This is a genomic window from Pseudonocardia sp. ICBG1293, from assembly GCF_020131355.1.
In the GTDB taxonomy this organism is placed as follows: Bacteria; Actinomycetota; Actinomycetes; order Mycobacteriales; family Pseudonocardiaceae; genus Pseudonocardia.
The window spans coordinates 115344-230686 of record NZ_JAHLEL010000014.1 but is presented as its reverse complement, the minus strand read 5'-3'; the positions used below and the strand labels follow the sequence as shown (position 1 = coordinate 230686).

The following is a 115343-nucleotide window of genomic DNA, read 5'->3' as shown; positions in this document are numbered from 1 at the left end:
GTCGTGGTCGACGAGCACCGCCCGGTGCCGCTGTGGCAGCACATGATGGTCGGCAACCGGCTGTTCGACATGTTCGGCGAGCGGAGCACCCCCGGCGGGCCCGGCGAGGTCGTCGTCGACCCGGAGCTGGTCCGCTACACCCGCGAGATGGCCCGGCGGGACGTCACCACCTCACGAGGCGCGGACCGGGCGGGCGACCGCGGGCCGCGCGGCCGGGGTGGTCCGCAGCGGGGCCGTTCCCGGGGCGGGCGGACCGACTCCACGGCCGTCGTCGGGCGCGGTCCGCGCGGCGGGGGCGGTCCCTCCCGCGGAGGCTTCCGGCCGCCGTCGCGGGTCCAGGTGATCGACCGGCTCGACCGCGAGGGCCTGCTGCCCGCGATCACCTTCGTCTTCTCCCGGGCCGGTTGCGACGCCGCGGTCGGCCAGTGCGTGCGCGCCGGGGTGCGGCTCACCGTGCCCGAGGAGGTCGACGAGATCCGCCGGATCGTCGAGAAGCACACCGGGGACCTGCCGCAGGCCGATCTGGGCGTGCTCGGGTACTGGGAGTGGCGCGAGGCGCTGGAGCGCGGTGTCGCCGCCCACCACGCGGGCCTGCTGCCGGCGTTCAAGGAGACCGTCGAGGAGCTGTTCGTCGCCGGCCTGGTGCGCTGCGTGTTCGCCACCGAGACCCTGGCGCTGGGGATCAACATGCCCGCCCGCACCGTCGTGCTGGAGCGGCTGGTCAAGTACAACGGCGAGGCCCACGTCGACCTGACCCCCGGCGAGTACACCCAGCTCACCGGGCGGGCCGGGCGGCGCGGGATCGACGTCGAGGGGCACGCCGTCGTGCTGTGGACCCCGGGGATGGATCCCGAGCAGGTCGGCGGGCTCGCCTCCACCCGTACCTACCCGCTGCGCAGCTCGTTCCGGCCGGTCTACAACATGTCGGTCAACCTGGTCGGCCGTCTGGGCACCGACGCGGCCCGCGAGCTGCTGGAACGGTCGTTCGGCCAGTTCCAGGCCGACCGGTCGGTGGTCGGGCTGGCGCGGCGGATCGACCGCAACGCCGAGGCGCTGGAGGGCTACCGGGAGGCCATGACCTGCCACCTCGGCGACTTCGCCGAGTACGCCGACCTGCGCCGGCGCATCTCCGACCGGGAGAAGTCGCTGCGCCGTCAGAACACCGCCGCCGCCCGCGACGAGGCCTCGGAGTCGCTGCGCGAGCTGCGCCCGGGCGACGTGATCGCGGTGCCGTCGGGCAAGCGCGCCGGCATCGCCGTGGTGCTCGACCCGGGCGTCGGGGCGGTGTCGGCCGGCGGCCGTGACGCCGAGGTCCGGCCGCTGGTGTGCACCGAGGACAGGTGGGCGGGGCGGCTGTCGGCCGCGGACTTCCCGGACGCGGTGGAGGTACTGGGCCGGATCAGGCTGCCCAAGCGGGTGGAGCACCGCTCCCCGCAGGTCCGCCGCGACCTCGCGTCGTCGCTGCGTGCCTCCCGGCTCGGCGAGGGGCGCGTCGCCGGGCGCCGCCGCCGGCCCGGGGTGCAGGACGACCCGGAGCTGTCGACGTTGCGCCGCGCCCTGCGGGCGCACCCCTGCCACGGCTGCGACGACCGGGAGGCGCACGCCCGCTGGGCCGAGCGGTACGCCCGCCTGGAGCGGGAGACCGAGGCGCTGCGGCAGAAGGTGCGGGCCACGACGCACTCGCTGGCCCGGGCGTTCGACCGCATCCGGGCGCTGCTCGCCGAGCGCGGCTACCTCGTCCCGGCCGGGGAGACCGCGCCCGGCGAGGAGGAGATCACCGCGCACGGCAGGATCCTGGCCCGGCTGTGGGGCGAGTCGGACCTGCTCGCCGCCGAGTGCCTGCGGCACGGCGCCTGGGACGGCCTGGAACCCGACGAGCTCGCCGCGGTCGTGTCGGCGCTGGTCTACGAGTCCCGCCGCGACGACGCGCCGATGCCGCGGCTGCCCCCGGGCCCGGTGTCCGAGGCGCTGGAGCGCACCGTGCGACTGTGGGAGGAGCTCGACGCCGACCAGCGCCGGCACAAGGCCGAACGCACCCGGGCACCCGACCTGGCCTTCGCCTGGCCGATGCACCGGTGGGCGCGCGGGGAGTCCCTGGCCCAGGTGCTCGAGGCCGCCGAACGGAACGGACACGAGCTGTCCGCGGGCGACTTCGTACGCTGGACACGGCAGGTCCTCGACCTGCTCGACCAGATCGCCGGGGTCGCCGGTCGGTCGAGCGCGGTCGGCAAGGCGGCCCACCGGGCCTCCGGGGCGGTCCGGCGTGGCGTGGTCGCGGCGGGTATGCAGTAGCAGGCCCGGGCAGCAGCACCACCGGAACAGCACGACGAGAGAGACGGGCGGACGAGTAGGCGATGAACAACCCGCAGGGACCGGACCGGCATCCCGAGGATGCCGCGGAGCGGACCGGGGAGATCCCCGCCTGGGGCACGCCACCGCCCGGCGGGTGGGGCGCCGACCCCGAGACCACCGGGGCCTGGTCCCCGGACCGCGATGACCGGGACGGCTGGGCCGCCCCGGGATCCGCCGACGCCGGCTGGGACACGGCCCGCGCCGGTCGGGACGCCGGTGACGCACCCGGACCGGGCACCGGTGGCTGGGACGCCGTCCCGCCCGCGGGCGGACACCACCCCGGCGACACCGGCGGCTGGACAGCCCACGACACGACCGCCCACGGCGGGGCCGGGTACGGGGGTGCCGCCGAGGACCGGACCCGTGCGGAGCCGGTGTGGGGCGACGAGACCGACACCGGCCCGGACACCGACGGCGGCTGGGCCGTCCCGACCGGGCGTCGGGCCCGCCGCCGGGCCGCCGAGGCCGGGACCCCCACCGACGCCGTTCCGGCGTCGTCGCCCGGCTCGCCCTGGGCCGACACACCGACCACCACGGCCGACGACGGTTCCGGCCCGGGCGGGTGGCAGACCCCCGGCCCCGGCGAGGACGAGCCCTGGGTGTCCCGGGACGCGGTCCGCTCACCGTCGCGGACACGGCTGTGGGTCCTGGCCGGGGTCGGCGCCGTCGTGGTGGCCGCACTCGTCGTGGGGGCGCTGTTCTGGGCCGGTCTGCTCGGCAGCGACCGGTTCGACCGCACCGCGCTGCAGGCGGGGGTCAACCAGGTCCTCACCCAGGACTACGGGCTGGAGGTGGGCGCGATCGCCTGCCCCGAGGACGTCGAGGTGTCGGCGGGCACGCAGTTCACCTGCCAGGCCGTGGTCGACGGCGAGCAGGTCGAGGTCCCCGTGTCCGTGACCAGCGACCAGGGCGACTACCAGGTCGGGCGGGTCTGACCGGACGGTCGTGATCGGCCGGGTAATCGGCTGGCGCGCGGGGCGCGCGGCGGCGAGGCTCGTCGGATGTGAGCCCCGATGACCCGTTCGCCCCGCAGCCCGTCCCGCAGTCCGTCTCCGCCCACCCGGTCCGCACCCTGTCCGGGCCCGCCGACCGGCGGCGCGCGTTCGACCTGTTCCTGGGCACGCTGCACCACGGCCCGACCACCGACGACGCGTGGGAGGCCCACGGGCAGGCCGACGACGAGCACTGGCTCGGGGTCACCGACCCGTCCGGCGCGCTCGTCGGCTCGGCGTACTCGTTCCCGACCCGGCTGACCCTGCCCGGTGGTGCCCGGGTGCCCGCCGCCGCGGTCAGCGGCGTCGGTGTGCGGCCCGACCGGACCCGCGCCGGGCGTCTGACCGCACTCATGCACGCCCAGCTGACCGCCGCCCGTGACCGCGGCGACGTCGCCACCGTGCTCCGCGCCTCCGAGGCCACCATCTACGGCCGCTACGGCTACGGCGTCGCCTCCCGCGGCGACCACGTCCGCGTCGCGGTGGGGGCCGCCTGGCGTCCGGAGGCCCCCACCGGGGGCTCGGTGCGCATGCTCGACGCCGACGAGGCCGCGGCGCTGCTGCCCGGTCTGCAGGAACGCCTCGCCGCCGCCCGGCCCGGTGGGATGACCCGCACCGCGCGGTGGTGGCGGCGGGCGTTGCGCCCGGCGGGCCCCGCTGCCGGGGAGTACAAGGGCGTGGCGGTCCACACCGGCACCGACGGCACCGAGGACGGGTTCGTGGTGTGGGGCGTCGCCGAGGGCGACCTGGCCACCGGCGGCAAGGACGAGGTCCGGCTGCAGCAGCTCTGGGCCGGCGGTGCCACCGCGACGGCCGGGCTGTGGCGGTTCCTGACCGGACTCGACCTGGCCGACGCCGTGACCGGCTGGGTGCGCCCGCTCGACGAGGACCTCGACCTGGTGCTGGCCGACTCCCGGGCCCACCGCGTGACCGGTCGCGGGGACGACCTGTGGCTGCGCCTGGTGGACCCGGACGCGGCGCTGCGGGCGCGTGCCTGGGGCACGGGCGACCCGGTCGTGCTGCGGGTGCACGACCGCTTCCTCGGCGCCACCGGCACCTGGCGGCTCGCCGACGGCGCCGCCGAGCCCGTCGACGGCCCCGGCCCGGACCTGGAGTGCACGGTCGACGCGCTGGCCACGGCCTTCCTCGGCGACCGGGCACCGTCCTCGCTGGTGACGGCGGGCCGCTGGCGCGAGCACACCCCGGTGCGGCGGCCCGGGCGGACGCGGTGTTCGCGGTGCCGGGCCCGGCTCCGTGGTGCGGCACGTTCTTCTGAGCGGGCGGCGGTGGCCCGGGCGCGGCGTCCCGGGCCACCCGCCCGCCGGGCCGGGCGCCGGTGGCTCAGACCCGGCGGCGGGCGCGCACGACCGCGTCGTGCCCGGTCACCGTGCTGCCGTCGGGCAGCGTCACCGGGCGCGGCCGGGCCTGCGCGACCAGCACCTCCCACCGGGCCGGATCCAGCTCGCCGGCGAGCTCGTGCTCGTCGGGGAACAGCTCCGGCTCCGGCGGGCGCGGGATCCCCGCGGCCAGGTCGCGCGGGTGGTGCAGCACCAGCAGCAGCGTCCCGCCGGGGGCGACGGCGTCGGCGAGCGCGGCGTACAGGGGGCGGCGCACGGCCGGGGGCAGGTGCAGGAACTGGGCGTTGACCAGGTCGTAGGCGGCCGCGGTGGGTGGGTCGGTGCGCAGGTCGGTCGCGGTGAGGGTGATCGCGTCGGCCAGACCGGCCCGCCCGGCCGCGGCGCGGGCACGCTCCAGCGCGACAGGGGAGACGTCGACGGCGTCCACCCGCCAGCCGCGGGCGGCGAGCCAGACCGCGTCGCCGCCCTCCCCGCAGCCGACGTCGAGGGCCCGCCCGGGCGTCAGGTCCGTGGCCTCGGCGACGAGGGCGGCGTTGGCGTCGCCGCTCCAGATCTGCGGCCGGGTGTCGTAGTGGGCGTCCCAGAACGCCGCGGACCAGCGGTCCTCGGTCACGGTGGTTCCTCCGGTGGGTCGGACGTGCGGGCTGGGGTCGGTGGTCGTCCCGTGCACCCGGTCGCCGGCGACGAGCGCGGCGACCCGGCGTTCGGCGGCGGGTCCGAACGGGTCCGTGGGGGAGAAGGGCATGCGGCCACGCTGCCCGATCGCGGGCAGGCGTGGCAAACTTCGTTGCCGAGATGGCAAGATGTCCGGCGTGGACGAGGCGATCGCGGACACCCTGGCCGGCGTCGGCCCCCGCCTGGCGGGGCTGCGCACCGCACACGGCATGACCCTGGCCGACCTGTCCGGGGCCACCGGCATCTCGGTGAGCACGCTGTCGCGGCTCGAGTCCGGGGGGCGCCGCCCCACCCTGGAGCTGCTGCTGCCGATCGCGGCCGCCCACCAGGTGCCCCTGGACGAGCTGGTCGCCGCCCCGCCGGTCGGGGACCCACGGGTACGGCTGCGGCCGCGCCGGGCCCACGGGATGACCGTCGTCCCGCTGACCGAGCGCCCCGGCGGTCCGCAGGCGTTCAAGATGCTCATCCCGTTCCGCGGGGACGAGCCGGACCCGCGGGTGCACGAGGGCTACGAGTGGCTCTACGTCCTCGACGGCAGGCTGCGCCTGGTCCTCGGCGGGCACGACGTGGTGCTCGGTGCCGGGGAGGCCGCCGAGTTCGACACCCACGTCCCGCACTGGTTCGGCTCCGCCGACCGCGACCGCCCCGTGGAGCTGCTCAGCCTGTTCGGCCCGCAGGGCGAGAAGATGCACATCCGGGCCGCCCCGCGGGGCCGCGACGCCGGCGATCCCGGCGACTGACCCTCAGTCGAAGAACGCGGGCACGTCCACCGGGCCACCGGCATCGGCGAACTCCGCCGCGACCGCCTCCCGCAGGGCGGCGTCGTGCAGCAGGTCGGCCACCACCGTCGCCAGACCGGCCGCGCCGTCCAGCACCGCCCGGTCCCCGGCCGGGCCCGCCGCGGCCTCGGCGAACGCGGTGGTGTGCAGCGCGGTGCCGGGCTCGGCGATCGCGATCATCGGATGTATCGACGGCACCCGCAGCGAGACGTTGCCCAGGTCGGTCGACCCGGTCTCGGACTCCGGCACCACACCGCGCGGGTACACCCTGCGGCCCCGCCCGGCCTGGTGCACCGCCCAGCGTGCGGCGAGCGTCCGGTTGTGCCGGATCGGCAGGTACGGCGGGCGCGGGTCCCAGTCCAGGGTGTGGCCGCAGCCGGTCATCGCCGCCGCGGCGACGGCGATCGCCTCGACCCGGGTGGTCAGGTCCCGCAGCGTCTCCGGGTGCTGCGAGCGCAGGTAGTAGCGCGCCGCCGCCCGCTCCGGCACGACGTTGGGCGCCTGTCCGCCGTCGACGATCACACCGTGCACCCGGTCCCCGTCGGGGATGTGCTGGCGCAGCATCGCGATCCCCTGGTAGCCGAGCACGACCGCGTCGAGGGCGTTGCGGCCGCGGTGCGGCTGGGCCGAGGCGTGCGCGGCGACCCCGTGGTAGGTGACCTCCAGCTGGCGACGCCCCAGGAACGGGTGGTCGGGGATGTCGTGGGCGAACGGGTGGAGCATCACCGCGGCGTCGACCCCGGCGAGGGCGCCGTCGCGAGCCATCGTCTCCTTCCCGCCGCCGCCCTCCTCGGCGGGCGTGCCGAGCAGCAGCACGGTCCCGCCCACCGGGTGCGCGGCGAGCACCCGTCCCAGCGCGAGGAACGCCCCCACCGCCGCCGCGCAGATGACGTTGTGCCCGCAGGCGTGCCCGATGCCGGGCAGCGCGTCGTACTCGGCGAGCACCGCCACCGTCGGGCCGTCCCCGGACCCGACCACGGCCCGCAGCGCGGTGTCCAGCCCGTGCACGCCGACGGTGGCGTCGATCCCGTGCCCGGCCAGCAGCGCGGCCACCGCCGCGACGGAGCGGTGTTCGGAGAACGCAGTCTCGGGGTGGGCGTGCAGATCGTGCGACAGCGCCAGCAGCTCGCCCCGCAGCCCGTCGACCGCGGACGCCACCGCGTCGCGCACCGCGGCAGGGGCGCCGTCGTACGGGGATGTGATCGGCTCGGCCGCCGCCGCGCGCACCGCGGTCTCCCGGGCCACCGCCTCGTCGTACGCCGACGACGGCGGGACCGGCAGGCAGTGGTCGTCGTCGTGGCGGGTCACGACGACGCCGCCGCGTCGAGGGCCTTCCGCAGCCGCCCCACCGAGGACTCCAGACCCCACCGGGCGGCCAGCTCGTCGAGCCGGTCCGGGTCGGCGAACGCCGCCGGGAGCACGTCGTCGCGGCTCAGGTCCACCTCGGCGTCGGTCCGCACGCGTACCACCGGTTCGACGACGTCGAGGTAGTCCCGGGCCGCCGCCAGCTTTGCCCGTGGCCCCGGGCCGATCCGGGCGTCGCCGTCGCCGACCGCGGCCAGCAGCTCGGCCCAGGAGCCGAACCGGCCCACCAGCGTCGCCGCGGTCTTGGCACCGACCCCGGGCACGCCCGGCAGCCCGTCGGAGGGGTCCCCGCGCAGCATCGCCATCTCCGCGTACGCCGCACCCGCACGCTCCCGGGGCACCCCGAACTTCTCGGCGACGTCGTCGGGACCCAGGTTCTCGGCCTTGTTCAGCCCGCGGCCGATGTAGAGCAGCCGCACCGGCGGGGTGTCGCGCACGATCTGCATGAGGTCCCGGTCCCCGCCCACCCCCAGGACCGGGTCGACGGCCTCGCGGTGGGCGAGCGTCCCGATGACGTCGTCGGCCTCGCAGCCCGCGGCCCCGCCGGTCGCGATGCCGGCCGCCGCCAGCACCTCGGTGATGATCGGCACCTGCGGAGCGAGCGTGTCGGGGACCTCCTCGGGCACCCCGGCCGGGACCTCGTCCCCGGCCCGGCCCGCCGCCACCCGGTGCGCCTTGTACGAGGGCAGGGCCGCCACCCGGAACGCCGGCCGCCAGTCCAGGTCCAGACAGGCCACCAGCCGGGCCGGCCGGTGCTCGGTGACCAGCCGCGCGATCATGTCGGTGAACCCGCGCACCGCGTTCACCGGCGTCCCGTCCGGGGCGGTGACGCTCTCCGGCACACCGAAGTAGGCGCGGAAGTACATGCTCGCGGAGTCCAGCAGCATCAGCGGGCGCTCACTCATGCCGCGAGTCTGGCACCGCCGCCCACCCGGGTGGCCGCCGCACCCGGCCCGACCGTGCAGAATGCCCGTGTGGAGAACAGCTCAACCACCACGAGCAGCGGCCCCGTCGTGGCCACCGGGTCCGACCGGGACTGGAGCGCCGAGCGCGACCTGTTCGTCGCCGCCGAGCAGCGCGGCGGCCCCGCCGAGGACGCCCTGGCCGACACCGGTCCGCTCGCCCGCGAGTTCGCCGCCCTGACCGGTGCCCTGCTCGCCTCCGGCTCGGTCGCCTCCGTGCTCGCCAGGGTCGTCGCCGCCGTCCGCCGGGTCGTGCCCGGCGCGGAGATGGTCTCGGTCACCCTGCGCGACGACGACGGCCGCTTCCACACCCCCGTCGAGACCGCTCCGGCCGCCTCCTCGATCGACGAGGCCCAGTACGACAGCGGACGCGGCCCGTGCGTCGAGGCCGCCCGCGCCGACGGTCCCGCGCTGGCCTTCTCCGACGACCTCGGCGCCGAGACCCGCTGGCCCGAGTTCGCCCGCGCCTCGGTCGGGCACGGGTTCCACTCGGTGCTGGCCGTCTCGCTCGTCCCCGACGCCGAGCCGCCGCGGCTGCCCGGCGCGCTCAACGTCTACGCCGCGGCCCCCGGGGCGTTCACCGCCGACGACCGGGACCGCCTCGTGCTGCTGTCCACGCACGCGTCGCTGGCCCTGGCCACCTGCGTCGCGGTGTCGAACGCCGGGCTCCAGGAGACCCAGCTCCGCCAGGCGATCGCCTCGCGGGACGTGATCGGACAGGCCAAGGGGATCCTCATGGCCCGCCGCGGCCTCACCGCGGAGGAGGCCTTCGACGTGCTCCGCCGCACCTCCCAGGACCTGAACGTCAAGCTCGTCGAGCTCGCCGGGACCGTCACCGCGAACCCCACCGCGCTCGACACCGACTGACCCGGCGGCCGCGTCCGCGGGCGTCCGGTCACCGAGCGCGTCCGGACGCCCACCGGCGTCCTACCGGCCCACCCCGCGGTGCTCCGGGTGGCGGTCGTGTACCCCCCGTGCCCGCCTACGCTCACGGTCATGACCGATGCCGTCCCCACCGAGCTGCTCGCCGACCGGCTGCGCCGTGCCGGCGAGCACGCCGCCGAGCAGGGCACCGACGTGCTGTTCCTGACCCCGGGAACCGACCTGCGCTACCTGACCGGGTTCGACGGGTCCTCGCACGAGCGCCTGACCTGTCTGATCGTGCCGGCCGCCGGGCACCGGGCGCCGCCCGCGCTCGTCGTGCCGGCGCTGGAGGCGCCCGGGTTCGCCGGGGTCCCGCTGGAGGCCCTCGGCGTGGACCTGGTCACCTGGACCGACGGCGAGGACCCGTACCTGCTGGTCAGCGACCTCGCCGGCGGACCCACCCGGATGTCGGTCGACGACGACATGCCCGCCCGCCACGTCCTGGGCCTGCGCCACGCCTTCCCCGACGTCCCCCAGTACCTCGGCGGCACCGTGCTGCGCGAGCTCCGCATGCGCAAGGACCCGGCCGAGATCGACCGGCTGCGCGCCGCCGGCGCCGCGATCGACCGGGTGCACCGGCGGATGGGCGAGTTCCTGCGCCCCGGCCGGACCGAGGCCGAGGTCGGCGCCGACATCACCGCCGCGATCATCGCCGAGGGGCACACCGAGGCCGCGTTCGTGATCGTCGGCTCCGGGCCCAACGGCGCCAGCCCGCACCACGACGTGTCCGACCGCGTGATCGAGGCGGGCGACGTCGTCGTCATCGACATCGGCGGACCGCTGCCCGGCGGCTACAACTCCGACTGCACCCGGACCTACGCCGTCGGCGGCGAACCCGGACCGGAGGTCAAGGAGACCTACGCGGTCCTGCAGGAGGCCCAGGAACGCGCCGTCGCCGCGGTGCGCCCCGGTGCCACCGCCGCCGACATCGACCGCGCTGCCCGCGAGCACATCGCCGCCGCCGGGCACGGGGAGCACTTCATCCACCGCACCGGGCACGGCATCGGCCTCGACGTGCACGAGGAGCCCTACATCGTGGGCGGCAACGACCTCGTCCTCGCCGAGGGCATGACCTTCTCCGTCGAGCCCGGCATCTACCAGGCAGGCCGCTGGGGCGCACGGATCGAGGACATCGTCGTCGTCACCGCCGACGGCGTGGAACGGCTCAACACCACCGCGCGCGACCTGGTCGTCCTCTAGGGAGTGTCTCTTAACTCTGCCAATCGGGACTGCGGGATGATCATCGGGTGTTGCGTCGTGTGGTCCTGACCGATGCCCAGTGGGCCAGGCTCGAGCCGTTGTTGCCCTCGTCGGACGGGATGCCGGGGCGCCCGTTCGCCGATCACCGTCGGGTGGTCGAGGGGATTATCTACCGGTTCCGGTGCGGAGTGGCTTGGCGCGATGTCCCGGTCGAGTTCGGGCCATGGCAGACGCTGTGGAAACGCCACCGCCGCTATGCAGGTGACGGCACCTGGGATCACGTTCTCGCAGCTCTGCTGGCCGATGCCGACTCCGCCGGTCTGGTGGACTGGGCGGTCAGCGTCGACTCGTCGATCATCCGCGCCCACCAGCACGCCGCGACTCTCAGGCGCGACACAGGGGGCCGGATCGAACTACAAGAATCTGCGCGTCGAGCCGCCCGATCACGCCTTGGGCCGCTCTCGCGGCGGGCTGACCACGAAGATCCACCAGCTCGTTGACGGACACGGCCGCCCGCTGGTCGTGCTCGTCGGTCCCGGCCAGGCCGGTGACGCCCCGATGTTCCTGCACCTGATGAGTCACCTGCGTATCGACCGGGTCGGTGCGGGCCGGGCGCGGACCCGCCCCGAGCGGGTCCGCGGCGACAAGGCCTACTCCTCACGCGCGATCCGCCGGCACCTGCGCGAACGGCGGATCGTCGCGGTCATCCCGGAACCGGCTGACCAGCAGGGACACCGGAAACGCCGCGGCTCCCGCGGCGGTCGGCCACCGATGTTCGACCGGGTCGACTACCGCGGCCGCAACGTCGTCGAACGCGGGTTCTGCGAGGTCAAGCAGTGGCGCGGCCTGGCGACCCGCTACGACAAACTCGCCGTGACCTACCGCGGCGGGGTCGTCCTGAAGACCATCGTGACCTGGCTACGCGCGTTAGGAGACACGCCCTAGGGGTGTCCGGGACGTGTTCGGGGGCACGGTCGGGGTGTTCCCCGAGCGCGCCGGGGCCCGGGGGTGCCAGGGTGGGAGAGGTCAGGTCCGCACCACGAAGGAGCACCCCGTGAACATGCCCGTGTCCCAGCGTCTCGTCCGTCCCCGCACCGGGAAGGTGATCGCCGGGGTCTGCGCCGGGCTGGCCGACCGCTTCGGGATGGGCCGCAACACCGTGCGGTTCCTGTTCGTGCTGTCCTGCCTGCTGCCCGGCCCGCAGTTCGTCATCTACCTCGCGCTCTGGCTGATCATGCCGAAGAGCACCGTCTGAGCCGACGGTGTGAGCGCCGTCGCGGGACCCGGTGTGGACCCGCGACGGCGCCCCTGCCATCATCTCCCGCGTGATCGAGCCGACGACCGCCACCGCCGCCGCGCGCCCCGTGCGCGCCGCCGCGTGTCGCTGTCGTCGGGGTCCGTCCCCGCGCGGCTGACACCGCCGTCCCGCCCCCCCCCCCCCGCCGGGACCGCCCTCGCCGCCCGGGTACCGACCCGCTCCGGACCGATGTCCGTACCGGCCGCCCCGGCCCCGCACGCGAAGCGATCACCAGGTGCACACCCTCTCCGGCCAGACCGTCCTGGCCCTGCACGCCCACCCCGACGACGAGTCCATCTTCACCGGCCTCACCCTGCGCCGCCTCGCCGCCGCCGGCGCCCGCGTCGTGCTCGTCATGGCGACCGGCGGCGACCTCGGTGAGTCCCGGCTCCCGCTGGAGCCGGGCGAGACCGTCCCCGACCGCCGGGCCCGTGAGCTCACCGACGCCGTCGCCCTGCTCGGCGTGCACCGCCTGGTGCGCCTCGGGCACCGCGACTCCGGTCTGCCCGACGGCCCCGGGCTGCACCACCCCCGCGCGCTGGCCGGCGCCGACCCGGTGGCGCTCGGCCGGGCCGTCGCCGAGATCGTCGACGCGGAGGGTGCGGGCACCGTCCTGCACGACGACGACGCCGGCATCTACGGCCACCCCGACCACCGCGCCGCCCACGCGGCCGGGGCGATCGCCTGCTCGCTCACCGGTGCGCACGGCTACCGGATGACGGTCGACCGCGAGCACCTCGCGCTCGCCGCACCGGAGCGGCACCTCGTGCACGGCGCCGCGCACGCCGCCGGCGTCGGCTACGGGCGGGTGACCGCCGAGATCGCCGTCGCGGTCGGGGGCGGCCCGGCCGAGCTCGCCGTCAAGCGGGCCGCGATGCTCGCCCACGCCAGCCAGATCGCCCCGGACGCGGTCGACGAGGCGGCCTTCGCCGCCACCTACGGCTACGAGTGGTTCCTCCCCGGTGAGAACACCGGCGGCCGGGCCGACGGTGGTGTCCTGGAGGCGCTGGGCAACGCGCACGTGCTCGCCGGGACCCGCTGACACCGCGTCGCGCCCCACCCCGGGTCCGCATGCCACCGCGTCGGCGGTCCGCACCGCTCCACTAGGCTGACCGCACGACCGCGCTCCACCGATCCGCGACGAGCGGTGACCGAGCCGGTGCGGTCGGTACGGGTAGGGTCGTCCGGTCGGCAGCATCGGGCGGGGGAGAGGACGAGCATGGTCGAACCGCCGGGCCCGGTCCTGGTCGTGGTTCCCACCTACGACGAGCGGGAGAACCTCGGTCCCGCCGTCGCGCGGCTGCACGCCACCCTGCCCGACGCCGACGTCCTGGTCGTCGACGACGCCAGCCCCGACGGCACCGGCGAGCTCGCCGACGCCCTGGCCGCGGCCGACGAGCGGATCCGGGTCCTGCACCGTTCCGGCAAGGACGGCCTCGGCGCCGCCTACCTGGACGGCTTCCGGCACGCCCTGACCGGCTCACACCAGGTCGTCGTCGAGATGGACGCCGACGGCTCGCACGCACCCGAGGACCTGCCCGCGCTGCTCGCCGCACTGGCCGACGCCGACGTCGTCCTCGGCTCCCGCTACGTGCCCGGCGGGCGGGTGGTGAACTGGCCCTGGCACCGCGAGGCCCTCTCGCGTGGCGGGAACCTGTACTCCCGCCTCGCGCTGGGCGTGCCGCTGCGCGACATCACCGGCGGCTACCGCGTCTACCGGCGTACCGTCCTCGAACAGCTGCACCTGGACTCGGTCGCGTCCCAGGGCTACTGCTTCCAGGTCGACATGGCGTGGCGCGCGATGCGTGCCGGGTTCCGGGTCCGCGAGGTCCCCATCACCTTCACCGAGCGCGAGCGCGGCGCGTCCAAGATGAGCGGCGGCATCGTCGCCGAGGCACTGTGGCGGGTGACCTGCTGGGGCCTGTCCCACCGGCTCGGCCGGGACACCCCGCAGCGTCCCGCGGGCCCGGTCGCCGAGGGCGCCACCCACGGCTGAGCCGTGTGCGGCGCCCCCGGGCGCGGTCAGGCGCGCGCCGCGGGCAGGGCCGCCAGCTCCGGCACCAGGTCGTCGAGACCCAGGGTGCCCTGGGCCAGCGCGGCGGCGTGCCAGGCGGCCAGGTCGAACTGCTCACCGCGCGCCGCGTGCGCGGCCCGCGCCCGCTCCCGGCCGGTGAGCCACGCCCGCTCACCGAGCTTGTAGCCGATCGCCTGGGCCGGGCCACCGAGGTAGCGCAGCAGCTCCGAGTCCGCCATCGCGTCCCCGCCGCCGACGTGCCGGCCGAAGAACTCCCGCCCCAGCTCCGGCGTCCACCGCTGCCCGGGCCCGACCGGGGAGTCGTCGGGGATCGGCAGCGACAGGTGCATCCCCAGGTCGATCACGACGCGCACCGCACGCAGCATCTGGGCGTTGAGGTAGCCCAGCCGCGAGCCCGGGTCGGAGTGGTGCCCCAGCTCGTCCATCAGGCGTTCGGCGTAGAGCGCCCAGCCCTCGGCGTCGGCGCTGACCAGGCCCACCCCCGACGTCTGGAACATCGACAGCTCCCTGCTGCGCACCGCCCACGACGCGAGCTGCAGGTGGTGGCCCGGGACGCCCTCGTGGTACCAGGTGCTGATCAGGTCCCACAGCGGGTACCGGTCGTCCTCGCTCGCGGGCAGCCAGGTCCGCCCCGGCCGGGAGAAGTCCAGTGCGGGCGGCGTGTAGTAGGGCGCCGCCGCGCTGCCCGCGGGCGCCAGCCGGGACTCGACCTCCCGCAGCCGGCCGGACAGGTCGAAGTGGACACCGTCGAGCTCGGCGATCGTGTCGTCCATGATCTTCTGCAGGTGCGCCCTGGCGGCCTCCCCACCGACGACGATCCCGGTCGAGCCGCCGTCGGTCTCCAGGAACTCCATCGCCTCGCGCACGCTGCCGCCGGGCACGATCCGCGCGGCCTCGACGGTCATCTCGTCGCGGATCCGGCGGAACTCCGACCAGCCCCACTCGTAGGCCTCGACGCTGTCGACGTCGGCGCCGTTCCAGAACCGGTTCGCGATCCGGTACCGGTCGGGGCCCACCCCGTCCGGGGTGCCCTCGGCCGCCGGCAGGTACTCGGCGGCGAGCCAGTCCCGCAGCTCGGCCAGCGCGGCCGTCGCCTCGCGCGCACCGCGGTCCAGGTCGGCGCGCACCGCGTCCCCGACCGGTGCGTCCGCGGCGAACCCGGCGAACCAGCCGCGCCCGTCCGCGTCGCGGTTCCACGCCTCGATCTGCTCGGTCACCCGCACCACCTGGCGCGGCGCGGCGAACAGCCCACGACGACGCCCCTCGGCCAGCGACGCCCGGTACCCGGCGAGTGCCTCGGGGACCCGCGTCATCCGGGCGGCCACGGTGGCCCAGTCCTCGTCGCCGTCGACCGGCATGAGGGTGAACGCGGTCCGCAGCGTCGCCAGCGGCCCGAAGAGCTCCTGCACCGCGCGCAGCGGCTCGCCGGAGGTCAGGTGGTCGAGCTGGGCGCCCAGTCGCTCGCGCAGCAGCCGCGCGCAGCGACGCTCGTCGGGGTCGGCGGGCTCCCGGGCGCCGGTCGTGGTGTCCAGCCGCTCCAGGGTCTCCCGGCAGGCGGCGACGAGCGCGGCCGTACCGTCGGGGGAGAGGTCGGGCAGCTCGTCCTGGCGCGTGGTCCAGCCGAGGTCACCGGCGAGGACCGGGTCGAGCTCGGCGAGGCGGCGGACGTGGTCGTCGGCGAGGTCGCGCACGGCCCGGCCGGAGTGTGCGGTGCGGTCGGTGCCGGTCTGCTGATCGTTCATCACCGGCCATCATGCCCGGACGCGACGGAGCCCGGATCCCCTGTGGGATCCGGGCTCCGTGGTCACCGGGTGGTGGTCCGGTGCGTGTCCTGCGGTACCGCCGGGATCAGGCGATCTCGGCGCGTCGCTCGCGCAGCAGCTCCAGGCGCTCGTCGAGCAGCTCCTCGAGCTCGGCGATCGACCGGCGCTCGAGCAGCATGTCCCAGTGCGTGCGCGGCGGCTTCTGCTTCTTCTGCTCCGGCTCGGTGCCGTCCACCCGGCGACCGACGCCTCCCTGCGGGGACTCCCACGTCGCGGGGGCCTCGGCGTCGTTCGCGAACGGCACCTGGAACTCGTAGCCGGACTCGGACACATAACGGACCATCTGCCGCGGCGCCAGGTCGTGGTTGCGGTCCGTCTCGTAGCTGACAGCCCCGAGCCGGCTGCCACGCAGAACGCGGTCGGCCATGCGTCACCCTCCTGTAGCGCGATGTCGAGGGAGCACCTCGACGGTTACCTCTCAGCCACCGGGTGTAACGTGCGTGGAGCTACGGTATTCCGGCGGCAGGGCAGAACGGTCCCGCTCGAGTTACCTCGTGGTAACCCGCTCTGCGCCCGATTGACCAGTGTTCCCTATCCGGGCCCGATACACACTCCGATGTGACGTGTCAGCCATGTGTGACGGTGCTCACGCCGGAGTCGTCGACTGTTCACACCGCCGATCGGACCTGTGCACGGGCGGGGGAGCGCACCGGCAGCAGCGCCACCAGCCCGGCGGCCAGGACCAGCACGATCCCGATCGCCCCGGCCCGGTCCGAGCCGAAGGCGTAGGTGAACAGCCCGATCAGCGCCGGCGCCAGGAACGACACCGCACGCCCGGTCGTCGCGTACAGGCCGAACAGCTGGCCCTCCTGCTGTGCCGGGCTGACCCGCAGCAGGTACGACCGCGACGACGCCTGCGCCGGCCCGACGAACAGCCCGAGCGCCAGACCGAAGATCCAGAACAGGGTCGGCCCGGACACGAACAGGAGGATCACCCCCACCGCGACGCTGCCGGCGAGCGACCCCACGACGACGGCCTTGGGCCCCAGCCGGTCGTCCAGCCGGCCGCCCACCACGCAGCCGAGCGCCGCGACCACGTTGATCGCCACCCCGAAGATCAGCACCTGGCCCGGCTCCAGGCCGTACACGGTCACGGCCAGGACCCCGCCGAAGGCGAAGACGGCGTTGAGGCCGTCCCGGTACAGCGCGCTCGCCCCGAGGAAGTACACGGTGTGCGGGCTCGTCCGGTAGAGCTCCCGCAGGTCGGCCACCAGCTTCCGGTACGACCCGGCGACGCCCAGTTTCGGCGCGTCCGGCGTGGCCGGCGGGGTCTCGGGCAGCAGCAGGAACATCGGGGCGGCGAACACCGCGAACCAGACCGCCGCCACCAGCACCGCGATCCGCACGTCGAGCCCGTCGGCGGTGGGGACGCCGAGCAGGCCGCCGTCGCCGGACAGCAGGAACACGTACACCACCAGCAGCAGCACGATCCCGCCGATGTAGCCCAGCGACCAGCCGAATCCCGACACCCGACCGACCGTCGCCGGCGTCGACACCTGTGCCATCAGCGCGTAGTAGGACACGTACGCCAGCTCGACGAAGATCGAGGCCAGGGCCAGCAGCAGCAGCCCCGCCCACAGGTAGGACCAGTCGTCGCGGACGAAGAACATCCCGGCCATGCAGACCACGACCAGCGCCGTCCACACACCGGTCGCCCGCAGCCGCCGACCGGACCGGTCCGCGCTCTGCCCGATCACCGGGGCCATCAGGGCGATCAGCACCCCGGCCGCGGCGGTCGACCACGCCAGCCAGCTGTTCGCACCGACCGGGCCCGGCAGGTCCGCGCCGACGGTGTCGGTCAGGTACACCGAGAACACGAAGGTCAGCGCGATGTGCTGGAAGCCCGACGATCCCCAGTCCCACAGCCCCCACGCCCACAACCGGGATCGGCGGGGCGGGGCCGGGTCTGCCGTCGGGACGGTCGAGGCGCTCACGGCGCGAGCGTAGCCACGGCCGCCGGGGCCGGCCTCCGATCATCTACGGAGACGACGCCCCGTCAGCCCCCGACCACGTCGAGCAGCCGGTCGGGCCGGTCGGACAGCAGCCCGTCCACCCCCAGCGCCAGCAGCCGCCGCATCTGCCCGGGCTCGTCCACGGTCCACACGTGCACCTCGCGCCCGGCCCGGTGCGCCGCCTCCACGAACCGCCGGTCCGAGGCCACCGGGACCGGCCCGAACCGCGGCGGGACCTGGGCGAACACCCCCGCCGACGCCGGCAGCAGCCGTCCGGGGACGCCCCACGCGCGGGCCCGCAGTGCCACCACCTCGGCCTGCCCCATCGACGTGCACAGCCGCGGGCCGGCCAGCCCGCGGGCGCGGCCCAGCCACCGGGCGGAGAACGAGCCCAGGCACACCCGGTCCCAGGCGTCGGCGGCGTCGAGGACCGCCAGCGTCGGGGCGACCACCTCCGCCGACTTCAGCTCGATCGTCACGCGCACCCCGGGGACCGCGGCCAGCCTCGGCAACGGCTCGGCGCGGTGCGTCCCGGTGACCCGGACCGTGTCCAGCTCGGCGGCCGGGCGGGCGTCGATCCGGCCGGTGCCGTCGGTGGTGCGGTCCAGCGTCGGGTCGTGGTGCACGAACGGCACGCCGTCGGCGCTGGCGTGCACGTCCATCTCGACGTAGCGCAGACCGTGGTCGGCGGCGGCGGAGAACGCGGCGAAGTCCGCGGACTCCGACCGGCCCCCCGGTGTCCCGACGCGGGCGGTGCGCAGCCAGTCCGGGGCGTGCCGCGCCACGTTCTTCTCGAAGAACGACGGCCCCTCCACCCCGTCCGGCCAGCGCTTGAGCGTCGCGGGCCTGCCGTCGAGGTGCGGCACCATGACCTCGGCGACGGCCAGGTAGTGCCCCAGCACGTCGGCCTTGATCGTACCGGTGGCCGGGTACAGCACCTTGTCCGGGTTGGACAGCGACGCCCGCCCGTACCCGTCGTGCCGCGGCCCGGGCCGGGCCGTGCCGCGCCGTGGCGTGCCAGGCCGTTCCGTGCCGCCCACCCGGACCTCCTGCCAGTCGTCGGTCACACCCTCGGGGTAGCCGGAGCCGGCCCGGACCGCGACCACCCCGGGCAGCCCCTGCCCGCGCACCGCGTCGAGGAGCTCGGCACCCGCGTCCGGGTAGGACGGTGCGGCCCGCCGGTGCGGCCCGCCGGTGCGGCCCGTCCAGCGGGAGCTCCTCCAGCAGCGCCCGCCGCCGCTCGGCGGGCAGCGCCCGGACGTCCCGGCCGCCCGTGTGCAGGACGTCGGCCACCCACAGCTCCCCGCGCCCGGTCAGCTCGGCGTCGAGCAGATGGCCCCCCGCTCCCAGGGCGGGCCCCAGCCCGCGCAGGGCACCCGGTGGGTCGACCGGCTCCCCGGTGCGGCCCCGGTTGTCGACCGGACGCAGGGTGAGCCGGCCGCCGTCGACCCGCACCAGCACCCGGCGACCGCCGAACACCGGGCGGAGGGTCCAGCCCTCGCCCGCCGGCAGGTGGCCGGCGGCCCGGGGGACCGCCAGGACGACGTCGTGGGGGAGCGGCTCGCCCCCGGCGGCCATCCCGTCGGGCTGCTCACGGGTCCGGCGCAGCAGCCAGCCGTCCTTCCGCCCGCCCGAGCTCCGGTGCAGCAGCACGAACCGGCCACGGACGCGCTCGCCGTGCAGCACGAACGCGATCTCGCGGTCGTTCCACTTCTCGGTGTCGTAGCGGCCCCGGTCCCAGATCGCCATCCCGCCGCCGCCGTACTCGCCGCGCGGGATCTCGCCGGAGAACTCCAGGTACTCCAGCGGGTGGTCCTCGGTACGCACGGCCATCCGGACGGTCTCGGAGTCCTCGGGCAGCCCCTTGGGCACCGCCCACGACGCCAGCACCCCGTCCCGTTCGAGCCGCAGGTCCCAGTGCAGCGCCGTCGCGTGGTGCTCCTGCACGACGAACCGGTCCCCGGCGGCACCGGGCGGGGCGGCGTCCGGCTCGGGCACCGGTTCGGGTGTGCGCCGCGGGTCGCGCCGGCGGCGGTACTCGTCCAGGGGCACAGCGGCAGCGTAGTGACCGGCACCCGCGTCGACGGGGGTGCCGTTATGACAGTTCGACGGAGGCCGGTCGGACTCGACGTGCGGGGAGTGCCGGTCGAAGATACGTTCGACCCGTGACCAACGACCACAGCACCGACGCCGTCGACCCCGGGACGGCCGAGAAGGACCCCGCCGACTGGACGACCGGTGACGAGCCGATGACCGGCCCGCAGCGTTCGTACCTGGAGACGCTGCTGCAGCAGGCGGGCCAGGACGCCCCGGAGAACCTCGACGAGCTGACCAAGGCCGAGGCCTCGAAGCGGATCGACGAGCTGCAGGACGCGACCGGCCGCGGGAACTGAGACCCGTCGCGCCGACGGCGGGACGCCGACCGTCCCGCCGTCGGCGACGTCCTGGGGTCGGCAGAGGCCTGACGCCCACGTGCCTCCCCGGTTCGATACAGCGAGCCGATAATGCACGTTATGACAGTTCTAGTCGTGGAGGGGTCGGCTCCCGGGCTCCCCGTTCACGAGGTCCTCGCTCGCCCGGGCCGTCGTGCGAGCACCGGGCGGCTGCGCCTCGTGCGCCCGCACGTGGGGCGTGGGTGCCGGGACGTGCCGGGTCCTCACGAGCACGTCAGGCGCTCATCAGTACGACCCGCGACCCGCGGCGCACCCGACCGAGCGGGCCGGGCCCCGGAGGGCGCCGCCGACGGCGACGGGAGCCGTTGCCACGGTCGGCCGCACACCTTCGGGCACGCCCGCGACGCACGACGAGCCCGTGGACTCCGACGCCCCCCTGGCCCCCGTACCCCGGACCACGTGCCGGACCCGGGCCGGGGCCGCCGCTCCGGCGGTCCCGGCCCCGCTGTGCCACCACCGCGCCTGCGCACCCGGACGGGCCGGCCAGGCGGAGTGTCCGGCGGTTATGACAGTTCCGCCGTCCGTCGCGGTGCTCGCAGCCCGGCGCGTTCAGGACCCTGCGACGACCCGGGGTCGTCCCTCGGTCAGACGCCGGAGCAGGGCCTCGGCCGGACCGGTCCTCCCCCGCCGTTCGAGGACGACCGCGTACGCGACGGTCAGCAGCCACACCCCCACGGCGAAGGCGGCCATCCCCGCGCTCGACAGCTGTGCACCCCAGCCGAGTCCCCAGGCGGCCAGCAACGGCGCACAGATCACCGACTGCGCGAGATAGCAGGTCATGGACCGCTTCCCCACCGCGACCACCGCGGAACCGGCCGGTCCGAGCGGGCGCCCGACGAGCCGGCCGCCGACGAGTCCGAACACCGCGACGTAGCCGAGACCGCACGCCAGCCCGGTGAGCAGGTGCGGGACGGTGAACGACCCCATCACCGGGACCAGTCCGTCGAGCAGCCCGACGTGGGTCAGCGCCTGCGGGGCCGCGCCGATCCAGCCGACGGCGATCCCGGCGACCGCGGTGGTCCACAGCAGCCGCCGGTGCTCCCACGGCCGCTCCAGCACGCGCCGGCGCGCGGCCCAGATCCCGAGCAGGATCGACACCGGCACGACCATCCCGAGCAGCCCCTGGATGGCCAGTGACATCACCGGCCACATCGTCATCCGGGCCGCGGCGGCCTGGAGCGGGTCCTCGGCGGACACGCTCGCCCTCGCCAGCGCGAACACCCCGGACCCCGGGTCGCCCGCGGTGCGGTCGCCGGCCAGGACCGCGAGCGCATCCAGGGTGACCAGGACGGTGAGGGTCAGCAGCAGCCCCGTCCCTGCCCCCGCCCAGGCGAGCAGCGTGCGGTCCGAGCGGCGCAGGAACAGCCACACCAGCAGCAGCCCCGTCAGGCCGTAGGCGCCCAGCACGTCGCCGCCCCACAGCAGCAGGGCGTGGACCGCACCGAAGGCCAGCAGCAGGAGGTTGCGACGCTGCACCTGCCGCCGGGCCGCGGGCTCGTCGAGCCCACGGTTCTGACGGCTGCGGTGGATCAGCACGAGCCCGTAGCCGAAGAGGAAGGCGAACATCGGGTACACCCGCAGGTCGACCATGGTGATCAGCAGCGCCTGGACGATCCGGTCGGCCGTCGAACCGTCGGCCGGCTGGACGCCTGCCGGGGAGCTCGGCCGGCCGTAGAGGTAGAACGTGGTGTTCGCGAGCACGATGAGCAGCAGCATGATGCCGCGTGCGAGGTCGGGTCCGGGGATCCGACCGGTGTCGCGGGTCGGTCCGGCGGCGGGCGGCGGGCTGTGCTCGTGCGGGCTCATGACTCCCCCCGCCGGTCGGCGCGCACGGCGCGGACGAACAGCTCGGCGAGCTGCTCGGCGTGTGCGGCGATGTCGTGGTCGGGATGTCCGTCGGAGTAGGCGACCATCGACTCGATCGCGGCCTGGACGGTCACCGCCATCACACGGACGTCGAAGTCGCGCAGCTCGCCGGACTCCTGTCCGGTCCGGAAGGTCTCCTCCAGCGCCTGGTAGTACGGCTCGTTGAAGGCATCGCCGTACCGCGGACGGCCGTGGGCGTCGCGCGCGGTGGTCAGTACCTCGGTGAGCGCGACCATCTGTGCGGGATGCGCCCGCAGGTAGGCCGCGATCGAGCTGAACCGGGCCCGGAGCCGGTCCGTGACCGTCGTCGTCGCCTCCAGCTGCGGCACCACGAACTCGGTGATCCGCTCGTACACCTGCTCGACGAGCAGGTCGAACAGGTCGTCCCTGCTCGCGAAGTGGTAGGAGATCACGCCCTTGCTGACGTCGGCGCGCTCGGCGATGCGCGACAGCGATGCCCGGGCGTAGCCGAGCTCGGCCACGACCTCCACCGCGCAGTCGACGATCTGGGACCGCCGGGCCTCCTCGATCGCGGAAGGGCGTTTCTGGCCGGTTGTACTAGATTTAGTGCGCATGGTCAGAAATTAGCACGACCGGCCAGAAATGTCCGCATCACGGTGCCGAGGTGACCCCGGACGGACCCGGTACCCCGCCGCGGGGCCGACGTCCTAGGTTGGACGGGTGAAGGTCCTGCTGCTGGAAAACATCCACCCCGGCGCCGCCGAGGCGTTCCGACGCGACGGCTTCGAGGTCGAGACCCGGCCCGGGTCGCTCAGCGGAGACGAGCTGCACGACGCGCTCGCCGGAGTGCAGCTGCTCGGCATCCGCTCCAACACCACGATCACCGCCGAGGTGCTCGACGCCGCCAAGGACCTCCTGGCCGTCGGGTGCTTCTGCATCGGCACCAACCAGGTCGACCTCACCGCGGCCGCCGAGCGCGGGATCGCGGTGTTCAACGCGCCGTACTCCAACACGCGCAGCGTCGTGGAGCTGGTCATCGGCGAGATCGTCGTCCTGGCCCGGCGGCTGACCGAGAAGACCCAGCGCATGCACGAGGGCGTCTGGGACAAGTCCGCCAAGGGCGCCCACGAGTTCCGCGGCCGCACCCTGGGCATCGTCGGCTACGGCAACATCGGCACCCAGCTGTCCAACATGGCCGAGGCCATCGGCCTGCAGGTGGTGTTCTACGACACCGCCGACCGGCTCGCCCACGGCAACGCGCGACGGATGCCGAGCCTCGACGCGCTGCTCGCCGAGTCCGACGTCGTCTCCATCCACGTCGACGGCCGCCCCGGCAACGCCGGCCTGTTCGGCGCCGAGCAGTTCGCCCGGATGAAGCCCCGCTCGATGTTCATCAACGCCTCGCGCGGCATGGTCACCGACGAGCACGCGCTGCGCGAGAACATCCTGTCCGGCCACCTCGCCGGCGCCGCCGTCGACGTCTTCCCGGTCGAGCCCAAGGCGCAGGGCGACGAGTTCGACTCGCCGCTGCGCGGGCTGGACAACGTCATCCTGACCCCGCACATCGGCGGGTCCACGCAGGAGGCGCAGGAGGGCATCGGAACGTTCGTCTCGCGCAAGCTGCTGGACTTCGTCCAGCTCGGCGCCACTCCCCTGTCGCTCAACCTGCCCAACGTCGGCGCCCCGAACCCACCCGGGGTGTTCCGGACCGCCTGCCTGCACACCAGCACCCCGGGCGTGCTCGCCGACATCAACCGGCTGCTGGCCGACGCGGGCGTCAACGTCGTCGGGCAGTCGCTCTCGACCGGCGGCGACCTCGGCTACGTGCTGACCGACACCGACCAGGTCCTGCCCGAGGACGTGCTGTCCGCGCTCCGCCGGGCCGCCCAGACGGTCTGGCTGCGGTCCTTCCGGCTCTGAGGGCTCAGGCGCAGGCGTTCGCGCCGTACTCCTCGACGTCGGAGGGGTGCATCGGACCGTGCACCCCGTGGTGGACGACGAACTCGACGCCGGTCGGGCGGTGTAACAGCCCGCCCGACCGGCGCCGGTACACCAGCGGGGCGCAGCGGTATCCGAACAGCGCCCGCGCCCAGCCCTCCGCCTCGCCCCGGGCGAGCGGCTCCGCGCCGGTGACACTCAGCTCCCAGATCCCCACGCCGGTCGCCGGGGACTGCCGGTCCGGGGCGGTCGAGGCCACCAGCGTCAGCTCACCGGTCCCCCGCATCGACGGTACGACGATCCGCGCGCGGTGCCAGTCGGTCACCGGGTGCGGGTACGGGTAGGTCAGCAGGCCCTCGCGGAGCGCGGTCACCGGTCCCCCGTGCTGCTCGTGGATCAGCTGTGCCAGATCCACCGACCGCTTGCGGCGCAGGTCGGCATTGACCAGGCCCGCTTCGACCGTCATCCCCGTGGCCTCATTTCCGTCCCCGCGTCCCGGGACGGACCTCCGGCGCTGAGGCGGCGCGGTGGGGCCCGACGCCCGGGTGGGAGGACCCTCGAACGGTCCGGCGTCGGCACCGTGTTCTACGGCTCGTAGAGCATTCTAGATCACCAGCCGCCGCCGGGCGAGAGCGGGATCACATGACGGTCAGATCACACGTCGCGCCGGTAGTGCGCGCTCGCCGGGTCCACGGGATAGTCCGCGAACGGCGGGCAGGGCAGGAACCCGGAGCGCTCGTAGAGCCGCCGCGCCGGTGCCCAGTACGGCCCCGACCCCGTCTCCAGGTAGAGGGCCCGGAGGCCCCGCTCGCGCGCCGCGTCGAGGAGCCGGCTCAGGACGGCGGTGCCGACGCCCCGACCGCGGGCGTGCTCCGCGGTCCGCATGGACTTGATCTCCGCGGCCGGGTGCTCGGGCACCGCGCCCGCGGCCAGCTCGCTCAGCGCGCCGCAGCCGAGCAGGGTGCCGTCGTCGTCTCGGGCGACCCACACGGTCACGCCCGGCCGCCGCAGGCCGTCCAGGTCCAGCGCGTGCGTGCTCTCCGGGGGCCCTGGTCCCGCATGTCGGTGAGGTGCCCGGCCAGGAACCCCTGGACCTGCGCACCGGACAGGTCGTCGGTGTCGATCTCCACACACGCCATCCTGCTCCCACCCGGGCCGTGTTCCCACCGCCACACCTCCGGCTGGCCGGGAGCGGTCCGACGGCTGTGGTCCGTCGGTCCGGCCCGGCCGGGCACCCACGGCCGCCGAGGGCCCGTCGTTATGCTTCCGGCGACCCCGGCCCCGCCCGGGACGGCGCACCCCGGGAGGAACTGCAGTGGCGAAGGTCGAGACGATCCGGCTGGTCGACGACATCACCGGCGGCACCGCCGACGAGACCGTCGATTTCGGGATCGACGGCCGCCGCTTCGAGATCGACCTGACCTCCGACAACGCCGCGTCGCTGCGGGAGGCCCTCGCGCCCTACCTCGGGGTCGCCCGTGCGGCGGGGTCCGCCCGCGCCGGACGCGGCGCCACGGCTCCGGCGCCCTCGGCCGGGCGCAGCGGTGCGGAGGGCACCGACGCCGCGACCCGCGAGCACAACCGTGCGGTGCGGGCCTGGGCCCGGGAGAACGGCTGGACGCTGTCGGACCGGGGCCGCATCCCGGCCGAGGTCGTCGAGGCCCACCGGCGGGCCGGGGTCGGCGACACGGCGGGTCCCGACTCCGGGACAGCGGCCCCGGGGACGGCCTCCGCCGACGCGGTGCCCCCCGCCCGGACCGTTCCCGAGGACGAGACGCCCGCCGGGCACCGGCCGACCTCCACGGCGCCCGCCGTCGAGTTCAGCGGCTGACCCCGTCGCGCGAGCCCGGCGGGGCGCCGTCACCGGCTCGGTGACGGCACACCCGGCGGCGGCGCGGGCAGCGGGCCCGAGCTGTACAGCCCGGAGCGCTCGACGTCGCCGCGCTCCAGGGTCGGGGCGACCGCGTTCGGCCGGTACGGCTGGATCGCCTGCACCTTGCCCCAGTCCCGGCCCGGGTCGCCCTCCAGATAGGTCGGCAGCTCGGCCTGCTTGCCGATCACGGTGATCCAGCCCAGCGGGCCACCGGCCTGCGGCGACGACCAGCCCTCGCCGTCACCGCGCATCTGGCTGCCGTCGGCCTGCAGCCGGTAGGCCGGCACCTCGGCGATCCCGCCGGAGGTGCGGAACGGCTTCAGACACGGGCTGGCCAGTGAGACCGGGTACTCCAGGAACATCGGCTGGTCGCCCACGACCTGCGACAGCGGCGCCAGCTGCGGTGCCCGCAGCGGCGCGACGGCGAGCCACCCGTCGGCGCCCAGCGAGTTGTCCTGCACGACCATGCGGACCTCGGTCGCCGCCCGCGCGGTCTCGGGCAGGTCGAAGCGCAGCTCGCGCCACGGCATCTCCTCCACCCGGCCGTCGTCGAGGGTGGTCTGCTCGACGACGCGGACCCGCCCGTCCGAGAGCCGCGTGGCGTACTGCACGGTCAGCCGGTTCCCGTTGCCCAGGCGGCCGGCCGCGGTGACGACCAGCGGCGTGGTGCCGGCGCGCTGCTCGGCCGTCAGGTTCACCCACGGGGTGCGCAGCGTGCCGGTGTTGCGGTCACCGCGGGGCACGTAGCTGCCGAACGCGGGCGCCGCGTCGCTGCCCAGCCCCCCGGACAGGACGTACTCGAACCCGGACGCCCCGGTCCCGCCGCCGGTCGGCGGGATGCCGTTGCGGACGAAACCGCTGCCCCCGCTGCGGGGGTCGAGCAGCTGCGCGTCGGGGCTGTTGGCGGGGACGACCCCCGGTGCCAGCGGGGCGGGGGTCGACGTCGGCTCCCCCGGCGGCGGCGGTGGTGCGACGGTCGGGAGCAGCCCGGACCGGGCCGGTGCGGCCATGCCGGTCGGCTCCGGGGCGTCGGACAGCACGCCGTCGACGGGCCGCCGCTCGGCGAACACCTGGCTGGCGAGGCCGCACGACCCGCCGAACGGGTGCGACAGCGCGTCGGCGCCCATCGTCCAGGTACCGGAGCGGTCCTGGATGGCCGAGACCATCGACCACACGTTGAACGTGACCAGCAGCCCGCACAGCACCGCGAGCGGCGCCGAGGTCAGCCGCAGCCGACGGGTCGCCCGCAACGCCGACGACGCGTCCCGCCGCCAGTCCCGGGCCCGTACCCAGCGGCCCACCAGCGGGATCCGTCCCAGCGCCCGTTCCACGCCGGCGAGCTGGTCGGGGTGGCGCTCCTCGCGGATGCCGCGCAGGTGCTCGACCCCCGCACCCGCGGCGAGCAGCAGCGCGACGAGCAGCAGGATCGTGGACAGCTCGTAGCCGGCCACGGTGACCTGCTCCCCGGCCCAGGGAACCCCCCAGTTGTTCGTGTACCACCACAGGTTCGGTCCGGCCGCCGACAACGCGGCCACCAGGAAGACCGCGGACAGGAACGCGAGCCGGTTGCGCAGGGAGCGCAACACGTCCGAGCCGGTGGCGATCGCGGCCAGCGCCACCATGCCCGAGCCCAGGCCGACCAGGTCACCGAAGTGGTGGGTCCACTTCGTCGGGGTCAGGGCGAAGATCAGCAGCGCGATCACGGTGCTGCCGATGAGGCGCTGGGCCGGGCCGAGGGCGGCGCCGGGGATGCGGTTGCGCCGGATCAGCACGACGACGCAGGCCAGCAGGCAGAGGATGACCAGCAGGATCGGGAAGCGCCGGGCGATGGACCCGTCCGCGAGCCCCTCGAACAGGGGGGCGTAGCGCTGGGCGATCTCGGTGTACCAGGGCCAGTCCGGGCCGATGTCGGACCGCAGCCGGGTCGAGTCGATCACCGCGGCCCAGCTCTGGTCCGCCCAGGCGACCATCAGGATCGCGGTGCCCGAGGCCAGCAGCGGCGCGAGGACCGGGACCAGGCCGACGGCCCGTACCCGGGCCGCGAGCAGGTGCCACAGGGGGCGCACCCCGGCGACGAACGGTGCGATGGCGATCAGTCCGGCCGGGTTCGCCCCGACCGCCATCGAGGCCGCGAACAGGCCCAGCGCGACCGGCAGCAGCCGCTGCAGGGCCAGCGCCCGCTCGACGCAGACCAGCGCCAGCAGTGAGCACACGACCACGACCGGCTCCGGCCGCAACCCCGAGTTGTAGGCCATCCAGAACGCCAGGAACACCATCCCGGCGGCCCAGGTCGCGGCCCGGGAGCGGCGCGCCTGCCTGCCCAGGCGCGGCAGCAGACCCCGGGAGACCAGCCACCAGGCCATGATCCCCATCAGCACCGAGGGCAGCCGGAGCCAGAGCAGGGAGTCCGAGACACGGACCCACAGCGCGTAGAGGTCGTAGAACCAGCCGAACGGCGCCTCCGCGGCGTCGTACCAGCGGTAGTAGTTGCCGACGTAGCCCGAGGTCGGGACGTCGCGCACGATGCCGAGGGTGAACCCGTCGTCGGAGGTCTGGCCCCCGATCGCGGCCCAGCCGACCAGCACGACGGTGACGATCAGGTCGATCGGCCGGGGCCGGGCGCGGGACCACCACCGGCGCAGCCGCGGCGGCCAGCGCCCGGCGAGTCCGCCGATGGCGTCGCGGCCCGCCCGGTGCGGGCTGCGACCCAGGTGCCGGTCGACCCCGGCCAGCGCGAGCAGCGACCCCAGCAGCGCCACCCCGGCGATCACGGTGGCCGCGGTCTTCCAGACCGACGGGCTGCTGTCGAAGCGGGTGTCCGGGGTGATCCGGACCGCGGTGCCGCCGGTCGGGTCGAGCGCATCGTCCAGGTCGGAGTAGATCCCGACGACCTGTGGGCGCTGGTCCCCCTCGAAGGTCTGGGCGCCGGAGCCCAGGTCGATCGTGGTCGCCGTGCCGTCGGAGGTGACCCGGACCTCCGACGGGGCCGCGCGCAGCGGCGCCGAGGCGAGCTGCTGGCCGCGGTCGACCAGCGTCAGCTGACCGTCGGCGACGGTCAGGACCATCCCCGAGCGGGCACCCTCCGGCGACTCCGGCGGGACGGTGGACAGCACCGTGGCGGCACCGTCGACGCGGTCGTCGAGGCTGCGGATCGCGTCGGCGGGGACGACCACCGACATCGTCTCCGGCCGCAGCGCCACCAGCGGCGAGTTGACGTCGGCGGTGCCGGTGGCCGGAGACGGCCAGACGATCGTGGTGGTGTGCTGCACCACGGGCAGGAACGGCACCGCGACGGCGAGGACGAACGCCAGGAGCCCGAGCCGGCCCGCCCAGCGCAGGCGTCGACGGTCACGGAGCGTGTCGACCGGAGCCGGCGCGGCGACCGTCGCTTCGGAGGTGAGCACCGAACGACGGTAGCGGCCTCGCTCCACGTGATCCGTGGACCCCCCGGGGGTGATCAGCCCGCCGGGACGTGGTGCCGGTCGCGGAACCGGCGGCCCTGCAGCCACCAGCCGAGGACACGGGTGATCCAGGGCAGCATCACGTACACCATCACCGGGGTGAGGACGACGGTCGTCACCGCCAGCCGCGGCACGACGTGCCAGTCCGCGAGCAGCGCGCCCAGGGTCACGGTGGCGAGCAGGTTCATCGGGAAGAACACGAGCCAGATCGTGGTGGCCTGCTTCCAGCGCGGCGGTGTGATCTGCGGCGGGCCCACGGTCTCCACGGCGGCGGGCTGGTCGAACCAGCCCTCGATGCCGGTGCGGCGTTCGGCGCGCGTCATCTCCGCCAGACCCTGGGCCGAGCCGAGCCACCAGCGGCGCTCCGGGCTGGCCTCCCACCGCGCGAGGGTCTCCGGGGAGTCGAAGCGGGCGAGCATGTGCCATTCCTCGGAGCCGTCGCGGCTGCGGACCCAGCCGCCGCCGAGGAAGCCCGGGAAGCCTTCGGCCATGAGCAGGCCGGAGCGGATCCAGGCCGTCATCTCGGCCGCGTGGCCGGGGTCGGCACGACGGGTGAACGAGACCGTCACGGGGTCGCCGCCGGTCGGAGCGGGAGCGGACGCGGCGGCGGGGGTGGTGCCGGCGGCCCGGTCGCGGGTGTCGAGGGACATGGTCTGCATGGTGACCGGTGACCCCGGTGTGCGGCAGCCCCGCCGCACGACATCACTCCGGGGCCCGGTGGGACCCGAGGTCGCCGGCGCCCCGCTCCCCCGGCCGGCCGGTACGGGTGGAACCGCTGTGCCGGGCGCTCCGCCCTCCGAGCGGCTCGGGTCCGGCCGGTCCCGGCCCGAGCGCCGGCTCGCCTGCCCGGTCGTCGCCGTGGCGGGTCTGTGGTCGTCGTTTCGATGACCACGCAAACGCGTCAACGCCTCATTGACCTCAGAAGGGTGAGGGATGCTGCGGCGCCGTCCGGACACCCCACCCCAAGGACGCCAGGACCGTCCCGGAGTCCGTTCCGTCCCGAGATCCCGGCCGGGCATCGCCGAGCGGGCGGGACCGGCGGCGGCCCAGGATCGCGCCGGCTCCGGCGGCGGAGGTGCTACGACGACCCGGGGTCGCGGTCCTCGGTCGGCCCGGGGGACGTCCGGGGCGGTGCCGCCATCGCCGCGCGCAGCTCGGCGGTGGCCTCGGCCATGAGCTGCGCGAGTGTGGCGTCCTCCTCCGCCAGCCAGCGGGAGACGGCTCGCCGGTGGATCGCCAGGACCACGTCGACGACGAAGCGCGCCGTGCCGGGGTCGACACCCCGGCGTTCGAGGGCCGGGGTCAGTGCCTCGGCGATGTCGGCGAGCTTGATCAGATCGCGCTCGGCCAGCGCCGGGTTGGCCGCGATCACCCTCCCCCGGCGCCGGAGGTACCCGCGCGGGCGGAGGAGCCGCTCGGCGCTCCCCAGCGCGGACAGGAGCACGTCGACCGGAGCCAGACCGGGGTCGGCCGCCTCCACCTGCCCGACGAGGTGCGCCTCGAGCTCCCCACCGGCGAAGAGGACCTCCCGCTTGTCGGGGAAGTAGCGGTAGAACGAGCGCTCCTTGAGGCCCGCCGCGTCCGCGATCTGCGCGACCGAGGTGCGGTCGAACCCGTGGGTCTCGAACAGGTCCAGGGCCGCGCGTTCGAGCCGGCCCTGTGCGTCGGATTCCCAGCGCGGCATACCCGTCAGGATACGACGACAGACACTGTCGTCGCCTGCTACCGTCGGTGACAACAGATGCTGTCATCACTGAGGGGATCGCCATGAGGGCTCAGCAGTTCGCCAGGTTCGGCTCCCCGGACGTGATCGTGCTCGCCGAGGTCGCCCGGCCCGAGCCGGGCCCCGGCCGGATCCGGATCGCCGTACAGGCGTGCGGGCTGACACCGGCCGACTGGCACCTCGCGGACGGTCTGCTCGCCGACGTCCTCCCGGCCCTGCCGCGTGGCCTCGGACTGGAGGTGGCGGGCACCGTCGACGCACTCGGCCCGGGAGTCGACGACGTGCGGATCGGTGACCGTGTGTTCGGCCCGGCCGCCTTCGACGGTCCGACGGGCGGCGCCGCCGAGTACGCGCTGATGCCGGCCTGGGCACCCGTTCCCGAGGGGGTCAGCGCCGAGCGGGCCGCCGCGCTGCCGGTGGCCGCCGAGACCGCGTGGCGTGCCCTCGACGACCTCGGTGTCCGGCCGGGCGAGCTGCTGCTCGTCCACGGCGCGGGCACCACCGTGGGTGAGACGGCCGTGCGCCTCGCACGGCACCGGGGTGTGCGGGTGGTCGCCACCGCCGGGCCGACCCGGGCGGCCGCCCTGGAACAGGTCGGTGCCCGGGTCACGCCCCACGGGGAGGGAATGGTCGCGCGCGTCCGCGAGCTGGCCCCGGGGCCGGTGGACCGTGCGCTGGACGCCAGCCCGACCGGGGGGCGGATCGACCGCGCCGAGCGGCCCAGCCCGGCAGGCGGCTCGCTGCCGGCCCTGATCGAGCTGACCGGGGTCGCCGACCGCGTCCTCACCGTGTCGGACTTCGCCGCCGCATCCGATCTGGGCGTCCGGACCAGCACCGCGATGTGCTACGACCGGATGGCCGGGATCGCCCGGCTCGCGGGCGAGGGCGTCCTGGCCGTACCGGTCGCGGGCACCTACACCTTCGACCGCGTCCAGGAGGCGGCCGCGCTCAGCCTGTCCCGCCGTACCGGCGGCAAGCTCGTGCTCGTCCCGTGACCGCCCCGGAGGGCTCGGGCCCTCCGCCCGTGTCGTCCGGCGGGGTCCACTCCCCCCTCCGCCGCCGCGCCGCGCACGGAGCCGTACAGGGCGCCCTCAGGGCGACGTAGGAGAACCCCGGCGGAGGCTGCGCGTGGCGCCGGTGGCCGGGTGGGACGACCCCGGGTGTGGCCTCGCCGTGCCGCGCGCCGGTCGTGCCCGCCCCTCCCCTGTCGTCCGCCCCGGACCGCGTCCCGGTCACCCGCCGACCGTGCGGCCGTCAGGCCGGGCGTGGCCGCGGTCCCCTCCACCGCCGTGACGGACGGTCGTCTCCGACCCGGTCGACGGGTGGCGTCGCCGTGGCCGTCGGTCCCCCGGCGACACGCCGGGGTCGCCCAACGGTTGACCGCAGGTACGCGTCAATGAACCATTGACTTCATGAGGTACGACGAAGCGCAGCACTGGCTCGAGCGGGCCGACCCGTCGATCGCGAAACGCCGGGAGTCGATCACCCAGCAGCTCGACGGGATGAAGGAGCGCGCCGCCGACGGCGTACTCACCCACGACGGGGCCGCCGCCTGGTACGCGCTGGTCCAGGAGATGCGCCGGATGGCCGACTACTACGAGCGCGACCTCATCCGGACCCTGCGGTCCGGTGGGATGACCTGGAAGGAGGTGGCCGACGCCGTCCAGGCCCAGCTCTCCAGCCGCCAGGCGGCCCAGGCGAAGTGGAAGCGCCTGGTGGACCCGACCCGGCGCACCACCAACGGCAACATGCGCCGCGGCGGGCGTCCCCGCCAGGACCAGGTCTCGCGGCGCGATCCCACGACCGACCCGTCCGGGAGCAGCGACCAGGATCGGACGGAGTAGCAGCTCCTCCCCCGGACGGCCCTGCCCGGTGACGGTGCGCAACCTCCGCCGGGCGTCGTCGTTGATCCCGGTGACGACGGCACCCGAGGAGGCGGCTGGTGGCTGGACCGGGGCACGACCGGCGCAGGTGGGCGGCGGCCCTGTCGATCGCGGTCGCGGTGTGCACCGTCGGCCTCGCGCTGGTGCCGCCCGCCCAGGCGGCGCCGCAGCCCGCACCGGTCGCCTCGGCGGCCGACCTGCTCGCCCCGTCCCCGCCCGGGTCGAACGACTGGAGCTGCAGGCCGTCGGCAGCGCACCCGGACCCGGTCGTGCTGGTGCACGGCCTCGCGGCCAACCAGGGCAACAACTGGGCCTACATGGCCCCCCGGCTGGCGGAGCGCGGCTACTGCGTGTTCTCCCTGACCTACGGTCGCAACCCCCTCGCGCCGCCACCGCTGACCCAGGTCGGCGGACTGGCGCCGATGGAGGACAGCGCGGTCGAGCTCGCCGCGTTCGTCGAGCGGGTCCGCGGCGCCACCGGGGCCGCGAAGGTCGACATCGTCGGGCACTCCGAGGGTTCGCTGATGCCGAACCACTACGTCCGGTTCCTCGGCGGCGCCGAGAAGGTCGGGCGCTACGTCGGCCTCACCCCGCTCTGGGACGGCACGAACACCGCCGGGCTGGCGTTCCTCAACCGGACCGGTGAGCAGCTCGGCCTCGGCACGGCCGTCGGCACCGTCCTGGACCCGCTGTGCGCGTCCTGCCGTCAGCTCCTGCACGGCTCGGACTTCCTGCAGCGCATGAACTCCGACGGCGGACCCCGCGCCGACGGCGTCGACTACACGATGATCCTCACCCGCTACGACGAGCTGGTCGTCCCCTACACCTCGGGGCTGCTCGACGGCGCGCACAACATCGTCCTGCAGGACGGCTGCCCCACCGACCTCGCCGAGCACGTCGCGGTCGCGTTCGACCCGGTCACGCTGCAGCACGTGCTCAACGCGCTCGACCCGGCGCACGCGAGCCCGGTGCGGTGCCTGCCCGTGGGCCCGGACGCACCCACCGCCCGCTGACCGTGCCACGCTGTCGCCCGTGACGGCGGTGACGACGGCGGAGGACCTGTTCACAGCGGCGCGGGACGGTGTCGAGGTCACCTCGGCCGTGCTGGACGAGACCGACCTGCGGGAGACCGACCTGGCCGGGCTCGTGCTGCGGGGCGGCTCGCTCGCCGGGGCGGACCTGCGCGGGGTACGGCTGGACCGGGCACGGATCACCGCGACCTCGCTGGCCGGGGCCGATCTGCGGGAGGCGGACCTGACCGACGCCGTCCTGCGCGGGGTGGACCTGTCCGGGGCCCGGCTGGCGGGTGCGACGCTGGGCGACACCCGGTTCACCGGCTGCCGCATGATCGGCACGATCCTGCGGGGCCTGCGGGGGCTGACGGCGTCGTTCGTGCTGGAGGACTGCTCGCTGCAGCTGGCCGACCTGCGCGACGTGGCCCTGCGCGGGCTGCAGGTCGCCGACTGCGACCTGTCCGAGGCCGACCTGTCCGGTGCCGACCTGCGCGAGGTCTGCTTCGCGCGGTGCCGGCTGCGGGGCACCGTGCTGCGGTCCACCCGGCTCGACGGCGCCGACCTGCGGGGCTGCGACCTCGGTGAGCTCACCCCGGACACGCCGCGCGAGCTGCGCGGGGCGATCGTGTCCCCCACCCAGGCGGCCGCTCTGTGCGAGGCGCTGGGCCTCACCGTGCTGGAGCCCTGACCGGGTCCCGGGGTCCTCGCTCCCGCCCGCTCAGCCGACGGTGTGCTCGGCGGCGCCGCGGCGCATCGCGTCGTCGACCTGCCCGGCGATCCACGGGTCGGTGTCGCACTGCGGGCCGGTCGCGGTCAGCGGGCCGAGCCGGACGACGTCGGCGGCGCGGCAGAGCGGTGCGGGTTCGGTGAGGTCGACGCCCTCCTCCTCGTCCGCCTCGGCGGGGAGTTCGTCGGCGACGACCGGCCGCGAGGACTCCGCGGCGCGGTCCTGGCGGGCGGCCTCGTCGCGGTGGTAGGCGGCCAGCTCGGCGTCCCCGGCGGCGCGGGCGGCGTCGGCGCGCGCCTGTGCCTGGTCACGCAGCTCCGCGGCCACGGTGCTGACCCGGCCCGCCGTCTGCGCGTCTCCGGCCCGCAGGGCCGCGTCGCGCGCCCCGCCGACGGCGTCGAGCACGACCTCCCCCCGCCCGGGGACCGCGACCGGCTCGCCGGTGTGCACCGTCGCGGTGTCCGTCGCCGTGGTGTCCGTCGCCGTGGTGCCCGCCGCGGCAGTCGGGACCACGCCCGGGGCCGGGTCGGTGCCGTCGGCGCCGCCGGTGAGGGCGGCCGCCAGTCCGGCGCCGCCCACCAGCGGGACGGTGCCCAGCAGGGCCAGGCGGCCGGGCGTGGTGCGTGGACGTCGATGCCGTCCGCTCATCGTGATCGCCTCCTGGCATTCGGTAGCCGAAGCCGGAGGGGCTCAAACCTCCCTCGCCCGGCCGCGCGCCCCGACAGGGCGTCTCGGCAGGGCGTCTCGGCAGGCCGTCGCGACACGGGACCTCAGCAGGGCGCGACCACCAGGCGGACGACCCGACACACGACACCCTCGGTGCGCGGCACGTCCCCGGTCGGCGTCGGCGGCTCCGCGCTCCGGACGTCGGGCCCGGTGGTACCCGGCGTGGCCGGTGCGGGCGCCGGGCCGGTCGTGACCGGGGCGGGTGGGGTCGTGGGCGCCGGGGGTGGCACGACGGTGGCGCGGCGGCGGGCGTCGGCCTGCTCGCGGGCCCGTTCCTCGCGCTGCCGCTCGGCGCGTTCCTGCTCGGCGGCACGACGTTCCTCGGCCGCCCGGGCGGCGGCCCGCTGTTCCTCGGCGGCCCGCTGTTCCTCGGCGGCCCGCTGTTCCTCGGCGGCCCGCCGGTCCGCGGCGGTCCGGGCCGTCGCCGCCCGGACCGCGCCCTCGGCCACCGCGGCCGCCCGCGTCTCGCGGTCCGCGGCCGTGGTGGGTTCGACCCCGGTGCCGGAGCCGTACCAGCGCGACGGCATCGGGACCGAGGAGGCGTCCTCGACGGTCGGGCCCGCGGCGAAGGTCGGCACCGGCACGTGGTCGTCGACCCGCTGGTCGGCCGGAGCGGTCCCGCCGATCACCCCGGTGCCGGACAGGCCGGCGCCGGTGACCGCCGCGACCAGGGCCACCAGCACCAGCCTGGCCGCGGTCCCGCGGACCGGGCGGCGGGGGGGCCGCGCCGGTGGGCCCGGCCGGTCCGGAGGCGCCGGCGGGTGTCCCGGCGGTGACCGCCCCGGAGCGGGCCGCCGACCGTGGCCACGGGTCCTGCCCGGCCACGGACGCCCCCGGGCCCGCCGGATCGGCCTCGCCCGGCATCCGGTGCCTGCCGGTCACGTGGTGGAGCCGCTCGCCGTGCGCATGGGGTGATCGTCACCGGCCGACGGCGGGACGGCCATGCACCGAACGGGTACGGCGCCGCTCCGGGCCGTCCCGGTGGGGTGAACCCGGTTCCGATCCCGAGCGGTGGGCTCAGCCGCCGAGCAGCGGCAGCGTGCGGCCGGGCACCCGCACCTCGACGGGTGGGGCTCCGGCGACGTCCAGCCGGAGCCGCAGCAGGGAGCCGTCCGGGGCACCGGTGTCCGGACCGGTCCGCGTGCCGCGGCCGGGCCCGTCGTCGTCGTCCGGGTCGTCGCCCTGCGGTGCCCTCGTCCGGGGCGTGGAGGGCGCGTCCCCCGGCCGCGGCGCGGTCTGCACCGGACCGGACGGTGCCGGATCGGACGGCTCCGGCACGGTCTGCTGTGCGTCGGAGGGCTGCGGCGCGCTCGGCTGCGGTTCAGTGGGCTGCGGAGCGATGGGCTGCGGAGCGATGGGCTGCGGCGCAGTGGCCCGCGGTGCGGAGGGCTGCGGATCGGTCCGCTGCGGTGCGGTCGGGTCCGGGGCGGCCCGTCGCGGTGCGGCCTGACGGGGAACGGTCTGCTGCGGGGCCACGGCGCCAGGGGCCGGCCCGACCGGGGAGGGCGGGGTGCGTCCGGCCGCGGGGCCGTCCGCACCGCCGGTCACCGACGGCGGCCCGGCGGTGTCCCCGGAAGCGTCCCCGGCGGTGCGCCCGGACCCGCTCCCGCCCGGACGGGCCGGACCCGGTGCACCGGACGACGCCTGCGCCGGGGCGCCCTCCGACGCCCCCGGTGCCGGGTCGCGCGGGGTGGCACCGCCCGCGTCGTCCCCGGCGGGTGCCGGCGCGGGCGGCGACGGCGCCCCGGCGGCGGAACCGGGAGCAGCAGGACCGGGAGCAGCAGGACCGGACGGAGCGGCAGGACCGGACGGAGCGGCAGGCAGCGCCACCGGGGGTGGCCCCGCCTGCTCCCCCTGCGCCGCGACCGGCTGCTCCGCGACGGGTCCGCCACCCGGGGCGGCGGTGGCCACGATCGCCGTGACCAGCGCCGTCGCGCCGACCACCGGGACCGCCACGGCCAGCACCCGGCCGAACGGTCCCGATCCCACCGCTCTCCGGTGCCTGCCGCTCATCGCCCGGTCCTCCCCCACATCCGGTACCTCCCCGCGTCACCGAGCGTCGCGCCGGACCGGACGGCGCCGGCGGAACCAGCCCGAACGGGTGAGCGGACGAGGTCTCAGTGTCGCAGCGCGCTGTGCATCCGCGCGAGGCGGTCCGTGCGCTCGGCCCGCAGCGACAACGCCGTCTCCAGGTCGACGGCCACGAAGCGGGTCCGGGTACGCGGTGCGGACTGGGCGACGACGTCGAGGTCACCGGAGATCACCGTGGCCACCATCATGTAGCCGCCGCCGGACACCGCGTCGCGGTGCAGCACGATCGGCTCCACCCCGCCCGGCACCTGGATGGAGCCGATCGGGTAGGGCGAGTCCACGATGTTCGACGGGTCCTGGCCCGCCCCGAACGGCGGCTCCCGGTCGACGGTCTCCAGCTCGCCGCCGGTGTAGCGGAACCCGATCCGGTCCGCGACCGGGGTCAGCGTCCAGGTCGTGTCCAGGAAGGTCGCGCGGCCGCGGTCGGTCAGCCGGTGGTCGTAGAGCCCCATCACGACCCGGACCTCGACGTCCTTCGCGAGCGAGGGCCGCAGGTCCTCGGGCACGACGAGACCGGCCCGCCCGGTGCCGGTCCCGACGGGGAGGACGTCGCCCTCGGCCAGCGGACGACCGTCGAGCCCGCCGAGGGCGCCGAGGGCGTAGGTGGCGCGGCTGCCCAGCTTCTCGGGCACGTCGATCCCGCCGGACACCGCCAGGTAGGCCCGTGCGCCGGCCTTGAGGTAGTCGAAGGCCAGCACGTCGCCCTCGGCGACGTCGAAGGACTCCCACACCGGGCGGGGCTCCCCGTTCAGCGTCGGCGCGATCGTCGCCCCGGCCACCGCGACCGTCGCCGGGCCGGTGAACACCAGCTCCGGGCCCAGGTAGACGATCTCCAGGGCGGCGGCGCCGTCCGGGTTCCCGACCAGGGCGTTGGCACAGCTCAGCGAGTACTGGTCCAGCGCGCCCGACGGGGGGATGCCCAGGTGGTAGTAGCCGGACCGGCCGCCGTCCTGCACGGTCGTGGACAGACCGGGCTTGCGGACCTCGATGCGTGTCACGCGAGCACCTCCAGCAGGCGCGTGTTGTAGCCGTCGGGGTCGTCGAGGAAGGGCTGCAGGTCGAACGCGACGGGGCGGGCCGTGATCCGGTACTCCCCCGCCTGCGCCGCCGACTCCAGCTGGTCGTACTCGTCGCGGTCGATGCCACGGAACTTGACCATGTCCCCGGGGCGCATGAAGACCATGTGGTCGGCGAAGTCGGGCTTGGTCTGGGTCGGGTCGTAGATCGGGGCCGGGGTGATCCCGAACATCTGGTAGCCGCCGGCGCCGCGTACCGAGTAGATGCAGGAGAAGCAGCCGCCGTAGCCGACGGTCTGCTTGGGCGTGTCGGTCCGTGGCCGCAGGTACTTCGGCACCACGATCTGCCGGTCGCGGGGCACCATCTGGTACTTGAACGGCAGCCCGGCGACGAAGCCGACCATCGAGGTGAACCAGGGCGAGCCGGAGTGCGCGGCGATGAACTCGTCCACCCCGGCGTAGCCGTTGATGCGGGCCGCGTACTCGATGTCGGTGGCCTCGGGGTCCTGGTGGCGGTCGCGGAAGCGCATCAGCGTCTCGGTGGTCCACGGGTCCCGGTAGAGCACCGGGATCTCGACGACCCGGCAGTCCAGGGTGACCCCCAGCGCGTCGCCGACCCGGGCCTCCAGCTCCGTCAGCTGCGCGAGCAGCGCGTGCGGATCGAGCACGTCGGGGTCGTAGCGGACCTGGTAGGACGCGTTCGCCGGGCAGATCTCCAGGATCCCGTCCGGTCGCTCCTCGCGCAGCAGGTTCGTGATCGCGACGGCCTTGAAGTTGGCCTGCAGGCTCATGTCCTCGGCCAGCTCGACGAACACGAACTCGTCGCCGCCCCAGCTGTAGCGGGCGCTCATGCGGATCCCTTCCCTTCGGCCAGCCAGTCTTCGAGGGTCCCGGTGTGGAAGTCGGCGGCGGCCACCCACGGCTCCCCGGCCAGGGTCCGCAGCAGCCCGGCGGTGGTCGGGATCCCGGCGACGGAGAACTCGTCGAGTGCGCGCCGGGAGCGGGCCAGCGCCTCGGCCCGGTCGGCGCCCCACACCACGACCTTGGCCAGCAGCGAGTCGTAGTACGGCGGGACCGTGCCGTCGGGTTCGAGCCAGGTGTCGCAGCGCACCCACGGCCCGGAGGGCAGCGTGACCCGCCCGACGCCGCCGGGCTGGGGCAGGAAGTCCCGGTCCGGGTCCTCGGCGCACACCCGGTACTCGATCGCGTGCCCGCGCCGCTCGACGCCGTCCTGGGTGAGCCGCAGCGGCTCCCCTACGGCGATCCGGAGCTGCTCGGCCACCAGGTCGACGCCGGTGACGAGCTCGGTGGTGGGGTGCTCGACCTGGATGCGGGTGTTCATCTCGATGAAGAAGAACTCGCCGGTGGTGTCGTCGACGAGGAACTCCACGGTCCCGGCGGAGGTGTAGCCGACCTCGCGGCACAGCGCGACGGCCGCGGCGGTCATCGCCGCCCGGGTGGCCTCGGTGATGCCGGGTGAGACCGCCTCCTCCACGACCTTCTGCCGGCGACGCTGCAGCGAGCACTCGCGCTCGAACAGGTGGACCGCGTCCCGGCCGTCGCCGAGGACCTGCACCTCCACGTGCCGGGCGCGCTCGACGAACCGCTCCAGGTACATGGTGCCGTCGCCGAAGGCCTTCTCCGCCTCGGTCGAGGCCTGCCCGAACGCGGTGCGCAGCTCCTCGGCGTCGGCGACGACCCGGATCCCCCGGCCCCCGCCGCCCGCGGCGGCCTTGAGCATCACCGGATAGCCCACGTCGGTGGCCGCCGCGACCGCGGCGTCGGCGTCGGCGACCCCACCGGGGGTGCCGGGCACGGTCGGGACCCCGGCGGCGCGGGCGACCTCCCGGGCGGCGACCTTGTCCCCCATCCGCTCGATCGTCGGGGCGTCCGGGCCGACGAAGGTCAGGCCGGCACCGGCGACGGCGGCGGCGAACGACGCCCGCTCGGACAGGAAGCCGTAACCGGGGTGCACCGCGTCCGCGCCGGTCTCCCGCGCCGCGTCGAGGATCGCGTCGGCCACCAGGTAGGACTTCGACGCGGGCGAGGGCCCGATCGCCACCGCGGTGTCGGCCAGGCGCACGTGCAGGGCGTCGGCGTCGGCCTTCGAGTGCACCGCGACGGTACCGATGCCCAGGTCCCGGGCGGCCCGGATGATCCGGACGGCGATCTCGCCGCGGTTCGCGACGAGCAGCCTCATGCGGTCTCCACCACCGCCACCGGCTGGCCGGCGTCGACCTCGTCCTCGTCGCCGACCAGGAACTCCACGACCGTGCCGGTCGCGGCCGCTGCGATCCGGTGGAAGGACTTCATGACCTCGACCAGGCCGATCGCCTGGTCGTCGGTGACCGCGGCGCCGTCCTCGGCGAACGGCGGGCTGGCGGGGTCGGGGCGGCGGTAGAACACGCCGGGGATCGGGGAGACGACCTCGTGTCGGGGCACTGCGGGTACTCCTTCTCAGCTGCTCAGGTGGGGCGTCAACGCGTCGTGCACGGCACGGGCGAGCTCGACGGCGTTCGGGGTGTCGGAGTGCACGCAGACCGAGTCCGCACGCACGGTCAGCTCCTTGCCGTTCTCCGAGGTGGCCTTCCCCTCGGTGACCGCGCGCAGGGCGCGTTCCGCGGAACGCACCGGGTCGAACGCCTCGTGCTCCCGGGTGATGACCAACGAGCCGTCGGCGCGGTAGTCGAGGTCGGCGTAGTACTCCGCGACGAAGCCGGCGGGCCGGTCACCCCACACCTGCTCGTGGACGGTGCCGACCATGCCGACCAGCGGGGCGCCGAAGACGTCGGCGGCGTCGGCGATCGCGGCGGCCACCTCCGGGTCGCGGGCCGACATGCCGTAGAGCGAGCCGTGCACCTTGACGTGGTTGAGCTCCATGTCGCGGGCGCGCAGGAACCCGGCCAGCGCCCCGATCTGGTAGACGACGCCCGCGGTCAGCTCCTCGCGGTCGAGCCTCATCTCGCGGCGCCCGAAGCCCTCCCGGTCGGGCAGCGACGGGTGCGCCCCGACCTTCACCCCGTGCCGCTGGGCCAGCGCCACGGTGCGGGCCATGACCCGCGGGTCGGAGGCGTGGAAGCCGCACGCCACGTTGGCGACGGTCACCCAGGGCATCAGGCCCTCGTCGTCGCCGCAGTGGTAGATCGAGTACGACTCGCCCATGTCGCAGTTGATGTCCACCATGTCCCGGTCTCCCTCCCCTGGTCTCAGGCAGTGTGGCCGGAGGCCTGGTTGATCGCCCGCCAGACGGCCTGCGGGGTCGCGGGCATGTCGATGTGGGTCACGCCGAGGTGGGCCACGGCGTCGATCACCGCGTTGACCACCGCCGGCGAGGAGCCGATCGCGCCGGACTCGCCGATCCCCTTGACCCCCATCGGGTTGGTCGGCGACGGGGTGACCAGCTGCTCGAGCTCGAAGTGCGGCAGGTCGGTCGCGGCGGGCACGGCGTAGGAGGCCAGGTTGCCCGCCGTCGGGTTCCCGGCCTCGTCGAAGGTGGCGTGCTCGTAGAGCGCCTGCCCGATGCCCTGGGCGATCCCGCCGTGCAGCTGCCCCTCGACGATCGTCGGGTTCACGACCACCCCGCAGTCGTCGACGGCGACGTAGCGGCGGATCCGGGTGAACCCGGTCTCGGTGTCGACCTCGGTGACGCAGACGTGGGTGCCGAAGGGCCAGGTGAAGTTCGGCGGGTCGAACGCCGAGTCCGCGGTCAGGTTCGGCTCCATGCCCTCGGGAAGGTCGTTCGCCAGCGACGCCGCCCCCGCCACCTCCTGGATGGTCACCGAGGGCCCGGCCGTGCCCGACACCGAGAACCGGCCACCGGTGAACTCCAGGTCGGACTCGTCGGCCTCCAGCAGGTGCGCGGCGATCTGCATCGCCTTGTCCAGGACCTTGCCCGCGGCCAGGTGCACCGCGGTGCCGCCGACGGCAAGGCTGCGCGAGCCGTAGGTGTCGCGGCCGAACGGCGCGACCAGGGTGTCGCCGTGCAGGACCTCCACGTCGTCGGGGTGGACGCCGAGACGGTCGGCGACGATCTGGGACCAGGCCGTCTCGTGCCCCTGCCCGTGCGGGGAGGTGCCGGTGACGACCTCGACCTTGCCGCTGGTCGTCATCCGGACGGTCGCCTGCTCCCAGCCGCCGGACTGCAGCCGGACCCCGGCCGCGACCTTCGACGGCGACAGCCCGCCGGACTCGGTGAAGTTGCCGAACCCGATCCCGAGCTGCACCGCCCCGCCCGACTCGCGCCGGCGGGCCTGCTCGGCGCGCAGCTCGTCGTAGCCGACCAGCTCCATCGCCCGGCGCATGCAGGTCTCGTAGTCCCCGGAGTCGTACTGCACCCCGGACGGGACGGTGCGCGGCTCCAGGAACTTCGGGTGCAGGTTGCGCAGCCGCACCTCGGCCGCGTCCATCCCCAGCTCGCGGGCGAGGTCGTCCATGATCCGCTCGTGGCCGTAGGCGGCCTCCGAGCGCCCGGCGCCGCGGTAGGCGTCGGTGGGGGTGAGGTTGGTGAACACGCCCTTCGCGGTGAAGGAGTAGTGCCCGAAGTCGTAGAGCCCGCAGAAGGTGAAGGCGCCGAACACGGCGATGCCGGGGGTGAGCAGCTGCAGGTAGGCGCCCATGTCGGCGAGCAGCTCGACGCGCATCGCGAGGATCTTCCCGTCGCGGGTGGCGGCGACGGAGACGTCCTGGATCTGGCCGCGGCCGTGCGTGGTGGCCTGGTGGTGCTCCGAGCGGGTCTCGGTCCACTTCACCGGGACCCCGAGCCGCCGGGCGAGCACCAGTGCGAGGAACTCCTCGGCGTAGACGTTGAGCTTCGCGCCGAACCCGCCGCCGACGTCCGGGGCGACGACCCGGATCCGGGTGTCCGGGATGCCGGTGACCGCGGCGAGGATGTCGCGCACGAAGTGCGGTACCTGGGTCGCGGTGTAGACGGTGAAGCCCGCGCCGACCTGGTCCGGCACGCACACCACCGCGCGCGGCTCCATCGGTGAGGGGACCACCCGCTGCTGCAGGTAGCGCCCGGACACGACCACCTCGGCGTCGGCGAAGGCGGTGTCGACGTCGCCGGTCGCCAGCGGCCAGGTGTAGCAGTGGTTGGTGCCCATCTCCGCGTGCACGACCGGGGCACCGTCGGCGAGCGCGTCGGCCATGTCGACCACGGCGGGCAGCTCGGCGTACTCGACGTCCACCAGGTCGGCGCCGTCGCGGGCGGCCGCGGCACCGGTGGCGAGCACGACCGCGACGCCGTCGCCGACGTGGTTCACCTCGTCGCGGGCGAGCGGGCGGTGGTCGGGGATGCGGATGTCCTCGGTGACCGGCCAGCCGCACGGGATGCCGGCGAGGAACTCGTCGTCGACGTCGGCGGCGGTCAGCACCGCGCGCACCCCGGGGACCGCCGCCGCGGCCGCGGTGTCGATGCCGACGATCCGGGCGTGCGGCAGCGGGCTGCGCACCACGACCATGTGCAGGGTGCCGGGTGGGGTGATGTCGTCGGTCCAGGTGGCCCGGCCGGTGAGCAGCGCCTGGTCCTCCTTGCGCTGCATGCGGGCCCCCACCCACGGTGCCGCGGCGGTACCGGTCTCCTGCGTGGCGGTCACTGCGCTCCTTCCGACGACGACTGCGGTCCGTGCCGGACAGCGTGATCGGGAACACCCCGCCGCGGTAGTGTCCGGACTGTCCACTTCGATGACCGGAACCTGACGGTCCGGCAGGGGGTCCGATGGCGCTGACACTGCGCACGCTCTGTGCGACCCGCAGCCTCGGACTGCGGCTCGCGTGTCCGTCCGCGGATCAGGATCGCGCGCTCACATGGGTGCATTCGAGCGAACTGTCCGATCCGACGCCCTACCTCGACGGCGACGAGCTGCTGCTGACCACCGGGCTCGGGCCGGCGCCCGACCCGGCCGGGTACGTGGCCCGGCTGGTCGCGCACGGCCTGGCCGGGCTCGGGTTCGGCTGCGGGCTGGGACACGACGAGCTGCTCCCCGCGCTGCGCGAGGCGTGCACGCGGGCCGGACTGGCGCTGCTGGAGGTCCCCGAGCGCACGCCGTTCCTCGCGCTCACCAAGGCCGTCGCGGAGGCCCGCGCCGCCGACCGCTACGCCGAGGTGGTGCGCACCGACGAGGCGCAGCGGGTGTTGACCGCCGCCGCGCTGGGCGAGGACCCGGACACCGGGACCGCCCGGGTCCTCGACCGGCTCACCGAACGGCTCGGCGCCTGGGCCCTCATCTCCGACCCCGACGGCCGGGTGCGCCGGTCCGCGCCCGCCGCGGCGGCGCGACGGGCGGTGGTGCTGGGCGCCGAGATCGACCGGGTCCGGGAGCACCCCGGCCCGTCCAGCGTGACCGTCGCCGCCGGCGACGGCCAGGTCGTGCTCCAGCCGGTCCGCCTGATCGGGCCCGCGGTGCTCGTCGTCGGGCGGGACCGGCGGTTCACCCCGGTCGACCGCCAGCTCATCGGGTCGGCGGTGTCGGTGCTGACCCTCGCCCACGCGCGCAGCGCCGCGGCCGGGCGGGCCGAGCGCCGGGTACGGACCGCGGTGCTCCGCGCCCTGGCCACGCTGCCCGGCTGCGGCGCCGAGGACGTGCTCGCCGAGACCTGGGGACCGCTGCCCGCCGGGGACCTGGTCGCCGTCGCGCTGGGCGGGCGGACCACCGGCGCGCCACCGGACGTGCTGCTCGACGCCCTGGAACGGGCCGCCGGGGTCGCCTTCCACACCGAGCTCGACGGGCAGGTGGCGGCGGTCGTCGGCGTGGGGTCGGTGCCCGCGGTGCTCGAGGTCGCCGGGCGGGTGCGCGGGGTCCGGGCCGGGGTGTCCACCTCGGCGCCGGTCGGCGACCTGGGACGCGCCCTGCGCGAGGCGGGCCGGGCCCTCGACGCCGCCGAGCGGCGCGACCGGGCGGTGCTGCACTTCGCCGACCTGGCCGGGAGCGGGCTCGCCTCGCTGGTGCGCCCCGAGGACGCCCTCGCCTTCGCCGACGCCGTGCTCGGCCCGCTGCTCCGCCACGACGCCGAGCGGCGCGGCGACCTGGTCGCCTCGCTGCGGGAGTGGCTGGCCCACCACGGGCAGTGGGACCCGGCCGCCGCCCGGCTCGGGGTGCACCGGCACACGCTGCGGGCCCGCATCACCCGGGCCGCGGCGCTGCTGGAGCGTGACCTCGACTCCCCCGGCGTCCGTGCCGAGCTGTGGTTCGCCCTGCACGCCACCGCCCCCTCCTGAGGCGACCCGGGACGCGCTACCGGGCGACGACCGAGCCCACCGTGGCCTGCGGCGGCTCCGGGGTCGCGGAACAGACCGGGCCGGGGCGCGGCACGAACCTCCCGCCGCTCCCGCCGGGCGGGGCGACCCGCATCCCCCGTGCCTGCGCCGGGACGCACTCGGCGTCCGGGTACGACGCCGCCGTCCGCACCCGCAGCCGCGCGGTCGCCGCGGCGCCGGGGGCCAGGACCACCCGGGCACGGGGCCCGTCGATCGCTGCCCGGGGCCCGACCCGGGTGCCCTCGTTGCCCGCGACGAACGCCACGCCCGGATAGCCGTCGAGCACGCAGACGGCGCCGCCGCTGTTGCGGAAAACCAGGTCCGAGACCGCGGCCGGGCCCTCGACGCGGGGTGCGGTGGCCGACACGTCGAGGGTGTCCCCGGTGCACGGACCGGCCGGGGCGCGCTCATCGGCCGGGACGCCCGGGCCGGGCGGCGCGGCCACCGGCGCCGGGGGCGGCGCCGACGCGACCGCGGCCGGGTCCGGGCTCGGCAGGACCGGGGACGGCGGGCCCGCGGGGCCGCAGCCGGCGAGCAGGACCAGCAGGGCGGCACCCGCCCCGGCCGCACGCGGACCGACCACCGTGCCTCCCGATCCGACCCTCGTCGCGACGCCGTCGGCGCCAGTGTGGCGTGTCCGTGCCCCTCCCCGGACGCCGGGTAGGGTCCTGTGCATCGACAACGACATGCCCCGCCGATGACCCCGTGGCAGCTGCTCACGCTGTTCGGCGCCGGTATCGCCGCCGGCCTGGTCGGCGCCGTCGCCGGGCTCGCGTCGCTGTTCTCCTACCCTGCGCTGCTGGCCGTCGGCCTGCCCGCGACCACGGCGAACATCACCAACACCGTCTGCATGCTGTTCCAGGGTGCGGGGGCGGTCGCCGGGTCGCGCCCGGAGCTGCGCGGCGCCGGGCCGCAGCTGCGGCGCTGGCTCGGCCCGGCGCTGCTCGGAGGTGCGGCCGGTGCCGGGCTGCTGCTCCTGACCCCGGCAGGCGGCTTCGAGCGGCTGGTGCCGTTCCTCGTCGCCGCCGCGGCGGTGCTGCTCCTGCGCCCGCCCCGGCCGGCGGCCGGGTCCCGGCCGCCCGGTCCCGTCGTCGCGCTGGGGGTGTTCGGTGTCGCCGTCTACGCCGGGTACTTCGGTGCCGCGGCCGGGGTGATGATGCTGGCGCTCACGCTGTCGCTGCCCGGCGCGACGCTGCTGCGGGCCAATGCCCTCAAGAACGTGCTGAGCTGGGCGGCCAACGCCGTCGCCGCCGTCGGGTTCACGGTGTTCGGCGACGTCGCGTGGGCCGCGGTGCCCGCGCTGGCCCTGGGCCTGCTCCTCGGCGGGTGGCTCGGCCCGGCGGTGGCCCGCCGGCTCCCGGCGCGCCTGGTCCGGATCGGCATCGCCGTCGCGGGGCTCGGCCTGGCGGTGCGGCTGTTCGTCCAGGCCTGGCTCTGAGGCGGTCCCCCGCCCGGTCCCGGTCCGGACGCCCGCCACCTGCCGGGCCGTCAGCCCCGGCGGTACTCGAGCATCGCCGTGACCGGACCGTCGGTGCGGTGTCCGTGACGGCGCAGCCAGCCGTCGAGCTTGCCCTGCACCGTCGGCAGGTCGGGGCGACGGTGCGGCTCGGTGCGCATCGCCTGCTTGAGCAGCGCCAGGTGCGCGGTGCGACCGGGCAGGTGGGTCAGCTTCGCCCCCGCCGCGGCGGCCCGCAGCCCGGCGACGGCGTCGGCGGACTCGCCGCGCGGGGGGTGCCCGCTCAGTGCGAACGACACCGCGGCCGCGAGCTGCCAGGCGTCCGAGGCCGGTGAGGCGGGCTTGCCGGCCGCGGCCTCCGGAGCCAGGTAGTCCGGCGTGCCGAGCACGTAGCCGGTCTGGGTCAGGGTGGAGTCGCCCTGCTTGCGCGCGATCCCGAAGTCGATCAGATGCGGGTGCCCCTGCGGGTCGACGACGATGTTGCCCGGCTTGATGTCGCGGTGCAGGACCCCGGCGCGGTGCGCGGTGTGCAGCGCCCCGGCGATGCCGGTCCAGATGCGGGCCGCGGAGATGTCGTCGACCGGTCCCTGCTCGCCGACGAGCTGGCCCAGCGACATCCCGTCGACGTACTGCATGACGATGACCAGCCCGTCCATGCCCTGCAGCCCGGGGTCGGAGGAGGCGTGCAGCAGGTCGTAGATCTGGACGCAGCACGGGTGGCGCAGCGCGCCCAGCGCGGCGGCCTCCCGGCGGATCCGCTCCTCGGTCTCGGGGTCCGCGGCGTGCGCGGACTTGACCGCGACGGTGTGTCCCCGCTGCGCGTCGTGGGCCAGCCACACCCTGCCGAAGCCCCCGGCCCCGAGCCGGCGCAGCAGCCGGAACCGCGGCGCACGGGGCGACCCGCCCGCCACCGGCGCAGCCAGGGTCGGCCGGCGCGGCGGTCCCGCGGGGGGCGGGAGCGGGCCGCGGGCGGCGCCCGACGCCGGCCCCCGCGGCGGCCCGGCCGCGGGGTGCGCGGCCAGACCGGAGAACGGCGGCGGCCCGCCGGGCGGGCGCCCACCCGGGCCCGGGGCGTACGCGGCGGGCGGCGGCATGCCGTACCCCACCGGCGGACGGGGCACCGCGGTGAACCCGGCATAGGGGGCGGACCGCTCGACCGGGACCGGCCCGCGGCCGCCGTCGGTGCCGTCGGTGCCGAGGGTGCCCGGCACCTCGCGGGCGGAGAACCGCTGGGCCAGCCGCTCGGCCACGCTGGGCGTCGCCGCGGCCCCGGCCTGCGGGGCGACCCCGCTGCCACCGCGCCCCGCCCGGGACGACCCGGTCCCGGTGGCGCCGGCCGCGGACGGGTCGGCGCGCCGCGGCGGGGCGTCGCGCCCGGCGCGGATCCGTTCGACCGTCGCCCGCGACGGCGCGGGGAACAGCGGCACGACGAGCACCCCGACCAGACTCGCGCCGAGGATGCCGACCCACAGGTGCTCGGCCGTCCCCGCGGGGACGGTGCCGGTCAGGACGATCAGGGCGAACAGCGGGAGCCAGAAGAACTTGGCGGGCCAGCGCGGCCCGCGGCGCAGCGCGGTGCGCGCCTGCACCGCGACCAGCACGGTCGCCAGCAGCGGCACGATCCCGAGCAGCGCGACGGAGGTGACCGAGGTGACGACGTCGCCGCCGATGGACCCGGCGACGGTGCCGCGGCCCAGGTAGCTGCTCTGGGTCCCGACGACACTGCAGGTCTCGACCCGGATCGACGAGGTCGTCGACGCGCTCAGACCGGGCACGGCGGGCACCCCGGCGGTGGCGCGGCCGAACACCTCGCCGGCCCCGACGAACACGGCCAGCGGGAGCAGCCCCGCCGACAGCACGCCGATCCCGGCCAGCAGGACCGACTCCGCCGAGCCGTAGCCGGACGACGAGCCGGAGCCGATCCCCCGGCGCAGCAGCGCGACGAGTGCGGCGCCCGCGGTGGGCAGCAGCCCGGTCAGCACGCCGAGCGCCGTGACCGACCACGCCCAGTCCCCCGGGCACACGTCGGGCACCCCGAGCCCGCGGATGCCGTCCAGCACCCCGGCGACGAGCGCCACCAGCGCGTCCACGCCCGTCCTCACCCCCGACCTCGCTCCGGGTGCGGGCCACCCGGACTGCCCACTATCGCATCACCCGGCTGCTGCCCGGCGGAGCAGCGGGGGCACGGGGGCTCGTGCGGTGCGGCGCAGCGGGCTCAGCGCACGAACAGGTCCAGGTCGGTGTTGAACCGGTCGAGGAGCTCGGCCAGGGAGTCGCGGTCGTGGGTCGGCCAGTGCGCGATGACCTCGCGCAGCGGCGCCAGGCGCGCCTCGCGGACCTGCTCCCGGGCGGTCAGCCCGGCCGGGGTCAGGGTGACGCTGACCGAGCGGGGGTCGCGCTCGTGCGGGGAGACGTCGACCAGACCGGCCCGCGACAGGCGGGAGACCTGACGGCTGGCGGTGGGCTTGGAGACGCCGAGCTTGCCGGTCAGCGCGGTGAGCGAGAGCGCGCCCTCGTCGTCGAGCAGCATGAGGACCGGGTAGGTGTAGCGGTCCACGGCGTCGTTCGTGCCGTACCCGTGCGCCCACACCGCCTCCATGGTGCGGCGGACCAGCAGCGTGATCTGCTTCTCCAGCGAGTGCAGCGGGTCCTGGGTGGCCGTGGCGAGACCGCCGGTCGCCACGGTTGCGTCGTCGTCAATCGGGCCAATCGGACGTTCCGTCATGATTCGCAGACTACACACGTTGCGGACCGCAACATTGACGATCGCAATCACGTAAGAGCGTCCGGCGATTGATGGTTATCGGAGTCGACGGGTCGTGGGTCGGGTTGTCCAGCGGTAGCGGCTGCGGGCACGGTTGATCAGCCGGCGGATCACGGTGAGCGCGGCGGCGAGGTTGAGGTAGAACTCGACGATGATCTTCCGGCGATCGGTGAACCGGCGCAGCTTGCCGTAGCCGTTCATCCAGGAGTGCGTGCGCTCGATGGGCCACCGTCGTCCTGCCTGGATCGGCGCCGGGACCCCCGTGGTCGCGATCTCGCCGGTGAAGCCCAGGGTGTGCAGCAGAGTACGGGTCTTGCCGGAGTCATAGCCGCGGTCCAGGTGCACGGTCGGGAACAGATCACCACCGTGGGCGTCGCGGTGGCGGGGCAGCGGGCCGATCATCGTCACGATGCCGGTCAAGGTCGGTTCCAGCAGGGGCGAGTCATGGTCGTTGGCTCGCGCCGCGACCAGGTGCAGCGGGATGCCCTGGTCATCGCAGGCCACGGACCGTTTCGTGCCCTGCTTGCCGCGGCCGACAGGGCTGCGGCCGGCCACCTCGCCTCCGCCTGGTGCCTTGGTGATCGATCCGTCGACCGCCAGATCGTCAAGATCCAGGCCGAGTATCTGGTCGTAACCGGCCAGCGCGGTGCGGAGCAGTTCCTCGCTGACTCCCGCGGTGGCCCAGTCATCGAGACGGCGGCGGATGGTGCGGTCCGAGCAACCCGGCGTGGCGATGCGTTCGTAGCCACTACCGTGCACCAGAGCGGCAACGACGTGGTCGAACACGACCCGATCAGAGATCCGGCGACGGTGACAGCCCCACGGATGGGCCGGGTCGAACTCCGGGCGCCGCTCTGCCTCGATCAGGGCAGCGAACTCGACCCAGAGGGGGTCGATCAGCGATTCTGGCAATAGAGGCACGGACCCTCCAGGCGACCATCAGGACATCAGCAATCCCATGATCACTTGCAGGTCCGTGTCTCTACCAACACCGACACACGGCCACCTCTACTGCCGGACGCTCTAAGCTTGATCTTTAACCTTCCGGAGCTGCTGCTGGGAGGTTGATGTAGTTCGGGCGGCGTGTCGGCGGGACATGGGTACGGCCACCGCTTGATCATCTTCGGGTTCCTTCCACAGAACATCGAAGACGAAAGCGGTGGCCGTGGTGGTCAGTGTGGCTTCTGCCGGGCCAGTGGTGCTCGGTGACACTCCGGTCGGGCGGGGTGATCTTGCCGGGTTTCGGCAGGAGTTCTACGCGTCGTTGACTGCGCGAGCGGATGCGCTGTTCGAGCTCACCGACGCCGTGTTGTGCGCGGACGGCCCGGTTCGCTCGCTACCGGAGCTGACCTTGGTGGCTGAGCACCGTCGCGGGCACGGCGCGATGTACGACGCGTTGGCCTGTGGCAGGATCTCCGCCCGGAGGCTGCGCCGGGTGCTGGCCGGTCTCCCGTTGCCCCGTGCCGTCGACGGTCGGATCGTGCTCGCCGTGGATGTCAGCCCGTGGCTGCGCCCGGACGCTACGACCAGCGATCAGCGGCTGTTCTGCCATGTCTACGGACGCGGAAAGGGCAACGCGCAGCTGATCCCGGGCTGGCCATACTCGTTCGTCGCCGCCCTGGAGACGGGCCGGACGTCGTGGACGGCGGTCCTGGACGCGGTTCGACTCGGCCCGGCCGACGACGCCACCGCGGTGACCGCCACCCAGCTACGCGCGGTCATCGAGCGACTGACCAGCGCCGGGCACTGGCGCCCCGGGGACCCGGACATCGTGATCGTCACCGACACCGGATACGACATCACCCGCCTCGCCTACGTACTGGCCGATCTGCCCGTCGAGCTGGTCGGACGACTGCGCTCGGACCGGGTCCTGCGCCTGCCCAAGCCGCCACGGCTGCCCGGCACGACCGGGCGCCCACCCAAGCACGGCCCGGAGATCGCCTTGAACCGGCCCGCCACCTGGATCGAACCGGTGCACACCACGACGACCAAGACCACCCGCTACGGCACTGCCGTCGCGACCAGCTGGGACCGGGTCCACCCCCGGCTGACCCGGCGCACGTGCTGGATCGACCACGCCGGCGAACTGCCGATCATCGAGGGCACCCTGCTCCGGCTGCAGGTCGACCACCTACCCGGCGACCGCGACCCGAAGCCCGTGTGGCTATGGAGCTCCGCCACCGACGCGAGCGCCGCCGACGTGGACCGCTGGTGGCAGGCGTTCCTCCGCAGATTCGATCTCGAGCACACATTCCGCCTGCTCAAGCAGACCCTCGGCTGGACAACCCCGAAGCTGCGCACCCCCGAAGCCGCCGACCGCTGGACCTGGCTGATCATCGCCTCCCACACCCAACTCCGCCTGGCCCGACCACTGGCCGCCGACCTACGCCGCCCCTGGGAACGACCCGCCGCCCCCACCCGGCTCACCCCGGCCCGGGTTCGCCGCGCCTTTCGGAACATCCGCGCGCGGACCGTCCTCCCGGCCAGTGCACCGAAACCCAGCCGACCCGGTCCCGGCCGCCCACCCGGCTCCCGCAACCGGCACACCCCGACCAGCCACGACGTCGGGAAAACGGTCAAACGCGACCGCACCATCACCGCGCGACGACAACACACAGGTTAAAAACCAAGCTAAGACGTCGTTTCAGAAGTGGTGGGCCCGGTTCTGCCGGTGACGGCGGGGCTGGCAGCATCGGCTGATGGTCGCGCCTCGTGTGTCTGAGAAGACGAAGATTTTCGAGTTGGAGATCGTCCTGACCGAGGTGGTGCCGGCGGTCCGGCGTCGGGTGCAGGTGCCGGGCGAGGTCGACTTGGCGGTGTTGCACGAGGTGGTGCAGTCAGTGATGGGCTGGACGAACTCTCATCTGCACGAGTTCGAGATCGTCGGGCGCCGCTACGGGATCCCAGACCCGGACTGGCCCGGACAGGATGTCGCCGACGAGACGAAAGAGAAGCTGTTTCGGCTGGTCAAGGCTGGTGACCGGTTCGGTTACGTCTACGACTTCGGTGACAACTGGGCCCACGAGATCACCGTCGAGGCGGTCGCGGCCGTCGAGCCGGGAGTGTGCTATCCGCGATGCGTCGCCGGGCAGGGGGCGTGCCCGCCCGAGGACGTCGGCGGGATCGGGGGGTATGAGGACTTCCAGGCCGTGCTCGCCGACCCTGACCATCCCGACCGCGCCGAGCGCCTGGAGTGGGCGGGCGGGCCGTTCGACCCGCACCGCTTCGACCCTGACGAGGCCGACCGGGCCTTGGAGTGGCTGGCCTGGCGGCCGCTGGCCCCGACCTCGTAGGCGAGTGCCTCAGCGAGGGCTGGGTCGACCATCACTTCGGCTTCGGCTTCGGCTTGGTGAGGCGGCGGTGGCAGATCAGGGCGCAGGCCAGCGATAACAGCGCGGTGATCGTGGATTCGGCGCGGTCGTAGCGCAGCGCGAGGCGGCGGAAGTCCAGCAGCCAGGACATGGTGCGCTCGACGACCCAGCGGACCCGCCCGAGCCGGGTGGAGTCCTCGATCCCGCGCCGGGCGATCCGCACCCCGATCCCACGCCCACTCAGGTAGCGGCGGCAGCGGGGATAGTCGTAGCCCTTGTCGGCGTGCACCTTGTCCGGCCGACGTCGCGGACGCCCCGGCTGTCCCGCCCGTTCGCGGACGCCGGGGTTGGTGTCCAGCAGCGGGGCGAGCATCCGACTGTCGTGGGTGTTCGCCCCGGTGACCAGCGCATGCAGCGGGAGCCCGCCTCGGTCGCAGAGCACGTGGTACTTGCTGCCCGCCTTCCCGCGATCGGTCGGCGAGGGCCCGGTGGCCTCGCCGCGGCGCTTGGCCCGCACGCTCACGCTGTCCACCGCCGCCCGCGACCAGTCCAGCAGGCCCTGCTGGGCGAGGCGGTCGAGCATCACCCGGTGCAGCTGGGCCCAGACCCCGGCCTGCTGCCACTGCCGTAGCCGCCGCCAGCAGGTCACTCCGGACCCACAGCCGAGCTCGGCGGGCAGCGCGTTCCAGCTGATCCCGGTCTTGAGCACGAACACGATCCCGGCCAGAGCGGCCCGATCCGGCACCCGCGGACGGCCTGTCCGTCCCCGCTTGTGCTTGCGCGGCTTGGGCAGCAGCGGCTCCACCAGCGCCCACAGCTCGTCGCTCACCAATCGCTCGACACAAGATCGCCGCGCCACGACCGGACATGATCAGCTACCAGCGCCGATCCACACAGGACCGACACGCCGACTTCTGAAACGACCTCTAAGAGGTCGCGCGGATTGGTCACAGCTTGGCCGCGGTCGAGTGTCTGGGGGCGAGGGCGGGTACGGGCCTGCCGATCATGAAGTTATCTACGCTTCGTGATCGTCTGGAGGCCGCGTGCCCACCCTGCCATCATGGCTGACCGAGCCGTTGTGGGACCAGTTCACCGCGCTGCTGCCTCATCGAGACGAGTTCGATCCCACCCATCCGCTGGGCTGCCATCGCCGCCGGATCGCGGATCGGATCGTGTTCGACAAGCTCCTGCAGGTACTGCGGTTCGGCTGCTCGTATGAGGGCATCGCTGACAGCACCTGCTCGGCGACCACCATCCGCGATCGTCGTGACGAGTGGATCAGGCTCGGGGTCTTCGCCCAGCTGCGTCGGATCGTCCTGGACGCCTACGACCGCATCGTCGGTCTGCTGCTGCACGACATCGCCGTCGATGGCGCCATCACCAAGGCCCCCGGCGGCGGCGAGGTCGCCGGTCCGTCGCCGGTGGACCGGCGCAAACAGGGTATGAAACGTTCGGTGCTCGTCGAGGGATACGGCATCCCGCTGGGCCGAGTCCTGGCCGGAGCCAACCGGCACGACTCCCCGCTACTGGGCCCCACCCTCGACCGCCTCGATGCTCTCGGCCCGCTGCCCGACGACATCACCGTGCACCTCGACGCCGGCTATGACTCCGGCAAGACCCGCGACACGCTGGCCGAACGAGGCCTGCACGGCGAGATCGCGCACAAGGGTGAGAAAGCGCCGATCCAGGCCACCCGCCGCTGGCACGTCGAGCGGACCAACGCTTGGCACAACAGCTTCAACCGGCTGCAGCGCTGCTACGAACGACGAGAAATCGTCGTCGACGCGTTCTTCGACCTCGCCGACACGATCGTCACACTCCGTAGCTTGATTCGGCAGGCCTGGACCACACACCGCTGGAACGCCCGACCTGCACGACGTCCATGATCACCAACCAATCCGCGCGACCTCTAAGAGGTCATTTCAGAACGAGGTCGACGTGTCTGTTGTAGACGACAAGCGGCTATCTGACCTGCCGTTTGATCTGTCGTCGAGGGGTCAATGGAAACTCGACAAGTCGTTCTGAAACGACCTCTAAGCCGATCGAAAGGTTCGTGCGCGTTCACGCAACGATACTGCGCCGAACGGGTGTGATCAGCGACGCTCGTCGTCGATCTCGCAGGACGAACCACCCGTCGGCGGACGGACCGGACCTTTCGTGTTACCTCCGTGTTGCATTACGCAATGCTTAGCGTTGCAATTGATCATGCCGGGCGGCGCGGCCCGGGCCACGAGAGATCGAGGAGGCGCTCACCGTGTGCGGAATCTGCGGCTGGATCGACTACCGGCACGACCTGGGGGCGGACGAGCACGCCCGCACCCTGGCGGCGATGAACGACACGATGTCCTGCCGGGGACCGGACCAGCAGGGGGTGTGGGCGCAGGGGCCCGCGGCGCTGTGCCACCGCAGGCTCGCCGTGATCGACATCGAGGGCGGGCGCCAGCCGATGACCCTCGACGAGGGCGGGGCCCCGGCCCTGCACATGGTCTACTCCGGTGAGACCTACAACTTCCGGGAGCTGCGCGAACAGCTCGCCGCGGCCGGTCACCGGTTCCGGACCTCCAGCGACACCGAGGTGGTCCTGCGGGCGCACCGCGAGTGGGGCGCGAAGGACCCCCGCGACGTCGCCCGCCGGCTCAACGGCATGTTCGCCTACGCCCTGTGGGACTCCGGCACGCACGAGCTCGTGCTGGTCCGCGACCGGCTGGGCGTCAAGCCGCTGTACTACTACCCCACGCCGCACGGTGTGCTGTTCGGCTCCGAGCCCAAGGCGATCCTGGCCAACCCCGAGGCCGAGCGGGTGGTCGACGCCGACGGGCTGCGGCGGGCGCTGGCGTTCGTGTCCGACATGTCCAACGCGGTGTTCCGCGGGATGCGCGAGGTGCCGCCCGGCTGCGTGGTCCGGGTCTCGCGCGAGGGCGGTGTCCGCGAGGAGCGCTACTGGCAGCTCACCGACACCGGGCACACCGACGACGTCGACACCACCGTCCACCACGTCCGCGAGCTGCTCGAGGACACCGCGCTGCGCCAGCTCTACGCCGACGTCCCGCTGTGCACCCTGCTCTCGGGCGGGCTGGACTCCTCGGCACTCACCGCGCTCGCGGCCAAGCACGTCGAGGGCACCGTCCGGTCCTTCGCGGTGGACTTCGTCGGCTACGCCGACAACTTCGTCGCCGACGACGCCCGCGGGACCCCGGACACCCCCTACGTGCACGAGGTGGCCGAGTACGTCGGCACCGCACACCGCGACATCGTGTTGCGCACCGAGGACATGATGGACCCGGCCGTGCGGCGCGCCACCGTGCACGCCCGCGACCTGCCCGCCGGCATCGGCGACATGGACTCCTCGCTCTACCTGCTGTTCTCCGCGATCCGCCGGGAGTCCACGGTCGCGCTGTCCGGGGAGTCCGCCGACGAGGTCTTCGGCGGCTACCGCGACTTCCACGACCCCGAGACCGTCGCCGCGGACACGTTCCCGTGGCTGGCCGGGCGGATGATGAACCACGACCATGCCGACCCCGGCCTGTTCGACGGCGCCCTGTGGGCCAAGCTCGACGTGGCCGGCTACGTCGAGGACCAGTACCGGACGGCCCTGGCGGAGGTGCCCGAGCTGACCGGCCCGGCCGCCGACGACCCGCACGAGCGGCGGATGCGCGAGATCTGCTACCTCTACCTGACCCGCTGGCTGCCGGTGCTGCTCGACCGCAAGGACCGGATGAGCATGGCCGTCGGGCTCGAGGTGCGGGTCCCGTTCTGCGACCACCGGCTCGTCGAGTACGTCTTCGGCACCCCGTGGGCGCACAAGACCTTCGACGGCCGCGAGAAGTCGCTGCTGCGCCACGCCACGAAGGACCTCCTGCCCGACTCGGTGGTGCAGCGGGTCAAGAGCCCCTACCCCTCCACCCAGGACGACTCCTACGAGAAGTCGCTGCGCGACCAGGTCGCCGAGATCCTCGGCCGCGGTGACGACGCGCCCGTCGCGCCGCTGGTGGACCGGGCGGCGGTGCAGCGCCGCCTCGACGACGGCGGCGGGCACGAGGCCAACTCGATGGGCCGCCGGATGCAGCTGGAGCGCATCATCGACCTGAACACCTGGATCGGCGACTACGACGTGCAGCTCTCGCTGTAGCCGTCACCGCCGGCCCCGTGGCAGGTTCGCCCCGTGGGTGGTTGTGTGGGTGGCGACCCGCACGACCGCCCACGAGGTGAGGCCACATGGGACTGACCCGCAGCGACGGACCGCTGTCTCCGTACGCACCGACCACGGTGAACTACGCGATCGACGGCCCGGCGCACAAGCTGCTGATGCACCCGTTCCCGAGGCGGGTGCGTGCGGAGTTCGCCGGGCGCACCGTGCTCGACACCCGCGCCGGGTTCCTCGTCCACGAGTCGAACCTGCTGCCCGTGCTCTACGTCCCCGAGGCCGACCTCGACCACGACGTCCTGGTCGCGACCGACCACACCACCCACTGCCCGTTCAAGGGCGATGCGTCCTACCGCTCGCTGGTCGTCGGCGACCGCACCGCGGAGAACGCGGTCTGGCACTACCCCGAGCCGGTGGCGGCCGCGCCCTGGCTGCGCGGGCTCGCCGCGCTCTACTGGAACGCCGCCGACGCCTGGTACGACGAGGACGAGCAGGTCTTCGCCCACCTCACCGACCCCTACACCCGCGTCGACGTGCGCCCGACCCACCGCGAGGTCGTGGTCACCCACGTCGCGACCGACGGGGTGGAGACGGTGCTCGCCCGCTCGCAGCGACCGTGGGTGCTGTCGGAGACCGGGCTGCCGAACCGCTGGTACCTGCCCGCGGCCGACCTGGCCGTCCCGACCACGACGGGCGAGCTGCGCACCCGCTGCCCCTACAAGGGCGAGGCGCACTACGAGCACGCCGAGCTGCCCGGCGGGACCCGGCTGGCCGACCTGTTCTGGCACTACCCCGACCCGCTCCCGGAGTCGGCCCGGGTGGCGGGGCTGCGGGCGACCACCGGCGGCGGTCGCGACGACGGCTCCCGGATCGTGGTGACCGTCGACGGCGTCGAGGCCTGACACCGGGGCCCCACGTCGAGGCTCCACGTCGAGGCCGGAACCGGGCCGGAGCCGGCCCGGTGGGCTCAGTCCTCGTCGGCGACGATCAGGGCCTCGATCGCGGGCAGCGCGGCCTCCAGGGCGGCGCGCTGGTCGGCGTCGAGCCGGTCGAGCCTGCGGGCGACCAGCGCGGTGCGCTGGCTGCGGACCTCCCGCAGCCGGTCCCGCCCGGCCGTGGAGATCGAGATGAGCACGCCGCGGGCGTCACCGGGGTCGGCGGCGCGCTCCACCATGCCCTGGTCGTCCAGGGCGGAGAGCACCCGGGACATGGTCGGCGCGGTCACGCCCTCCCGGCGGGCGAGCTCGGACAGCCGCAGCGGGCCGTGCTGCTCGACGGTGACCAGCGTCGACAGCTGCAGCGGCGGCAGCGACTCGGAGCCGTCGATGCGGATCCGGCGGTTCAGCCTGCCCACGGCCAGCCGTAGCCGCGAGGCCACCTCGTCGTCGCTGGTCTCGAAACGGCCGGCGACCACCGCGCCCGCGGAGCCGCCGGACGCGCTGCCCGATCCCTCACCCATCGCCCCATTCTGCCAAAGAAGTGCTGAGCAATGGCATCGGCCCTCGGGGACGGCCGGGTCGTGACAGGGTCGCGGGCATGCAGATCCCCGACCCCGTCGCCCTCGCCGGCGCGCTGATCGCCCTCGACACCCGTGGCGGCGGCGAACGGCGGGCCGCCGACCTGCTCGCCGGGCTCCTCGAGGACGGCGGTTTCACCGTGCGGGCCGAGCCCGACCCGGCCGCCCCGGAGAGGGCGAACCTGGTGGCCCGCCGGGGCGACGCCCGCCCGCCGGTCACGCTCACCGGGCACCTCGACACCGTCCCGGCCGACCCGGCGGGCTGGTCGTTCGACCCGCACGCCGGCGACGTCGTCGACGGGCGGCTGCGCGGGCGCGGCAGCACCGACATGAAGGCCGGGGTCGCCGCGATCGTCGTCGCGGCGCTGCGCAGCGACCCGGCGGTGCCGCTGCAGCTGGTGTTCACCTTCGGCGAGGAGACCGGCGGTGACGGGGCCCGCCTGCTCACCGGCCTGGAGCCGTCGCCGCTGCTGCTGGTGGCCGAGCCGACCGCGAACCGGGTGCTGCACGGTCACAAGGGCGTGCTGTGGCTGCGGCTGGTGCAGCACGGGGTGAGCGCCCACGGGTCGCGCCCGGAGCTGGGCGACAACGCACTCGTCGCGCTCGGGCGGGTCGCGGCGGCGCTGCACGACCACTCCTGGCCCCGCAGCGCGACGCACGGCGCCGCCACCGCCAACCCCGGGACGCTGCACGCCGGGCTGCAGCCCAATCTGGTGCCCGACCGGGCCGAGCTGGAGATCGACCTGCGTCTGGTGCCCGGCCTCGACGCCGCCGCGGCCCGCGCGCAGGTGGCCGCGATCGCCCGCGCCGCGCTGGCCGGGACGACCCACCGCGGCGTCCCGGACGTCGAGGTGCGCCTGGACCTGCCCGCCGTCGGGACCGATCCGGCCGACCCGCGGGCCCGGTCGGCCGCCACCGCGCTCGGCCACGACGGACCGGCGGCGTTCGCGTCGTACTTCACCGACGCGTCGGTGCTCGTGCCCGCGCTCGGGGACCCCGCGGTGCTGGTGTACGGGCCCGGTGACCCCGAGCTGGCCCACGTCACCGACGAGACCTGCTCCGCGGCCCGGGTCGGCGAGGCGGCCGACGCCCTGGTCACCGCCCTGGTCAGAGCTTGCGCAACCGCACCCGCGTGACGTCGTGGTGCGGGCCCTTGGTCAGCACCGCGCTGGCCCGCGACCGGGTCGGCAGTACGTTCTGCTCCAGGTTCGGCTGGTTGATCGTGGCCCAGATGTGCTCGGCCCGGGCGACGGCCGCGTCGTGGTCGAGCTCGGCGTAGCGCCGGAAGAACGACTGCGGGTCCCGGAACGCGGTCTGGCGCAGCCGCAGGAACCGCTCCACGTACCACCGGCGCACGTCCGCGGTCGCGGCGTCGACGTAGACCGAGAAGTCGATGAAGTCCGACACCGTCAGCGCGCCCGCGACGGCGGGCTGGAGCACGTTGAGGCCCTCGACGATGAGGATGTCGGGGCTGCGGACCACGAGCTGCTCGTCGGGCACGATGTCGTAGACCAGGTGCGAGTAGACCGGGGCGGTGACCTCGGGGCGGCCACCCTTGATCTCCGACACGAAGCGCAGCAGCTTGCGGCGGTCGTAGGACTCCGGGAAGCCCTTGCGCTCCATCAGCCCGCGGGCCTGCAGCTCGGCGTTGGGGTGCAGAAACCCGTCGGTGGTGACCAGCTGCACGTCCGGGTGTTCGGGCGAGCGGGCCAGCAGCAGGCGCAGCAGCCGGGCCGTGGTCGACTTGCCGACCGCCACCGAGCCCGCGATGCCGATCACGAACGGGGTGCGCGCCCCGCCCGAGCCGAGGAACCGCCGGTAGGCCCGGTAGAGCCGCCCGCCCTCCTCGACGTGCAGGTTCAGCAGCCGGGACAGGGGCAGGTAGACCTCGCGGACCTCGTCGAGGTCGACGAAGTCGCCGTAGCTGCGCAGCTGCTCCAGCTCCTGGGCCGACAGCGGCACCGTGGTCGAGGACGCCAGCTGTGCCCAGGACCGGCGGTCGAAGTCGACGAACGGTGAGGCGCTCCCGCGGGCCAGCCCCGAGCTGCGGCGGCCCCCGTACTGCGGGTGCGTCCCGGGTGGCGGGGGCGTGCCCGCGGGCGGGACCGCGGGCTGCGGCGCGCTCACCGCGGGACCGCGGTCGGGACCCCGGCCACCGGCTCCCGGCGCCGGTCCGGGGGACCCGGTGACGCGGGGAGCGGTGCGGGGGGCGACGTCGCCGTGGTCATGGCTGACCAACCTAGACCCCGATCACGGCCCGGATCACGGTCGGGACGTCGTGAGATCACTCGCAGCACCCGCGAGGCGGCCCGGGCGGCACCGCCGTATCGTCGTGCACCGTTTCTCCGGTGAATGTGGAGGCCCTGAGCTCCGTGTCCGTTCTGCTCTCGTGTCTCGGGCTGCTCGCGGTCGTCGCGCTCACCCTGGGGACCGCCGTGTCCGTCGCCTCGGAGTTCTCCCTCACCGCGCTCGAACGCAGCCGGATCGACGCCGCGCTCGCCCGCAGCGACGACCGCCGCACCCGCTCGGTGCAGCGGGCGCACGCCGGGTTGTCGTTCCAGCTGTCGGGCTGCCAGCTCGGCATCACCGCCACCACCCTGGCCACCGGCTACATCGCCGAGCCGGCCGTCGCCGAGCTGATCCGGCCGCTGCTGGAGGCCGTCGGGCTGCCGGCGGGGCTCGCCTCCGGTACCGCCACCGTGCTGTCGCTGGTCCTGGCGACCGTGCTGTCGATGGTCTTCGGTGAGCTGGTCCCGAAGAACCTCGCGATCGCCCACCCGATGGAGGTGGCGCGCTCGGTGGTGTGGCTCCAGGCCGGGTTCGCCTCGGCGTTCCGCTGGCTCATCACCGGTCTGAACGCCGCGGCCAACGCCATCGTGCGCCGGCTCGGCATCGAGCCCGCCGAGGAGCTGCGCTCGGCCCGCTCCCCCGGCGAGCTGAGCTCGCTGGTGCGTGCCAGCGCCGAGAGCGGCAGCATCGACCCGGGCACCGCGGTGCTGCTGGAGCGCTCGCTGCGCTTCACCGACCGCGTCGCCGAGGACCTCATGACCCCGCGGGTGCGGGTGGAGACCATCGACGCCGCCGACACCGTCACCGACCTCGTCGCGCTGGCCCGCCGCTCCGGGTTCTCCCGGTTCCCGGTCGTCGACGGCGACCCCGACGTCCCGCTCGGGCTGGTGCACGTCAAGCAGGCGTTCTCGGTGCCGCCCGCCCGGCGCGGCGACACCGCCGTGCGGGACCTGGCCCGGCCGGTCGAGACCGTGCCGTCCTCGCTGGACGGCGACGAGCTGATGACCCGGCTGCGGGCGGCGGGCCTGCAGACCGCGGTGGTCGTGGACGAGTACGGCGGCACCGCCGGTCTGGTGACCATGGAGGACCTCGTGGAGGAGATCGTCGGCGACGTCCGCGACGAGCACGACCGCGGCGAGCAGAACCGGGTGCGCCGGCTCGCCGACGGCGTCTGGGCGCTGTCCGGGCTGATGCGCGACGACGAGGTCGACGAGGCCACCGGCTTCCGGATGCCGCACGGGGAGTACGAGACCCTGGCCGGACTGGTCGGGGCCCGGCTGGGGCGCATCCCCGACGTCGGGGACACCGTCGAGGTCGACGGGTGGACGCTGGAGGTGCTGCGGCGCGACCGCAACCGCGTCGCCGAGGTCCGCGTCGCGCGCACCGCCGCGAACGGGACGGTGCCGGCGTGAACGACCTGCTCGCACTGCTCGCCGCCGTCGCGCTGCTCGGGGTGAACGCGTTCTTCGTCGCCGCGGAGTTCGCGCTCATCTCCGGCCGCAAGGACCGGCTGGAGGCCATGGCCGACGACGGGTCCGCCGGGGCGCAGCGGGTGCTGGACGCCTCGCACGACCTGTCCCGGATGCTCGCGGCCTCCCAGCTCGGCATCACCATCGCCTCGCTGCTGCTCGGCCGGCTCGGCGAGCCCGCCGTCGCGCACCTCATCGACGGCCCGCTCACCGCCGTGGGGGTGCCGGAGGCGTTCGCCTACCCGGTCGCGTTCGCGGTGTCGCTGATGATCGTGGTCGTCGCGCACATGATGCTCGGCGAGATGGTGCCCAAGAACATCTCGATCGCGGGGCCGGAACGTGCGGCCATCCTGCTCGTGCCCCCGTTCCTGGTGTGGACCCGCCTCACCCGCCCGTTCATCGACCTGTTCAACGCGATGGCCAACGGCACCCTGCGCCTGGTCGGGGTGACCCCCCGCGACGAGCTGGAGACCGCGTTCACGACCGGCGAGCTCGCCGAGATGGTGGGCGACTCGCGCCGCGAGGGCCTGCTCGACGACTCCGAGAGCTCCCGGATCGAGCGGACCCTGTCCTCGGCCGAGGCGACCGTCTCCGACGTCGTGGTGGCGTTGGCGGACCTGGTGTGCCTCGACGCGGGCCCCGGCGGGTCGACCACCGTCGCCGCGCTCACCGAGGCCGTCGAGCGGACCGGGTACTCCCGGTTCCCCATCCGCGGTGCGCAGGGCAGGCTCATCGGTTACCTGCACGTCAAGGACGTGCTCGACCTGGTCGACGCCGAGTCGGCGACCATCCCGCCGCAGCGGGTCCGCAGCCTGCCGTCGGTGCCCGCCTCGGCGCGGCTCGACGAGGCCCTGGCGACCCTGCGGGCGGCCCGGGCGCACCTGGCCCGCGCCGTCGACGGGCACGGCACCACGGTCGGGGTGGTCACCATGGAGGACCTCACGGAGGCGTTCGTGGGCAGCGTCCGCGACGCCACCCACGCCCCCGGCACCCCGCCCTGACCCGGGCGCGTCGTACCGTCGGACACCGTGCCCCGACCGCCAGCCACCCCACCGGCGCCGCCCCCACCGGCGCCGACCCCGCCCGTACCGGGCGGCGCCGTGCCCGTCCTCGACGGAGCGCAGTGGCGGGCCCGGGCGGCCGCGCACCGCGAGCGGGTCGCGGCGTGGACCGCGCCGCACCGCGAGCGGCGCCGTCGCGGCGAGCCGCATCCGGTGTGGGACTTCCTGTTCACCTACTACTCCCACCGCCCGGCCCAGCTGGAGCGCTGGGACCCCGGTCCCGGCCTCGCGCTGGCCGACGCCGCCGAGCTCGCCGACCGCCCCGGTCACGTCGTGCGGCCCGACGGGACGCTGGTCCTCGACCCCGCCGCGTTGCCGCCGCGACTGCGCACGACGGCGGCGTTCGTGCACCGGCTGCTCACCGCGACCCGGTCCCGGGCGCCCCGGCTGGGCTGCTTCGGCCTGCACGAGTGGGCGATGGTCTACCGCACCGACGCCGCCCGGCACCGGGACACCGTCGGGCTGCGCCTCGGGCGGGCCGGCACCGACGCCGTCGTCGAGTCCGCGCGGATCAGCTGCACCCACTACGACGCCTACCGGTTCTTCACCGACGCCGCGGCCCCGCGCAACGAGCTCGTGCCCACCCGGGAGCGGCAGGTCGAGCTGGAGCAGCCGGGCTGCCTGCACGCGACGATGGACCTCTACAAGTGGGCCTACAAGCTCGCCCCGGCGGTGCCCTCGGAGCTGGTGGCCGACTGTTTCGCCCTCGCCGCGGACGTCCGTGAGCTGGACATGCGCGCCTCCCCCTACGACCTGGCCGACCACGGGTTCGACCCGGTCCGGATCGAGACGCCCGCCGGGCGCGCCGAGTACACCAGGGCCCAGGCCGGGTTCGCCGAGCGGGCGGCTCCGCTGCGCGACGCCCTGACCGGGCTGGCGGGGCTGGTGGGGCTGGTGGCCGGAGCCGATGCGGGACCGGACGACGGGGACCGCCCCGGGGGCGACGCCCCCGGGAACGACCTCGGGGCCGCCGGGGCGATCCCCGACGGCCCCGCTCCGGCCTGACGGCTCAGCTCGCGACGAGCTCGTCCAGCACGCCCTCGCGCGCGGACGCGACCAGGTCGGAGAACTGGTCGACGCTCATCTGCACGCGCTGCCCGAAGTCGTCGGTGATCACGATGCGCTTGTCCGGTGCGGCCGCGTCGTCGACGTACAGCTCGGGGCATCCGCAGTTGCAGCTGCCGCAGAAGGTGGCGATGTGTCGCACTCGGGTGCTCCTCGTCGTCGGTCCGGCGTCGCGGGACGGGTGCCCGCGCCGTCGTGAGGGGTCGCCGCCGGCAGTCCGCCGGTTCCCGATGTCACCCGATGGGGTCAACCGGTCACCGCCCGGGGTCGGGTGCCGGGCTCACACCGGCAGGTCGGCCGGGTCGGTGCCCTCGACGAAGAAGTCGATGTCGTTGTCCGGGGAGGCGCCGTAGCGGGCCAGGTCGGTGACGCCGTGGGCGGCGAGGACGTCGTCGTCGATGAAGGTCCGGCCGGTCGGGCAGGCCGGATCGGTGAACACGGCCATGGCGGCGTCGGCCACGATCTCCGGGGTGCGGGCCCGGGCACCGACCTGCTCCCCGCCGAGCAGGTTCACCACGGCCGCGGTCGCGATGGTGGTGCGCGGCCACAGGCAGTTGGCCCGGATGCCGTCGCCGGCGAACTCGTGCGCCCAGCCCAGGGTCAGCAGCGTCATCCCGTACTTGGACAGCATGTAGGGCGGGAAGACACCGAGCCATTTCGGGTCCAGGTTGATCGGCGGGGACAGCGTGAGGACCTGGGCGTCGTCGGAGGCCTTCAGCTCTCCCAGCGCCGCCCGCGTCAGCAGGTAGGTGCCGCGTGAGTTGATCGACTGCAGCAGGTCGTAGCGCTTGGGCGTGAGGTCGGCGGTGCCGCTCAGGTTCAGTGCGCTGGCGTTGTTCACGACGATGTCGATCCCGCCGAAGGTCTCGACGGCGGTGGCCACGGCGCGGTCCACGTCCTCTTCGACGCGCACGTCACCGACGACGGCGACGGCCTTGCCGCCGGCCTGCTCGATCTCCGCGACCGCGGTGTGCACCGTGCCGGGCAGCCGCGGGTCCGGCTGGTCGGTCTTGGCCAGGATCACCGCGTTCGCGCCGCGGCGCGCGGCGGCGACCAGGATCGCCAGGCCGATGCCGCGGCTGCCGCCGGACATGACGATGGTGCGGCCGTTCAGGTCCCGCGGGGCGGTCTCGGTCATGGGGTCCTCCGGTGGTGCGTCGGTGCACGTACTCGGAGCGCACTGTAACAGTCAGGACTGACCGTTTCGGTGGAGCTGCGTCACACGGGCGGGCCGCAGCCGGTTCAGGGCGGCCGCGACCTCGTGCCGGCGGGGCGCCGCGACGTCGGCGAGCGACCCGCGGGTGATCGCGGCGGTGCCGTGACGGTCCAGCTCGTCCTCGAGCCGGTCCAGCGCCCGGGCGAGGGGGACGCCGGACAGCTCCAGCGCGGCCAGGGCGAGCCCGACCCCGGTGGTCTGCGACGGGTCGACGAGCTGGGCGACGGCGGAGAGGTCGACGTCGTCGCCGCCGAAGGTGAGCCGCCCGCGGCCACGGGCGGTGACCTTGCGTCGGCCGCGTACGGACGGGTCCACGCTCGCCGGGTCGAACTCGCGGCGGGCGAACGGCGGGAACGCGGTGTCGGCGGTCTCGTCGGCGTGCCCGGCGATCTCCCGGGCCCGTGCGGTGACCTCGGAGACCGCGTAGTCCTGCAGCAGCAGCACGGTGTCGGCGCGGTCGAGGTAGTCCCCGGAGCCGCCCATGACCAGCACCGTCGACACCCCGTGGCCGCGGTGCAGCGGGCGCACCCGGTCGACGAACGGGACCAGGGGCTCGGCCGGCACCAGCGCGCGCATCCGGTCGTCGCGGATCATGACGTTGGTGGCGGCGGTGTCCTCGTCGATCAGCAGGACACCGGCACCGGCCTCCAGCGCCTCGATCGTCGCGGCGGCCTGCGAGGTGGAGCCGGAGGCCGAGGCGGTGGAGAAGTCGTCGGTCGCACGCCTGGACGGCAGGTCGGTGACGAAGGCGTGCACGTCGACGCGGTGCACACAGCGCTCGTCCTCGGCCCGGACCGACACCGCGTCGGTGCGGGTGACGACGAGCTCGCGGCCGTCGCCGGGGACGTGGTCGTACACGCCCGACTCCAGCGCGCGCAGCAGGGTGGACTTGCCGTGGTAGCCGCCGCCGGCGATCACCGTGACGCCCTCGGGGACGCCCATCCCGGTCACCGGCCCGCGGTTCGGGGTGTCCAGGGTGACCCGCAGCGCCGCCGGCGCGGCGAACGGGACGCCGTCGGGCAACGGGTGGTCGTCCACCCCGGAGGCACGGGGCAGCACCGCGCCGTCGGCGACGAAGGCGACGAGCCCGCGCCCGGGCAGGGCGTCGCGCAGCGCGCAGGCGTCCTCGACGGTCTCGACGAGGGCGGTCGCGGCGGCGGTGTCGAGCCGGTCCCCGCGCAGTGCGGCGTCGACCGCGCGCGGCAGGTCGCGGCCGAGGACCTCGGCGGCGGCGCGCCCGGCGATCCGACGGCCGCGCCCGGGCAGCGACACGGCGAGCTCCACGGTCACCGTGCCGTCCGGGTCGACCCGGATCGCGCTGCGGTGCAGCACCTCCTGACCGCCCGCGTCGACGCGCAGCGGGGTGCCCTCCAGCTCCCGGCGCAGCACGCGGACCAGGTGCCCGCCCAGCGCCCGCGCGCGGACCGGCCCGTCGTGCAGCGCCGCGGGCAGCCGCGCCTCGGCGGCCGGGACGGTCACCCGCAGCCGCGACGGCGGCGCGAAGGGGTCGGACTGCACGGCCCGCACGTCCAGGTCGAACCCGTCTCCGGTCCAGGGTCCGGCCAGCTGCTTGTAGGCGCCGTAGCCCGCGCCGTCGAGCTCGCGCAGGCGCGCGGCGAGGTCGGTGACCGCACCGTGCGGACGGGACGTGCGGGAACGGTCGTGCCGGGTCATGCGGGGGTCCTCTCCGGACGGTCGTGGGACGGCGCGTCCGGGGTACCCGCCGCGGCGGCCCCGAACCGGGGTGCGGTCCGGGGCCGCCGTCGGGTCAGCGCGCGGTGAACGCCTGGATCACCAGCTGGTCCCCGGGCGGCGTGGCGGCGCAGCCGGTGCCCTCCATCGGGACGAACAGCGAGTCGGTCTCGCCGGGCGGGTAGACCCGCAGGCCGCGCACGGCCGTCGGGCGGCAGGCGGCCTCGTCGAAGTTGCGCACGTTCACCACCCGCAGCGTGGCGCCGGTGGTCCCGCCGGGGGCGAGGCTGACCGGGTCGCCGTGCCCGCCCTGCATGGCCGCGGCCGGGCCGACCTGGTGGCCGTCGTCCCCCCCGACGTAGGACACGCCGGGGAAGCCGCGCACGACGCAGGTGCGGCCGCTCTGGTTGCGCAGGGTCAGCGTCACGTAGGACGACCCCGCGGCGCCGCCACCCGGGTCGGCCGCGACCGACCCGGCCAGCTCCGAGGTGTGGCAGCGTTCGTCGCCGCCCGCCTCGGCACCGCCGGTGCCGGTGTGGGCCCCGGTGCCGGCCCCGGCGTCGGCGGAGCCGCCCCCGGCCGACCCGGCGCCCCCGGCGTCGGACACCGGGGCGCTCGTTGTCGGCGCGGCGGCGCTCGGCTGCGCGGAGCCGCCCGACCCGGCCGCGGCGGGCCAGTCGTCGCCGCCCCCGCATCCGGCCAGCAGTGCGCCGCAGGCGGCGACGGTCACGGCCCAGCGGGCCGTGCGGTGCAGGACGTACCCGTCCATGTCAGTCCCCCGATCGTCATGGTGTGTACGTCTCCTCGGACGTATCAGCACGCAACCGGTTGCCCCACTCGTTGGCGATGCGAACGGGAGTTCACCCGTCCGTTCCCGATCGTCGCCCGGTCGGTACCGTCCTGGGCTGTGTTGTCGCGAATGTCCGGAATCCATCTCTCCCGTGGGGCCGCGATCGGCGTGGTCGAGACCATCCCGGGGGTCAGCGGCGGGACCATGGCGCTGGTCGTCGGGATCTACGAGCGGCTGATCGCCCAGGCGGCCCACCTCGTCGGCGCGGTCCGGGCGCTGCTGCCGGGCGCGGCGGGCGGTGACCTCGCCCCCCGCGAGGAGCTGCGCCGGCTGGACTGGGGCCTGCTGGTGCCCGTGGCACTCGGCATGGTGCTCGCGGTCCTCGGCGCGTCCCAGGTGCTCCCGGGACTGATCGAGGACCACCCCGTCGGCGCGCGGGCGGTGTTCCTCGGGATGGTCGCCGCCTCGGTGGCCGTCCCGCTGCGGATCACCGGACGGCTGCGTGGGGTGCGCGAGTGGGCGCTGGTCGCCGTCGCGTTCGCCGCGACGTTCGCGGTGAGCGGGCTCCCGCCTGCCGGCGGCGACGGGCGCCCGCCGATGCCGCTCGTCGGGCTGGCCGCGGCGGTCGCGGTCTGTGCGCTGGTGCTCCCGGGCTTCTCCGGGTCGTTCCTGCTCCTGGTGTTCGGCCTCTACGAGCCGACCCTGCGGGCGGTACGCGACCTGGACCTGGCCTACATCGCGGTGTTCGGGCTCGGCGCGGTGCTCGGGCTCGCGAGCTTCGTGTCGGTGCTGACGTGGCTGCTGGAGCACCACCGGCGGACCCTGATGGTGATCATGATCGGGGTGCTGCTGGGTGCGCTGCGGGCACTGTGGCCCTGGCAGGACGAGGCCCGCGGGGTCCTCGCCCCCGACCCGGGGTGGTGGTGGATGCTGCTGCCTGCCGCCCTCGGCGCCGCCGTCGTCGTCGCCATCATGACCGTGGAGCGCAGGATGGAGACACCCGGCGCGCCGTCGCCGGTGGCGCAGGCCCCGGCCACACCGGTGCCCGCGACCGACGCCGCGGACCCGGAGGCGACCGTCGTCCACCGCGTGACGCGGCCGGGCACCGGGCACCGCCCGGACGGCCCGGCCGACGCCGACGTCACCCGCCCGCTCCCGCGGGTGCCGTCGCGGCCCCGGGACCGGCGCGACACCCCCTGACCGACGACCGCCGGGCGGGTACGGCCGGGCTCAGCGCGGGAGCCACTCCGGGCGCCCGGACCCGCGGGGCACCAGGACGGTGCGGTACTCCCCCGGCGTCGCGCTCATCGTCACCTGGTCGGTCACCCCCTGGTAGTGCCCGAGCGGGGTCGCCGCGGTGAACGTCTCCGGGCCGGGGTAGGCGTGCCGCTCCCCGGTTCCGGCGACCTCGCGGGCGTAGGCCGGGTCGAACACGCCGAGCTCCAGCATCCACAGCGCCGCCCGCGCCAGGGACACCTCCACCGCCCAGGAGCCGCCCTCGGTCGCCCGCCGGCGCAGCGCCGCGGCGATCCCGGCGGCGGTCAGCCAGGACACGATGTAGTCGTTGACGACCAGGATCGGGGACAGCCGAGGCGTCACCGTCGGGTCGGTCGCCGACCCGCCCTCCAGCGTCATCATCCCCACCAGCGTGCCCGCGGACTGGTCGAACCCGACGCGGTCCGCCCAGGGGCCGACCGGCCCGTGCAGGGTGTTCGACGCGTGCACGATGCCCGGCCGGAGGGCAGCGGCCTGCTCGGCGGACAGGCCGAGCCGGTCCAGGTAGCCGGGGCGGCGGTTGGCGTAGAACACGTCGGTGTCGGCGAGCAGCCCGCGCAGCAGCGCGGCGCCGTCCGCGGTGTGCGGGTCGACCGTGGCCGACCGGACGCCGACGTTGGCGGTGACGTAGGTGCTGTCGTGCTCGAACTCGGTGGGCCGCCAGATGTTGAGCACGTCGGCGCCGTGCAGCGCCAGCGCCCGTCCGGTCCCGGCGCCCGCGATGACGTGGCCCATCCCGAGCGCGCGCAGCCCGTCCAGCGGCAGGTCGGCGCGGCGGCGCGGCCCGAACGGCTCCGGCGGGGCGTCCCCGATGCGGCGCAGCGTGATCGGCGGGGTCCCCGCCAGTGCCGCGTGCTGGGCGGTCGCGAGCCACTCGCCGGGGGTGCGGGCCATCGGCATGACGATCCCGGCCTCGCTCGCGGCCTGCTCCAGCTCGGCGGCGTCCCACCGGACGATCGCGTCGGCGACGCCGCTCTCCGGGGCCCCGAGGAAGGTCTCGGCCCGCGCCCGCAGCGCCGGGTAGGGGTTGAGCGGCATCACCCAGCGGCCGTCGCGGGTGCGGTGGAACGCGAACGCCAGCGCCTGCGAGGTGATCGCCGGGCTGGCGGCCGGGTACCCGTTCAGCAGCTCCCAGCGGCGGTCGTAGAACGGGCAGAGCCGGTGCGGGGCCCGCCGCACGTCGACGCCGATGTCCTGGCCCGCGCCGCCGCGGTCGCGGTGCACCGCGGCCATCCCGACCGACTTCGCCGCGAGCGCGACGGCCGCTCCGCCCCCCAGGCGCAGGGCGCTGGGCACCACAGGGTCGGCGCCGACGAAGCCCACCGCTCCCCCGGCGTCCGCGCTGCTCATCCCGACGCACCCCAGCAGCCCGTCCAGCGCGGCGCCGGGGTCGAAGACGTCGTCGGTGGCCGGGCTCGCGACGGCCGCGCGGACGCGCTCGGCGGTGGCGTCACCGGTGGTGGCGGCGGGGGTGGTCATGGGGTCGGTCCCTCCACGTGCTTGGCCCGCAGGTACTCGCCCACGGACTTGCCGATCTGGTCCACGCGCAGGTTCGCCGAGCCGCCCGAGCCGAGCAGCCCGACCAGCACGAGGTGCACCGCGTGCAGGTGCGGGAACTCGTGGCGGACGATCCGGCCACCGGCCTCGGGGAGCAGCGCGGCCGCCCGCTCGGTGGTCAGCGTGGCACGCAGCCACTCCCAGTGCGCGGGGTCGCGGCACCAGACGCCCACGTTGGCGTTGCCGCCCTTGTCCCCGGCCCGGGCCCAGGCGTGGGTGCCCAGCTCGACGCGGGGCCCGGCCGGCGCGGGCAGATCGGGATCCGGGTGCACCGGCTGCGCGGTCTCCCCGGGGGTGGCGGTCCGCGTGGCCCGCGGGACCTCGACCCGGCTGCCGTCGTCGAGGACGGCGTGGTGGTCGAGCAGCGCGGCCTCCAGCAGCGCGGGCCAGTACTCGATCCGCGGCCAGGGCTGCGAGGCCCGCGGTGCGTGCCCGTCGTGGTGGAACCCGGGGAAGCCCTGCAGGTACAGCGACCCGACGGCCGGGGCGAACCGGAGCAGCGGCTCCTTCTCCCGGGCGGTCGCGATCACCCGGATCGGGACGGTCGCCGCCCACTGGGTCGGTGGGTCGACCGCGGCGACGCCGAGCGGGGTGACCTCCAGGGAGTCGACGTGGCCCTCCAGCGCGGCGCGCAGCTGGTTGCGCAGCAGCTCCACCTTGCCCTCGACGTCGGGGGCGGTGCAGAACAGCATCGTGGAGATCTCGTGGCCGATCGGGGCGAACACCGCGACCTTCGCCGTGGGCGGCGGCGGGGACCCGGTGACCGGGCCGATCGCGACCCGGTCCGGGCCCTCCCGGCTCAGCCGCACGGTGTCCAGGTGCACGGTGACGTCGGGGTTCAGGTAGCGGGGGCCCTGGATCTCGTAGAGCAGCTGCGCGGTGACGGTGTCGACGGTGACCGTGCCACCGTCGCGGGCGTGCTTGGTGATCACCGAGGAGCCGTCGGCGGCGACCTCGGCGATCGGGAAACCGGGACGCAGCATGCCGGGTACCGACCGGAACCCGGAGAAGTTGCCGCCGGTGGCGTGCGCGCCGCACTCGATGACGTGCCCGGCGGTGACCGCACCGGCCAGCGCGTCGAACTCGTCGGGGTCCCAGCCGTGCCACCAGGCGGCCGGCCCGGCGGTGAGCGAGGCGTCGGTGACCCGCCCGGTCACGACGACGTCGGCACCGGCGGCCAGCGCCGCGGCGATCCCGAACCCGCCGAGATAGGCGTTCGCGGTGATCGGGGCGAACCCCCAGTCCTTGAGCGGGGCGCCGGTGTCGAGGTGCTCCAGCCCGTGGCCGTCGGCGTGGAAGTCGGCGAGCCGGTCGAACACCCCGTCCCCGGCGACGTGGGCGACCCGCAGCGACAGCCCGGCCGCCGCGACCCGCTCACGCAGCTCCTGCGCCATCGCCGCCGGGTCGAACCCGCCCGCGTTGGTGACGACCCGGATCCCGCGCCGGGCGATCTCGGGCAGGTGCGGGGTGAGCTGGTCGAGGGCGTAGGCGACGTAGCCCGGGCCCCCGCGACCGGCCGCCGCGGCGAGCGCGGCGAGGGTGACCTCGGCGAGGTAGTCACCCATCAGGACGTCGACCGGGTCCCCGGCCATCGCCTCGTCGACTCCCGTGTACCGGTCGCCGAGGTAGCCGGAGACGTTGGCGATGCGCACGGGACGGGTGGCCATGCCGGTCACGGTAGGCCGGTGCCCGGCAGGCCGACCAGGACCGATGTGCGCACCCATCCGTGACCTCTAGGGTCACGGCGCGTGGAGCTGTCCCATCTGCGGTACTTCCTCGCCGTCGCCGACGAGCTGAACCTGACGCGGGCGGCGGCCCGGCTACACCTGGCCGCGTCGCCGCTGTCGCGCCGGGTCCGCGACCTGGAGCGGGAGCTCGGGACCCCGCTGTTCACCCGGTCCGCGCGCGGGATGGCGCTGACCGCGGCGGGGCGGGCGCTGCTGCCGCGGGCCCGCGACATCGTCGCCCGGGTCGAGGCGCTGCCCGGGGCGCTCGCCGCCGCGGACGGGCACCCGCTCGTCGTGGTGGGGATGGCGCCGGACGTGACCGCCGCGGTCCGCGACGGGTTCCTGGAACGGCTGCGGGCCGCCCGCCCGGAGCTGGCGGTGCGGGTCCGGCCCGGGACCAGCGCGGAGCTGGCCCGCGCGGTCGCCCGCCGCGACCTGGACCTCGCGTTCGTGCACGGCGGCGGCGGCGAGCCCGGGCTCACCGCGCGGCGGGTGGACACCCGGCCCGCCGCCGTCGCCGTGGGGTACGGGCGGGGCTTCGACGACCGCACCGAGGTCCGGCTCGAGGAGCTGGCGGAGCTGCCCTACGTGTCGATCCGCTACGACGCCGCCCCCGCGGTCTACCGGGCCACCGGGGAGCTGCTGGCCCGGCACGGCGTGCACCGGCGGATCGAGCTCGACACCCACAACCCCGGCGACCTGACCCACGTCGTCGCGGCCGGGGAGGCGTTCACGCTGGTCGGGCTGGGGTCCGGCGCCACGCACAAGGCGTTCGTCGGGGAGCCGGTGCACGTCCTGCCGGTGGTCGGGGCGCAGGTGCGGCTCGGCACCGACGCGGTGTGGCGCACCGACCGGGCCACCGACCCCGGCGACGTCGTCGGGCTGCTCGCGGCCGCGGCCGGGACGCCGGCGGGGCCCGTGGCGTGACGCCACGGGCCCCTGCGGTGCGGTCGGTCAGACGTGGGCCGGGGCCCGGTCGCGGGTCCCGAACCCGGCCTCGATCTCATCGAGGGTCCGGTGCGCGGTCTCCCGGGCCGACCAGGCCGACGCCGCCGCGACCAGGCAGATCACGGCGCCGAAGACGGCGACCGGCAGCCAGCCGGTGACGCTGTTCGCGGCCAGCCCGGCGGCGATGGTCGGGGCGAAACCGCCGAACGCGAAGCCGATCTGGGTGCCGACGGCCATGCCGGTCAGGCGGACCTTGGCCGGGAACATCTCCCCGTAGAACGAGGGCCAGACACCGTTGGCCGCGCTGTAGACCACCCCGGAGAGCAGGATGCCCGCGCCGAACACGAACAGGTACTCGCCGGTGGACACCGCCCACAGGTAGACGGCGAGCAGGACCGCGCTGCCCAGCGCGCCCGCGACGAACACCGGCCGGCGGCCGACCCGGTCGGAGAGCGTGGCGAACAGCGGGATGGCGGCCAGGGCCACGACGTTGGCGCTGACGACGACCCACAGCATCGTCGAGCGCTCCAGACCGACGGTGTTCACCGCGAACGACAGCGCGAAGACCGTCATCAGGGTGCTCACCGAGGCGACGGTCGCGGCGAGGCTGACGCGCAGCAGGTTCGGCCAGTGGTCACGGAACAGCGCGGCGATCGGGAGCTGCTCCGCGGCCCGCGGGGCCCCCTCGGCATCGGCCACCTCCGTCGCGAAGACCGGGGTCTCGTGCAGGGTGCGCCGGATCAGCACGCCGGCCACCATGACCAGTACGCTCGCCCAGAACGGCACCCGCCAGCCCCAGGACAGCAGCGCCTCCTCCGGGAGCAGCGCGATCGGCAGGAACACCGCGGTCGCGATGATCTGCCCGCCCTGCGTACCGGACAGGGTGAAGCTGGTGAAGAACGCCCGCCGGTGCTGGGGCGAGTGCTCCAGCGTCATCGAGTTGGCGCCGGCCTGCTCACCGCCCGCGGACAGACCCTGCAGCAGCCGGCAGGTCACCAGCAGCACCGGCGCGAGCACGCCCACCTGGCCGTAGGTCGGCAGGAAGCCGATCGCCAGCGTCGCGACGCCCATCATCATCAGCGTCGAGACCAGGACCTTCTTGCGGCCGAAGCGGTCGCCGATGTGTCCGAACAGCACCGCGCCGAGCGGGCGGGCGACGTAGCCGAAGCCGAAGGTCGCCAGCGACAGCAGCGTGCCGGCCACCGGGCTCGAGTCGGGGAAGAACACCTTGTTGAACACCAGCGCCGCGGCGGTGCCGTAGATGAAGAAGTCGTAGTACTCCAGGGCGCTGCCGACCCACGCGGCCAGGGCGGCCCGTTTCGGCTGCGCCTCCGGCGCGCTCGGCGCGGCGGCGGACGGTTGCTGGCTCACGGTGGCTCCCGGCGTGTGCGACGTTGCAGGCACTTGATGACGCGGTCGACGGCCCGGGCGGCGAGCCGCTCGCTTATGTACCGTCTGGTTACGTCCCGAATAGTGAGTTCAGCGGCGACACGTGTCAAGGGCCGGACGGACGCCGGTGTCGTCAGTCCTGTCCGACACGAGCGGTCAGGTACTCCACCACCAGGTCACCGACCATGCGGCGGTAGTGCCCGCGCCGCTGCGGGTCCAGCAGGTCGCGGCCGAAGATGGCCGAGACGGTGTGCCGGTTGGCCACCCGGAACACACAGAACGAGCTTATCAGCACGTGGACGTCGAAGGCGTCGACGTCGTCGCGGAACAGGCCGGTCTCCCGGCCGCGGGCGAGGATCGGCTCCAGGACGCCGACCGCGGGCCCGGCCAGCCCCTCGCGCAGCGGGGAGGACCGCAGGTGCTCGGCGTGGTGGATGTTCTCGATCGCGACCAGCCGGATGAAGTCCGGATGCGCCTCGTGGTGGTCGAAGGTGAGCTCCGCGACCGCACGCACCGCCCGCGCCGGGTTGAGGTCCGACACCGACAGCTGCTGTTCCAGCGCCCGGATCCCGGTGTAGGCGCGTTCGAGAACGGCCAGGTAGAGACCCTGTTTCGAGCCGAAGTAGTAGTAGAGCATCCGTTTGGTGGTCCGGGTGCGCGCGGCGATCTCGTCGACCCGCGCCCCGGCGAGTCCCCGGTCGGCGAACTCCGCGGTCGCCTCGTCCAGGATCTCGGTACGGGTGCGCTCGGCGTCGCGCTGCCGGACGCCGTCCTCCGGTGCCGCTGCCACTGCGGTCCCCCTCCGCCGCTCCGCGCCGCCGGGAGCCCGACCGCGTCCCCAGACTGTACGGATCGCCGACCGTTCCCCCTGGCCGATGCATCCGCCGTCGGTACAACTCACCGTACGGTACATAGATCCGAGGAGGGATCCGTGCGGAGCAGCAGCGAGACCCGGCGCGACACCGACGCCACCGGAACCGGCACACGGGTGCGGACGGGGTTGATCGGCGCCGGGATCGGTCCGTCGCTGTCGCCCGCCCTGCACGAGCGCGAGGGCGCCACGCACGGCCTGGACCTGACCTACGAGCGCTTCGACCTCGACGTCCTGGGGGTCTCGCCGGAGGGCGTCGGCGACCTGCTCCGCCGGGCCCGCGCGCAGGGCCACGCGGGGCTCAACGTCACCCACCCCTGCAAGCAGCGGGTGATCGGCCACCTCGACGCCCTGGCCCCGGACGCCGCCGCGATCGGCGCGGTCAACACCGTCGTCATCGGTGCGGACGGGTCGCTGACCGGGCACAACACCGACTGGACCGGGTTCCGCGACGGCTGGCGGGCCGGACTGCCCGGTGCCGCGACCGGCCGGGTCGTGCTGCTGGGAGCCGGGGGCGCCGGCGCCGCGGCCGCGTACGCCATGGCCCGCGAGGGCGTCGGCGTCCTGCAGGTCGTCGACGTCGACGGTGACCGCGCCGCCGCCCTCGCCGCGTCGGTGACCCCGCACCTCACCCCGGGCGCGCAGGCCACCGGGCACCCGCTGCCGGAGCTGGCCGCGCTGCTCCCCGGCGCCGACGGCCTCGTGCACGCCACCCCGGTCGGGATGGCCGAGCACCCCGGGCTCCCGTTCGACCCCGCCCTGCTCGCGACCCGCCCGTGGGTCGCCGAGATCGTCTACCGGCCGCTGGACACCCCGCTGCTGGCCGCCGCGCGTGCCGCGGGCTGCCGCACCGTCGACGGCGGCGCGATGGCCGTGCACCAGGCCGCGGAGGCGTTCCGGCTGTTCACCGGTGCCACCCCGGATCCGGCACGGATGCTCGAGCACCTCGCCGAGCTCGTCACCGCCGAGCAGGAGGCCGACCGTGTCGCCTGAGCGCCCCGCGACCGGGGCCGCGCGGCTGTCGGTGGCCACGGTCTGCCTGTCCGGGACCCTGGAGGACAAGCTCGCCGCCGCCGCGACCGCCGGGTTCGACGGCGTCGAGATCTTCGCCCCGGACCTGCTGGCCCACCCCGAGTCCCCGGCCGGGATCGGCGCCCGCTGCCGTGACCTGGGCCTGTCGGTGGACCTGTACCAGCCGCTGCGCGACATCGACTCGACCGACCCGGACCGGTTCGCGGCGAACCTGCGGCGCGCGGAGGCGACCTTCGAGGTGATGGCGGGCCTGGGCGCCGACACCGTGCTGGTGTGCTCCTCGGTGTCCCCCGACGCCGTCGACCCCGGCGCCGACGGTGGGCTGCTCGCCGACCAGCTGCGCACCCTCGCCGGGCGCGCGCACGACCGCGGGCTGCGCATCGCCTACGAGGCACTCGCCTGGGGCAGGCACGTGCACACCTGGGACGCCTCCTGGGACGCGGTGCGCGCCGCCGACCACCCCGCGCTCGGCCTGTGCCTGGACTCCTTCCACATCCTGGCCCGCGGCTCGGACCCCGCCCCGATCGCCGGGGTCCCCGGCGACAAGCTGTTCTTCCTGCAGCTCGCCGACGCCCGCGAGCTGTCGATGGACGTCCTGTCCTGGAGCCGGCACCACCGGCTGTTCCCCGGGCAGGGCGGGTTCGACCTGCCCGGTCTGCTCGCCCCCGTGCTGGCCGCCGGGTACACCGGCCCCCTGTCGCTGGAGGTCTTCAACGACGTCTTCCGCCAGGCCGACCCGGTCCGCACCGCCGTCGACGCCCGTCGCTCCCTGATCGCGCTCGCCGAGGCCACGGCCCTGGCCGGCGCCGGGACCGATCCCGTCGCCACCCCGGCCCCGGCCCTGGGCGGGACGGCGTTCGTCGAGCTCACCGCGGGCCCGGAGCTGGGCCGCGTGCTGCGTGCCCTGGGATTCAGCCGGACCGGGGTACACCGCACCAAGCAGGTCGAACGGTTCGAGTCCGGCGGTGCGCGGCTGCTGGTGAACGCCGCGGGCTCCGGGTCGGGTGCGGTCGCCGCGATCGCCGTCGAGTCCGCCGACCCCGACGCCGCCGCCCGCCGCGCCGCGCGGCTGTGTGCGGCCCCCGACCCCCGGGTCACCGGTCCCGGGGAGGCCGAGCTCGCCGAGATCGCCGCTCCCGACGGCACCTCGGTGTTCCTGTGCCGCACCACCACCGGTGACGCGGGCGCGTGGCCGCACGACTTCGTCGCCGTCGACGAGCCCCGCGCCGCCGGGGCCGGGGTCACCGGCATCGACCACATCGGACTGACCCAGCCCTACGACGCGTTCGACGAGGCGGTGCTGTTCCACCGCGCGGTACTCGGCCTCGACCCGGGCGGCGACGGTGAGTTCGCCGCCCCGTTCGGGCTCGTCCGCAGCCGGGCGCTGGCCGACCCCGACCGCCGGGTCCGGCTCGCCCTGACCGTGTCGGTGCTGCGCCGGGGCGGGTGGAGCCCGGCCGTCGCCGACCCCCAGTACGTCGCCCTGGCCTGCGAGGACGTGCTCGTCACCGCGGCCGCCGCCCGGGCGGCGGGGGTACCGCTGCTGCCGGTGCCCGCGAACTACCACGACGACCTCGCCGCCCGCCTCGACCTGCCCGCGACGACGGTCGCGGCCTACCGGGAGCTCGGGGTGCTGCACGACCGGGACGCCCACGGGGACTACCTGCAGGTGTGCACCGAGCTGCTCGGCGGGCATCTGTTCCTCGCCCTGGTCCAGCGCACCGGCGACCACGACGGGCACGGCTGGGCCGACGCGCCGGTACGGATGGCGGCCCACCGCCGGTCCCGGCTCGCCCGGGCCTGACCCGCGCCGCTACCGTCCCCGCGTCCGTCGTGGAAGGGGGCGCGGGTGCGTCGCTGGGGTTGGCTGGTCGTCCTGCTCGTCGGGGTGGTGCTGTTCGAGGCGGTCCGCCGGGTCCTGCTCGTCACCCAGAACCCCAACCTGGTCCCGTCGCTGATCCTGCTGGGCGCGGCGGTCGCCCCGGCCGCGTTCGTGACCTTCGTCCTCGGACGGCGGCTGGACTACTCGATCGGCGCCGGCCCGATCGCGCTCGTCGCGTTCCTCGGCGGGGTCGTGGGTGTCGTCGCGGCGGGCCTGCTGGAGTTCGACGCCCTGCGGTCGCTGGGCGCACTGCCGATGCTCGGGGTCGCCCTGATCGAGGAGTCGGCCAAGCTGGTCGCCCCGCTGGTGGTGCTGCTGGTGACCGCGCGCCGTGGCCGTGCGGCGGACGGTCTGCTGGTCGGAGTGGCCTCCGGCGCGGGCTTCGCGGCGCTGGAGACGATGGGCTACGGGTTCGTCGTGCTGGTCCGCTCGAACGGCGACCTGGGCGCCGTCGACGACGTGCTGCTGCTGCGCGGGGTGCTGAGCCCCGCCGCGCACATGGCCTGGACCGGGCTCACCGCGGCGGCGCTGTGGTACCTGGCACGCCGGCGCACGGGGCGGGCGCTGCTGGTCCTCGTGGTGGCGGTGGCCCTGCACACCACCTGGGACAGCGTCGGCGGGTTCGTCGCCTACGGCGTGCTGGCGGTGGTCAGCCTCGGTCTGCTCACCGGGTTCGCGCACCGGCTCCCGCACCGCGCCCCGGACGCGGTCGTGCCCGCCTGACCCGCCTCAGGTCGCCTGCTCGGCCGCGGGCGGTGCGGCCAGGCGCGCCGAATAGATCGAGTACCCGTCGAGCCACCGGGCCACCGCGGTCGCCACCAGCGTCGCGGCGACCAGCGGGACGGCGATCGCGAACCCGGTACCGGTCAGCTCCAGCACCAGCACCAGCCCGGCCAGCGGTGCCTGCATCCCGGCCCCGATCATCGCCGCCGCCCCGACCAGCGCGAACGTCCCCACCGGCGTGCCCGGCCACAGCACCGACCAGGCACCGCCCAGTGCCGCCCCGAGCACGGCGCCGGTGCACAGCGTGGGGGTGAACAGCCCGCCGGACGCGCCGCTGCCCAGGCACATCGCCGTCACCAGTGGCTTCAGCACCGCCAGGGCCGCGAACAGCAGGAGCGGACCACCACCGACGAAGGCCTGCTCGGCCAGGTCCGCGCCGTTGCCGTAGAGCTGCGGGAACACCAGGCCCGCCACGCCGAGCAGCCCGAACGCGAGGACCGGGGCGGCGATCCGCCACCACGTCCGGCGCGGCCCGTGGTGCGACACGAACCCGATGAGCCGGACCCAGCCGGTCGCCAGCGCCCCGATCAGCACGCCGGCGGGCACCGCCCACACCAGCAGCGACGGGGTCGTCGCCGGGACCGGCAGGCCCGGGTACACCGGGCCGGCGGGCAGGTACGCCCAGGCGACGACGGTGGCGATCGCGGTGCAGGCCAGCGCGGGCAGCACCACCGGCAGCCGTACCGTGCCGACCAGCACCTCGGCGGTGAACAGCGCGCCGCCCAGGGGCACGTCGTAGACGCACGCCAGCCCGGCCCCGGCCCCACAGGCGACCAGCAGGCGGCGCTGCTCGACCGACATCGCGCCCCAGCCGGCCAGGACCGCGCCCCACACCCCGCCCATCAGCTTGGGTGCGGCCTCCCGGCCGAGCGAGGCACCCAGCCCGACGACGACCTCCGACAGCACCGCGGTGCCCGAGCTGCGCCGCACCCCGAGCCGGGCGTCGCCGGTCCAGATCGCGTCGTCGACGTCGGTGCGGCCGGGCACGAACCGCCGCAGCAGGTACCCGCCGACTCCGGCGACGAGCCCGGCCACCAGCAGCGGCCAGACCCGGCCCCACGCGTCGGCCCGCTCGACCGCCGCCTGGAACCCAGCACCGGCGCCCGGCCCCCACGCCCACTCCGATACCAGGTCCAGCAGCGCCATCAGCGCCGCGCCGGACACCCCGGCGGCGATCCCGGTCAGGACCAGCAGCACCCAGAACCGGACGGTCAGCGGCGACGCGCCGTCGCCGGTGACGTTCGGCTGATCGGTGGCGGCCCGCTTCGACCCGACCCGCGTCCGGAGGACGGGGGCGGGGACCCGGAGACGTTCGCTCGGTCGGCGTGACACCCCTGCATGGTCCCCGCCCTGTCCGGACAGGATCCCGGCGGGCCGGTGGGCCCTACGCGAAGGCCTCCGGCGGGGGGCAGGAGCAGACCAGGTTCCGGTCGCCGTGGGCACCGTCGATCCGGCGCACCGGCGGCCACACCTTGCGGTCGTGCACGCCCGGGGTCACCCCGGTCGGGTAGGCCGCCAGCTCCCGCGGGTAGGGGTGGTCCCACTTGTCGTCGGCCAGGCAGGCCGCGGTGTGCGGTGCGTTCCGCAGCGGGTTGTCCTCGGCGGGCCACTCCCCCGCCGCGACCCGGTCGATCTCGCCACGGATCGACACCATCGCGGCCACGAACCGCTCGATCTCGGCCAGGTCCTCGGACTCGGTCGGCTCGACCATGAGCGTCCCGGCGACCGGGAAGGACATGGTCGGGGCGTGGATGCCGTGGTCGATCAGCCGCTTGGCCACGTCGTCCACGGTCACCCCGGTCTCCTTGGTGAGGGTCCGCAGGTCGAGGATGCACTCGTGGGCGACCGTGCCGCCGGCGCCCGCGTAGAGCACCGGGAAGTGCTCGCGCAGCCGGGTGGCGACGTAGTTGGCGGCCGCGACCGCGGTGAGCGTGGCGCGGCGCATCCCGTCCAGGCCCATCATCCGCACGTAGGCCCAGGAGATCGGCAGGACCCCCGGCGAGCCGTACCGGGCGGCCGAGACCGCACCGACCCCGCCGTCGGACACCGGTGTGCGTCCGGGCAGGAACGGCGCCAGGTGCTCGGCCACCGCGACCGGCCCGACCCCGGGGCCACCGCCACCGTGCGGGATGCAGAAGGTCTTGTGCAGGTTGAGGTGGCTGACATCGCCACCGAAGGCGCCGGGGCGGGCGACCCCGACCAGCGCGTTGAGGTTGGCGCCGTCGACGTAGACCTGGCCGCCCGCGTCGTGCACGGCGGCACACACGTCCCGTACGCCGGCCTCGTAGACACCGTGCGTCGACGGGTAGGTGATCATCAGCGCGGCCAGCCGGTCCCCGTGCTCGGTGATCTTCGCGTGCAGGTCGTCGAGGTCGACGTCCCCGCCCGGTGCGGTCCCGACGACGACCACCCGCATCCCGGCCATGATCGCCGAGGCGGCGTTGGTGCCGTGCGCCGAGGCCGGGATCAGGCACACGTCACGGTCGGTCGCGCCCCGGCTGCGGTGGTAGGCGGCGATCGCGAGCAGCCCGGCGAGCTCGCCCTGGCTGCCCGCGTTGGGCTGCAGGGACACCGCGGCGTAGCCGGTGAGGTCGGCCAGCCACGTCTCCAGCTGGCCGATCAGCTCCCGGGTCCCGGCGGTGTCGGACTCCGGCGCCAGCGGGTGCAGGTCGGCGAACTGCGGCCAGGTCACCGCCTCCATCTCGGCGGCGGCGTTGAGCTTCATCGTGCACGAGCCCAGCGGGATCATCGTGCGGTCCAGCGCGAGGTCGGCGTCGGCCAGGCGGCGCAGCCAGCGCATCAGCGCGGTCTCGGACCGGAACTCGTGGAACGTCGGGTGCGTGAGGTACTCGCTGGTGCGCACCAGCTCGGCGGGCAGCGCGTCGGCGGTGTCCGCGTCGAGCGCGTCCACGTCCACCCCGGTCACGCCGAACGCGGCCCACACGGCGTGCAGGTGCGCGGTGGTGGTGATCTCCGAGGTGGCGACGCCGACCTCGTCCCGGCCGGCGCCGCGCAGCGCGATCCCGGCCTCGTGCGCGGCGGCGACCACGGCGTCGGCACGGCCGGGGACCCGGGCCAGTACGGAGTCGAAGAACGTGTCGTGCACGACCTCCACCCCGCCGGAGCGCAGACCGGCGGCGAGCACCGCGGCCATCCGGTGGGTACGGGTCGCGATGTCGCGCAGCCCCTCCGGGCCGTGGTGGACGCCGTAGCAGGCGGCCATGACCGCGAGCAGCACCTGCGCGGTGCAGATGTTGGAGGTGGCCTTCTCCCGGCGGATGTGCTGCTCGCGGGTCTGCAGGGCCAGCCGCAGGGCGTAGTGGCCGTCGGCGTCGCGGGAAACCCCGACCAGGCGCCCCGGTAGCTGCCGGGCGTGGCGCTGCCCGACGGACAGGTAGCCGGCGTGCGGCCCGCCGAAGCCGAGCGGCACCCCGAAGCGCTGGGTGGAACCGACCGCGGCGTCCGCGCCGAGCTCCCCGGGCGGGGTGAGCAGGGTCAGCGCGAGCAGGTCCGCCGCGACGGCGACGAGCGCACCGCGGCCGTGCGCGGCCTCGATCACCGCCGCGGGGTCGGCGACCCGGCCCGACGCCCCCGGGTAGGACAGCAGCAGGCCGAAGAACTCGCCCTCGGGCAGCACGCCGTCGGTCAGGTCCGCGACGACCAGCTCGATGCCCAACGGCTCGGCGCGGGTCCGCAGCACCTCGAGGGTCTGGGGCAGGGTGTCGGCGTCGACGACGAAGCGCGCGCTGGTCGACCGGTTCGCCCGGCGCAGCAGCGTCATCGCCTCGGCGGCGGCGGTGGCCTCGTCGAGCAGCGAGGCGCCGGCGACCGGCAGCCCGGTCAGGTCGGACACCATCGTCTGGAAGGTCAGCAGCGCCTCGAGCCTGCCCTGGCTGATCTCCGGCTGGTAGGGCGTGTACGCGGTGTACCAGGCCGGGTTCTCCAGCACGTTCCGGCGGATCACCGACGGCGTGCGGGTGCCGTGGTAGCCGAACCCGATCATCGGGACGGTGACGGTGTTGCGCCCGGCCAGCTCGCGCAGCTCGGCGAGCATCTCCGCCTCGCCCACCGGCGCGGGCAGCGAGGACCCGACCGGCTCGGCGTCGCGGATGGTGTCGGGCAGGGCGCGGGCGGCGAGTGCGTCGAGGGAGTCGACGCCCAGCACCTCCAGCATCTGCGCCAGGTCACCGGGGCGGGGCCCGATGTGGCGCTCGGCGAACGGGAGCCCCCGCTCCAGCTCGGCGAGGGTGGGACGGTGCTCGGACGTCGGGCTCACGGCGCCTCCGGGGTTCGACGGACGGATCGGGGCAGGGCACTGCGCCCCTCCCCCTCTGTCCGTACCCGGAGACCGGGCGCCTGAGAGATTCACCGGAGGCTTCCGGCTTTCCCCGTCGGCGGACGGGTCCCGCGGCTGCGGGCGGCCCGTCGCTTTCCAGAGGCGCCTCGACCGCGCGGTCCGTGTGCCTGAGAGATTCCGGGAAGGGGTTTGCTCCTTCGGCGCCCGGGCTGGTTCCCCGGGGCTCTCCCGCACGGCGTCGACGACTGCCCGGCCAGACTACCTGCGTAGTTCTGCGGCGTCGCGGTCTGCGCCGCCCCGTCACACTCGTGCCATGTCGAACACCAGCGCCCCGCACACCACGCCGGCGACCACCGCCGCGTTCCACACGCAGGCGATGCTGTCCTTCGGAGTGTCGCTCGCCGCCGTCGTGGTGGGGACCGTCTACCTGCCCGTCGACGGGTGGGTGAAGGCGTTCCTGGCGATCGCCGTGCTGTACGCGATCACCTCGGCGTTCACCCTCGCGAAGTGCGTCCGCGACCGCCAGGAGAGCCTGACCGTGGTCAACCGGGTCGACCAGGCCCGGATGGACAAGCTGCTGGCCGAGCACGACCCGTTCCGGTCGGTGGCCTGACCGGCCACGCCGGAGCCGGTCGGGTCAGGAGATCGCGCGCCGGGCCCGGCGGCGGGCCAGCTCGTCCTCGGGGGCCTCGTCCACGGTGCCGCCGTCGGCCCGTTCGGCCGGGAAGTCCTTGATCACTCCGGAGATCTCGCGCATCGCACCCGAGACGGCGATGCCGAACACGCCCTGCCCGCCCTGCAGCAGGTCGACGACCTCCTCCGGGGAGGTGCACTCGTAGACGGTGGTGCCGTCGGAGAACAGGGTGATCCCGGCGAGGTCACGGATGCCGCGCCGACGCAGGTGCTCGACGGCGATCCGGATGTTCTGCAGCGAGACACCGGCGTCGAGCAGGCGCTTGACGATCTTGAGGACCAGGACGTCCTTGAACGAGTACAGCCGCTGGCTGCCCGACCCGGCGGCGCCGCGGATGGACGGGACGACCAGCCCGGTGCGGGCCCAGTAGTCCAGCTGCCGGTAGGTGATGCCGACGACCTGGCACGCGGTGGGCCCGCGGAAGCCGACCAGGCGGTCGGTCACCCCGTCGAGCCCCTCACCGACGAGCGGGTCCGGGAACAGCTCTCCCTGGCCCGGCCCCTCGGGTGGTGGCGTCTGCACCGCGCGGTCTCCCTCGGTCGGGACCGTGGCCCTCCCCTACCATGTGACTCTGGGTAGTGGATGAGTTCCACGGATGTCATCAGTCGTGATGACGGTAGGCCCAGCGGCCGGGGTGGTCAACGCGGCTCGCCGACCCGGGCGTACCGGACACCCGCCCGGGTTGCCGGGCTCTCGGGGTGTACGGCCGCCGAACGGTCGGTGACGTCGGCGAACGGTCGTCGGACGGGGCGGGTCGGCACCGCCGGGTGACGGTGGTGGTCACCCGGACGGAGTCAGCCGGGCTGGGCCCCGCGGAAGTCCTCCGGCGACACCGAGTCGAGGAACTCGCGGAACTTCTCGACCTCGTCCTCCTGCTCGTCGGGGATGACCAGGCCCGCCTCGGCGAGCACGCTCTCGTCGGCGTGCACCGGGACCCCGGTCCGCAGCGCCAGCGCGATCGAGTCACTCGGCCGCGCGGACACCGTGACGCCGCCGTCGAAGATCAGCTCGGCGTAGAAGGTGCCCTCCTGCAGGTCGGTGACCCGCACCTGCTCGAGCCGCCGCCCGAGAGCTCCGATCACGTCCTTGAGCAGGTCGTGGGTCAGCGGGCGTGCCGGCTTGACCCCCTGCTGCTCCAGGGCGATCGCCGTCGCCTCCACCGATCCGATCCAGATCGGGAGGTATCGGTCGCCGTTCGTCTCCCGCAGCAGCAGGATCGGCTGGTTCGCCGGAAGTTCGACCCGAACGCCCACGACGCGCATCTCGCTCATCAGCCCGCCTCCCCGGCCCTGTCGGGCCTGTCGGGCCACCCGGGTGGACACGCCACCCCGGCCGCCCTGATCGCCTTGCTCGCGCTGACCCGTGCGACCGGACCCGGAGGACTCCGAGCCGTTGCCACCGCACTGCCACCGACACCTGATGACGCTACACGGCAGGGAGCCCCGACGCGCGCCTCCGGACGGGGAGTGACGGGGTCCGTTCGACGATCGTCACACGCCCGTCGCCCACGGCGTGTCGGCTCGACACCCACCGGATCGCGACATGCGGACGACCCGCCGCGCCAGGGGGTGCCGGAGCACTCCCCGACCGCGACGGGTCGGTCGTCCGCGGGGTCCGCGCACGGCGCCGGCGGCGCCGTCGCACGGACCCGGGATCAGCCCTGTACGCCGGGCTCGCGGGGCCCGGTCAGGAACACCAGGCGGAACTTGCCGATCTGCACCTCGTCGCCGTTGGCGAGCACCGCGGTGTCCACCGGCTCACGGTTGACGTAGGTGCCGTTGAGGCTGCCGACGTCGACGACGACGAACTCGCCGGCGTCGCGGCGGAACTCCGCGTGCCGCCGGGAGACGGTGACGTCGTCGAGAAAGATGTCGCTGTCGGGGTGCCGGCCGGCACTGGTGGTCGGCACGTCCAGCAGGAAGCGCGAGCCGGCGTTCGGACCGCGCCGGACGACGAGCAGCGCCGACCCGGCGGGCAGCCCGTCGACACCCGAGACGGCGGGCTCGGCGGCCGGCTGCTCGACGTCGGCGAGGAAGTCCGCCCGGAAGACCGACGTGGTCTCCGGTGCGCGCTCCGGTGGCACGTCGCGCGGGTCGTTCGTGGTCACCTCGGGGACTCCTCCTCGCGGATGCGGTACCCGGACGGCGTCCGGGCGGTCAGGGCTGTGCCGGGCCGGGGTTCCGGTCCGTCCCGGACGGCACGTCCAGGGGATGTGAACCTACCGGTCGGAGCGACCGGGGCGATACGGAGGTCGGCGTGCCGTGCCGCGTGGTGCGGCGGGCGGGCCGGCTCAGGCGCCGTCGGCCAGCTGGCGGTAGGCGTCGGCGTCGAGGAGACCGTCGAGCGAGGCCCCCTCGGCCAGACGGATCTCCACGATCCACCCGTCGCCGTAGGGCGCGGAGTTCACCAGCTCCGGGCCGGCGTCGAGCCCGTCGTTCACGGCCACGACCTCCCCGCCGACCGGGGCGTAGATGTCCGACACGGACTTGGTCGACTCGACCTCGCCCATGGCGTCGCCCGCGGCGAGGGTGTCACCGACGGCCGGCAGCTGCACGAAGACGACGTCGCCGAGCTGGGACTGGGCGTGGTCGGTGATGCCGACCCGGACCACCCCGTCCCCGCTGCGGCGCACCCACTCGTGGGCCTCGGTGTAGGACAGGTCCGACGGAATCTCCGAGCTCACGCCGGCGAGCCTAGCCCCCGGCGCCACCGTGATCGAACCGGGTCGCCGGGGCCGGGACGCCCGGCGCCGGGCGGCGCAGGGCCAGCCGGAACTGGGCCAGGTACAGCAGCCCCGACCACAGGTACAGGGCCACGCCCCAGATGGCGAAGGCGTAGGCGACCACGCCGACGACCGCCTCCGCGGCCGAGGGACCGTCGCCGAGCAGCAGCAGCGGGAAGGCGTACAGCAGCACGAAGGTGGCGGCCTTGCCGAGGTAGACCACCTCGAAGGGCCCGTAGCCCCGGTGCCGCAGCACGAACACGCAGACCGCGAGCACCACGTCGCGCGCGACCAGGGCGGCCACCGCCCACCACGGCACGATGTCGCGCGCCGCCAGCCCGACCAGTGCGGCCAGGATGTAGAGGCGGTCCACGGCCGGGTCGAGCATGGCGCCGAACCGGCTGAACTGGTCCAGGACCCGGGCGAGCTTGCCGTCGAGCCAGTCGGTGAACCCGCCGATCGCCAGCACCGCGACGGCCCAGCCGTCGGCCTCCGGGCCGAGCATCAGCCACAGGAACAGCGGGACCCCGGCGAGACGGAGCATGCTGAGCGCGTTCGGCACGGTCCAGAGCCGGTCGTCGTCGGTGGGCGGGCCGACGGTGTCGTGGACCGAGCCGCGGACGGTGCCGCGCACCGTGTCCCGGACGGTGTCGCGGGCCTCGCGCACCGAGTCGGCGGCCTCGCGGGCGCTGCGGCGCACCGCTGCCGCCCGTCCGGTGTCGCTCTCCCCGCCCACACCGCGCACCCTAGTCGTCGGGTCGGGATGTGCGGGGTGCCCCGCCGGGGTGAGGATGGGGACATGACCGACACCAACATCTCCCTGCGTGACATCCAGGCCCCGCTCAAGCAGCAGTACCGCGACGACCCGGAGTCCGCGGTGATCACCCTCAAGGCGGACGGCGAGCTCGGATCGGGTGTCGCCTGCAAGGTCTCCACCGGCCAGGCGATGGCCGAGGCGGGGCTGCACCCGGCGACCGGTGGCGACGGCACCCAGCTGTGCTCGGGCGACATGCTGCTGGAGGCGCTGGTGGCCTGTGCCGGGGTGACCCTGCGCGCGGTCGCGACCGCGCTGGAGCTCGACGTGCAGGGCGCCGTGCGGGCCGAGGGCGACCTCGACTTCCGCGGCACCCTCGGCGTCGCCAAGGACGCGCCGGTCGGCTTCCGCGAGATCCGGCTGTCCTTCGACGTCGACATCCGCGACGGGGACGCCCCCGCGGCCGAGGACAAGGTCGCGAGCCTGGTCAAGCTGACCGAGCGGTACTGCGTGGTCCTGCAGACGATCCAGGGCAGCGCCACCACCTCGGTCGCGGTCCACCCGGCGGCCTGACCGGCCCTCCCGCGCCGGACGGCGGCCACCCCGTCCCCGGGGTCCGCCACCGTCCGGCGGCTGCGCGACAGCGCCGAACGGCGCTGCGCGCTGCTCCGACCGGGCCGGGGCCGTCCGATCGCCCGCCGGTGGCGATCCGCTCGTCGCGCGTCACCGTCGGTTCGGCGCCCCGGCCGCTCCGGGGGCTCGGGCCGCCGCCGGGGCCCTCCGTACGGTTGATCCGTCCAGGAGTTCGTGACGGGGTGTGCCCGGCGCCGCGACGTGCGGTGGCGGGTGCGCGCGGCAGGTGAGACGTGATCAAGCTGGCGGACGCGCTGACGTCCGGCGATCACGTGTGCGCGGTCCCGGACAGCACCGAACACCTCGGCGAGATCGCCGCCGTCTACGTCGCGCACGGGCTCGAGCGGGGCGAGCGCATCCTCTACTTCGACGACGACGGCGCCGCGGACGTCCTGCTCCGGCGGCTGGTCGAGGACGACGTCGAGGTCGAGGGGCCGCTCCTCCGTGGCCAGCTCGAGATCCTGCCCGCCGAACACACCCGCCGGACCTTCCGCACCCCGCTGGCCCAGGTGCACGCCGGGATGTCCGACGAGGTCCGCCGCTCGCGCGAGCTCGGCTGGCACGGCACCCGGATGACCGGCCAGATGCACTCGGTGCTCGACCCGGGCGCCGCCGGGACGCTCCCCGAGTACGACGGCCTGCTGGCCCGGCTCGTGCGGGAGAGCGCGGGCGACCTGACCGCGCTGTGCACCTACGACGCCGAGCACTTCCCGGCCGAGCAGATCGACATCATGCGGGCGCTGCACCGCGACCACGTGCCCTGCTCCACCGCCTACGACGACGGGCTGCTCCGGATCGTGCGCCTGGGCACCGGGCACGCGCGGCTGGCCGGCGAGGTCGACCACAGCAACCGCACGAAGATCACCTCACTGCTGCACTCGGCACTGGACGCCGCGCTGCGCTCCGCGGACGCGGCCACCGACATCGGCCTGGACCTGGGCTCGGTGCGGTTCGTCGACGTCGCCACCGCCGTCGCGCTGGTGCACGCCGCCGAGGGCTTCCCGGCCACCCACCGGCTGGTGCTGCACCGGGTGCGCCCGCGGGTCCTGCGCGTGCTCGAACGCTGCGGCGCGGCGTTCTCGCCCCAGCTCGTGTTCGACGACCACCCGCCGGCCCCCGGGGTCGTGCACCCGGGAGGACAGCACCGGTGAAGGTCAACGCCGCACCCCGTCCGCCCGGCTTCCGGCACGCCCTGGTGCACGCCGACGACCCGGTGGAGCTGGTCACCGCCGTCGCCCCGGCCGCCCGGGCCGCGGCCAGGGACACCGGCGCCCGGATCGCCCTGGACCTGCCCGTGCCCCTGGAGCGTGCGCTGCGCGACGAGCTCGGCGACGAGGTCGAGCTCGGCAGGCTGACCTCGCTGACCGGCTCGGCCCGGGAGTCCGGACAGACCGGCGCCGCCTGGCGGGCCCGGGAGCTGCGGGCGCTGACGTCCTCGGGCCGTCCGGTGCTCGTGGTCGGCGCCCACGACCCCGACCTCGACGGGGTCGACGGCGGCTTCTGGGTCGAGCTGGAGGCCGCGCTCAACATCTCCCTCGCCGGGCTGCCGGTGCTGCAGGTGTGCGCCTACCCGCGGCTGCCGCTGCACGGGGCGGTCGGCGAGTCCGCGGTGGCCAGCCACCCGCTGCGGCTGCAGGCCTCGGGGCTCACCGAGAACCCGCGGCACCGCCCGCCCGCCGAGGTGCTGGCGGCGTTCCCGATCGCACCGCCGCACCTGCTCGGGCCGCCGGACGTGACGCTGTCCTACAACACCTTCGAGCTGTCCCGCGTGCGCGACGCCGTCGAGGAGGCGGCCCGGGTGTGCCGGTTCGACACCACCCGTGGCGAGGACATGGTGCAGGCGGTCAACGAGGTCGCCACCGACGCCGTCGAGCACGGGTCGCCGGAGGCGGGCCTGTCGGTGTGGGCGCGCGACGGCGAGCTGGTCTGCGAGGTCCAGGACAGCGGTGCCATCGCGCTGCCGCTGATCGGGCTCGCGCCGCCGCACCCCTCGCAGGCCCGTGGGCGCGGCACCTGGATCGCCCGCCAGCTCTGCGACAGCCTGCACGTCTGGCGCGCCCCCGACGGCACCCACGTCCGGCTGCTCTCGCGGGCCTGAGGCCGATCTCACGATCCGGCCGTACCCGGATCCCACACCGTGGGCGTCGCTGGGCTATCCTCGTGCCACGACACCACACGGAGACGCCGCCCGCCGTCCGTGTCGGTGCGGTTCCGCTGTGCCCGCTCCGCGATCCGAGGCCCTCCCGCCCGGCGCGCCGGCTCCGTGCGGGGCCGACCGCGGGCCGCACGCCACGACCGATCCGGGGAAACGGCCATGTCCGACGATCACTGTCGATCCAGTGAGCAGAGCACTCCCACCTCCGCCCCGCACGTGCGGGTCCTGGGCTCGTTCGGGCTGCGCGCGGGTGACCGCGCCGTCCCGCTGCCCGTCGACTCCCGTCGCCTGGTCGCCTACCTCGCCGTGCACCGGCGCGCGCAGCCGACCGCCGCGCTGGCCGCGACCCTGTGGCCCGGCGTCGGGCCGGTGCCCGCGGCCCGGCTGCTCGACGAGGCCGTGGCCGGGGTGGACGTGCCGGGCCTGCTGGACGCCGACCACCTCGGCAGGCTGCAGCTCGGTGACGACGTGGTCGTCGACCTCACCGAGGCCATGCTCCTGATCCGCGGGCTGTCCGCCCCCAGCATGCTGCGCACCGTGCGCGAGATCGGCGCCCCGGAGACCGCGCTGCTGGAGGCCGACATCCTCCCGTCGTGGACCGCGCCGTGGATCGCCGTGGAGCGCGAGCGGTTCCGCCAGCTGCGGCTCTCCGCGCTGGAGGGTCTGGCCGGCACCCTCACCGCCGCCGACCGGCACGACGACGCCGTCGCGGTCGCCCGCCGCGCCGTGGCCACCGCGCCGAGCCGCGAACGGTCGCGTCGCGCCCTGGTCGAGGCGCTGCTCGCCGGCGGGCGCGTCGCCGACGCCCTCGCCGAGTACGACGAGTTCCAGCGGCTGCTGCGCAACAGCGTCGGCGCCACCCCGGACTCCGAGCTGGACCGCCTGCTCGCCCCGCTCGACGCGGGCTGGCCGCTCGGCCCCGGCCTGCACCGGCCGGCGCAGCGCTCCGCGGTGGGGATGCCCGGTGCCGGCCGCGGGTCGCAGCGGTCGCGCCGCGTCGTCGCGGGGAGCCCGGCCAGCGGTCGCTGAGCGGCCACCACACCACGCACAGGGGGCGCGACCGGACCGGTCGCGCCCCCTGTGTCGTGCGGTGCCTAGTGGAACCGGGGGCGGCGCTTCTCGCCGAACGCGGCCAGCCCCTCGCCGCCCTCCGGACCCGCGGCGCAGGTCGCGATCGCGTCCGCCTCGGCGGCCAGCTGCGCGTCCAGCCCGCGGTCCCCGGTGTCGCTCAGCAGCCCGCGGATGCGGCCCAGTGCCGCCGTCGGGCCCTGGGCCAGCCGGTGCGCGAGGGCGGTGGCCTCGTCGGCGACCCGGTCGTCGTCGACGACCGAGGCGAGCAGCCCCAGCTCGGCCAGCACCTCGGCCTCCAGCACCTCGTCGGTGAGCAGGACCCGCCGCGCCCGCGCGGCACCGATCAGCCGCGGCAGCGTCCAGGTCATCCCGCCGTCCGGGGAGAACCCGATCCCCGGGTAGGCGGGGCGCATCCGGGTCGAGGTCCCGCCGACGGCGAGGTCGCAGGCCAGCGCGATGCTCATCCCCGCCCCGGCGGCCCAGCCGGGCACCGCCGCGACCGTGGGCACCGGCGAGGCGGCCAGCGGGCGCAGCATCGAGTGGAAGGTGTCGGCGAGGCCGTGCACGTAGGCGTAGCGGTCCTCGGCGCCGGCGAAGGCGCGGACGTCGCCACCGGTGCAGAAGTTCTCGCCGTCGCCGTGCAGGAGCACCGCCCCGGTCTCGGCCGGGTCGAGGGACAGCAGCGCCTCGGTGACCTCGCCCATCGCGGCACCGTCGAGGGTGCCGTGGCGGCCGGTCGAGATCCGGCAGCGCAGCACCCGCCCGTCGCGGGTGAGCACGGGAGCGCTCGTCGCGGCACTCACGCGAGCTCCCGCAGCTTCGGTGCGACGTCGGTCGTGAACTGCTCCAGGAACCGGCGCTGGTCGTGGCCGGGGCCGTGCACGACCAGGTGGTTCAGGCCCGCGTCGAGGTAGGGCTTGATCTGCGCGACGGCCTCGTCGGGGTCGGACGCGACGATCCAGCGCTTCACGACCTGTTCGATCGGCAGCTCGTCGGCGAGGCGCTCCATCTCCTGCGAGGACTCGACCGAGTTCTTCTGGTCGGCGGTCAGCGACAGCGGCGCCCAGAACCGGGTGTTCTCCCGGGCCGCGTCGGGGTCGCGGTCGTAGCTGATCTTGATCTCGATCATCCGGTCGATGCCGGCGGCGTCGCGGTCGGCCTTGCCCGCGCCCTCCTCGACCGCCGGGATCAGCTTGTCGGTGTAGAGCTCCATGCCCTTGCCCGAGGTGCAGATGAACCCGTCGCCGAAGCGGCCGGCGAACCGCGCGACCATCGGGCCGCCCGCGGCGACGTAGATCGGTACCGGCTGCTCGGGCCGGTCGTAGATCATCGCGTCGACGAAGGTGTAGTACTCGCCCTCGGCGCTGACCGACTCCTCGGTCCACAGCGCGCGCATCATCTTGACGGCCTCGCGCAGCCGGGCGAAGCGTTCCTTGAACTCCGGCCACTCCCGCCCGGAGACCGCGATCTCGTTGAGCGCCTCCCCGGTGCCGACGCCGAGCGCGACCCGGTTGCCGGTGAGCAGCGCCATCGTGGCGAACTCCTGGGCCAGCACCGCCGGGTTGTAGCGGAACGTCGGGGTCAGCACCGAGGTGCCGATCTGCACCCGCGTCGTGCGCTCCCCCACCGCCGCCATCCACGGCAGCGCGGCCGGGGCGTGCCCGCCCTCGTGCCGCCAGGGCAGGAAGTGGTCCGAGGCCCAGACGCTGTCCAGCCCCAGCTCCTCGGCGAGCACCGCGTACTCGACGAGGTCGCGGGGGCCGAACTGCTCGGCCGACGCCTTGTACCCGATCTTCAGATCCACGGATCCGTCCTTCTCGCATGGTCGCCCGGCGCCCGGTCTGCGAACGCCGATGGTCCTGCTGGACTTGCTACACCCCGGGGCCGTCCGGCGCAGCCCCGCGGCACCCCCGACACCCGGGCGGTGACCGGGGCCACGCACCGGACGCGGCCCGCGGTGCCCCGACGCGTGTGCCGGGCGGGGCGGCCGCGGGCGGGCTCGTACGATCGACGACGTGTTCGACGCCTCTGACCCGGACGAGATCCCGCTCCCGCCCGAGCCCGAGGACGACGGGTGGCACGAACCCCCGCCGGAGGACGCCTGGGAGCCCTCCCCCGACCGGGGCGTGCCCGAGCGGGCCCCGGTCCCGGAGCGGGTGCACAGCAGCGACCCGCACGAGATCCTGCGCCGGGTCTTCGGCTACGACGCGTTCCGCGGCGAGCAGCAGGCCATCGTGGAACAGGTCGTCGGCGGCGGGGACGCGCTGGTGCTCATGCCGACCGGTGGCGGCAAGTCGCTGTGCTACCAGGTCCCGGCGCTGGCCCGGCCCGGTACCGGGGTCGTGGTGTCGCCGCTGATCGCGCTGATGCAGGACCAGGTCGACGCGCTGCGCGCGCTCGGCGTGCGGGCCGGGTTCCTCAACTCCACCCAGGACGCCGACGAGCGCCGCCTCACCGAGCAGGAGTTCCTCGCGGGCGAGCTGGACCTGCTCTACCTCGCGCCGGAGCGGCTGCGGGTCGAGTCCACCGTGCGACTGCTGGAGCGGGGCCGGATCGCGCTGTTCGCGATCGACGAGGCGCACTGCGTCGCGCAGTGGGGGCACGACTTCCGGCCCGACTACCTGCTGCTGTCGGAGCTGCCGAAGCGCTGGCCGGACGTCCCCCGGATCGCCCTGACCGCGACCGCGACCGACGCGACCCGCACCGAGATCGCCCAGCGCCTGGAGCTGACCGGGGCGCGGCACTTCGTCGCGAGCTTCGACCGGCCCAACATCGCGTACCGGATCGTCGCGAAGAACGAGCCGCGCCGCCAGCTGCTGGAGCTGCTGCGTGCCGAGCAAGCCGGGGACGCGGGCATCGTCTACTGCCTCTCGCGGCGCAAGGTCGAGGAGACCGCGGAGTTCCTCACCGCGCAGGGGATCCGGGCGCTGCCCTACCACGCGGGGCTCGACGCGGCGGTGCGCCGGGAGAACCAGTCCCGGTTCCTGCGCGAGGACGGCCTGGTCATGTGCGCCACGATCGCGTTCGGCATGGGCATCGACAAGCCCGACGTCCGGTTCGTCGCCCACCTCGACCTGCCGAAGTCCGTGGAGGGCTACTACCAGGAGACCGGCCGCGCCGGGCGCGACGGGGAGCCCTCGACCGCGTGGCTGGCCTACGGGCTCGCCGACGTCGTGCAGCAGCGGAAGATGATCGACGACGGCGAGGGCGACGCCGCGCACAAGCGCCGGCTGGCCCAGCACCTCGACGCGATGCTCGCGCTGTGCGAGACCACCGAGTGCCGCCGGGCCCAGCTGCTGCGCTACTTCGGGCAGAAGCCGGACGCGGAGACCTGCGGCAACTGCGACACCTGCCTGACCCCGGTGTCGTCCTGGGACGGCACCGTCGCGGCGCAGAAGGTGCTGTCGACGGTGTGGCGGCTGAAGAAGGAGCGCAACCAGGAGTTCGGCGCCGGGCAGGTCGTCGACATCCTGCTCGGCAAGCGCACCCCGAAGGTCGACCAGCACCGCCACCACGAGCTGTCGGTGTTCGGGGTCGGGACCGAGCTGACCGACGTCGCCTGGCGCAACGTGCTGCGCCAGCTGGTCGCACGCGGGCTGCTCACCGTGGGCGGGAACTACTCGACGCTGCGGTTCACCGACGAGTCCCCGGCCGCGATGCGCGGCGAGCAGACGGTCATGCTGCGCACCGAGCCCGAGCGGGCCGCGCGCGCGTCGCGGTCGCGGGGCGGGTCGAAGCCCGCGGTGGACATGCCGGCCGAGCTCGCTCCGGTGTTCGAGCGGCTCCGGGCGTGGCGGGCGGCGACGGCCAAGGAGCAGGGCGTCCCGGCCTACGTGATCTTCCACGACGCGACGCTGCGGGAGATCGCGACGCGCTCCCCCGCCGACCGGGCGGCGCTGGGCACGATCTCCGGGATCGGCGAGGGCAAGCTCGCCCGGTACGGCGACCAGGTGATCGACGTGCTGCACGGGGCGGGCTCGTGAGGCCGCCGCTGATCGGGATCAGCTGCTACGCCGAGCGGGCCGACTACTGGATCATGCGCGACGACGACGTCGTGCTGGTCCCCCGCAGCTACGTCGACATGGTGCTGGCCGCGGGCGGGGTCCCGGTGCTGCTCGCGCCGGTGGACGGCGCGGCCGGGGCGGTCGACGCGCTGGACGGGCTGCTCGTGACCGGCGGCCCGGACGTCGACCCGGCCCGCTACGGGCACGAGCCCGGCGCGCACACCGACCCGCCGCGCACCGAGCGCGACGCCGCCGACCTGGCCGCGCTGCACCGGGCGCTGGGTCGCGGCATCCCGGTGCTGGGGGTGTGCCGCGGGCACCAGCTGCTGAACGTGGCGCTCGGCGGGACGCTGCACCAGCACCTGCCCGACGTCGTGGGCCGCGAGGTCGCCGCGGCGCACGCGGCCGGACCGGGGGTGTACGCGCCGGTGCCGGTCCGCACCGAGCCGGGGACCCGCGCCGCGCAGATCCTGGGGCCGGGCCCGGTGACGGTCCGGTGCCACCACCACCAGGGGGTGGACCGGGTCGCCCCCGGACTGCGGGTGTCCGCCCGGGCCGGTGCGGTGGTCGAGGCGCTGGAGTGGGCCGACCCGGACGGCGGCCCGGACGAGCCGTGGGTGCTCGGCGTCCAGTCCCATCCCGAGCGCGACGCCGCGGACCTGCGCCTGGCCCGCGCCCTGGTCGCCGCGGCGGGCCGCGCCCGCGACCGCGTCGTCCGGCCGGACCGCGTCGCGGGCTGACCCGGATCCCACCCGCCGTCCGGCTTCCGCACCCGGAGCAACCGGTGTGGGTTCCGGAGGGCGGGTGGGACCGCGGACAGCGGATGTCCGGGTCGGGGGCCAGACTGCGGGCCGTGACGGACACGGGGACGAGCATCGACTGGAACGCCGAGCTGCTCGCGCAGCTGACCTTCCACTGGGAGACCGCGCTGCGCCCGCGGCTGGCCGGGCTCGGCGACGAGGAGTACCACTGGGAGCCGGTTCCCGGCTGCTGGGGCGTGCGCCCCCGCGGGGGGTCGGTGACCCCGCCGGGAGCCGGGTCCGGCGACTGGGTGATCGACTTCGCCTTCCCGACCCCGGAGCCGCCCCCGGTCACGACGATCGCCTGGCGGATCGGGCACGTGCTGGTCGGGGTGTTCGCGATGCGCTCGCACGCGCACTTCGGCGGTCCGGCGACCGACTACTACTCCTACGACTACCCCGGCACCGCGGCGGCGGCGCTGGACGCGCTGGACGCCGAGTACGCCCGCTGGACCGCCGGCGTCGCCGCCCTCGGCGACGCCGGCCTGGCCCGGCCGTGCGGTCCGGCGGAGGGTCCGTACGCGGCGGCGCCGCTGGCGACACTGGTGCTGCACATCCACCGCGAGGTCCTCCACCACGGGGCGGAGATCGCGCTGCTGCGGGACCTGTACCGCGCCCGCGGCTGAGCACCCCGACCGCCCCGGGCGCATACTGCTGTCGCACACGGCGATCGACGGCGCGACCGAGGACCGGAGGCAGCGGTGGGACAGGACGCGGCCACGACGGCGGAGCCACCGGCGACCCGGCGGCCACGACGGGCGGCGGCGGTGTCGGCGTCGCTGCTCACGGCGGCGGCCGTCGTCGTACTGGTGTGGACGGTCCTCGCCCAGGCACTGGCCCTGGCCCCGGTCGGCTGGTGGGGACCGCTGCTGGCGCACACGACCTCGCAGGGGGCGCTGATCGTCCTGGGGTCGCTGCGCGACGGGCTCGGCGTGTGGAACGTGGTCCTGGCGCTGCTCGGGGTGGCCGCCGCGGCCGGGGCGCGCGCCCTGTCCGCCCGCCGCCGGGCCGGGTCGGTGCTGGTCGCCGCCACGGTCGCCGCCGCGCTGGTCGCCGCGGGCACCCACACCGCGCTCGTGGTGACCGTCGCCCGCGACGGGGGCGGGCTGCACCCGTTCTCCCCGGCCTCCCCTGTCCCGACCGCCGCGCCCGGGCCGGACCGCACCGTCGAGTTCGGTGCCCCGGGCGGTACCCCGCTGCTCGCCGACCTCTACCTGCCCCGGCCCGGCGCCGGACCCGCCCCGGTGCTGGTGCGGGTGCACGGCGGCGGCTTCGTGCAGGGTTCGCGCGGGCCGTCGCCCTACAACCGGTTCCTCGCCGACGCCGGGTACGCCGTCGTCGACGTCGACTACCGGCTCGCGACCCCGCAGCGGCAGAACTGGGACACCCAGGTCGGCGACGTCGGCTGCGCGCTCACCTGGGTCGGCACCGCCGGGCCGGGGCTCGGGCTGGACCCGTCGCGGGTCGGGGTCCTCGGTGAGTCGGCCGGCGGCAACCTGGCGGTCAACGCCGGCTACCTCGACCGGGCCGGGACCCTGGTCCCCACCTGCGGGGACCGCGCCGCGCTGCCCCGGGTGCGGGCGGTCGCCGGGATGTACCCGGCGGTCGACCTGACGGCCACCGAGCCGTTCTCGGCGATCGGGCGCGAGGTCGGCGCCACCTACGTCGGCGGGCCGCCGGAGCGGTTCCCGCAGCGCTACGCGTTCACCGACTCCCTCACCCACGCCCGGCCCGACTCACCCCCGACGCTGGTCGTGCAGGGCTCGGCGGACCACCTCGTCCCGGCGGACCCGGTGGCCCGCTTCGCCGCCGCGACCGCCGGGCTCGGCGTCCCGACCCGCTACCTGCAGCTGCCCGGACTGGAGCACGGTGCCGGGGACGGGCTCGGGACCCGCACCCCGGGCACCGAGCTGCAGCGGGCCGCGCTGCTGTCCTGGTTCGACCGCTGGGTGCGCTAGGGCGCGTCTCCTAACCCGGCTGGTCGGGCCTGCGCGATGATCAGTAGGTGTCGCGCCGTGCCGTCCTGACCGATGCCCAGTGGGACCGACTCGAGCCGTTACTGCCCTCGTCGGACGGGATGCCAGGGCGCCCGTTCGCCGATCACCGCAGAGTGATCGAGGGGATCATCTACCGGTTCCGCTGCGGGCTGGCCTGGCGTGATGTCCCGGTCGAGTTCGGGCCGTGGCAGACCCTATGGAAACGCCACCGCCGCTACTGCGGTGACGGCACCTGGGACCACGTTCTCGCAGCTCTGCTCGCCGATGCCGACTCCGCCGGTCTCGTGGACTGGGCCGTGTCGGTCGACTCGACGATCATCCGCGCTCACCAACACGCCGCGACCCTGCAGCGAGACACAGGGGGCCGGATCGAACTACAAGAATCTGCTGATCGAGCCACCCGATCACGCCTTGGGCCGCTCCCGCGGAGGGCTCGGCACGAAGATCCACCAGCTCGTTGACGGACACGGCCGCCCGCTGGTCGTACTGGTCGGCCCCGGACAGGCCGGTGACGCCCCGATGTTCGCGCACCTGATGTCACATCTGAGCGTCGGACGGGTCGGTCCGGGCCGACCGCGGACCCGACCCGAGCGGGTCCGCGCAGATAAGGCCTACTCCTCACGCGCCATCCGCGCCCACCTGCGCAGACGACGGATCGTCGCGGTCATCCCGGAGCCGGCTGACCAGCAGGGACACCGGAAACGACGCGGCACACGCGGCGGCCGACCACCGGCGTTCGACCGGGTCGACTACCGCGGCCGCAACGTCGTCGAACGCGGGTTCTGCGAGGTCAAGCAGTGGCGCGGCCTCGCGACCCGCTACGACAAACTCGCCCTGACCTACCGCGGCGGAGTTGCACTGAAGGCCATCGTCACCTGGTTGCGCACTTTAGGAGACACGCCCTAGGCGCGCCCGATCCGCTTGAGCACCGGTGGCAGCTCCCCGGAGTGCAGCACCCCGAGCCGCTGGGTCGCGCGGGTGATCGCGACGTAGAGGTCGTTGAGCCCGCGCGGGGACTCGTCCAGCATCTCCTGCGGCTCGACGACGACGACGGCGTCGAACTCCAGGCCCTTGGAGGCAGCGACCGGCAGCACCACGACGGGGGCGTCCAGCTCGGACTCCCCCTCCGCGGGCCCGGGGGTGGTGAGCCCGGCGGCGTCCAGGGCGGCGCGGACCCGGTCCAGCCGGGCCAGCGGTGCGAGGACGACGGTGCGGCCGTCGCCCACGGCGTCGCGCTCGGCCCGCACCCGCTCGACCAGCACCCGGTCGTCGTCGGTGCCGCCGGGCAGCGCCTGCGCCCACGGCGGCACCCCGGTCGAGCGCACCGAGGACGGCGGCCGCAGGGAGGGGTCGATCTCGGCGAGCACGTCGTCGGCGACGTCGGCGATCTCCGACGGCGTCCGGTAGTTGACGGTGAGCTGCTCCAGGCGCCAGCGACGGGCCACGAACGGCGACAGCACCTCGTCCCACGACCCGGCGCCGCCGCGGTCCCCGGTCTGGGCGATGTCCCCGACCAGGGTCATCGAGCGGGCCGGGGCGCGACGCATGACCATCCGCCAGGCCATCGCCGACAGCTCCTGCGCCTCGTCGACGATGACGTGGCCGTAGGTCCACTCGCGGTCGGCGGCGGCCCGCTCGGCGGTCGAGTCGTAGCGCGAGACCTGCATGCGCTCGGCCAGCCGGTCGGCGTCGATGATGTCGGTGGCGCGCAACAGCTCCGGGTCGAGGTCCTCCTCCAGGTCCAGGACGTCGAGCACGCCCTGGGCGTACTCGACCTCCTCGCGCAGGGCGGCCGCCTCGGCGGCGGCGCGCGCGGCGCCGTCGTCGCCCAGCAGCTCCGCCGCCTCGTCGAGCAGCGCCACGTCGGCCGGGGTCCAGCGCAGGTCGGCGGGCACGTCGTCGCCCGGGGCGGGGCGCTCCAGCAGCACCCGCTCGCCGGCCGGGATCCGCCGGGCCACCGAGTTGAGCCGGCGGCGGTCGGCGAACAGGTCGGTGAGCAGCTGCTCGGGCGAGAGCGTCGGCCAGAGCTCCTCCAGCTCGCGCGCCACCGCGGCGGACTCGGAGAGCTCGTCGCGGATGTCGTCGACGTCGCGGCGGTCGAGCAGCCCGGACTCCCCGCCGCCGACGGTGCGCGCCACCTGCTGGGCCAGCAGCCGCAGCAGCTCCTTGCGGAACGTCCGGCGGGCCTCGTTGTGCGGCTTGCGCGAGCGCCGGGCCCGGGTGCGGGCCTGGGCGACGGTGTCGCGGTCGAGGACGACCCGCTGCTGCTCCACGACGAGCTCGACCGGGCGCCGCGGCAGCTGCTGGCGGTCCCGGACGGCCGCGGCGATCACCGGGGCCATCTCGGCGCGGCCCTTGAGCTCGGCGGCGGCCGCGGACTCGGTGCGCCGCGCGTCGAGCCCCGGGAACAGCTGGGCGACCGTGCCGAGCACGACGCTGGTCTCCCCCAGCGAGGGCAGCACCTGCCCGATGTAGCGCAGGAACGTCGGGTTGGGCCCCACGACGAGCACGCCGCGGCGGGCGAGCCGGTCGCGGTGGGTGTACAGCAGGTAGGCCGCGCGGTGCAGCGCCACCGCGGTCTTGCCGGTGCCGGGCCCGCCCTGCACGACCAGCACCCCGGACGGCTTGGACCGGATGATGCGGTCCTGCTCCCCCTGGATCGTGGCGACGATGTCGCCCATCCGGCCGGTGCGGGCCTGCGACACCGCGGCGAGCAGCGCGGCCTCGCTGGTCAGCCCGGACCCGGAACGCGCCCGCTCCTGCTCGGTCATCTCGGCGAGGTTGAGCGGCTCGTCGTCGATCGCGACGACCGAGCGCAGCCGGGTGCGCAGGTGCCGGCGCCGCCGCATCCCCTCCGGGTTCGCGGCGGTCGCGGTGTAGAACGGGCGCGCCGCGGGGGCCCGCCAGTCCATCAGCAGCGGCTCGTACTCGTTGTCCTCGTCGAGCAGCCCGATGCGCCCGACGTAGCGGGTCTCGCCGTCGTCGGTGTCCAGCCGCCCGAACGCGAGGCCGTGCTCGGCGGCCCGCAGCCCGGCCAGCCGGTCGGTGAGCATCTCGGCGGCGGCGTCGCGCTGGGTGATGGCCTGCGGGGTGCCGACGGTCTCCTCGCGCAGCGTGTCGGCCAGCCGCCGCGCGGTGTCGCGGCGCCGGTCCTCGAGCTGCTCGTAGAGCATGGCCACGTAGGACTGTTCGTGGGCGAGCTCCGGGTCGGCCGGGGCGACGGGGTCGGCCGCGGCAGCCGGGGAGCCGGCGGGAGTGGGTTCGGGCACGGCGCGGGGATCCTCCACCGGGGGGACGTACACGAGGTGTCGCCCGCGGTGCCAGGACGAGCCTGTCGCCGACGGAGCGACTGGCCAGGCTACCAGTGGTGCACGACCTTCCGGTACGTGACGGGCCGCGGCCGGCCGGCCGGGCCCGGCACCCGCGCCCGCACCCGGGACGCGGCGATCAGCCGCGGACCCGCGGGGCCCGGCCGTGGGGCTGCTCCACCGGCTCCACCCACTCCGGGGTGGGGGTCGGTGCGGTGGCCGGACCCTCGTCGTCGAGCGCGATCGGCCCGCCGTGGTGGCGCAGCCGCAGCGGGGCACCGTCGGTGAGCCGGTACTCGGTCTCCTCCGGGGTGATCGAGACCCGGATCCGGCGTCCCTGCCACTTCAGGCCGAAGGAGATCCGGCTCAGCGACGGCGGCAGCACCGGGGCGAACGACAGCCCGTCGGCCTCGCAGCGCATCCCGCCGAAGCCGAGGACCACCGCGGACCAGGTCCCGGCCATCGACGCGATGTGCATCCCGTGGTCGGTGTTGCCCGCCAGGTCCTGCAGGTCGACCAGGGCCGCCTCGGCCAGGTACTGGTGGGCGAGCTCCAGGTGGCCGGTACGGGCGGCCATCACCGACTGGGTGCACGCCGACAGCGACGAGTCCCGCACCGTGATCGCCTCGTAGTAGGCGAAGTTGCGGCGCTTCTGCTCCTCGGTGAACGCCTCGGGGAAGATCTGCATCGCCAGCACCAGGTCGGCCTGCTTGATGACCTGCTTGCGGTAGAGGTCGAAGTACGGGTAGTTCAGCAGCAGCGGGTACCGCTCGGCCGGGGTGTCCTCGAAGTTCCACCGCTGGTGGTCGGTGAAGCCCTCGGACTGCGGGTGCACGCCCAGGCGCTCGTCGAACGGGATGAACATGGCGCTCGCGGCGTCGCGCCAGGACGCGATCTCCTCGGAGTCCACGCCGAGCCGCGACGCCGACCGCGGGTGCTTGGCCGCCACCTCGGCGGCGTAGCGCAGGTTCTGCTGGGCCATCAGGTTGGTGTAGACGTTGTTGTCGGCGATCGAGGAGTACTCGTCCGGACCGGTGACGCCGTCGATGCGGAAGTTGCCCGCCGAGTCGTGGCTGCCCAGTGAACGCCACAGCCGCGCGGTCGCGACCAGCAGCTCCAGCCCGACCTCCAGCTCGAACCGGGTGTCGCCGGTGGCGTGCACGTGCCGCTTCACCGCGTCGGCGATGTCGGCGTTGATGTGGAACGCCGCCGTGCCCGCCGGCCAGTAGCCGGAGCACTCGTGGCCGCGGATGGTGCGCCACGGGAACGCCGCGCCCTTGAGGCCGAGGGTCTCGGCGCGCTCGAAGGCCAGCGGCAGGATCGACTTGCGCCAGCGCAGCGCGTCCGCCGCCGCCTCGGGTGCGACGAAGGACAGCACCTGCAGGCAGAACGTCTCGGTGTCCCAGAAGGTGTGGCCGTCGTAGCCGTCGGCGGTCAGTCCCTTGGCCGGGATGCAGCGGCGTTCGGCGCGGGCGCCGGCCTGCAGGATGTGGAAGGTCGCCAGCCGCACGGCCTGCTGCAGCTCGGCGTCGCCGTCGATCTCGACGTCGGCGGTGGCCCAGAAGTCGTCCAGGTAGTCGCGCTGCTCGGCGACCAGGCCGTCCCAGCCGGTGTAGCGGGCCGCGGCGATGGCGGCCCGCACCTGGTCGTAGACGGCGGGCAGGCTGCGCCGCGAGGACCAGCCGTAGGCCAGGTACTTGACCACGCGCAGCGAACCGCCGGGCTTGACGCGGGCGATGACGGTGGTGCGGGCCAGGTCCTCGTTCGCGTCGGTGGAGACCTGCACGCCCTCGGGGCCGAACACCTCGTGCTCCATCGCCGCGCCGCAGCGCAGCTCGGACTTGCGGGTCCGGTGGACCAGGGTGGCACCGGCGTCACCGGCCCGGGACTGCTCGGGCTCCAGCACGTTGTCCAGCGCGGTGTCCAGACGCGGGTCGTCGGCGTCGCGGCCGGGCAGCTGCTCGTTGGCGACGAGCTCGGACTGCAGCACCAGCAGCGCGCCGTCCCCGGCCGCGCCGCTGCCCTCGTTGCCGTTGCTGACCAGCTCGACCTCGTAGGAGATCGCGGCAACCGCGCGCTGGGTCAGCGACACCATCCGGGTGGAGCGGACCCGGACCCGGCGCCCGGCCGGGGACTCCCACTCGACCTCGCGGTGCAGGGTGCCCGCCTGCATGTCGAGCACCCGCTCGTGCCGGTGCAGGGTGCCGTAGCGCAGGTCGAACGGCTCGTCGTCGACCAGCAGCCGGATCAGCTTCCCGTTGGTCGTGTTGATGATCGTCTGCCCGGACTCGGGGTAGCCGTAGCCGCCCTCGGCGTAGGGCAGCGGGCGGACCTCGTAGAACGAGTTCAGGTAGGTGCCGGGCAGCACGTGCGGCTCGCCCTCGTCGAGGTTGCCCCGCAGCCCGATGTGGCCGTTGGACAGCGCGAACACCGACTCGGTCTGCCCCATCGCGTCCAGGTCGAGGCGCGGTTCGCGGATCACCCACGGCTCGACGGTGAAGGTGGGCAGGTGCTCGGGCTTCACGAACGCTCCAGCAGGTCGGCGAGATCGGTGACGACGACGTCCGCGCCGTGCTCACGCAGCGCGGCGGCCTGGTCGAGACGGTCGATGCCGACCACGGCGCCGAAGTCCCCGGCGTGGCCGGCCTGCACGCCGGCCAGCGCGTCCTCGAACACGACCGCGGCGGACCGGTCGACCCCGAGGTCGGCCGCGGCGGTGAGGAAGGTGTCGGGGGCGGGCTTGCCGGGCAGGCCGCGCTCCCGGGCGGTGACGCCGTCGACCCGGTGGTCGATGAAGGCGTCCAGCCCGGTGACCCGCAGGATCTGCTCGGCGTTGGCGCTGGAGGACACGACGGCCGTGGCCAGCCCGGCGTCCTTCACCGCCTCCAGGTAGCGGCGCGAGCCCGGGTAGACCTCCACGCCGTCGGTGCGGATGTGCTCCTGCACGAGGTCGTTCTTGCGGGTGGAGAGCCCCCAGAGGGACTCGGTGTCCGCGGCGTCGTCCGGGCTGCCCTCGGGCAGCTCGATCCCGCGCGAGGCGAGGAAGCTGCGGGTCCCCTCCAGACGGGGCTTGCCGTCCACGTACGGGCCGTAGTCGGCCGCGACGTCGAACGGGCGGAAGCCGTCACCGTCGCGGGTCCGTAGGTACTCGTCGAACATCTGCTTCCACGCCGCAGCGTGGACGCTCGCGGTGTCGGTGAGTACGCCGTCCAGGTCGAACAGGCACGCGCGTGTGCCCTCGGGCAGCCCCAGCATGGCGCGCACGCTATCCGGATCGATGAAGGTCCGTCGCTCCGGGCGGTGCACGCCACTCCGGGGCCGACACGCGTCACACGACGGGCGCGCCCAGCGGCAGGACCAGCAGGACGAGCGGGGCACGGGCGGGCGACCCCGCCGGGGCCGCCGGACGGGCCTCGACCCGGGCGACGGGCCCGTCCGGCGCCTGCGGGTCCAGCCGCACGTGCACCGCCCCGCCCGCGGTGTGCGGCTCGATCTCCTCCTGCACCCCGCGCCGGACCGCGGCGAGCACCGAGAGCGGTGGGACCGCCGAGGCCGGGTCCACCCCGGCGGCGGAGGGGTCGTCGAGCTCGGTGGACAGCCGGGCACCGAAGCGGGTCCGCTCGATCTGCAGGTACGCCCGCACGGCGGCGAGCTCCTCCTCGAGCCGGATGGACGGCTCCCCCGCCCGGTCCGCGGCCCGGGACAGGTCGGCGAAGCCGAGCAGCAGCTCCCGCGCCCGGGGCGGGTCGGTGCGCACCAGCGAGGCGATCGTGTTCAGGGTGTTGTAGACGAAGTGCTGCTCCAGCCGCCGCGACAGCGGACCGTGCCAGGGGCCGTCCGGGGCGGCGGGCGCCGCCGGTGGTGCGCCCGGCGCGGGCGGGACGGCGTCGCGGACCCGGATGCGGGTGGTCTCGTCGGGTGCCGGTGCGCGGTGCGCGCCGGGCCGGGCCGGAACGGCGGTGTCCGGGGCGGCGGTGCCCCGGGCGGCGGTGTCCGGGGCGGCGGTGTCCGGGGCGGCGGTGTCCGGGGCGGCGGTGTCCGGGGCGGCGCCGCGGACGGACCGGTCGCGGTCCGGGCCGCCCGCGGATCCGGCGCCCCGGGTGCCCGGCGCGGCCTGCTCGTCGCCGGGCGCGGGCCGGGCGCCGGGCGCCGCCACGCCACCGGCGCGGGGCAGCACCACCGTGTCCGGGCCGGGGTCGGGCGCCGGGCCGGTCGCGCGGCCGGCCGGGGGCGTCCCGGGGCGGCGCAGCGCGACGGTCGGGCGGGCCGCCGACGCCGCCCGGCGCGCCGCCTCGACGGCCGCGGCCAGCTCCTCGTCGTGGTCGGCGGGCACCACCAGCCCCCGCCAGGACGGCAGTGCGAGCCGCCCCGCGGCGGTCCGGCCCCGGTGCTCGACCGCCGCGACCAGCCCCGGGGCCAGCCAGCGGGCGTCGGCGCCGATCCCGTCGGGCACCCCGAGCGGAGCGGACCCGGTGGCGGGGACGCGCACGACGGTGCGGGCGTCGACGTCGGCCGCACCGATCCCGACCCGGCCCACGTAGCGGATCCCGTCGGGCTCGGGCAGCGCCAGCAGCACCGCCCCGATCCGGTCCCGGCCGCCGCCGGGGCCCCCGGCGGGCACCCATCCCGCGACCAGCACCTGCCGGTGCCTGCGCAGCGGCACCCGCAGCCAGTTCCGGGTGCGTCGCCCGGGCTGGTAGGGCAGGTCCAGACGCTTGAGGTGCAGCCCGTCGAGGCCGTAGCGCTCGGCCGTGCGGACCACGAGATCGGCCTCGTCCAGCCCGAACGACGGGGGGACGAGGATCTTCGGCCCGGCCAGGTCGAGGGCCTCCAGCTCCGCGCGGCGCCGCCGGTAGGGCAGCTCCAGGGTCCGGCGGCCGTCGCACCACAGCAGGTCGGTGACGACGTAGCCGACCGGCACCTCGGCCCGCAGCGCCGCGTCCGGCGACACCGTCGCGGTACGGCGCAGCAGCGGCCCGCGCGACGGACGGCCCGCCTCGTCGAGGGCGACGACGGTGCCGTCGAGCACCATCCCACCCGCCGGGGCCTGCTCACCGAGCACCGCCAGCTCGGGGAAGGAGCCGGTCACGCTGCGCGCGGTGGACGACAGCAGCCGGACCCGGCCCGGCCGGGCGTAGGCCACGCAACGGTGCCCCTCCCACGCGAACTCGACCGCCCAGCGGTCCGGGTCGCCCGCGTCGGTCAGCTCCCCGGCGGCGGGCAGCATCGGCGGGACGAGCTCGGGCATGGGCGCAGCAGACCCCGCGGCGCCCACCCGCCCGGCGCCGTGCGTCGCACCGCCCCCCACCACGGCATCCACGCTATCCCCCGCACGGGCGAGTGCGGGCGCCACCTCGGCGCTGCGGCGCCCGGTGCCGGGGGTGTCTGCGACGATCGGTCCCATCATGACGCTCACCGACCGGCTGCCCCGCACCTCCGACCCCGCGAACCCCCCGGATCCCGCCGACCTGGTGGACACCTTCGCCGAGTGGGCGTTCGACGAGCGCGGCCTGTCGCTCTACCCGGCGCAGGAGGAGGCGATGCTCGAGCTGGTCACCGGTGCCAACGTGATCCTCTCGACGCCGACCGGCTCAGGGAAGTCGCTGGTCGCGATCGGGGCGCACGCCGCGGCGCTGGCCCGCGGGGAGCGCAGCGTCTACACCGCGCCGATCAAGGCCCTGGTCAGCGAGAAGTTCTTCGCGCTGTGCGAGGTGTTCGGCGCGGACAAGGTCGGCATGCTCACCGGCGACGCCGCGGTCAACGAGAAGGCGCCGATCATCTGCTGCACCGCGGAGATCCTGGCCAACCTCGCGCTGCGCGAGGGACCGGGGGCCGACGTCGGCTCGGTGATCATGGACGAGTTCCACTTCTACGCCGACCCGTCACGCGGCTGGGCCTGGCAGGTGCCGATCGTCGAGCTGGGGCAGGCGCAGTTCCTGCTGATGAGCGCCACCCTGGGTGACACGTCCTTCTTCGCCGAGGACCTGACCCGGCGCACCGGCCGGGAGACCGCCGAGATCACTTCGGTCCAGCGGCCGGTCCCGCTGCACTTCCGCTACGTCGTCGAGCCGCTGCACGAGACGATCACCGAGCTGCTGGCCACCCGCGAGGCCCCGGTCTACGTCGTGCACTTCACCCAGCAGGCCGCCGTCGAGCGGGCGCAGGCGCTGATGAGCGTCAACGTCACCTCCAAGGAGGACAAGGCCGCGATCGCCGAGACGATCGGGGCGTTCCGGTTCACCTCCGGGTTCGGCCGCACCCTGTCCCGGCTGGTCCGGCACGGCATCGGCGTGCACCACGCCGGCATGCTCCCCCGCTACCGACGGCTGGTGGAGACCCTCGCCCAGGCCGGGCTGCTGAAGGTCATCTGCGGCACCGACACCCTCGGCGTCGGCATCAACGTGCCCATCCGCACGGTGCTGTTCACCGCCCTGTCCAAGTACGACGGCCGCCGCGTGCGCCCGCTCAAGGCCCGCGAGTTCCACCAGATCGCCGGCCGGGCCGGCCGGGCCGGGTACGACACCGTCGGCACCGTCGTCGCACAGGCCCCCGAGCACGACATCGAGAACGCCAAGGCACTGGCCAAGGCCGGCGACGACCCGAAGAAGCGCCGCAAGGTCGCGCGCAAGCAGCCGCCCGAGGGGTTCGTGGGCTGGTCGCAGACCTCGTTCGAGAAGCTCCAGCAGGCCCGCCCCGAGCCGCTGACCAGCCACTTCGAGGTCACCCACGCGATGCTGCTCAACGTCGTCTCGCGCGGCGGGGACACCTACGCCGCGATGGAGCACCTGCTCACCGACAACCACGAGCCCCGCAAGCGGCAGCTCAAGCACATGCTGCGGGCGATCGCGATCTACCGGGCACTGCGCACCTCCGGCGTCGTCGAGCAGTACACCGTGGAGGGGGCGGCCCGTCCACGGGCGCGGGTGGTCGACGAGCTGCAGCTGGACTTCGCCCTCAACCAGCCGCTGTCGCCGTTCGCGCTGGCGGTGTTCGAGCTGCTCGACCGGGAGTCGCCGACCTACGCCCTCGACGTGCTCTCGGTGATCGAGTCGACCCTCGACGACCCCCGCCAGATCCTCGCCGCCCAGCAGAACAAGGCCCGCGGCGAGGCGATCGCGGCGATGAAGGCCGACGGGATCGAGTACGAGGAGCGGATGGCCCGCCTGGAGGAGGTCACCCACCCCAAGCCCCTGGAGGAGATGCTGCAGGCGGCGCTGGAGACCTACCGCCGCGGCGCGCCGTGGGTCGCCGACGCCGTGCTGTCGCCGAAGTCGGTGGTGCGCGACATGAGCGAGCGGGCCATGACGTTCACCGAGTACGTCTCGCACTACCAGCTCGCCCGCTCCGAGGGCCTGGTCCTGCGCTATCTGGCCGACGCCTACCGGGCGCTGCGCCAGACCGTGCCCGAGCACGCCCGCACCGAGGAGCTCACCGACCTCGTCGAATGGCTGGGCGAGCTGGTCCGCCAGACCGACTCCTCGCTGCTCGACGAGTGGGAGAAGCTCGCCGCCGGGGCCGGCGCCGACGGGGAGGTGCTGCCGCCCGGGGCCGAGGTCGCCGTCGCCACGCCGACCGGGGTCACCGGCAACGCCCGCGCCTTCCGGGTCATGGTGCGCAACGCCCTGTTCCGCCGGGTCGAGCTCGCCGCCATGGGCCGCTACGCGGAGCTGGGCGACCTCGACGCCGACGCCGGCTGGACCGCCGACCGCTGGCGGGACGCCCTGGCCCCGTACTTCGCACTCCACGACCGGATCGGCTTCGGGCCCGACGCCCGCGGCCCCGAGCTGTTCGACCTCACGGAGGAGGCCGACCGCTGGCTGGTGCGCCAGGTGCTCGGCGACCCGGCGGGCGACCGGGACTGGGCGATCACCGCCGAGGTGGACCTCGCCGCCTCCGACGAGGCGGGCGAAGCCGTCATGTGGGTGACGGACGTGACCGACGGGTCGCCTGTCTGACCCGTCCGGCCGGTCCCGCGCGTACGGACGTAACCCGGTCGGCCCCACCGGAGGGGTCGGATCGGTTACGGTGTTCCTCGATCATGAGGGAAGTCCCTCCCACCGGAGCGAACGGGGGCGGTGGATGCAGCAGGCCGACGTCGCCGCTGCTCGCGCCGACCACGGACGGGCCCTCGTCCCCGCCGCGCTCCCCGAGCCCGCGGCGCTGGCCGGGCCGGGGGCCTCGGAGCTGGCCCGGCGCTCGGTGGAGCCGGTGGCGGAGCTGCGCCCGGTCGTCGACCGGGTCACCGCGGCGCTGCGCGAGGCCGCGCTCGCCGACCCCTACGACCCGGCCGTCCCGGCCACCGCGGGCGGCGACCTGGTACGGGCGCGGATCCACCACCCGGGCTGCATGGAGATCGGGATGGAGCTGCTGGGGGCGCACCTGGAACCCGCCGCCGACACCGCCGCCCGGGTCCGGCGGATCGCGGCCGTGCTGGCCGCGTTCGCCCGCGGGTTCACCGAGGCCACCCGCCGTCTCGTCCTCGACGAGCACGAGCAGGTGACCCGGGCCGCGCTGGAGGCCCGCCGGGCCGCCGAGGACGCCCGCCGGCGTTCGGACCTGCGGCTGCGCACCGTCGTCGACTCCGCCGCCGTCGGCATCGTGATCTTCGAGCCGGACGGCCGGATGGTCGAGGTCAACGAGACCGTCGCGACGATGTTCGCCTACACCCCCGCGCAGCTGCTCGGGATGAACGTCGCCGACCTGGTGTCCCCGCAGGACGCACCCGAGGTGTGGGCGGAGCGGCCGCGGCTGCTCGACGGCTCGCTGGACCGGCTGCGCACGGTACGCCCGGTCCGCCGCGGCGACGGCGCGCCGCTCTGGACCGACACGGTGATCACGACGCTCGGCGCCCCCGGCACCGGTGAGGAGCTGCTCGTCGCGGTGGTGACCGACGTGACCGAGCAGCTGCGGATGCAGGAGGACCTGGCCCACCACGCGACGCACGACCCGCTGACCGGGCTGCCCAACCGGTCCCTGTTCTTCGAACGCCTCGACGCCGCGATCGAGGACGGCTCCCCGGACGCCCGGCCCGGGGTCTGCTATCTCGACCTCGACGGGTTCAAGGTCGTCAACGACACCCTGGGCCACCAGGCCGGGGACCGGCTGCTGCAGGTGCTGGCCGACCGGCTGCGGGCCGCCCTGGAACCCGGCGGGCACCTGGTGGCGCAGATGGGCGGCGACGAGTTCGTCGTGCTGGTCCCCCGGTCCGCCGACCGGGCCGAGCTGGAGGAGGTCGCGTCCCGGGCGCTGGGCACGGTACGCAGGCCGGTCCGCGTCGACGGCCGCGACATCGTCATCTCCGCCAGCGTCGGCGTGGTGCGCCACGACGGCGAGCTGGGCACCGACGAGCTCCTCGCCGCCGCCGACACCACGCTGTACTCGGCCAAGCGGGCCGGGCGCGGCCGCTACGTGCTCTACGACCGTGACCGGCACCGCGACGACCTCGCCCGCTTCGAGCTCTCCTCCCAGATGCCCGAGGCGCTGCGCCGCGACGACTTCGTGGTGGTCTACCAGCCGCTGGTGCGCCTGGCCGACGAGCAGACGATCGGGGTGGAGGCCCTGGTCCGCTGGCAGCGCCCCGACGGGCAGCTGCTCGGCCCGGACCGGTTCATCCCGCTCGCCGAGGAGACCGGACTCGTCGTGCCGCTGGGTGCTCGACGAGGCGTGCCGGCAGGGCGCGCCGGTAGAGCTCGGCGGCGGCGCGGGAGAAGCCGTCGGGCACCCCGGCGGCGGCGAACGCGTCGGCCGCCTCGTCCATCTCCCCCGCCCAGCGCCACGCCTTTCCCGCCATCCGCTCCCGGGCGCGGGCCAGCGCGGCGGCGTGGTCGATCCCGGCCCGGTCCAATTCGGCGTGCAGGGCCCCGGTGACGCCGAACGCCGCGGCGGCCTCCTCCAGCGCCAGCCACAGCATGGGTGCGGCCTTGCTCTGCAGCGCGAAGCAGGCCTTCAGCCCGCTCGCGGCGCCCAGGTCGGTCCCGGCGGTGCCGAGCACCCGGGCGTCGAACGGGCCCGGCTCGAACAGGGTCACGGCGGTGTCCGCCCCGGGCCCGGACAGCCACAGCGTCGTGGTGCCCGCCGTCCAGGCGGGCGGGCCGATGACGGCGCCGTCGCAGACGGTCGCGCGGTCGCCGAGCAGTGTCGCGATGCCGCGGACGGTGTCCGGGGCGACCGCGTTGGCCTCGACGTAGAGCGGGCGGTCGGTGCGCCCGGCCAGCCCGGCGCCCACCAGGCCCGCCACCTCGCGCGCGGCGTGCGGCGGGCAGATCGACACGATCACGTCGGCCCGGGCGGCGAGGTCGGCGACGGTCGGCACCGCCTGCAGGTCGGCCAGCTCGGCGCGCTTGGCGGTGGCGTGCGAGCGCCCGGCGTCGGCCCAGATCACCGCGCCCGCGCGGGCCTTGAGCGCCGACCCGAGCGCGGCGCCCATCGCGCCGGGGTGCAGGACCCCGACCACCGGCCGGGCGGGCAGGGACACCGGCTGCGCGGACGGCGACGACATGGGGTGATGATCGCACCCCGTCGTGCCCGTCCGCCCCGTGCCCGCCCCGCAGGGCTCACCCCGTCCCGAGCGCCGCGGTCAGGTCGTCGAGCACCACGCGCGCGGCCTGCGGGCCCGCGTTGAGGAACCAGGTGTCGTCGTCGACGGCGGTGGTGTGCCGGTTCCGGACGGCGCCGAGCGAGGCCCCGACCCCCTCGGTCAGCAGGGCCGGGGGCGCGGCGCCGGGAGCCGCGCCCTGGACGCCGTAGAAGATCCGTCCGCCGTCGGCCCGGCCGAGCTCCTCGGTGGACAGGTCGCGCGAGGTGGCGGCGAAGCGCTGGCTCTGCGGCCGGGCGATCCCGGCGTCGGCGAGCAGCGAGCCGGGGAAGGAGCCGACGCCGAACACCCGGACCCGGGCGGCCTGCACACGCAGCAACGAGACCTCCACGGCCCCGGCACGCGCGCCGACGTCGCGGGCCCGCCCGGCGAGGTCGTCGACGATCCCCTGCGCGGCACCGGCCCGGCCCAGCGCGTGTCCGAGCAGCAGCAGGTCGGTCTTCCAGTTCACCCCGTTGCCGCGGGTCATCACGGTCGGTGCGATCGCGGACAGCTGGGGGTAGAAGTCCTCCGCCCCGGCGACGTTGGCCAGGATCAGGTCCGGCGCGCCGCGGCGACCGCCTCGACCGCCGGGGCGGTGCGCAGGCCGAGGTCGGCCATCGCCGCCAGCGCGGCCCGGTGCTGCGGGAACGCCTCGGTGAGGTAGTCCGGGACCATCGTGGCCGCCTCGGCCCGGGTCGCCCCCACGGGGACGACGCCCAGGGACAGCAGCCCGTCGAGCTGCCCGGTGGAGATGACCACGATCCGCCGGGGCGGTGCCGGGATCGTGGACGTGCCCGTCTCGTGGGTGACCGTGCGCGGGAAGACACCGTCGGGCTCGGTCGAGCCCCGGTCCGCGGGCAGCACGGTGGGGGCGGCGCCGTCGGCGTCCGCGGGTGCGGGGCGAGCCGGGGGTGGGGGGGTCCCGGTGGCGGTGGCGCCGCAGCCGGCGAGCACGAGCAGGCAGAGCACCGCGAGCAGGGCGCGGGCAAGGAAGGTGAGCCTCACCTATCCATCCCAGCGGACGGCCGCGCGATCCACAACGAGACGCCGGTCTCGACTGGCGCGTCGGGCGGGCGGGGCGGCACGGTCGTCGGATGACACCGGATCCCCTGTTCACCGGCGACGCGGTCGGTGGCTGGCTGCAGCTGCCCTCCCCCGCCGTCGCCGAGATCGCCGGCTCCGTCGGCTTCGACCTGGTGTGTGTCGACACCCAGCACGGGCTGATCGGCGACGACACCGTCCTCGGCATGCTGCAGGCCCTGTCCGCCACCGGGACGCCGTCGCTGGTGCGGGTCCCCGGGCACGGCGCCGAGGCGGTGGGGCGAGCCCTCGACCGGGGCGCCGACGGCGTGATCGTGCCGCTGGTCGACACCGCCGAGCAGGCCGCGGCGGCGGTCGCCGCGTGCCGCTACCCGCCGGACGGGGTGCGCAGCTTCGGGCCGGTGCGCCCGTCGTGGCGGGGCGGGGACGTGTTCGCGGCGCCGCGGACGGTGGTGATGGTCGAGACGGTCGCCGCGGTGGCGAACCTGGCCGCCATCGTGGCCGTCGACGGGCTGTCGGCGGTGTTCGTCGGGCCCTCGGACCTGGCCCTGGCCCACGGCTTCGCCCTGCGCGCCCAGGACGAGGACGGGCCGGACGCCGACCGCTACGCCGAGCTCGTCGCCGGGATCACCGCGCAGTGCGCGCGGGCCGGGGTACCGGTGGGGATCTACTGCGACTCCCCCGCGCACGCCCGGCGCTTCCGGGCGCTGGGGTGCACGTTCACGATGCTCGCCGCCGAGCAGGCGATCCTGCGGTCGGCGCTGGCGGAGAGGCTGGCCGGGGCACGGCCCTGACCGGTCAGCCCGCGGCGAGGTCGTGCGCCGCGGGCCGGCCGTCCGCGGCCGTGCGGGCGGGTCGCCGGGCGTCGACCATCGCGAGGCCGGTGAGCCGCCCGGCGACCCCGCGGTGCCCGGTGCTGCGCCACAGCCCGACCAGACCGGCGACCCCCCACAGCAGCCCGAACAGCCCGAGTCCGCCGGACGGCCCGGACAGCAGCAGGAACCCACCGGTGCCCAGCAGCACCCGGGCGAGGCGACGGCCGCGGCCCGGGACGCCGCCGTCGGGCAGCGCGGGCCGCAGCCGCACCGCGCGCTGACCGACCGTGCCGCCGCTGCCGACCAGCGGGACCACCAGGAACACCAGCAGCGGCAGCCCGAAACCGAACACCGCGTTCGCGGTGTCGAACCAGTCGGGCAGGGGCCCGCCGGTGTACCCGGAGAGCGCGGTCCCGGCGAGCAGCAGCGTCCCGATCATGGATCCGGTCACCCAGACCGCCGTCAGGTCGCACAGCGCGCCGAGCAGCCGGCGACCGGCGGTCACCGGGGCGGGCCGCCCGGGGTCACCGCCGGCGTCC

General features: G+C 75.1%; 98 protein-coding genes, 5 pseudogenes and 1 riboswitch (2 of these 104 cut by a window edge). Of the genes and pseudogenes, 46 read left to right on the top strand and 57 right to left on the bottom strand.

What is annotated here, in order from left to right:
- The 3 genes and pseudogenes from KPF47_RS09365 to KPF47_RS09355 form a co-directional block, all read left to right on the top strand.
- A protein-coding gene (locus KPF47_RS09365) for an RNA helicase (protein WP_224388118.1) crosses the window boundary here: on the top strand, positions 1 to 2292 show its 3' portion. 618 nt of this gene lie to the left of the window's left edge; 2292 of the gene's 2910 nt are visible here — the last part of the coding sequence; its start codon lies off the left edge, out of view; the stop codon is at positions 2290 to 2292.
- A gap of 62 nt (positions 2293 to 2354) precedes the next feature.
- Entirely contained in the window at positions 2355 to 3287 is a 933-nt protein-coding gene (locus tag KPF47_RS09360) for a DUF4333 domain-containing protein (protein ID WP_224388116.1), read from the top strand.
- Positions 3288 to 3355: 68 nt separating this feature from the next.
- A pseudogene (locus tag KPF47_RS09355) lies at positions 3356 to 4525 on the top strand (GNAT family N-acetyltransferase); the annotation flags it as partial.
- Positions 4526 to 4685: 160 nt separating this feature from the next.
- On the opposite strand, the gene KPF47_RS09350 reads toward KPF47_RS09355, so the two are convergent.
- Positions 4686 to 5447 (bottom strand): cyclopropane-fatty-acyl-phospholipid synthase family protein, encoded by a 762-nt coding sequence (locus tag KPF47_RS09350; protein ID WP_224388114.1) that lies wholly within the window; start codon positions 5445 to 5447, stop codon positions 4686 to 4688.
- Between the two features lie 58 nt (positions 5448 to 5505).
- Between KPF47_RS09350 and KPF47_RS09345 the strand changes: the two genes are divergently transcribed.
- The gene (locus KPF47_RS09345; RefSeq protein ID WP_374108818.1) at positions 5506 to 6117 is read left to right on the top strand and encodes a helix-turn-helix domain-containing protein; all 612 of its coding nucleotides are present in this window, start codon (positions 5506 to 5508) and stop codon (positions 6115 to 6117) included.
- Between the two features lie 3 nt (positions 6118 to 6120).
- Here the strand turns inward: KPF47_RS09345 and KPF47_RS09340 are convergent, their stop codons facing one another.
- Positions 6121 to 7464 (bottom strand): M20 family metallopeptidase, encoded by a 1344-nt coding sequence (locus KPF47_RS09340; RefSeq protein WP_224388109.1) that lies wholly within the window; start codon positions 7462 to 7464, stop codon positions 6121 to 6123.
- Positions 7461 to 8426 carry a 5'-3' exonuclease gene (locus KPF47_RS09335; protein WP_224388107.1) on the bottom strand — a complete coding sequence of 322 codons (966 nt, stop codon included), beginning with the start codon at positions 8424 to 8426 and terminating at the stop codon, positions 7461 to 7463. Before KPF47_RS09335 ends, KPF47_RS09340 begins: the two co-directional genes overlap by 4 nt.
- A 108-nt stretch (positions 8427 to 8534) precedes the next feature.
- Between KPF47_RS09335 and KPF47_RS09330 the strand changes: the two genes are divergently transcribed.
- The 6 genes and pseudogenes from KPF47_RS09330 (at position 8535) to KPF47_RS09305 (ending at position 13900) form a co-directional block, all read left to right on the top strand.
- Positions 8535 to 9350, top strand: coding sequence for a GAF and ANTAR domain-containing protein (locus KPF47_RS09330; RefSeq protein WP_374108817.1), 816 nt, complete (start codon positions 8535 to 8537; stop codon positions 9348 to 9350).
- Between the two features lie 129 nt (positions 9351 to 9479).
- The gene (locus KPF47_RS09325) at positions 9480 to 10607 is read left to right on the top strand and encodes a Xaa-Pro peptidase family protein (RefSeq protein WP_224388105.1); all 1128 of its coding nucleotides are present in this window, start codon (positions 9480 to 9482) and stop codon (positions 10605 to 10607) included.
- A 47-nt stretch (positions 10608 to 10654) separates the two neighbouring features.
- Positions 10655 to 11552, top strand: a pseudogene (locus KPF47_RS09320) (IS5 family transposase).
- Positions 11553 to 11667: 115 nt separating this feature from the next.
- A complete protein-coding gene (locus tag KPF47_RS09315; RefSeq protein WP_224388500.1) occupies positions 11668 to 11862 on the top strand; it encodes a PspC domain-containing protein in 195 nt (64 codons plus the stop codon).
- 277 nt (positions 11863 to 12139) lie between these two features.
- On the top strand, positions 12140 to 12946 hold the full coding sequence (locus KPF47_RS09310; RefSeq protein WP_224388103.1) for a PIG-L deacetylase family protein: 807 nt from the start codon (positions 12140 to 12142) through the stop codon (positions 12944 to 12946).
- Positions 12947 to 13123: 177 nt separating this feature from the next.
- On the top strand, positions 13124 to 13900 hold the full coding sequence (locus KPF47_RS09305) for a polyprenol monophosphomannose synthase (RefSeq protein WP_224388101.1): 777 nt from the start codon (positions 13124 to 13126) through the stop codon (positions 13898 to 13900).
- A gap of 26 nt (positions 13901 to 13926) precedes the next feature.
- Here the strand turns inward: KPF47_RS09305 and KPF47_RS09300 are convergent, their stop codons facing one another.
- From KPF47_RS09300 to KPF47_RS40765, 5 genes and pseudogenes are all read right to left on the bottom strand, one after another.
- Positions 13927 to 15681, bottom strand: a complete 1755-nt coding sequence (locus KPF47_RS09300; RefSeq protein WP_224388099.1) for a DUF885 domain-containing protein — start codon at positions 15679 to 15681, stop codon at positions 13927 to 13929.
- Positions 15682 to 15787: 106 nt separating this feature from the next.
- Positions 15788 to 16129, bottom strand: a complete 342-nt coding sequence (locus KPF47_RS09295) for an RNA polymerase-binding protein RbpA (protein WP_020627709.1) — start codon at positions 16127 to 16129, stop codon at positions 15788 to 15790.
- A 241-nt stretch (positions 16130 to 16370) separates the two neighbouring features.
- Entirely contained in the window at positions 16371 to 17696 is a 1326-nt protein-coding gene (locus KPF47_RS09290; protein ID WP_224388097.1) for an MFS transporter, read from the bottom strand.
- 62 nt (positions 17697 to 17758) lie between these two features.
- Positions 17759 to 18844 (bottom strand): glycerophosphodiester phosphodiesterase family protein, encoded by a 1086-nt coding sequence (locus KPF47_RS09285; protein WP_224388498.1) that lies wholly within the window; start codon positions 18842 to 18844, stop codon positions 17759 to 17761.
- Positions 18845 to 19364: 520 nt separating this feature from the next.
- A pseudogene (locus tag KPF47_RS40765) lies at positions 19365 to 19712 on the bottom strand (DNA polymerase ligase N-terminal domain-containing protein); the annotation flags it as partial.
- Positions 19713 to 19879: 167 nt separating this feature from the next.
- Between KPF47_RS40765 and KPF47_RS09275 the strand changes: the two are divergent.
- A complete protein-coding gene (locus KPF47_RS09275) occupies positions 19880 to 20107 on the top strand; it encodes a DUF3072 domain-containing protein (protein ID WP_224388095.1) in 228 nt (75 codons plus the stop codon).
- Between the two features lie 609 nt (positions 20108 to 20716).
- Here KPF47_RS09275 and KPF47_RS09270 read toward each other — a convergent pair.
- Entirely contained in the window at positions 20717 to 21973 is a 1257-nt protein-coding gene (locus KPF47_RS09270) for a DUF418 domain-containing protein (RefSeq protein WP_224388093.1), read from the bottom strand.
- Positions 21970 to 22608 carry a TetR/AcrR family transcriptional regulator gene (locus KPF47_RS09265; protein WP_224388091.1) on the bottom strand — a complete coding sequence of 213 codons (639 nt, stop codon included), beginning with the start codon at positions 22606 to 22608 and terminating at the stop codon, positions 21970 to 21972. The genes KPF47_RS09270 and KPF47_RS09265 overlap by 4 nt, the downstream gene beginning before the upstream one ends.
- A gap of 106 nt (positions 22609 to 22714) precedes the next feature.
- Between KPF47_RS09265 and serA the strand changes: the two genes are divergently transcribed.
- Positions 22715 to 23914: a phosphoglycerate dehydrogenase gene (gene serA, locus KPF47_RS09260; RefSeq protein ID WP_224388089.1), complete on the top strand. Its 1200-nt coding sequence runs from the start codon at positions 22715 to 22717 to the stop codon at positions 23912 to 23914.
- Positions 23915 to 23918: 4 nt separating this feature from the next.
- Here the strand turns inward: serA and KPF47_RS09255 are convergent, their stop codons facing one another.
- From KPF47_RS09255 to KPF47_RS39975, 3 genes are all read right to left on the bottom strand, one after another.
- Positions 23919 to 24398, bottom strand: a complete 480-nt coding sequence (locus KPF47_RS09255; protein WP_224388087.1) for a hypothetical protein — start codon at positions 24396 to 24398, stop codon at positions 23919 to 23921.
- A gap of 188 nt (positions 24399 to 24586) precedes the next feature.
- Positions 24587 to 24928, bottom strand: a complete 342-nt coding sequence (locus tag KPF47_RS39980; protein WP_308015363.1) for a GNAT family N-acetyltransferase — start codon at positions 24926 to 24928, stop codon at positions 24587 to 24589.
- Positions 24925 to 25062, bottom strand: coding sequence for a hypothetical protein (locus tag KPF47_RS39975; protein ID WP_224388521.1), 138 nt, complete (start codon positions 25060 to 25062; stop codon positions 24925 to 24927). The genes KPF47_RS39980 and KPF47_RS39975 overlap by 4 nt, the downstream gene beginning before the upstream one ends.
- A 185-nt stretch (positions 25063 to 25247) precedes the next feature.
- Between KPF47_RS39975 and KPF47_RS09240 the strand changes: the two genes are divergently transcribed.
- The gene (locus KPF47_RS09240; RefSeq protein WP_308015362.1) at positions 25248 to 25763 is read left to right on the top strand and encodes an Lsr2 family protein; all 516 of its coding nucleotides are present in this window, start codon (positions 25248 to 25250) and stop codon (positions 25761 to 25763) included.
- Between the two features lie 29 nt (positions 25764 to 25792).
- Here the strand turns inward: KPF47_RS09240 and KPF47_RS09235 are convergent, their stop codons facing one another.
- From KPF47_RS09235 to KPF47_RS09225, 3 genes are all read right to left on the bottom strand, one after another.
- Positions 25793 to 29209, bottom strand: a complete 3417-nt coding sequence (locus KPF47_RS09235; protein WP_224388086.1) for an arabinosyltransferase domain-containing protein — start codon at positions 29207 to 29209, stop codon at positions 25793 to 25795.
- 53 nt (positions 29210 to 29262) lie between these two features.
- Positions 29263 to 29925: an antibiotic biosynthesis monooxygenase gene (locus KPF47_RS09230; protein ID WP_224388085.1), complete on the bottom strand. Its 663-nt coding sequence runs from the start codon at positions 29923 to 29925 to the stop codon at positions 29263 to 29265.
- 419 nt (positions 29926 to 30344) lie between these two features.
- Positions 30345 to 30950, bottom strand: a complete 606-nt coding sequence (locus KPF47_RS09225) for a TetR family transcriptional regulator (RefSeq protein WP_224388084.1) — start codon at positions 30948 to 30950, stop codon at positions 30345 to 30347.
- Positions 30951 to 31033: 83 nt separating this feature from the next.
- Between KPF47_RS09225 and KPF47_RS09220 the strand changes: the two genes are divergently transcribed.
- The 4 genes from KPF47_RS09220 to KPF47_RS09205 all read left to right on the top strand — a co-directional run bounded on the left by KPF47_RS09220 (position 31034) and on the right by KPF47_RS09205 (position 34573).
- Entirely contained in the window at positions 31034 to 31984 is a 951-nt protein-coding gene (locus KPF47_RS09220; RefSeq protein WP_224388083.1) for an NADP-dependent oxidoreductase, read from the top strand.
- 417 nt (positions 31985 to 32401) lie between these two features.
- Positions 32402 to 32833, top strand: a complete 432-nt coding sequence (locus KPF47_RS09215; protein WP_224388082.1) for a hypothetical protein — start codon at positions 32402 to 32404, stop codon at positions 32831 to 32833.
- Positions 32834 to 32931: 98 nt separating this feature from the next.
- On the top strand, positions 32932 to 33885 hold the full coding sequence (locus tag KPF47_RS09210) for a triacylglycerol lipase (RefSeq protein WP_224388081.1): 954 nt from the start codon (positions 32932 to 32934) through the stop codon (positions 33883 to 33885).
- A gap of 19 nt (positions 33886 to 33904) precedes the next feature.
- The gene (locus tag KPF47_RS09205) at positions 33905 to 34573 is read left to right on the top strand and encodes a pentapeptide repeat-containing protein (protein ID WP_224388080.1); all 669 of its coding nucleotides are present in this window, start codon (positions 33905 to 33907) and stop codon (positions 34571 to 34573) included.
- A gap of 30 nt (positions 34574 to 34603) precedes the next feature.
- Here the strand turns inward: KPF47_RS09205 and KPF47_RS09200 are convergent, their stop codons facing one another.
- The 9 genes from KPF47_RS09200 to KPF47_RS09160 form a co-directional block, all read right to left on the bottom strand.
- Positions 34604 to 35260, bottom strand: coding sequence for a hypothetical protein (locus tag KPF47_RS09200; RefSeq protein ID WP_224388079.1), 657 nt, complete (start codon positions 35258 to 35260; stop codon positions 34604 to 34606).
- Between the two features lie 122 nt (positions 35261 to 35382).
- Positions 35383 to 36015, bottom strand: coding sequence for a hypothetical protein (locus tag KPF47_RS09195; RefSeq protein WP_224388078.1), 633 nt, complete (start codon positions 36013 to 36015; stop codon positions 35383 to 35385).
- Between the two features lie 340 nt (positions 36016 to 36355).
- Complete coding sequence (locus KPF47_RS09190; protein ID WP_224388077.1) at positions 36356 to 37351, bottom strand: hypothetical protein; 996 nt, start codon at positions 37349 to 37351, stop codon at positions 36356 to 36358.
- 104 nt (positions 37352 to 37455) lie between these two features.
- Positions 37456 to 38427, bottom strand: a complete 972-nt coding sequence (locus KPF47_RS09185) for a biotin-dependent carboxyltransferase family protein (RefSeq protein ID WP_224388076.1) — start codon at positions 38425 to 38427, stop codon at positions 37456 to 37458.
- The gene (locus KPF47_RS09180; RefSeq protein ID WP_224388075.1) at positions 38424 to 39296 is read right to left on the bottom strand and encodes an allophanate hydrolase subunit 1; all 873 of its coding nucleotides are present in this window, start codon (positions 39294 to 39296) and stop codon (positions 38424 to 38426) included. The genes KPF47_RS09185 and KPF47_RS09180 overlap by 4 nt, the downstream gene beginning before the upstream one ends.
- Positions 39293 to 40645, bottom strand: coding sequence for an acetyl/propionyl/methylcrotonyl-CoA carboxylase subunit alpha (locus tag KPF47_RS09175; protein WP_224388074.1), 1353 nt, complete (start codon positions 40643 to 40645; stop codon positions 39293 to 39295). Before KPF47_RS09175 ends, KPF47_RS09180 begins: the two co-directional genes overlap by 4 nt.
- The gene (locus KPF47_RS09170; protein WP_224388073.1) at positions 40642 to 40887 is read right to left on the bottom strand and encodes an acetyl-CoA carboxylase; all 246 of its coding nucleotides are present in this window, start codon (positions 40885 to 40887) and stop codon (positions 40642 to 40644) included. The genes KPF47_RS09175 and KPF47_RS09170 overlap by 4 nt, the downstream gene beginning before the upstream one ends.
- Positions 40888 to 40902: 15 nt before the next feature.
- Entirely contained in the window at positions 40903 to 41628 is a 726-nt protein-coding gene (gene pxpA, locus KPF47_RS09165; protein ID WP_224388072.1) for a 5-oxoprolinase subunit PxpA, read from the bottom strand.
- A 23-nt stretch (positions 41629 to 41651) separates the two neighbouring features.
- On the bottom strand, positions 41652 to 44039 hold the full coding sequence (locus KPF47_RS09160) for a xanthine dehydrogenase family protein molybdopterin-binding subunit (RefSeq protein ID WP_224388071.1): 2388 nt from the start codon (positions 44037 to 44039) through the stop codon (positions 41652 to 41654).
- 122 nt (positions 44040 to 44161) lie between these two features.
- Between KPF47_RS09160 and KPF47_RS09155 the strand changes: the two genes are divergently transcribed.
- On the top strand, positions 44162 to 45661 hold the full coding sequence (locus KPF47_RS09155; RefSeq protein WP_224388070.1) for a PucR family transcriptional regulator: 1500 nt from the start codon (positions 44162 to 44164) through the stop codon (positions 45659 to 45661).
- A 16-nt stretch (positions 45662 to 45677) separates the two neighbouring features.
- Here the strand turns inward: KPF47_RS09155 and KPF47_RS09150 are convergent, their stop codons facing one another.
- A complete protein-coding gene (locus KPF47_RS09150; RefSeq protein WP_224388069.1) occupies positions 45678 to 46283 on the bottom strand; it encodes a DUF4232 domain-containing protein in 606 nt (201 codons plus the stop codon).
- A 114-nt stretch (positions 46284 to 46397) separates the two neighbouring features.
- Here KPF47_RS09150 and KPF47_RS09145 point away from each other — a divergent pair, with 114 nt between their 5' ends.
- Complete coding sequence (locus KPF47_RS09145) at positions 46398 to 47138, top strand: sulfite exporter TauE/SafE family protein (protein ID WP_224388068.1); 741 nt, start codon at positions 46398 to 46400, stop codon at positions 47136 to 47138.
- Positions 47139 to 47188: 50 nt separating this feature from the next.
- On the opposite strand, the gene KPF47_RS39970 is transcribed toward KPF47_RS09145, so the two are convergent.
- From KPF47_RS39970 to KPF47_RS09130, 3 genes are all read right to left on the bottom strand, one after another.
- Entirely contained in the window at positions 47189 to 49258 is a 2070-nt protein-coding gene (locus KPF47_RS39970) for a serine/threonine-protein kinase (RefSeq protein WP_224388067.1), read from the bottom strand.
- Positions 49259 to 49371: 113 nt separating this feature from the next.
- The gene (locus tag KPF47_RS09135) at positions 49372 to 49839 is read right to left on the bottom strand and encodes a MarR family transcriptional regulator (RefSeq protein WP_224388066.1); all 468 of its coding nucleotides are present in this window, start codon (positions 49837 to 49839) and stop codon (positions 49372 to 49374) included.
- Positions 49840 to 49956: 117 nt separating this feature from the next.
- A complete protein-coding gene (locus KPF47_RS09130) occupies positions 49957 to 50841 on the bottom strand; it encodes an IS5 family transposase (protein WP_224388065.1) in 885 nt (294 codons plus the stop codon).
- A 277-nt stretch (positions 50842 to 51118) separates the two neighbouring features.
- Here KPF47_RS09130 and KPF47_RS09125 point away from each other — a divergent pair, with 277 nt between their 5' ends.
- Both KPF47_RS09125 and KPF47_RS09120 read left to right on the top strand, forming a co-directional pair.
- Positions 51119 to 52543 carry an NF041680 family putative transposase gene (locus tag KPF47_RS09125; protein WP_224386384.1) on the top strand — a complete coding sequence of 475 codons (1425 nt, stop codon included), beginning with the start codon at positions 51119 to 51121 and terminating at the stop codon, positions 52541 to 52543.
- Positions 52544 to 52619: 76 nt separating this feature from the next.
- Positions 52620 to 53213 carry a plasmid pRiA4b ORF-3 family protein gene (locus tag KPF47_RS09120; RefSeq protein ID WP_224386178.1) on the top strand — a complete coding sequence of 198 codons (594 nt, stop codon included), beginning with the start codon at positions 52620 to 52622 and terminating at the stop codon, positions 53211 to 53213.
- Between the two features lie 31 nt (positions 53214 to 53244).
- Here the strand turns inward: KPF47_RS09120 and KPF47_RS09115 are convergent, their stop codons facing one another.
- A complete protein-coding gene (locus KPF47_RS09115; RefSeq protein ID WP_224386179.1) occupies positions 53245 to 54090 on the bottom strand; it encodes an IS5 family transposase in 846 nt (281 codons plus the stop codon).
- Positions 54091 to 54274: 184 nt separating this feature from the next.
- On the opposite strand from KPF47_RS09115, the gene KPF47_RS09110 reads away from it, so the two are divergent.
- The 3 genes from KPF47_RS09110 (at position 54275) to KPF47_RS09100 (ending at position 58277) form a co-directional block, all read left to right on the top strand.
- Positions 54275 to 55117 (top strand): IS5 family transposase, encoded by an 843-nt coding sequence (locus KPF47_RS09110; RefSeq protein WP_224386276.1) that lies wholly within the window; start codon positions 54275 to 54277, stop codon positions 55115 to 55117.
- A gap of 368 nt (positions 55118 to 55485) precedes the next feature.
- Positions 55486 to 57360: an asparagine synthase (glutamine-hydrolyzing) gene (gene asnB / locus KPF47_RS09105; protein WP_224388064.1), complete on the top strand. Its 1875-nt coding sequence runs from the start codon at positions 55486 to 55488 to the stop codon at positions 57358 to 57360.
- Between the two features lie 86 nt (positions 57361 to 57446).
- The gene (locus KPF47_RS09100; protein ID WP_224388063.1) at positions 57447 to 58277 is read left to right on the top strand and encodes a DUF427 domain-containing protein; all 831 of its coding nucleotides are present in this window, start codon (positions 57447 to 57449) and stop codon (positions 58275 to 58277) included.
- Positions 58278 to 58342: 65 nt separating this feature from the next.
- On the opposite strand, the gene KPF47_RS09095 is transcribed toward KPF47_RS09100, so the two are convergent.
- The gene (locus tag KPF47_RS09095) at positions 58343 to 58834 is read right to left on the bottom strand and encodes a MarR family winged helix-turn-helix transcriptional regulator (RefSeq protein ID WP_224388062.1); all 492 of its coding nucleotides are present in this window, start codon (positions 58832 to 58834) and stop codon (positions 58343 to 58345) included.
- A 77-nt stretch (positions 58835 to 58911) separates the two neighbouring features.
- Here KPF47_RS09095 and KPF47_RS09090 point away from each other — a divergent pair, with 77 nt between their 5' ends.
- Positions 58912 to 60027: a M20/M25/M40 family metallo-hydrolase gene (locus KPF47_RS09090; RefSeq protein ID WP_224388061.1), complete on the top strand. Its 1116-nt coding sequence runs from the start codon at positions 58912 to 58914 to the stop codon at positions 60025 to 60027.
- Here KPF47_RS09090 and coaA read toward each other — a convergent pair.
- Positions 59999 to 60928: a type I pantothenate kinase gene (gene coaA / locus KPF47_RS09085; protein ID WP_224388495.1), complete on the bottom strand. Its 930-nt coding sequence runs from the start codon at positions 60926 to 60928 to the stop codon at positions 59999 to 60001. The genes KPF47_RS09090 and coaA overlap by 29 nt on opposite strands.
- Positions 60929 to 61263: 335 nt before the next feature.
- Between coaA and KPF47_RS09080 the strand changes: the two genes are divergently transcribed.
- From KPF47_RS09080 to KPF47_RS09070, 3 genes are all read left to right on the top strand, one after another.
- Entirely contained in the window at positions 61264 to 62592 is a 1329-nt protein-coding gene (locus KPF47_RS09080) for a hemolysin family protein (RefSeq protein WP_224388060.1), read from the top strand.
- Positions 62589 to 63650 carry a hemolysin family protein gene (locus KPF47_RS09075; RefSeq protein ID WP_224388059.1) on the top strand — a complete coding sequence of 354 codons (1062 nt, stop codon included), beginning with the start codon at positions 62589 to 62591 and terminating at the stop codon, positions 63648 to 63650. Before KPF47_RS09080 ends, KPF47_RS09075 begins: the two co-directional genes overlap by 4 nt.
- Positions 63651 to 63749: 99 nt before the next feature.
- On the top strand, positions 63750 to 64715 hold the full coding sequence (locus KPF47_RS09070) for a 3-methyladenine DNA glycosylase (RefSeq protein ID WP_224388058.1): 966 nt from the start codon (positions 63750 to 63752) through the stop codon (positions 64713 to 64715).
- 4 nt (positions 64716 to 64719) lie between these two features.
- On the opposite strand, the gene KPF47_RS09065 is transcribed toward KPF47_RS09070, so the two are convergent.
- The 4 genes from KPF47_RS09065 to KPF47_RS09050 form a co-directional block, all read right to left on the bottom strand.
- Positions 64720 to 64917, bottom strand: coding sequence for a hypothetical protein (locus KPF47_RS09065; RefSeq protein ID WP_224388057.1), 198 nt, complete (start codon positions 64915 to 64917; stop codon positions 64720 to 64722).
- A gap of 138 nt (positions 64918 to 65055) precedes the next feature.
- Positions 65056 to 65913, bottom strand: a complete 858-nt coding sequence (locus KPF47_RS09060; protein WP_224388056.1) for an NAD(P)-dependent oxidoreductase — start codon at positions 65911 to 65913, stop codon at positions 65056 to 65058.
- 51 nt (positions 65914 to 65964) lie between these two features.
- A complete protein-coding gene (locus KPF47_RS09055; RefSeq protein ID WP_224388055.1) occupies positions 65965 to 67665 on the bottom strand; it encodes an ABC-ATPase domain-containing protein in 1701 nt (566 codons plus the stop codon).
- Positions 67666 to 67759: 94 nt separating this feature from the next.
- Complete coding sequence (locus KPF47_RS09050) at positions 67760 to 68452, bottom strand: DUF4232 domain-containing protein (protein ID WP_224388054.1); 693 nt, start codon at positions 68450 to 68452, stop codon at positions 67760 to 67762.
- Between the two features lie 150 nt (positions 68453 to 68602).
- Here KPF47_RS09050 and KPF47_RS09045 point away from each other — a divergent pair, with 150 nt between their 5' ends.
- The gene (locus KPF47_RS09045; protein WP_224388053.1) at positions 68603 to 69673 is read left to right on the top strand and encodes a DUF368 domain-containing protein; all 1071 of its coding nucleotides are present in this window, start codon (positions 68603 to 68605) and stop codon (positions 69671 to 69673) included.
- Between the two features lie 30 nt (positions 69674 to 69703).
- On the opposite strand, the gene KPF47_RS09040 is transcribed toward KPF47_RS09045, so the two are convergent.
- Both KPF47_RS09040 and KPF47_RS09035 read right to left on the bottom strand, forming a co-directional pair.
- On the bottom strand, positions 69704 to 71227 hold the full coding sequence (locus KPF47_RS09040; protein ID WP_224388052.1) for a CoA transferase: 1524 nt from the start codon (positions 71225 to 71227) through the stop codon (positions 69704 to 69706).
- The gene (locus KPF47_RS09035) at positions 71224 to 72972 is read right to left on the bottom strand and encodes an acyclic terpene utilization AtuA family protein (RefSeq protein WP_224388051.1); all 1749 of its coding nucleotides are present in this window, start codon (positions 72970 to 72972) and stop codon (positions 71224 to 71226) included. The genes KPF47_RS09040 and KPF47_RS09035 overlap by 4 nt, the downstream gene beginning before the upstream one ends.
- Positions 72973 to 73053: 81 nt before the next feature.
- Between KPF47_RS09035 and KPF47_RS09030 the strand changes: the two genes are divergently transcribed.
- Complete coding sequence (locus KPF47_RS09030; protein ID WP_224388050.1) at positions 73054 to 73959, top strand: LysR family transcriptional regulator; 906 nt, start codon at positions 73054 to 73056, stop codon at positions 73957 to 73959.
- Between the two features lie 27 nt (positions 73960 to 73986).
- Here KPF47_RS09030 and KPF47_RS09025 read toward each other — a convergent pair whose 3' ends face one another.
- Positions 73987 to 75351 (bottom strand): MFS transporter, encoded by a 1365-nt coding sequence (locus tag KPF47_RS09025; RefSeq protein ID WP_224388049.1) that lies wholly within the window; start codon positions 75349 to 75351, stop codon positions 73987 to 73989.
- Between the two features lie 151 nt (positions 75352 to 75502).
- Entirely contained in the window at positions 75503 to 76159 is a 657-nt protein-coding gene (locus tag KPF47_RS09020) for a TetR/AcrR family transcriptional regulator (protein WP_224388048.1), read from the bottom strand.
- Between the two features lie 141 nt (positions 76160 to 76300).
- Here KPF47_RS09020 and KPF47_RS09015 point away from each other — a divergent pair, with 141 nt between their 5' ends.
- The 3 genes from KPF47_RS09015 to KPF47_RS09005 are packed head-to-tail and all read left to right on the top strand — an operon-like array spanning position 76301 to position 79877.
- Entirely contained in the window at positions 76301 to 77233 is a 933-nt protein-coding gene (locus tag KPF47_RS09015; RefSeq protein WP_308015361.1) for a shikimate dehydrogenase, read from the top strand.
- Complete coding sequence (locus KPF47_RS09010) at positions 77223 to 79076, top strand: sugar phosphate isomerase/epimerase and 4-hydroxyphenylpyruvate domain-containing protein (RefSeq protein WP_224388047.1); 1854 nt, start codon at positions 77223 to 77225, stop codon at positions 79074 to 79076. Before KPF47_RS09015 ends, KPF47_RS09010 begins: the two co-directional genes overlap by 11 nt.
- A gap of 45 nt (positions 79077 to 79121) precedes the next feature.
- Positions 79122 to 79877: a PrsW family glutamic-type intramembrane protease gene (locus tag KPF47_RS09005; RefSeq protein WP_224388046.1), complete on the top strand. Its 756-nt coding sequence runs from the start codon at positions 79122 to 79124 to the stop codon at positions 79875 to 79877.
- A gap of 6 nt (positions 79878 to 79883) precedes the next feature.
- Here the strand turns inward: KPF47_RS09005 and KPF47_RS09000 are convergent, their stop codons facing one another.
- Positions 79884 to 81269: a chloride channel protein gene (locus tag KPF47_RS09000; protein ID WP_224388045.1), complete on the bottom strand. Its 1386-nt coding sequence runs from the start codon at positions 81267 to 81269 to the stop codon at positions 79884 to 79886.
- 52 nt (positions 81270 to 81321) lie between these two features.
- Complete coding sequence (gene gcvP / locus KPF47_RS08995) at positions 81322 to 84213, bottom strand: aminomethyl-transferring glycine dehydrogenase (RefSeq protein ID WP_224388044.1); 2892 nt, start codon at positions 84211 to 84213, stop codon at positions 81322 to 81324.
- 166 nt (positions 84214 to 84379) lie between these two features.
- Positions 84380 to 84475: riboswitch (glycine riboswitch) on the bottom strand.
- Between the two features lie 72 nt (positions 84476 to 84547).
- On the opposite strand from gcvP, the gene KPF47_RS08990 reads away from it, so the two are divergent.
- Positions 84548 to 84847, top strand: coding sequence for a YiaA/YiaB family inner membrane protein (locus KPF47_RS08990; protein ID WP_224388043.1), 300 nt, complete (start codon positions 84548 to 84550; stop codon positions 84845 to 84847).
- Positions 84848 to 84871: 24 nt separating this feature from the next.
- Here the strand turns inward: KPF47_RS08990 and KPF47_RS08985 are convergent, their stop codons facing one another.
- The 5 genes from KPF47_RS08985 to KPF47_RS08965 all read right to left on the bottom strand — a co-directional run bounded on the left by KPF47_RS08985 (position 84872) and on the right by KPF47_RS08965 (position 88386).
- The gene (locus KPF47_RS08985) at positions 84872 to 85450 is read right to left on the bottom strand and encodes a MerR family transcriptional regulator (RefSeq protein WP_208623102.1); all 579 of its coding nucleotides are present in this window, start codon (positions 85448 to 85450) and stop codon (positions 84872 to 84874) included.
- Between the two features lie 272 nt (positions 85451 to 85722).
- Positions 85723 to 86199 (bottom strand): bifunctional nuclease family protein, encoded by a 477-nt coding sequence (locus KPF47_RS08980; RefSeq protein ID WP_010224693.1) that lies wholly within the window; start codon positions 86197 to 86199, stop codon positions 85723 to 85725.
- A 383-nt stretch (positions 86200 to 86582) separates the two neighbouring features.
- Positions 86583 to 87035 (bottom strand): glycogen accumulation regulator GarA, encoded by a 453-nt coding sequence (gene garA / locus KPF47_RS08975; RefSeq protein ID WP_224388042.1) that lies wholly within the window; start codon positions 87033 to 87035, stop codon positions 86583 to 86585.
- Between the two features lie 183 nt (positions 87036 to 87218).
- Positions 87219 to 87611, bottom strand: a complete 393-nt coding sequence (gene gcvH / locus KPF47_RS08970; RefSeq protein ID WP_224388041.1) for a glycine cleavage system protein GcvH — start codon at positions 87609 to 87611, stop codon at positions 87219 to 87221.
- Positions 87612 to 87621: 10 nt separating this feature from the next.
- Entirely contained in the window at positions 87622 to 88386 is a 765-nt protein-coding gene (locus tag KPF47_RS08965) for a CDP-alcohol phosphatidyltransferase family protein (protein ID WP_224388040.1), read from the bottom strand.
- Positions 88387 to 88449: 63 nt separating this feature from the next.
- Between KPF47_RS08965 and KPF47_RS08960 the strand changes: the two genes are divergently transcribed.
- The 4 genes from KPF47_RS08960 (at position 88450) to KPF47_RS08945 (ending at position 92221) form a co-directional block, all read left to right on the top strand.
- Entirely contained in the window at positions 88450 to 88977 is a 528-nt protein-coding gene (locus KPF47_RS08960; RefSeq protein WP_224388039.1) for an OsmC family protein, read from the top strand.
- Positions 88978 to 89270: 293 nt separating this feature from the next.
- On the top strand, positions 89271 to 90188 hold the full coding sequence (locus tag KPF47_RS08955) for an MEDS domain-containing protein (RefSeq protein WP_224388038.1): 918 nt from the start codon (positions 89271 to 89273) through the stop codon (positions 90186 to 90188).
- Entirely contained in the window at positions 90185 to 91135 is a 951-nt protein-coding gene (locus tag KPF47_RS39965; protein WP_224388037.1) for an ATP-binding protein, read from the top strand. The genes KPF47_RS08955 and KPF47_RS39965 overlap by 4 nt, the downstream gene beginning before the upstream one ends.
- Before the next feature lie 216 nt (positions 91136 to 91351).
- Positions 91352 to 92221, top strand: coding sequence for a BTAD domain-containing putative transcriptional regulator (locus KPF47_RS08945; RefSeq protein WP_224388036.1), 870 nt, complete (start codon positions 91352 to 91354; stop codon positions 92219 to 92221).
- Positions 92222 to 92286: 65 nt separating this feature from the next.
- Here KPF47_RS08945 and KPF47_RS08940 read toward each other — a convergent pair whose 3' ends face one another.
- Both KPF47_RS08940 and fgd read right to left on the bottom strand, forming a co-directional pair.
- Positions 92287 to 93066: an enoyl-CoA hydratase/isomerase family protein gene (locus KPF47_RS08940; RefSeq protein WP_224388035.1), complete on the bottom strand. Its 780-nt coding sequence runs from the start codon at positions 93064 to 93066 to the stop codon at positions 92287 to 92289.
- Positions 93063 to 94067, bottom strand: a complete 1005-nt coding sequence (fgd, locus tag KPF47_RS08935) for a glucose-6-phosphate dehydrogenase (coenzyme-F420) (RefSeq protein ID WP_224388034.1) — start codon at positions 94065 to 94067, stop codon at positions 93063 to 93065. Before fgd ends, KPF47_RS08940 begins: the two co-directional genes overlap by 4 nt.
- 352 nt (positions 94068 to 94419) lie before the next feature.
- Between fgd and recQ the strand changes: the two genes are divergently transcribed.
- From recQ to KPF47_RS08910, 5 genes and pseudogenes are all read left to right on the top strand, one after another.
- On the top strand, positions 94420 to 96246 hold the full coding sequence (recQ, locus tag KPF47_RS08930; protein WP_224388491.1) for a DNA helicase RecQ: 1827 nt from the start codon (positions 94420 to 94422) through the stop codon (positions 96244 to 96246).
- A complete protein-coding gene (locus KPF47_RS08925; protein ID WP_224388033.1) occupies positions 96243 to 97007 on the top strand; it encodes a gamma-glutamyl-gamma-aminobutyrate hydrolase family protein in 765 nt (254 codons plus the stop codon). Before recQ ends, KPF47_RS08925 begins: the two co-directional genes overlap by 4 nt.
- An 83-nt stretch (positions 97008 to 97090) precedes the next feature.
- Positions 97091 to 97693, top strand: a complete 603-nt coding sequence (locus tag KPF47_RS08920; RefSeq protein ID WP_224388489.1) for a DinB family protein — start codon at positions 97091 to 97093, stop codon at positions 97691 to 97693.
- Positions 97694 to 97768: 75 nt separating this feature from the next.
- Entirely contained in the window at positions 97769 to 99025 is a 1257-nt protein-coding gene (locus KPF47_RS39960) for an alpha/beta hydrolase (protein WP_224388032.1), read from the top strand.
- A 47-nt stretch (positions 99026 to 99072) separates the two neighbouring features.
- A pseudogene (locus KPF47_RS08910) lies at positions 99073 to 99970 on the top strand (IS5 family transposase).
- Here the strand turns inward: KPF47_RS08910 and KPF47_RS08905 are convergent.
- The 4 genes from KPF47_RS08905 to KPF47_RS08890 all read right to left on the bottom strand — a co-directional run bounded on the left by KPF47_RS08905 (position 99967) and on the right by KPF47_RS08890 (position 107620).
- Positions 99967 to 102237 carry an ATP-binding domain-containing protein gene (locus KPF47_RS08905; RefSeq protein WP_224388487.1) on the bottom strand — a complete coding sequence of 757 codons (2271 nt, stop codon included), beginning with the start codon at positions 102235 to 102237 and terminating at the stop codon, positions 99967 to 99969. The pseudogene KPF47_RS08910 and the gene KPF47_RS08905 sit on opposite strands and share 4 nt — an antisense overlap.
- Before the next feature lie 274 nt (positions 102238 to 102511).
- Entirely contained in the window at positions 102512 to 104896 is a 2385-nt protein-coding gene (locus KPF47_RS08900) for a glycoside hydrolase family 65 protein (RefSeq protein ID WP_224388031.1), read from the bottom strand.
- On the bottom strand, positions 104893 to 105627 hold the full coding sequence (locus KPF47_RS08895) for a beta-phosphoglucomutase family hydrolase (protein ID WP_224388030.1): 735 nt from the start codon (positions 105625 to 105627) through the stop codon (positions 104893 to 104895). The genes KPF47_RS08900 and KPF47_RS08895 overlap by 4 nt, the downstream gene beginning before the upstream one ends.
- 73 nt (positions 105628 to 105700) lie before the next feature.
- Positions 105701 to 107620, bottom strand: coding sequence for a histidine kinase (locus tag KPF47_RS08890; RefSeq protein ID WP_224388029.1), 1920 nt, complete (start codon positions 107618 to 107620; stop codon positions 105701 to 105703).
- Between the two features lie 157 nt (positions 107621 to 107777).
- On the opposite strand from KPF47_RS08890, the gene KPF47_RS08885 reads away from it, so the two are divergent.
- Together KPF47_RS08885 and KPF47_RS08880 are read left to right on the top strand one after the other, a co-directional pair.
- A complete protein-coding gene (locus KPF47_RS08885; RefSeq protein ID WP_224388028.1) occupies positions 107778 to 110327 on the top strand; it encodes an RNA helicase in 2550 nt (849 codons plus the stop codon).
- Between the two features lie 124 nt (positions 110328 to 110451).
- Positions 110452 to 111960 (top strand): annotated as a pseudogene (locus tag KPF47_RS08880) (diguanylate cyclase domain-containing protein); the annotation flags it as partial.
- Between the two features lie 19 nt (positions 111961 to 111979).
- On the opposite strand, the gene KPF47_RS08875 reads toward KPF47_RS08880, so the two are convergent.
- From KPF47_RS08875 to KPF47_RS08865, 3 genes are read right to left on the bottom strand one after another with little or no spacing between them, the layout of a single operon-like run.
- Positions 111980 to 112870, bottom strand: coding sequence for an NAD(P)-dependent oxidoreductase (locus KPF47_RS08875; protein WP_224388027.1), 891 nt, complete (start codon positions 112868 to 112870; stop codon positions 111980 to 111982).
- Positions 112871 to 112925: 55 nt separating this feature from the next.
- Positions 112926 to 113450, bottom strand: a complete 525-nt coding sequence (locus tag KPF47_RS08870) for an ABC transporter substrate-binding protein (protein WP_308015371.1) — start codon at positions 113448 to 113450, stop codon at positions 112926 to 112928.
- A gap of 50 nt (positions 113451 to 113500) precedes the next feature.
- On the bottom strand, positions 113501 to 113953 hold the full coding sequence (locus KPF47_RS08865; RefSeq protein WP_224388519.1) for a hypothetical protein: 453 nt from the start codon (positions 113951 to 113953) through the stop codon (positions 113501 to 113503).
- An 89-nt stretch (positions 113954 to 114042) separates the two neighbouring features.
- Here KPF47_RS08865 and KPF47_RS08860 point away from each other — a divergent pair, with 89 nt between their 5' ends.
- Entirely contained in the window at positions 114043 to 114783 is a 741-nt protein-coding gene (locus KPF47_RS08860; protein WP_224388026.1) for an HpcH/HpaI aldolase/citrate lyase family protein, read from the top strand.
- Positions 114784 to 114787: 4 nt separating this feature from the next.
- Here the strand turns inward: KPF47_RS08860 and KPF47_RS08855 are convergent, their stop codons facing one another.
- Positions 114788 to 115343: the end of a VanZ family protein gene (locus tag KPF47_RS08855; protein ID WP_224388025.1), read on the bottom strand. Its footprint extends 590 nt past the window's final position; the window shows 556 of its 1146 coding nt (coding positions 591-1146); its start codon lies off the right edge, out of view; it ends in the stop codon at positions 114788 to 114790.

What these genes read in the sequence shown, in the direction of transcription:
- KPF47_RS09200 (WP_224388079.1), bottom strand. Translation starts at nt 35,260, where the DNA reads ATGAGCGGACGGCATCGACGTCCACGCACCACGCCCGGCCGCCTGGCC.
- KPF47_RS09255 (WP_224388087.1), bottom strand. Translation starts at nt 24,398, where the DNA reads ATGACGGTCGAAGCGGGCCTGGTCAATGCCGACCTGCGCCGCAAGCGG.
- KPF47_RS08920 (WP_224388489.1), top strand. Translation starts at nt 97,091, where the DNA reads ATGTCCGGGTCGGGGGCCAGACTGCGGGCCGTGACGGACACGGGGACG.
- KPF47_RS08860 (WP_224388026.1), top strand. Translation starts at nt 114,043, where the DNA reads ATGACACCGGATCCCCTGTTCACCGGCGACGCGGTCGGTGGCTGGCTG.
- KPF47_RS08875 (WP_224388027.1), bottom strand. Translation starts at nt 112,870, where the DNA reads ATGTCGTCGCCGTCCGCGCAGCCGGTGTCCCTGCCCGCCCGGCCGGTG.
- KPF47_RS09175 (WP_224388074.1), bottom strand. Translation starts at nt 40,645, where the DNA reads ATGAGGCTGCTCGTCGCGAACCGCGGCGAGATCGCCGTCCGGATCATC.
- KPF47_RS08945 (WP_224388036.1), top strand. Translation starts at nt 91,352, where the DNA reads ATGTCCGACGATCACTGTCGATCCAGTGAGCAGAGCACTCCCACCTCC.
- KPF47_RS09225 (WP_224388084.1), bottom strand. Translation starts at nt 30,950, where the DNA reads ATGCCGCGCTGGGAATCCGACGCACAGGGCCGGCTCGAACGCGCGGCC.
- KPF47_RS08885 (WP_224388028.1), top strand. Translation starts at nt 107,778, where the DNA reads ATGACGCTCACCGACCGGCTGCCCCGCACCTCCGACCCCGCGAACCCC.
- KPF47_RS09315 (WP_224388500.1), top strand. Translation starts at nt 11,668, where the DNA reads ATGCCCGTGTCCCAGCGTCTCGTCCGTCCCCGCACCGGGAAGGTGATC.
- KPF47_RS09230 (WP_224388085.1), bottom strand. Translation starts at nt 29,925, where the DNA reads ATGCAGACCATGTCCCTCGACACCCGCGACCGGGCCGCCGGCACCACC.
- KPF47_RS09090 (WP_224388061.1), top strand. Translation starts at nt 58,912, where the DNA reads ATGCAGATCCCCGACCCCGTCGCCCTCGCCGGCGCGCTGATCGCCCTC.
- KPF47_RS08890 (WP_224388029.1), bottom strand. Translation starts at nt 107,620, where the DNA reads ATGCCCGAGCTCGTCCCGCCGATGCTGCCCGCCGCCGGGGAGCTGACC.
- KPF47_RS09060 (WP_224388056.1), bottom strand. Translation starts at nt 65,913, where the DNA reads ATGACCGAGACCGCCCCGCGGGACCTGAACGGCCGCACCATCGTCATG.
- KPF47_RS09325 (WP_224388105.1), top strand. Translation starts at nt 9,480, where the DNA reads ATGACCGATGCCGTCCCCACCGAGCTGCTCGCCGACCGGCTGCGCCGT.
- KPF47_RS08980 (WP_010224693.1), bottom strand. Translation starts at nt 86,199, where the DNA reads ATGAGCGAGATGCGCGTCGTGGGCGTTCGGGTCGAACTTCCGGCGAAC.
- KPF47_RS08990 (WP_224388043.1), top strand. Translation starts at nt 84,548, where the DNA reads ATGTCGAACACCAGCGCCCCGCACACCACGCCGGCGACCACCGCCGCG.
- KPF47_RS09120 (WP_224386178.1), top strand. Translation starts at nt 52,620, where the DNA reads ATGGTCGCGCCTCGTGTGTCTGAGAAGACGAAGATTTTCGAGTTGGAG.
- KPF47_RS09035 (WP_224388051.1), bottom strand. Translation starts at nt 72,972, where the DNA reads ATGGCCACCCGTCCCGTGCGCATCGCCAACGTCTCCGGCTACCTCGGC.
- KPF47_RS09270 (WP_224388093.1), bottom strand. Translation starts at nt 21,973, where the DNA reads ATGAGCCCGCACGAGCACAGCCCGCCGCCCGCCGCCGGACCGACCCGC.
- KPF47_RS09265 (WP_224388091.1), bottom strand. Translation starts at nt 22,608, where the DNA reads ATGCGCACTAAATCTAGTACAACCGGCCAGAAACGCCCTTCCGCGATC.
- KPF47_RS08905 (WP_224388487.1), bottom strand. Translation starts at nt 102,237, where the DNA reads ATGCTCTACGAGCAGCTCGAGGACCGGCGCCGCGACACCGCGCGGCGG.
- KPF47_RS09345 (WP_374108818.1), top strand. Translation starts at nt 5,506, where the DNA reads ATGTCCGGCGTGGACGAGGCGATCGCGGACACCCTGGCCGGCGTCGGC.
- KPF47_RS09155 (WP_224388070.1), top strand. Translation starts at nt 44,162, where the DNA reads ATGGCGCTGACACTGCGCACGCTCTGTGCGACCCGCAGCCTCGGACTG.
- KPF47_RS09305 (WP_224388101.1), top strand. Translation starts at nt 13,124, where the DNA reads ATGGTCGAACCGCCGGGCCCGGTCCTGGTCGTGGTTCCCACCTACGAC.
- KPF47_RS09300 (WP_224388099.1), bottom strand. Translation starts at nt 15,681, where the DNA reads ATGAACGATCAGCAGACCGGCACCGACCGCACCGCACACTCCGGCCGG.
- KPF47_RS09180 (WP_224388075.1), bottom strand. Translation starts at nt 39,296, where the DNA reads ATGAGCGCCCGCTACAGCTGGGGCGGCGACGAGTTCGTGTTCGTCGAG.
- KPF47_RS09350 (WP_224388114.1), bottom strand. Translation starts at nt 5,447, where the DNA reads ATGCCCTTCTCCCCCACGGACCCGTTCGGACCCGCCGCCGAACGCCGG.
- KPF47_RS09040 (WP_224388052.1), bottom strand. Translation starts at nt 71,227, where the DNA reads ATGACCACCCCCGCCGCCACCACCGGTGACGCCACCGCCGAGCGCGTC.
- KPF47_RS09220 (WP_224388083.1), top strand. Translation starts at nt 31,034, where the DNA reads ATGAGGGCTCAGCAGTTCGCCAGGTTCGGCTCCCCGGACGTGATCGTG.
- KPF47_RS09360 (WP_224388116.1), top strand. Translation starts at nt 2,355, where the DNA reads ATGAACAACCCGCAGGGACCGGACCGGCATCCCGAGGATGCCGCGGAG.
- KPF47_RS09145 (WP_224388068.1), top strand. Translation starts at nt 46,398, where the DNA reads ATGACCCCGTGGCAGCTGCTCACGCTGTTCGGCGCCGGTATCGCCGCC.
- KPF47_RS09100 (WP_224388063.1), top strand. Translation starts at nt 57,447, where the DNA reads ATGGGACTGACCCGCAGCGACGGACCGCTGTCTCCGTACGCACCGACC.
- pxpA (WP_224388072.1), bottom strand. Translation starts at nt 41,628, where the DNA reads ATGGTGGACATCAACTGCGACATGGGCGAGTCGTACTCGATCTACCAC.
- KPF47_RS09215 (WP_224388082.1), top strand. Translation starts at nt 32,402, where the DNA reads ATGAGGTACGACGAAGCGCAGCACTGGCTCGAGCGGGCCGACCCGTCG.
- KPF47_RS08895 (WP_224388030.1), bottom strand. Translation starts at nt 105,627, where the DNA reads ATGCTGGGGCTGCCCGAGGGCACACGCGCGTGCCTGTTCGACCTGGAC.
- KPF47_RS09050 (WP_224388054.1), bottom strand. Translation starts at nt 68,452, where the DNA reads ATGGACGGGTACGTCCTGCACCGCACGGCCCGCTGGGCCGTGACCGTC.
- KPF47_RS09295 (WP_020627709.1), bottom strand. Translation starts at nt 16,129, where the DNA reads ATGGCCGACCGCGTTCTGCGTGGCAGCCGGCTCGGGGCTGTCAGCTAC.
- KPF47_RS09335 (WP_224388107.1), bottom strand. Translation starts at nt 8,426, where the DNA reads ATGAGTGAGCGCCCGCTGATGCTGCTGGACTCCGCGAGCATGTACTTC.
- KPF47_RS09190 (WP_224388077.1), bottom strand. Translation starts at nt 37,351, where the DNA reads ATGAGCGGCAGGCACCGGAGAGCGGTGGGATCGGGACCGTTCGGCCGG.
- KPF47_RS09045 (WP_224388053.1), top strand. Translation starts at nt 68,603, where the DNA reads ATGTCCGGAATCCATCTCTCCCGTGGGGCCGCGATCGGCGTGGTCGAG.
- KPF47_RS09095 (WP_224388062.1), bottom strand. Translation starts at nt 58,834, where the DNA reads ATGGGTGAGGGATCGGGCAGCGCGTCCGGCGGCTCCGCGGGCGCGGTG.
- KPF47_RS08960 (WP_224388039.1), top strand. Translation starts at nt 88,450, where the DNA reads ATGACCGACACCAACATCTCCCTGCGTGACATCCAGGCCCCGCTCAAG.
- KPF47_RS09055 (WP_224388055.1), bottom strand. Translation starts at nt 67,665, where the DNA reads ATGACCCGGCACGACCGTTCCCGCACGTCCCGTCCGCACGGTGCGGTC.